General features: G+C 57.1%; 84 protein-coding genes, 2 tRNA genes, 1 pseudogene and 1 riboswitch (1 of these 88 running past the window's edge). Of the genes and pseudogenes, 50 read left to right on the top strand and 37 right to left on the bottom strand.

Features of this window, described 5'->3' with window-relative positions:
- The 3 genes from ACJBF3_RS09985 to ACJBF3_RS09995 all read right to left on the bottom strand — a co-directional run.
- Positions 1–6 carry the 5' portion of a DUF1778 domain-containing protein gene (locus ACJBF3_RS09985; protein ID WP_045326905.1) on the bottom strand. 264 nt of this gene lie to the left of the window's left edge, so the window shows 6 of its 270 coding nt (coding positions 1–6); it begins with the start codon at positions 4–6; its stop codon lies off the left edge, out of view.
- Positions 7–67: 61 nt separating this feature from the next.
- Complete coding sequence (locus ACJBF3_RS09990) at positions 68–985, bottom strand: DMT family transporter (protein WP_045326904.1); 918 nt, start codon at positions 983–985, stop codon at positions 68–70.
- 117 nt (positions 986–1,102) lie between these two features.
- The gene (locus ACJBF3_RS09995; protein ID WP_024909630.1) at positions 1,103–1,276 is read right to left on the bottom strand and encodes a general stress protein; all 174 of its coding nucleotides are present in this window, start codon (positions 1,274–1,276) and stop codon (positions 1,103–1,105) included.
- Between the two features lie 391 nt (positions 1,277–1,667).
- Between ACJBF3_RS09995 and wrbA the strand changes: the two genes are divergently transcribed.
- Positions 1,668–2,264 carry an NAD(P)H:quinone oxidoreductase gene (gene wrbA, locus ACJBF3_RS10000; RefSeq protein WP_045326903.1) on the top strand — a complete coding sequence of 199 codons (597 nt, stop codon included), beginning with the start codon at positions 1,668–1,670 and terminating at the stop codon, positions 2,262–2,264.
- A gap of 20 nt (positions 2,265–2,284) precedes the next feature.
- Entirely contained in the window at positions 2,285–2,512 is a 228-nt protein-coding gene (locus ACJBF3_RS10005; protein ID WP_008499832.1) for a YccJ family protein, read from the top strand.
- A 35-nt stretch (positions 2,513–2,547) separates the two neighbouring features.
- On the opposite strand, the gene agp is transcribed toward ACJBF3_RS10005, so the two are convergent.
- Positions 2,548–3,789 carry a bifunctional glucose-1-phosphatase/inositol phosphatase gene (gene agp / locus ACJBF3_RS10010; protein WP_045326902.1) on the bottom strand — a complete coding sequence of 414 codons (1,242 nt, stop codon included), beginning with the start codon at positions 3,787–3,789 and terminating at the stop codon, positions 2,548–2,550.
- Positions 3,790–3,941: 152 nt separating this feature from the next.
- Here agp and ACJBF3_RS10015 point away from each other — a divergent pair, with 152 nt between their 5' ends.
- Positions 3,942–4,385, top strand: coding sequence for a helix-turn-helix domain-containing protein (locus tag ACJBF3_RS10015; protein WP_045326901.1), 444 nt, complete (start codon positions 3,942–3,944; stop codon positions 4,383–4,385).
- Positions 4,386–4,510: 125 nt separating this feature from the next.
- Positions 4,511–5,305, top strand: coding sequence for an SDR family oxidoreductase (locus tag ACJBF3_RS10020; RefSeq protein WP_045326900.1), 795 nt, complete (start codon positions 4,511–4,513; stop codon positions 5,303–5,305).
- A 1-nt stretch (position 5,306) separates the two neighbouring features.
- Here ACJBF3_RS10020 and ACJBF3_RS10025 read toward each other — a convergent pair whose 3' ends face one another.
- Entirely contained in the window at positions 5,307–5,666 is a 360-nt protein-coding gene (locus tag ACJBF3_RS10025) for a helix-turn-helix domain-containing protein (RefSeq protein WP_045326899.1), read from the bottom strand.
- A 100-nt stretch (positions 5,667–5,766) separates the two neighbouring features.
- Here ACJBF3_RS10025 and ACJBF3_RS10030 point away from each other — a divergent pair, with 100 nt between their 5' ends.
- Positions 5,767–6,516: an SDR family oxidoreductase gene (locus ACJBF3_RS10030; RefSeq protein ID WP_045326898.1), complete on the top strand. Its 750-nt coding sequence runs from the start codon at positions 5,767–5,769 to the stop codon at positions 6,514–6,516.
- Between the two features lies 1 nt (position 6,517).
- Here the strand turns inward: ACJBF3_RS10030 and ACJBF3_RS10035 are convergent, their stop codons facing one another.
- The gene (locus tag ACJBF3_RS10035; protein WP_045326897.1) at positions 6,518–7,021 is read right to left on the bottom strand and encodes a DedA family protein; all 504 of its coding nucleotides are present in this window, start codon (positions 7,019–7,021) and stop codon (positions 6,518–6,520) included.
- 159 nt (positions 7,022–7,180) lie between these two features.
- Positions 7,181–7,350: riboswitch (M-box (ykoK) riboswitch) on the top strand.
- A 60-nt stretch (positions 7,351–7,410) separates the two neighbouring features.
- Here ACJBF3_RS10035 and ACJBF3_RS10040 point away from each other — a divergent pair.
- Positions 7,411–8,412, top strand: coding sequence for a magnesium transporter (locus ACJBF3_RS10040; protein ID WP_045326896.1), 1,002 nt, complete (start codon positions 7,411–7,413; stop codon positions 8,410–8,412).
- 44 nt (positions 8,413–8,456) lie between these two features.
- Here ACJBF3_RS10040 and hpxK read toward each other — a convergent pair whose 3' ends face one another.
- The 7 genes from hpxK to hpxU all read right to left on the bottom strand — a co-directional run bounded on the left by hpxK (position 8,457) and on the right by hpxU (position 14,804).
- A complete protein-coding gene (hpxK, locus tag ACJBF3_RS10045) occupies positions 8,457–9,695 on the bottom strand; it encodes an allantoate amidohydrolase (RefSeq protein ID WP_045326895.1) in 1,239 nt (412 codons plus the stop codon).
- On the bottom strand, positions 9,692–10,933 hold the full coding sequence (locus ACJBF3_RS10050) for an alanine--glyoxylate aminotransferase family protein (protein ID WP_045326894.1): 1,242 nt from the start codon (positions 10,931–10,933) through the stop codon (positions 9,692–9,694). The genes hpxK and ACJBF3_RS10050 overlap by 4 nt, the downstream gene beginning before the upstream one ends.
- Positions 10,934–10,946: 13 nt before the next feature.
- Positions 10,947–11,684 (bottom strand): amino acid ABC transporter ATP-binding protein, encoded by a 738-nt coding sequence (locus ACJBF3_RS10055; protein ID WP_045326893.1) that lies wholly within the window; start codon positions 11,682–11,684, stop codon positions 10,947–10,949.
- Entirely contained in the window at positions 11,665–12,321 is a 657-nt protein-coding gene (locus tag ACJBF3_RS10060; protein ID WP_072034229.1) for an amino acid ABC transporter permease, read from the bottom strand. Before ACJBF3_RS10060 ends, ACJBF3_RS10055 begins: the two co-directional genes overlap by 20 nt.
- The gene (locus ACJBF3_RS10065) at positions 12,321–12,986 is read right to left on the bottom strand and encodes an amino acid ABC transporter permease (protein WP_045327122.1); all 666 of its coding nucleotides are present in this window, start codon (positions 12,984–12,986) and stop codon (positions 12,321–12,323) included. The genes ACJBF3_RS10060 and ACJBF3_RS10065 overlap by 1 nt, the downstream gene beginning before the upstream one ends.
- 4 nt (positions 12,987–12,990) lie before the next feature.
- The gene (locus tag ACJBF3_RS10070) at positions 12,991–13,773 is read right to left on the bottom strand and encodes a transporter substrate-binding domain-containing protein (RefSeq protein WP_045326891.1); all 783 of its coding nucleotides are present in this window, start codon (positions 13,771–13,773) and stop codon (positions 12,991–12,993) included.
- Between the two features lie 191 nt (positions 13,774–13,964).
- Positions 13,965–14,804, bottom strand: a complete 840-nt coding sequence (hpxU, locus tag ACJBF3_RS10075; RefSeq protein WP_045326890.1) for a MurR/RpiR family transcriptional regulator HpxU — start codon at positions 14,802–14,804, stop codon at positions 13,965–13,967.
- A gap of 142 nt (positions 14,805–14,946) precedes the next feature.
- Between hpxU and hpxW the strand changes: the two genes are divergently transcribed.
- The 4 genes from hpxW to hpxZ are packed head-to-tail and all read left to right on the top strand — an operon-like array spanning position 14,947 to position 18,512.
- Complete coding sequence (hpxW, locus tag ACJBF3_RS10080) at positions 14,947–16,530, top strand: oxamate amidohydrolase (protein ID WP_045326889.1); 1,584 nt, start codon at positions 14,947–14,949, stop codon at positions 16,528–16,530.
- 10 nt (positions 16,531–16,540) lie between these two features.
- On the top strand, positions 16,541–16,729 hold the full coding sequence (gene hpxX / locus ACJBF3_RS10085) for an oxalurate catabolism protein HpxX (RefSeq protein WP_045326888.1): 189 nt from the start codon (positions 16,541–16,543) through the stop codon (positions 16,727–16,729).
- Positions 16,726–18,123, top strand: coding sequence for an AtzE family amidohydrolase (locus ACJBF3_RS10090; protein ID WP_045326887.1), 1,398 nt, complete (start codon positions 16,726–16,728; stop codon positions 18,121–18,123). The genes hpxX and ACJBF3_RS10090 overlap by 4 nt, the downstream gene beginning before the upstream one ends.
- Positions 18,120–18,512 carry an oxalurate catabolism protein HpxZ gene (hpxZ, locus tag ACJBF3_RS10095; protein WP_045326886.1) on the top strand — a complete coding sequence of 131 codons (393 nt, stop codon included), beginning with the start codon at positions 18,120–18,122 and terminating at the stop codon, positions 18,510–18,512. Before ACJBF3_RS10090 ends, hpxZ begins: the two co-directional genes overlap by 4 nt.
- Positions 18,513–18,724: 212 nt before the next feature.
- On the opposite strand, the gene puuE is transcribed toward hpxZ, so the two are convergent.
- The 3 genes and pseudogenes from puuE to ACJBF3_RS10110 form a co-directional block, all read right to left on the bottom strand.
- Positions 18,725–19,624 carry an allantoinase PuuE gene (gene puuE, locus ACJBF3_RS10100; RefSeq protein ID WP_223239944.1) on the bottom strand — a complete coding sequence of 300 codons (900 nt, stop codon included), beginning with the start codon at positions 19,622–19,624 and terminating at the stop codon, positions 18,725–18,727.
- Positions 19,542–20,413: pseudogene (gene hpxA, locus ACJBF3_RS10105) on the bottom strand (allantoin racemase). The gene puuE and the pseudogene hpxA overlap by 83 nt, the downstream one beginning before the upstream one ends.
- Positions 20,413–21,129: a GntR family transcriptional regulator gene (locus tag ACJBF3_RS10110; protein ID WP_045326883.1), complete on the bottom strand. Its 717-nt coding sequence runs from the start codon at positions 21,127–21,129 to the stop codon at positions 20,413–20,415. Before ACJBF3_RS10110 ends, hpxA begins: the two are co-directional and overlap by 1 nt.
- Positions 21,130–21,273: 144 nt before the next feature.
- Between ACJBF3_RS10110 and ACJBF3_RS10115 the strand changes: the two genes are divergently transcribed.
- Positions 21,274–22,770, top strand: coding sequence for an NCS1 family nucleobase:cation symporter-1 (locus tag ACJBF3_RS10115; protein WP_045326882.1), 1,497 nt, complete (start codon positions 21,274–21,276; stop codon positions 22,768–22,770).
- A gap of 99 nt (positions 22,771–22,869) precedes the next feature.
- Positions 22,870–24,189, top strand: a complete 1,320-nt coding sequence (gene guaD / locus ACJBF3_RS10120) for a guanine deaminase (RefSeq protein WP_045326881.1) — start codon at positions 22,870–22,872, stop codon at positions 24,187–24,189.
- On the opposite strand, the gene uraH is transcribed toward guaD, so the two are convergent.
- A complete protein-coding gene (gene uraH, locus ACJBF3_RS10125; RefSeq protein WP_045326880.1) occupies positions 24,169–24,492 on the bottom strand; it encodes a hydroxyisourate hydrolase in 324 nt (107 codons plus the stop codon). The two genes, guaD and uraH, sit on opposite strands and share 21 nt — an antisense overlap.
- On the bottom strand, positions 24,489–24,989 hold the full coding sequence (uraD, locus tag ACJBF3_RS10130; RefSeq protein WP_045326879.1) for a 2-oxo-4-hydroxy-4-carboxy-5-ureidoimidazoline decarboxylase: 501 nt from the start codon (positions 24,987–24,989) through the stop codon (positions 24,489–24,491). The genes uraH and uraD overlap by 4 nt, the downstream gene beginning before the upstream one ends.
- A gap of 239 nt (positions 24,990–25,228) precedes the next feature.
- Between uraD and hpxO the strand changes: the two genes are divergently transcribed.
- The 9 genes from hpxO (at position 25,229) to ACJBF3_RS10175 (ending at position 37,144) form a co-directional block, all read left to right on the top strand.
- Positions 25,229–26,383, top strand: coding sequence for an FAD-dependent urate hydroxylase HpxO (gene hpxO, locus ACJBF3_RS10135; protein WP_045326878.1), 1,155 nt, complete (start codon positions 25,229–25,231; stop codon positions 26,381–26,383).
- 17 nt (positions 26,384–26,400) lie between these two features.
- Entirely contained in the window at positions 26,401–27,435 is a 1,035-nt protein-coding gene (gene hpxD / locus ACJBF3_RS10140) for a molybdenum cofactor-independent xanthine hydroxylase subunit HpxD (RefSeq protein ID WP_045326877.1), read from the top strand.
- 11 nt (positions 27,436–27,446) lie between these two features.
- Positions 27,447–28,382, top strand: a complete 936-nt coding sequence (locus ACJBF3_RS10145; protein ID WP_045326876.1) for a PDR/VanB family oxidoreductase — start codon at positions 27,447–27,449, stop codon at positions 28,380–28,382.
- Positions 28,383–29,386: 1,004 nt separating this feature from the next.
- Positions 29,387–30,391: an IS110-like element IS4321 family transposase gene (locus ACJBF3_RS10150; RefSeq protein ID WP_000427620.1), complete on the top strand. Its 1,005-nt coding sequence runs from the start codon at positions 29,387–29,389 to the stop codon at positions 30,389–30,391.
- Positions 30,392–30,972: 581 nt separating this feature from the next.
- On the top strand, positions 30,973–31,551 hold the full coding sequence (locus ACJBF3_RS10155; RefSeq protein WP_045330800.1) for a common pilus major fimbrillin subunit EcpA: 579 nt from the start codon (positions 30,973–30,975) through the stop codon (positions 31,549–31,551).
- A gap of 62 nt (positions 31,552–31,613) precedes the next feature.
- A complete protein-coding gene (locus ACJBF3_RS10160) occupies positions 31,614–32,291 on the top strand; it encodes a hypothetical protein (RefSeq protein WP_045330710.1) in 678 nt (225 codons plus the stop codon).
- Positions 32,292–32,299: 8 nt separating this feature from the next.
- A complete protein-coding gene (locus tag ACJBF3_RS10165; RefSeq protein ID WP_045330712.1) occupies positions 32,300–34,834 on the top strand; it encodes a TcfC E-set like domain-containing protein in 2,535 nt (844 codons plus the stop codon).
- Positions 34,824–36,437 (top strand): hypothetical protein, encoded by a 1,614-nt coding sequence (locus tag ACJBF3_RS10170; protein ID WP_047717638.1) that lies wholly within the window; start codon positions 34,824–34,826, stop codon positions 36,435–36,437. The genes ACJBF3_RS10165 and ACJBF3_RS10170 overlap by 11 nt, the downstream gene beginning before the upstream one ends.
- 5 nt (positions 36,438–36,442) lie before the next feature.
- Positions 36,443–37,144: a fimbria/pilus periplasmic chaperone gene (locus ACJBF3_RS10175; protein ID WP_045330714.1), complete on the top strand. Its 702-nt coding sequence runs from the start codon at positions 36,443–36,445 to the stop codon at positions 37,142–37,144.
- 4 nt (positions 37,145–37,148) lie between these two features.
- Here the strand turns inward: ACJBF3_RS10175 and ACJBF3_RS10180 are convergent, their stop codons facing one another.
- A complete protein-coding gene (locus ACJBF3_RS10180) occupies positions 37,149–37,781 on the bottom strand; it encodes a LuxR C-terminal-related transcriptional regulator (RefSeq protein WP_045330716.1) in 633 nt (210 codons plus the stop codon).
- Between the two features lie 445 nt (positions 37,782–38,226).
- A tRNA-Ser gene (locus tag ACJBF3_RS10185) sits at positions 38,227–38,314 on the bottom strand.
- Between the two features lie 277 nt (positions 38,315–38,591).
- On the opposite strand from ACJBF3_RS10185, the gene ACJBF3_RS10190 reads away from it, so the two are divergent.
- The 6 genes from ACJBF3_RS10190 to ACJBF3_RS10215 all read left to right on the top strand — a co-directional run bounded on the left by ACJBF3_RS10190 (position 38,592) and on the right by ACJBF3_RS10215 (position 43,634).
- The gene (locus ACJBF3_RS10190; protein ID WP_045330719.1) at positions 38,592–39,728 is read left to right on the top strand and encodes a D-alanyl-lipoteichoic acid biosynthesis protein DltD; all 1,137 of its coding nucleotides are present in this window, start codon (positions 38,592–38,594) and stop codon (positions 39,726–39,728) included.
- Positions 39,725–39,847: a hypothetical protein gene (locus tag ACJBF3_RS10195; protein WP_256371422.1), complete on the top strand. Its 123-nt coding sequence runs from the start codon at positions 39,725–39,727 to the stop codon at positions 39,845–39,847. The genes ACJBF3_RS10190 and ACJBF3_RS10195 overlap by 4 nt, the downstream gene beginning before the upstream one ends.
- Before the next feature lie 9 nt (positions 39,848–39,856).
- Positions 39,857–40,975, top strand: a complete 1,119-nt coding sequence (locus ACJBF3_RS10200; protein ID WP_045330721.1) for an MBOAT family O-acyltransferase — start codon at positions 39,857–39,859, stop codon at positions 40,973–40,975.
- Entirely contained in the window at positions 40,972–42,405 is a 1,434-nt protein-coding gene (locus ACJBF3_RS10205; protein WP_045330724.1) for an AMP-binding protein, read from the top strand. The genes ACJBF3_RS10200 and ACJBF3_RS10205 overlap by 4 nt, the downstream gene beginning before the upstream one ends.
- 17 nt (positions 42,406–42,422) lie before the next feature.
- The gene (locus tag ACJBF3_RS10210; protein ID WP_045330727.1) at positions 42,423–42,641 is read left to right on the top strand and encodes an acyl carrier protein; all 219 of its coding nucleotides are present in this window, start codon (positions 42,423–42,425) and stop codon (positions 42,639–42,641) included.
- 156 nt (positions 42,642–42,797) lie between these two features.
- Positions 42,798–43,634, top strand: a complete 837-nt coding sequence (locus ACJBF3_RS10215) for an alpha/beta fold hydrolase (protein ID WP_045330730.1) — start codon at positions 42,798–42,800, stop codon at positions 43,632–43,634.
- 128 nt (positions 43,635–43,762) lie between these two features.
- On the opposite strand, the gene ACJBF3_RS10220 is transcribed toward ACJBF3_RS10215, so the two are convergent.
- Both ACJBF3_RS10220 and ACJBF3_RS10225 read right to left on the bottom strand, forming a co-directional pair.
- Positions 43,763–43,850, bottom strand: a tRNA-Ser gene (locus ACJBF3_RS10220).
- A 130-nt stretch (positions 43,851–43,980) separates the two neighbouring features.
- Positions 43,981–45,609 carry an ABC transporter substrate-binding protein gene (locus ACJBF3_RS10225; RefSeq protein WP_045330733.1) on the bottom strand — a complete coding sequence of 543 codons (1,629 nt, stop codon included), beginning with the start codon at positions 45,607–45,609 and terminating at the stop codon, positions 43,981–43,983.
- Positions 45,610–45,878: 269 nt separating this feature from the next.
- Between ACJBF3_RS10225 and yccA the strand changes: the two genes are divergently transcribed.
- Positions 45,879–46,538: an FtsH protease modulator YccA gene (gene yccA / locus ACJBF3_RS10230; protein ID WP_045330736.1), complete on the top strand. Its 660-nt coding sequence runs from the start codon at positions 45,879–45,881 to the stop codon at positions 46,536–46,538.
- A gap of 55 nt (positions 46,539–46,593) precedes the next feature.
- Here the strand turns inward: yccA and ACJBF3_RS10235 are convergent, their stop codons facing one another.
- Positions 46,594–47,070, bottom strand: coding sequence for a hypothetical protein (locus ACJBF3_RS10235; protein WP_045330739.1), 477 nt, complete (start codon positions 47,068–47,070; stop codon positions 46,594–46,596).
- Positions 47,067–47,774: a winged helix-turn-helix domain-containing protein gene (locus tag ACJBF3_RS10240; RefSeq protein WP_223239935.1), complete on the bottom strand. Its 708-nt coding sequence runs from the start codon at positions 47,772–47,774 to the stop codon at positions 47,067–47,069. Before ACJBF3_RS10240 ends, ACJBF3_RS10235 begins: the two co-directional genes overlap by 4 nt.
- Positions 47,775–48,264: 490 nt before the next feature.
- Between ACJBF3_RS10240 and ACJBF3_RS10245 the strand changes: the two genes are divergently transcribed.
- The 6 genes from ACJBF3_RS10245 (at position 48,265) to tusE (ending at position 54,384) form a co-directional block, all read left to right on the top strand.
- Positions 48,265–48,891: a fimbrial protein gene (locus ACJBF3_RS10245; protein ID WP_227658509.1), complete on the top strand. Its 627-nt coding sequence runs from the start codon at positions 48,265–48,267 to the stop codon at positions 48,889–48,891.
- A 75-nt stretch (positions 48,892–48,966) separates the two neighbouring features.
- Entirely contained in the window at positions 48,967–49,473 is a 507-nt protein-coding gene (locus ACJBF3_RS10250; protein ID WP_045330748.1) for a CS1 type fimbrial major subunit, read from the top strand.
- Positions 49,474–49,547: 74 nt separating this feature from the next.
- Positions 49,548–52,250, top strand: coding sequence for a TcfC E-set like domain-containing protein (locus tag ACJBF3_RS10255; protein ID WP_045330751.1), 2,703 nt, complete (start codon positions 49,548–49,550; stop codon positions 52,248–52,250).
- A gap of 15 nt (positions 52,251–52,265) precedes the next feature.
- Positions 52,266–53,423 carry a CfaE/CblD family pilus tip adhesin gene (locus tag ACJBF3_RS10260; RefSeq protein WP_045330754.1) on the top strand — a complete coding sequence of 386 codons (1,158 nt, stop codon included), beginning with the start codon at positions 52,266–52,268 and terminating at the stop codon, positions 53,421–53,423.
- 10 nt (positions 53,424–53,433) lie between these two features.
- Complete coding sequence (locus ACJBF3_RS10265; RefSeq protein ID WP_045330757.1) at positions 53,434–53,985, top strand: LuxR C-terminal-related transcriptional regulator; 552 nt, start codon at positions 53,434–53,436, stop codon at positions 53,983–53,985.
- 69 nt (positions 53,986–54,054) lie between these two features.
- Entirely contained in the window at positions 54,055–54,384 is a 330-nt protein-coding gene (gene tusE, locus ACJBF3_RS10270; RefSeq protein ID WP_045330802.1) for a sulfurtransferase TusE, read from the top strand.
- Here the strand turns inward: tusE and yccX are convergent.
- The gene (gene yccX, locus ACJBF3_RS10275; protein ID WP_045330759.1) at positions 54,381–54,662 is read right to left on the bottom strand and encodes an acylphosphatase; all 282 of its coding nucleotides are present in this window, start codon (positions 54,660–54,662) and stop codon (positions 54,381–54,383) included. The two genes, tusE and yccX, sit on opposite strands and share 4 nt — an antisense overlap.
- Before the next feature lie 92 nt (positions 54,663–54,754).
- On the opposite strand from yccX, the gene rlmI reads away from it, so the two are divergent.
- Both rlmI and hspQ read left to right on the top strand, forming a co-directional pair.
- Positions 54,755–55,945: a 23S rRNA (cytosine(1962)-C(5))-methyltransferase RlmI gene (gene rlmI, locus ACJBF3_RS10280; protein WP_045330762.1), complete on the top strand. Its 1,191-nt coding sequence runs from the start codon at positions 54,755–54,757 to the stop codon at positions 55,943–55,945.
- Positions 55,946–56,005: 60 nt separating this feature from the next.
- The gene (gene hspQ / locus ACJBF3_RS10285) at positions 56,006–56,323 is read left to right on the top strand and encodes a heat shock protein HspQ (protein WP_008499919.1); all 318 of its coding nucleotides are present in this window, start codon (positions 56,006–56,008) and stop codon (positions 56,321–56,323) included.
- Positions 56,324–56,360: 37 nt separating this feature from the next.
- Here the strand turns inward: hspQ and ACJBF3_RS10290 are convergent, their stop codons facing one another.
- The gene (locus ACJBF3_RS10290) at positions 56,361–56,774 is read right to left on the bottom strand and encodes a CoA-binding protein (RefSeq protein ID WP_008499920.1); all 414 of its coding nucleotides are present in this window, start codon (positions 56,772–56,774) and stop codon (positions 56,361–56,363) included.
- A 173-nt stretch (positions 56,775–56,947) separates the two neighbouring features.
- On the opposite strand from ACJBF3_RS10290, the gene ACJBF3_RS10295 reads away from it, so the two are divergent.
- Both ACJBF3_RS10295 and mgsA read left to right on the top strand, forming a co-directional pair.
- Positions 56,948–57,610, top strand: coding sequence for a curli synthesis inhibitor (locus tag ACJBF3_RS10295; RefSeq protein ID WP_045330764.1), 663 nt, complete (start codon positions 56,948–56,950; stop codon positions 57,608–57,610).
- 80 nt (positions 57,611–57,690) lie between these two features.
- On the top strand, positions 57,691–58,149 hold the full coding sequence (mgsA, locus tag ACJBF3_RS10300) for a methylglyoxal synthase (protein ID WP_045330803.1): 459 nt from the start codon (positions 57,691–57,693) through the stop codon (positions 58,147–58,149).
- Between the two features lie 56 nt (positions 58,150–58,205).
- Here mgsA and helD read toward each other — a convergent pair whose 3' ends face one another.
- Positions 58,206–60,260, bottom strand: a complete 2,055-nt coding sequence (gene helD, locus ACJBF3_RS10305; protein ID WP_047717640.1) for a DNA helicase IV — start codon at positions 60,258–60,260, stop codon at positions 58,206–58,208.
- 123 nt (positions 60,261–60,383) lie between these two features.
- Between helD and ACJBF3_RS10310 the strand changes: the two genes are divergently transcribed.
- Together ACJBF3_RS10310 and yccS are read left to right on the top strand one after the other, a co-directional pair.
- Positions 60,384–60,830: a YccF domain-containing protein gene (locus ACJBF3_RS10310; RefSeq protein WP_045330768.1), complete on the top strand. Its 447-nt coding sequence runs from the start codon at positions 60,384–60,386 to the stop codon at positions 60,828–60,830.
- A 19-nt stretch (positions 60,831–60,849) separates the two neighbouring features.
- Positions 60,850–63,012, top strand: a complete 2,163-nt coding sequence (gene yccS / locus ACJBF3_RS10315; RefSeq protein ID WP_045330770.1) for a YccS family putative transporter — start codon at positions 60,850–60,852, stop codon at positions 63,010–63,012.
- Here the strand turns inward: yccS and ACJBF3_RS10320 are convergent.
- Positions 62,969–63,595 (bottom strand): TfoX/Sxy family DNA transformation protein, encoded by a 627-nt coding sequence (locus ACJBF3_RS10320; protein ID WP_045330773.1) that lies wholly within the window; start codon positions 63,593–63,595, stop codon positions 62,969–62,971. The two genes, yccS and ACJBF3_RS10320, sit on opposite strands and share 44 nt — an antisense overlap.
- A 217-nt stretch (positions 63,596–63,812) precedes the next feature.
- Between ACJBF3_RS10320 and sulA the strand changes: the two genes are divergently transcribed.
- Together sulA and ompA are read left to right on the top strand one after the other, a co-directional pair.
- Positions 63,813–64,322, top strand: coding sequence for an SOS-induced cell division inhibitor SulA (gene sulA, locus ACJBF3_RS10325; protein WP_032639331.1), 510 nt, complete (start codon positions 63,813–63,815; stop codon positions 64,320–64,322).
- Between the two features lie 354 nt (positions 64,323–64,676).
- Complete coding sequence (ompA, locus tag ACJBF3_RS10330) at positions 64,677–65,732, top strand: porin OmpA (protein ID WP_112781269.1); 1,056 nt, start codon at positions 64,677–64,679, stop codon at positions 65,730–65,732.
- Between the two features lie 64 nt (positions 65,733–65,796).
- Here ompA and matP read toward each other — a convergent pair whose 3' ends face one another.
- Positions 65,797–66,249 (bottom strand): macrodomain Ter protein MatP, encoded by a 453-nt coding sequence (matP, locus tag ACJBF3_RS10335; protein ID WP_045330775.1) that lies wholly within the window; start codon positions 66,247–66,249, stop codon positions 65,797–65,799.
- Positions 66,250–66,435: 186 nt separating this feature from the next.
- On the opposite strand from matP, the gene ACJBF3_RS10340 reads away from it, so the two are divergent.
- Positions 66,436–68,196, top strand: coding sequence for a Lon protease family protein (locus ACJBF3_RS10340; RefSeq protein ID WP_045330777.1), 1,761 nt, complete (start codon positions 66,436–66,438; stop codon positions 68,194–68,196).
- A 68-nt stretch (positions 68,197–68,264) separates the two neighbouring features.
- Positions 68,265–68,783, top strand: coding sequence for a 3-hydroxyacyl-[acyl-carrier-protein] dehydratase FabA (fabA, locus tag ACJBF3_RS10345; RefSeq protein WP_008499931.1), 519 nt, complete (start codon positions 68,265–68,267; stop codon positions 68,781–68,783).
- A gap of 71 nt (positions 68,784–68,854) precedes the next feature.
- Here the strand turns inward: fabA and rmf are convergent, their stop codons facing one another.
- From rmf to rlmKL, 6 genes are all read right to left on the bottom strand, one after another.
- Entirely contained in the window at positions 68,855–69,022 is a 168-nt protein-coding gene (rmf, locus tag ACJBF3_RS10350) for a ribosome modulation factor (protein ID WP_013097261.1), read from the bottom strand.
- 256 nt (positions 69,023–69,278) lie between these two features.
- Positions 69,279–69,845: a membrane integrity-associated transporter subunit PqiC gene (gene pqiC / locus ACJBF3_RS10355; RefSeq protein ID WP_045330780.1), complete on the bottom strand. Its 567-nt coding sequence runs from the start codon at positions 69,843–69,845 to the stop codon at positions 69,279–69,281.
- Entirely contained in the window at positions 69,842–71,482 is a 1,641-nt protein-coding gene (gene pqiB / locus ACJBF3_RS10360) for an intermembrane transport protein PqiB (protein WP_045330781.1), read from the bottom strand. Before pqiB ends, pqiC begins: the two co-directional genes overlap by 4 nt.
- A 4-nt stretch (positions 71,483–71,486) precedes the next feature.
- The gene (gene pqiA / locus ACJBF3_RS10365) at positions 71,487–72,740 is read right to left on the bottom strand and encodes a membrane integrity-associated transporter subunit PqiA (protein ID WP_045330782.1); all 1,254 of its coding nucleotides are present in this window, start codon (positions 72,738–72,740) and stop codon (positions 71,487–71,489) included.
- Between the two features lie 13 nt (positions 72,741–72,753).
- Positions 72,754–74,661, bottom strand: a complete 1,908-nt coding sequence (locus ACJBF3_RS10370; RefSeq protein WP_045330783.1) for an ABC transporter ATP-binding protein — start codon at positions 74,659–74,661, stop codon at positions 72,754–72,756.
- Positions 74,662–74,673: 12 nt separating this feature from the next.
- Positions 74,674–76,782, bottom strand: a complete 2,109-nt coding sequence (gene rlmKL / locus ACJBF3_RS10375) for a bifunctional 23S rRNA (guanine(2069)-N(7))-methyltransferase RlmK/23S rRNA (guanine(2445)-N(2))-methyltransferase RlmL (protein ID WP_045330784.1) — start codon at positions 76,780–76,782, stop codon at positions 74,674–74,676.
- 98 nt (positions 76,783–76,880) lie between these two features.
- On the opposite strand from rlmKL, the gene ACJBF3_RS10380 reads away from it, so the two are divergent.
- The gene (locus ACJBF3_RS10380; RefSeq protein ID WP_045330787.1) at positions 76,881–77,990 is read left to right on the top strand and encodes a YcbX family protein; all 1,110 of its coding nucleotides are present in this window, start codon (positions 76,881–76,883) and stop codon (positions 77,988–77,990) included.
- Here the strand turns inward: ACJBF3_RS10380 and zapC are convergent.
- Together zapC and pyrD are read right to left on the bottom strand one after the other, a co-directional pair.
- Entirely contained in the window at positions 77,987–78,529 is a 543-nt protein-coding gene (zapC, locus tag ACJBF3_RS10385) for a cell division protein ZapC (RefSeq protein WP_023311020.1), read from the bottom strand. The genes ACJBF3_RS10380 and zapC overlap by 4 nt on opposite strands.
- Positions 78,530–78,695: 166 nt before the next feature.
- Positions 78,696–79,706, bottom strand: a complete 1,011-nt coding sequence (gene pyrD / locus ACJBF3_RS10390) for a quinone-dependent dihydroorotate dehydrogenase (RefSeq protein WP_045330790.1) — start codon at positions 79,704–79,706, stop codon at positions 78,696–78,698.
- 248 nt (positions 79,707–79,954) lie between these two features.
- Between pyrD and ssuE the strand changes: the two genes are divergently transcribed.
- From ssuE to ssuB, 5 genes are read left to right on the top strand one after another with little or no spacing between them, the layout of a single operon-like run.
- Entirely contained in the window at positions 79,955–80,530 is a 576-nt protein-coding gene (gene ssuE / locus ACJBF3_RS10395; RefSeq protein ID WP_008499940.1) for an NADPH-dependent FMN reductase, read from the top strand.
- Positions 80,523–81,485: a sulfonate ABC transporter substrate-binding protein gene (locus ACJBF3_RS10400; protein ID WP_045330792.1), complete on the top strand. Its 963-nt coding sequence runs from the start codon at positions 80,523–80,525 to the stop codon at positions 81,483–81,485. Before ssuE ends, ACJBF3_RS10400 begins: the two co-directional genes overlap by 8 nt.
- The gene (gene ssuD, locus ACJBF3_RS10405; RefSeq protein ID WP_045330795.1) at positions 81,482–82,627 is read left to right on the top strand and encodes an FMNH2-dependent alkanesulfonate monooxygenase; all 1,146 of its coding nucleotides are present in this window, start codon (positions 81,482–81,484) and stop codon (positions 82,625–82,627) included. Before ACJBF3_RS10400 ends, ssuD begins: the two co-directional genes overlap by 4 nt.
- 9 nt (positions 82,628–82,636) lie before the next feature.
- A complete protein-coding gene (gene ssuC / locus ACJBF3_RS10410; protein WP_045330797.1) occupies positions 82,637–83,428 on the top strand; it encodes an aliphatic sulfonate ABC transporter permease SsuC in 792 nt (263 codons plus the stop codon).
- A complete protein-coding gene (ssuB, locus tag ACJBF3_RS10415; protein WP_045330799.1) occupies positions 83,425–84,195 on the top strand; it encodes an aliphatic sulfonates ABC transporter ATP-binding protein in 771 nt (256 codons plus the stop codon). The genes ssuC and ssuB overlap by 4 nt, the downstream gene beginning before the upstream one ends.
- The last annotated feature ends 289 nt before the right edge of the window (positions 84,196–84,484 follow it).

Genomic DNA, 84,484 nt, shown 5'->3' on the forward strand with positions numbered 1-84,484 from the left:
TGGCATGGTTTGCTTCACCGTGTACGGTATTTATCCGTACGCATGGTAGATAAACCGGACCATTTTTTCAATCTAAACCTTCTTTAGCGGTCAGGTCGCTCACCTGACTCCGACGCTTTTTAAGCTTTAACTCGCTCACCAGCACCCCGGCGACGATAAATGCCGCGCCCACCAGGGCCAGCAGCGGCAAACGCTCGCCCGCGATGCGGCCGAAAATCCCCGCCCACACCGGTTCACCGGTATAAATCACCGTCGCTCGCGTCGGCGATACGCTGCGCTGCGCCCAGTTCATGGTGACCTGAATAATAGCGCTGAAAATGCCCAGCCCCAGCGCCACCACAATCAGGCCGGTGGACATGGGCGGCACGGACTCCCCTGCCGGCACCATTGTCGCAAACGCCACCAGCGACGCCGTCGCAAGCTGCACGACCGTTACCCGCTTAACGTCAACCTGGCCCGCCCACGCGCTAATCAGAATAATTTCCGCCGCAATCGCAACCGCCCCGACGAGGGTAATGATCTCCCCCGGCCCCAGCGCCAGCAGGTTGTTTTCAGGTCCGGCGAGCAAAATCAGGCCGATAAACGCCAGCACGATGCCGATGCAGGACATCAGCCCCGGCAGCCGCCCCAGACACAGCCACTGCAGGAGCGGCACCAGGGGCACATACATGGCGGTGATAAATGCGGATTTGCTGCTGGAGATGGTCTGCAACCCCCACGTCTGCAGGCTGTAGCCCATTGCAATCGCAATCCCTATCGCCACGCCTGCCTGGAGTTCTTTACGCGTCAGGCCGCGCAGCGTTTTCAGCGAGATCAGCCCCACGGCTATCGCCGCCGTCGCAAAGCGCAGGCCAACAAAAAAGAACGGATCGCTGAGGGTCACCGCGTACTGGACGGCCAGAAACGTCCCGCCCCAGAACATGGTGATGAGAATGAGGATGGCTTCCTGCGGTTTTACGGAGAATTTGAAGCGTGAAAAAGACATGCGGCACCAGCAAGTATGAACAATTCTCTAGTGTGCGTTGCCTTTGGTTACAGTTCAATGTTGCAGAAATAAAAAAACCGCCGGGGTACCCCGGCGGCAGGGGTTCAACCCGGCGTACTACTTGCTGCTGCTGCCGTGGCTGTTTTTACCCCCCTTCTTGCCAGCTTCAGATGCGCGTTGCGGGTCATTCTTGAAGTTACCCCCGCTATGCTGGCCACCTTTACGGCCTGCTTCTGATGCTCTTTCACGGTCTTCTGCGAAATTACCTGAACCACCACGATGGTTTGCCATCTCTAACCTCCAGAATGTGAAACATTAGACATCATATTGCATTCAGTAAAAGAGGATTCTTTCACCTCGCAGCACAAAGACAGTGCCTTTATCCGTGCCGCGTGAAACTAAGCTTAGTGGAATGCCGCTATCCGGCAAGCCGCAGGTAATATCCTGCAACATGAACTCAGTCTTTTGGGTGAGATGACGCGACGGTAATTCATAAGCCTTTCTTATCGTTTCAAAAAACCGCTGTCGAAAAGTTGTTTCATTTTGCTACAACACCTTTTTGTAATCATATTGTTATAAATCAAAGAAATGCCGTTCATTTTTGCAGTCTGGCCGTGATGGCATATCTTTAAAAGAACGCAGCGATCCGCTGTCAGAAAAAACCAACGAGGAGTGAAGCAAAATGGCAAAAGTTCTGGTGCTCTATTATTCCATGTATGGACACATTGAAACCATGGCTCACGCGGTTGCTGAGGGTGCAAACAAGGTAGACGGCGTAGAGGTTGTGGTGAAACGCGTACCGGAAACCATGAATGCCGAGGCGTTTTTAAAAGCCGGCGGTAAAACGCAAAACGCGCCGCAGGCCACCCCGCAGGAGCTGGCTGACTACGATGCCATTATTTTCGGCACCCCGACACGCTTCGGCAATATGTCAGGCCAGATGCGCACCTTCCTCGATCAGACGGGCGGGCTCTGGGCATCCGGGGCGCTCTACGGCAAACTTGCCAGCGTATTCAGCTCCACCGGGACCGGCGGCGGTCAGGAGCAGACGATTACCTCAACCTGGACTACCCTTGCCCATCACGGGATGGTGATTGTGCCGATTGGCTACGGCGCGCAGGAGCTGTTTGACATTTCCCAGGTCCGCGGCGGTACGCCGTACGGTGCTACCACCATTGCCGGTGGGGATGGCTCGCGTCAGCCAAGCAATGAAGAGCTGGCTATCGCCCGCTATCAGGGTGAATACGTCGCGGGTCTGGCCAAAAAACTGAACGGCTAACACCCAACAGGAGGACAAGCATGCCAACTCAAGAATCCAAAGCTCACCACGTGGGCGAATGGGCAAGTTTACGCAACACCTCTCCGGAGATTGCCGAAGCTATCTTTGAAGTCGCGAAATACGATGAAAAGCTGGCCGAGCAGATCTGGGAGGAAGGTAACGATGAGGTGCTGGTGCGCGCCTTCGAAAAAACGGATAAAGACTCGCTCTTCTGGGGCGAGCAAACCATCGAACGTAAAAACGTCTAAGCGTTTCCCCCCGCCATCGCGCGGGGGGTTTTCGTTTACTTCGCCGCGTTATTCATCACCGCATTGAATTTATCGACCGGACAGAAACCGTTCGCATCCACCGGACAGCCTTTCAGCTCCAGCGTCACGCGCTGCGCCGGAGACTGCAGCGACAGCACGCTGGCGTTACGCAGCTGCTCCGCGCTCTGATAGACATACTCAATTTTCATCAGCTCCTGATTGGCATTTTTGTCATGCCAGCGCTGGAAGACGATCTTGCCGCCAATTGGGGTACGTTCGTGCTGGTCGTGCAGCTGATACGGTTTGAAATCCAGGGCGGTGAGCAGCGACGCAATATTCGAGTCATGCCCCACCAGCAGGGTGATTTTCGGCGCTTTCGCCTGGTCGGTAACCAGCGTTTTATCGATATACTTCACCAGCGGCTTCGCCACGTTTTGCGCCACCTCGGTGGAGGTAAACAGCGAGTCCTGATAGCCGTTCTTCAGCATCGACAGCACGCGCCACTGCTGGTCGGTCTTGATTTCGCCCCAGGCCACCTGGTCGGCCGGGAAGCCTTCGTAGTACTGCAGCGTGAACGCATCCACCAGCGAGTTGCCCACCTTCAGCGGCCCGGATACGCCAGGCTCTTTTTCATAGTCGGCGCTGAAGGTATCTTTCGCGTCCGCCAGCGAGCAGACTTTTTTCTCTTTGCAGGATGGAGAATCGGCGTAGTTCGTCATCTGCTCCAGCAGCTTATAGCTCTCAGTAAGCTGCATTTTCTGCCGTTCCGTCTCCATCGCCTTCAGCGCTTTTTCACGGAATTCCGGCGAGTTATTGGTAATCACCGGATTAAAGGTTGGGTCCATGGTGCCCATTTTTTCCTGGTGGTGCACAGGTATGTCGCACCCTGGGAACGCCCCGGTAATAAAGAACTGCGCGGTCGCGACGGTACGCTGCAGGCTGTTGGCATAAGCATACACGCTCTGAGCCGGTGGACATTCGCCAGTGGTCACCATCCCCTGCTGCGCCAGCCACTCGCGCATGTAATGGCCCATGTAGACTTCCAGCACGCCGCCTTTGGTGGTGAGCTGACCGCCCGGCACCTCCCACTCCGGCCACTGCTTCGGCGTGGACTGCTCCAGCACGCTGCCGTTGTTAGCCAGCGGCGCGCGCAGGTTATGGCGACTCATGATTAAAACTTGTTCCAGCTGATACCCTTCCGGCGTCTCTTGCGCCTGCACGCCGAACGTTGCTGAAATGGAACCGGCGACCGCCAGCGCGAGTAGTGCTTTTCTCATCCCTAATTCCTCACTCGTTTTAAAATGTCGCGTTCAGTGTGACAGATTGGTGACAATTTTCCGGGAAGCATTTCTCAAACTGATGATTAACGTGCTTACGGTGTGTGCCCATTAGTTTTATAATAAAACCATACCCCACCGGAGAACTGATTGTGAAACGTACCCGTCTTGAAGAGAGCCCCTGCCCCGTCGCCCGTTCGCTGGATATCATCGGCGACTGGTGGTCGCTGCTGATTGTTCGCGACGCGCTGCGCGGAATTAAGCGCTTCGGCGAGTTTCAGAAAAGTCTCGGTATCGCGAAAAACATGCTGACCACGCGGCTAAAGCTGCTGGTGGATGAGGGGATCCTCCGGCTTCAGCCCGCGTCCGACGGCAGCGCCTGGCAGGAATATGTCCTGACCGAAAAGGGGCGCGCCCTGCAGACGGTGCTGGTTGCCCTCTCCCAGTGGGGAAATGAGTTTTTGTTCGCGGAAAACGAATGCGGCACCGTGCTGGTCGATACCGAACAGCGTAAACCCCTGCGCAAGCTGGCGCTTATCGCCGACGACGGGCGCGAACTGACGCCTGAAGAGATCGTGGCCAAACTCCCTTCCTGATCGTTCCCGACGGCAAAAGCACAAAATGCCCAGTAAAATAGTTGCATTATAAAACCAAATAGCAGAGAGTTAATTCAGTTTCATCTTGAAACCAAATAACCCACTTTGCCTTGAGGTAACACACGATGACTACGCACATCACCACCGCCCTGATTACGGGCGCCTCTTCCGGGATTGGTGCCGTTTATGCCGACCGTCTTGCCGCGCGCGGCGCCAGCCTGGTACTGGTTGCCCGTCGCGAGGATCGTCTGAAATCCCTCGCCGCCGACCTGCGCGCGCGCTATGGCGTCGCCGTCGATATTCTGGTGGCCGACCTGACGGATGAAGCCGGGATCCGCGCCGTGGAAGACGAACTGCGCCGCAATACCGCCATTGATACGCTGATTAACAACGCGGGCACCGCGCAGATGGCACCGTTCCTCGCGGGCGAGGTGGCGCAGCATCAGGCCATTAACACCCTGAACACCACGGCGCTGATGCGCCTGACCTACGCCATCCTGCCGCGGCTGGCGCAGAATAATCACGGCACGCTGATCAATATCGCCTCCGTACTGGCCCTGCACGTGCGGGCAGGCAGCGCGCTCTACAGCGCCACCAAGGCGTGGGTGTTGAGCTTTACCCGCGGGCTGCAGGAAGAGTTTGCCGACAGCAGCGTGCGCATTCAGGCCGTGCTGCCCGCCGCCACGGCGACGGAGATCTGGAGCCACTCCGGCGTCACGGTGAACGATCTGCCGGAAGGATCGGTGATGACCACCGACGATATGGTGGACGCGTCGCTGGCGGGTCTGGATCAGGGCGAAGCGATCACCATCCCGCCGATGCATGACGCCGGCCTGTGGGACCGTTACGAAGCGGCGCGCCTTGAGCTGTTCAACAGCGCGCGTACCGGTATTCCTGCCCCGCGCTACGTGAAGCAGTAACCTAACGCTCCAGCTGGCTGCCGTACTCGCTCATCCAGGCGGCCAGCGGGGAGAGCGCATCCTGCAGGGTTAACCCGAGCTCGGTAATTTGATACTCCACGCGCGGCGGGATCTCCGGATAGACCGTCCGCGTCACCAGCCCGCGCTGTTCAAACAGGCGCAGCTGCTTCGTCAGCTCTTTCTGCGTGATGGGGGATGCGGCACGCAGGAGATCGCCAAAGCGAACGGGCGTGTTGAAGACAATCAGCCGATAGAGGATCGGGATCGCCCATTTGCCAGAAATCAGGTTCACAAACTGCGTCATCGGGCAGGTATACGCCTCAGATTTTTTTTCACAGCACACCTCCAGCATTTCTGCCATAGCACACCTCTTGCCTCGTTAGTATCCATTTGGTACCTGGTTTCTTTTCGATACTAACGTTTCTATAGTGCTTTCTCCAGTGACTTTTCAGGAGAAGAACATGGGTCGTTTAACAGACAAGTACACGCTGATTACCGGCGGCACCAGCGGCATCGGTCTCGCCACCGCGCAGGCGTTTATCGCCGAAGGCGCGCGCGTCGCTGTAACCGGACGCAACCCGAATACCCTCGCCGAAGCAGAGCGCATTCTGGGCGATAAGGCCTGGGTGATCCCGACCGATGCGGGAGAGTTGGCGTCGCAAAAAGCGCTGGCGGAAACCCTCGCCGCCCGCTGGCCACGCCTGGACGCGGTGTTTCTCAACGCCGGTGACGTAACGCACGCGCCGCTGGAAGCCTGGGAGGAAGAGGCCTGGGATCGTCTGATGGGCATTAACCTTAAGGGACCGTTCTTTTTGATTCAGGCGCTGCTGCCGCTGCTGAATAACCCGTCTTCGGTGATCCTCTGCGGCTCCGTGAGCGCGCGCATCGGCCTGCCCACCAGCAGCGTGTACGCCGCGAGCAAGGCCGCCCTGCTCTCTCTGGCGCGCACGCTGTCGGCGGAGCTGCTGCAGCGCGGGATCCGCGTCAACGGCCTCAGCCCCGGTCCGGTGGAAACCCCGGCGTTTACGAAAACGGGCTTAAGCGAGGAGGCGCTTAACGCGATGATGGCGGACATCATCAAGCTGGTACCGCTCGGCAGAATGGGCTCGACGACGGAGCTGGCGAAAGCCGCGCTCTATCTGGCGTCCGACGAGTCGAGCTACACGGTGGGAACGGAACTGCTGGTCGACGGCGGAATGGGGAGCCTGTAGCTCAAAAGGCGCTGATGCCGGTAACGATGCCGACATACAGCGCCGCCCATGCGCAGGCGGAAAGCAGGCTGACGACGTAAACCTTGACTGCGTTCAGCCTGAGCATCCCCGCCGCCAGCGGGACGATATAACGCAATACCGCCAGAAAGCGCGACGTAAAAAGTACGATGACGCCGTTCTTTTGCAGCTGATGCTGTACCCGCAAGAACTTATCGGCATGCTTTGAGGTAAAACGCGTGACCAGCCGGGTGTGCCCCATCAGCTGGCCGATATGGTAATTCAGCACCGAACCTGCCGTTGCCCCCAACGCCACGGCCAGCCACGCCAGCGCAGGATGCATGCTCGCCTGGCTGACGGAAATACCCGCTAGCAGCATTACCGAGGCGGGCGGCAGCACGGAGGAGATCAGCACCGTCGATTTACTCAGCGCCATCACAAATAACAGCGCGAAAAGATGTGCTGGATAGAGCGCAAAATGATTCAGCAAATTGTCAAACCACGCCATTCTCCGCTCCAACATTCGTTATTTAATCCTTCATTTAAAATGAAGGAACTTAAATAAACCCTCAACGTTTTATTAATAAGATTTATCTAAACCGTTCTTAAACATTATTTAATTTCCTGAGCGGTAAATTTAAACAGGCGTATTATCCCTCACGTTTTACAACGATCTCGTTATGGCGAGGCTCCTGTACAAATACACGTTATCGCTCTGGTAGGTTCGAGAGAACCGGCACAGGGTAAAACAGGCACTGTCGAATCAAGGCTTTGTCAGTATAACTTCCCTTGCGGGATACGGTGTACAGTGCTGAACCCAGGACGTGGGGATCTCCTCTTCGACATGCCCTGTCTTGCTCGCCCCTGAGAGATGTTATTATTCAAAGGGAATTCACTATGTCTTACGCTATTCACAACCAAAACCCGGGATTCAATGACAGCGCCATCGCGCAATATATGAATACCGATTTTATCGTCCTCGATATTTCATTATGCGTGGCGCTGGCGCGCGAGCAATTCTTCGAAAAATTAAAAGACGACGATATTCCGTCACATATTTTTATTGAAGACAATGGCCGCCTGGCGGGCATGATTGCGGTGCGTAAACTGCTGCAGACCGCCGATACGGTACAGCCGGTGAAATCGCTGATGATTTCGCAATTTTTGCAGGTCAAACCGGAGGATGAACGTGCCGACGTCGCCGGTCTGCTGGCGCACGGCGGTGCGGATGTCGTGCCGGTAGTGGCCCACGGCAAGCTCGTCGGCTGCCTGACCGAGCGCGAAATCGCCCACCTGCTCGAAGATGACGTTACCGAAGATGCCCAGCTTCAGGGGGCGACGCTGCCGCTTGAGAAGCCCTACCTGGAAACCAGCGCCTTTAGCCTGTGGAAAAAACGCTCCGTCTGGCTGCTGCTGCTGTTTGTCGCCGAAGCCTACACCAGCTCGGTGATCCAGCATTTCGAAGAGGCGCTGGAGTCCGCCATTGCGCTGGCGTTCTTCATTCCGCTGCTGATCGGCACGGGCGGCAACAGCGGGACGCAGATCACGTCCACGCTGGTGCGCGCCATGGCGCTGGGGGAAGTCCACCTGCGCGACGTCGGCCGCGTGCTGCGTAAAGAGATGACCACCTCACTGATGATTGCCGTGACGCTGGGTATCGCCGGGTGTATCCGCGCGTGGATGATGGGGATTGGGCTGGAAATTACGCTTATCGTCAGCCTGACGCTGGTGTGTATTACCCTGTGGAGCGCGATTGTGTCGTCCGTCATTCCGATGGTGCTCAAGCGCTGCGGTATTGACCCGGCGGTCGTCTCCGCGCCGTTTATCGCGACGCTTATCGACGGCACCGGGCTGATTATCTACTTTAAGATCGCGCAGTATACGCTGGGGCTGGAATAACGCATCGCCTTGTCGGGTGGCGCTGCGCTTACCCGACCTACAAATTAACGCGCACCACCGTCAGCCAGCGTTCTCACCGCCCGCCCAAATGCCTCAATCGCCAGGGCAACATCCTCAGCCATCACCGATTCCGCCGGATGGTGGCTGATCCCGCCCCTGCAGCGCACGAACAGCATCCCCACCGGCCAGCGTTCCGCCAGGGCGATGGTATCATGCCCGGCGCCGCTCGGCAGAGATACTGAGCGCCCCTGCACCGATTCCACGGCGCTTAACAGCAGATGCTGCAAACGTGCATCGCACGGCGTGGCGGCGATCCGGTAAAACTCCTCCGCGCTAAAGCCTAGCCCGCGACGCGCGGCAATCGCCTGCGCCTGCGCCAGCAGTTCCGCGAGCAGCGCGTCAAGCGGCGCATCCTGCGGGCCGCGAATATCCAGCGAGAGCGTAACCTCACCGGGGATGACGTTGACCGCACCGGGCAGGCAGCGCAGCTCGCCGACCGTCGCCACCCGGTTGCCGCCCTGCTGCCGGGTAATATTTTCGATCAGCACCATCCACTCGGCGGCGGCGGCCAGGGCATCCTTACGATGGTTCATCGGCACGGTGCCCGCGTGTCCGGCCTCGCCGGTGAAGCGGCAGTTCAGACGACGGGCACCGTTAATGGCCTCCACCACGCCCAGCGCCAGCCCTTCCTGCTCGAGACACGGCCCCTGTTCGATGTGCAGTTCCAGACAGGCGCTGACATCATCCCGATGGCGCGCCGCGAGCGCCACGCGGGCGGGATCGAGCCCCGCCTGCACCATCGCCTGCGCCACGCTGATGCCCTGAGCATCACGCGTCTCCAGCCAGCCCTGCGGCCAGGTGCCCGTCAGCCCCCGGCTGCCCAACAGCGTAATGCCGAAGCGGGTGCCCTCTTCGTCACCAAAGCCGACAATCTCGATGGCCTGCGCCAGATGGAGCCCCTGCTGGTGCAGGCTGTCCACCACTTCGATGGCGGTGAGCACCCCGAGCATGCCGTCATAGCGCCCGGCGTTGCGAACGGTATCCAGATGCGAGCCGAGCAGCACCGCCTGCGCCCCTTCCTGCGCGCCTTCGTAGCGTCCACAGATATTGCCGACGCTGTCCTGCCAGACGGTCATGCCCGCCTGGCGCATCCACTCTCCAACAAGCTGGTTGGCCTGCAGATGCTGCGTGGAAAGATAGACCCGCGTCAGCGCATCCGGGGTTTCGCTGATGGCGGCCAGCGCGTCGGCGCGCGCCATCACACGTTCTGCCGCCGGGCTCATTGCGGCGTCTCGCGGCGGTAGTGGTCCCACGCGGCCTGCATGGCGGCACCCTGCGTGGTGGTGAATTTCAGGTAGTTCAGCACCGACTCCAGCGCGCTCAGGGTGGTCATCACGCAGTCCTTGCGCGCGTTGTAGCCCATGGTGCCAATGCGCCACACCTTGCCGTGCAGCGGGCCAAACGAGGTGCCGATTTCAATGCCGAAATCCTCCAGCATCAGCTTGCGTACCTGGTCGCCGTTGACGCCCTGCGGAATGACCACGCCGAGCACGTTGTTCATCTTGTGCTTCAGGTCGCCGAAGGTCTCCAGCCCCATCGACTGGATGCCCTTCAGGAGCGCGTCGCCGTGCAGCTTGTGCCGCGCGATGCCGTTATCCAGCCCTTCCTGCAGGATCAGCCGCGCGCATTCGCGGGCCCCGAACAGCGCGGTGGTGGCTTCGGTGTGGTGGTTCAGCCGCTCCGGCCCCCAGTAGTCCATCACCATGCCGAGATCGAAGTAGTTGGAGTAGATCATCTCCTCGTCGCCGTCGCGGTGGGCGTCGGTGCGGATACCCTCCTCAACGCACCTGCGGCGGCGGATCGCCTCCTCCATGCGCGCGCTCAGGGTGATCGGCGACGTGCCCGACGGGCCCCCGAGGCACTTCTGCATCCCGGCCGAGACGGCGTCCAGCCCCCAGGCGTCGGTCTCCAGCGCGTTGCCGCCGAGCGACGCGGTGGCATCGGTGTAAAACAGCACGTCGTAGCGGCGGCAGATCTCACCGAGCTCCGCAAGCGGCTGCAGCATGGTGGTGGAGGTATCGCCCTGCACGGTCAGCAGCAGGCGCGGACGAATACGCTTAACCGCATCCTCCACCTGGTCCGGGGTAAACACCTCGCCCCACGGCACCTCGATGGTATGGACCTCCGCCCGGCAGCGGCGGGCAATCTCGCACAGCAGATGGCCGAAGCGGCCAAAGACCGGCACCAGCACCTTATCGCCCGGGCGGATAGCGGAGACCAGAATGGCCTCAATCCCCGCGCGGGAGGTGCCGTCCACCAGCATCGTCCAGCGGTTTTCGGTGCGGAATACGCCGCGATAGAGCGCCATCACCTCGTTCATGTAGTGGGTCATGGCCGGATCGTACTGGCCGATCAGCTGGCTCGACATGGCGCGCAGCACGCGCGGGTCGGCGTTGATCGGGCCCGGCCCCATCAGCAGGCGCTGGGGCGGGTTGATTTGCGGAAAGCGTGCGATATCCATCGTTAAGTCCTTATCAGTTGAGGCCGCGCACGGAGGAGATGAACTGCTTCAGTTCCGTGGTCTGCGGGTTGGCGAACAGCGTTTTGCTGTCGCCCTGCTCCCAGACTTTCCCCTGGTGCATAAACACCACGCGGTCGCCCACTTCGCGGGCGAAATTCATTTCATGGGTAACCAGTATCAGCGTCATTCCCTCGGCCGCCAGCTGCTCCAGCACCTTGAGCACTTCGCCCACCAGCTCCGGGTCCAGCGCGGAGGTGATCTCGTCGCAGAGTAACACTTTCGGCGACATCGCCAGCGCGCGGGCAATCGCCACGCGCTGCTGCTGGCCGCCGGAGAGGCTCGACGGGTAGTACTCCAGACGATCGCCCAGGCCAACCTTCTCCAGCATCTGCTGCGCCAGCGCCCGGCATTCTGCGGCGCTTTTCTTCAGCACCCGACGCGGGGCGAGCATTACGTTCTCCAGCGCCGTCATGTGCGGGAACAGGTTAAAGCTCTGGAACACCATCCCGACCGAGCGGCTGATTTCGCGCGCCTGGGAATCCCGGTCGGTAATGGTCATGCCGCCCAGCTTGATGCTGCCGTCCTGGTAGCCTTCCAGGCCGTTGATGCAGCGCAGCAGCGTGCTTTTGCCCGATCCGCTGCGCCCGATGATGGAGATCACCTGGCCCATGTCGATATCGAGATCGACACCCTTGAGCACGTGGTTATCGCCGTAGTACTTCTGCACCTGATTAATGGTGATGAGAGGCATTGAATTTCGTCTCCAGATAGCGGCTGTAGCGCGACAGCGGATAGCACAGAATAAAGTAGCCCAGCGCCACCAGCGCAAAGACCTTAAACGGCTGATAGGTCACGTTGGTCAGCATGGTCCCGGCCTTGGTCAGCTCGATAAAGCCGATAATCGACGCCAGCGCGGTGCCTTTAATCACCTGCACGGCAAAGCCGACCGTCGGTGCAATGCCGATGCGCAGCGCCTGCGGGGCGACCACGCGAAACAGGGTCTGGCCAAAGGTCAGCCCCAGACAGCGAGAGGCCTCCCACTGCCCCTTCGGCAGGGCGCGAATGCTGCCGTTCCAGATATCGAGCAGAAACGCGCTGGTGTAAAACGTCAGCGCCAGCGAGGCGGCGGTCCACGGCGAGACGTCAATGCCAAACAGCGCCACGCCGAAGAAGGCCAGGAACAGCTGCATCAGCAGCGGCGTGCCCTGAAACAGCTCGATATAGCCGCGGATGATGCGCTTCACCGTGCGCCCGCCGGTCAGGCGCAGCAGCAGGAGCGGCAGCGTCACCGCCGCCCCGCCGACAAACGCCACCAGCGACAGCAGCACCGTCCAGCGTCCGGCCAGCAGCAGGTTGCGAATAATGTCCCAGTCGGTAAAGGTGGTCATCATGCCTGCACCCCCAGCCATTTCCGTCCTGCCGCCATCATCAGCTGGCGCAGGGTAATCGACAGTGCTAAGTAAATCCCGGTTGTCACCAGATAGACCTCAAAGCTCAAAAACGTTCTGGACTGGATCAGGTTAGCGGCGAAGGTCAGCTCTTCATACGAGACCTGCGACACCACCGACGAGCCGAGCATCACGATGATGCACTGGCTCACCAGCGCCGGGTAAATGCGCTGCAGCGCAGGCGGCAGCACCACGCGGATAAAGGTCTGCAGGCGGGTCAGCCCCAGCACGCGTCCGGCTTCCCACTGCCCTTTCGGCGTCACCTGAATGCCCGCGCGGATAATCTCCGTGCTGTAGGCGCCCAGGTTCACCACCATCGCCAGCAGCGCCGCTTCCCCTGCCGTCATCTTCAGGCCCAGATTCGGCAGGCCGAAGACGATGAAAAACAGCTGCACCACAAACGGCGTGTTGCGGATAATCTCCACGTAACCGCCCCAGATCCGGCTGTACCAGGTCGTGCGTCCGCTGCGGATCGCCGCCCCGACAATCCCTGTCGCCAGCCCGCCGACGGTCGCCATCACCGTCAGCTGAACGGTGACCCACAGCCCCGCCAGCAGCTCCGGCCAGTGCGGCCAGAGGGCTGAAAAATCAAGTTGCTCAGTCATCGGCTCAGGCGCCAAGGTTTGCCGGCAGCGGGGCCTTCAGCCACTGCTCGGACAGGCCGTTCAGCGTGCCGTCCTTGATGCCCTGCTCAATCAGCGCGTCCACTTTTGCCTTCAGGGCCGGTTCGTTTTTCTTCAGGCCGATAAAGCACGGCGAATCTTTCAGCATAAAGCTCGGTACCGGGGCTTTGTCCGCATTCTGCCGCGAAATGGCCGCCACCACGAGGTTGCCGGTCGCCACGTACTGCACCTGCCCGGACAGATAGGCTGACAGCGTGGTGTTATTGTCTTCGTAGCGCTTCACGTCCGCGTCTTTCGGTGCCAGGCCGGTCAGCACCATGTCCTCCACCGCCCCGCGCGTCACGCCGATGGTTTTGCCGCTCAGCGCGGCGGCATCCTTCAGCTCGGCCCCTTTCGGGCCAAACACGCCGAGGAAGAACGGCGCGTAGGCGCGGCTGAAGTCGATCACCTTCTCGCGCTCCGGGTTTTTCCCGAGGCTGGAGATGACCAGATCCACCTTATCGGTTTGCAGGTACGGCACGCGGTTGGCGCTGGTCACCGGCACCAGCTGCAGCCTGAGCTTCATCTGCTTAGCCAGATAGCGCGCCATGTCGATGTCATAGCCCTGCGGCTGCAGGTCGGTCCCCACCGAGCCAAACGGCGGGAAATCCTGCGGAACGGCAATGCGGAGGGTGCCGCGCTTCTCGATATCCTGAAGCTGGTCGGCCTTCGCGGGCAGTTGTGCAAAGAGGCATGCGGCCCCGGCCAGCGCAATCAACAATTTTCTCATGGTGCTTCCCCGTAACGTTAACATGAAACAAAAGATTCTTTGAAGATGATTTTGCAACTAATGTGCCAGATAAGGCGACGCGGGAAATATTGTCTTAAAGCCTGATAAAACGCGGGCGGGGCGTAAATGCGCTCCATTTACGCCCCGTGAAGTTGCACCATTTCAATGCAAAGCACCAGCCTGACGCCCCATTATCGCTGTTCGAGTTCGTCCAGCTGCTGGTAGAGGGAGGCAATCTCGTGAATGCGCGGACGGCCTTTATCGAGGATCTCATGCAGGAAGGCGTTCGCCAGCAGGTTGATCAGGCTGTTGACCGCGGAGTAGCTGTCATAGGCCGAAACGCTGTCCAGCGGGGCGCAGAGCTGCCAGCTTGCCAGCGGAAACAGGCTGTGGGCCTGCGGCTCGCACATCAGCAGCACCGGAATGCCGCGGCTCTGAAGCTGCTGCATCAGCGGGCGGATGATGCGCGGCCGGCGGCGAAACGCCATCATGACCACCATATCGTCCGGCGTTAAGTCCACCAGCTCTTCGCCCAGGCTCTGCCCCGGCTGCGGCAGCACCAGTACCTGACCGCGCGCCTGCAGCAGCTGCTGGCGCAGGTGCAGCGCCGCCGGATAGGCGTTACGCATGCCGATAATGACGACGCGCCGCGCCTTTACCATGCAGGCCATGGCGTCGGCAAACTGCTGCGCGTCGAGGGCATTCACCCACTGGGTCAGGTTCGCCATCTCCTGCTTATAGTGGCGCGCCAGCAGCGTATTGCCCTGCACCGCGTCGCGGTTATCGGTGAGCGGCATCCCGCTCTGGCGCAGGGTGCGCAGCTCGTCGCGCATGTCCTTATATTTCTCATAGCCCAGACGCTTAAACAGGCGGCTGACCGTCGCTTTTGACACCCCGCTCAGCTGCGCCAGCTCGGCGCTGTTGTAGCTAATCAGATCGTCAAAGTGGTCGAAAATAAAATCCGCGACCCGCTGCTCCTGCGGCGACAGTGACGGGTACTGTGCTTTCAGACGTTCATCCAGTTGTTCCATAGCGCCTCTGTAACTTTTGTTTCATGACATTTTGCCTTTCATTCTACCTTTCATTATACGTGCCAGTTTACTGAAACTTTTTTTTCAGATCTGGAACAGCTTTTGCAGCACCTTGTGCCTTTCAGGATTACGAGGACGCTTCATGCAAAGTAATGTCTCCACGCACGGCATGGCCGTTGCGCCCCACCATCTTGCCAGCCAGAGCGCGCTGGCGGTGCTGCGCGAAGGCGGCAGCGCGATAGAGGCGATGGTCGCCGCGGCGGCCACTATCGCCGTGGTTTACCCGCACATGAACGGGCTGGGCGGCGATGGCTTCTGGCTCATCGTTCCCCCGCAGGGCGAACCGATCGCCATTGACGCCAGCGGCGCGGCGGGATCGCGCGCGACGCTCGCCGCCTACGACGGGCTGGCGCATATTCCCCATCGCGGCCCGCAGGCGGCGCTGACCGTCGCCGGCACCGTGAGCGGCTGGGACGAGGCGCTGAAGGTCTCCCACGAGATGACCGGCAAGGCGCTGCCGCTCTCCCGCCTGCTGGCCGACGCCATTGAGTACGCGCAGAACGGCACGCCGGTTACGGCCTCTCAGGCTCACGCCACGGCCAGTAAATTCGACGAGCTGAAGGACGTTCCCGGCTTCGCGGAAACCTGGCTGGTGGACGGCAAGCCGCCAGAGGTCGGCAGCCGGTTTTACCAGCCCGCCATGGCTACGACCCTGACACGCCTTGTGGAGGACGGTCTGGACAGCTTTTATCGCGGCCCGCTGGCGGAGGTGCTGGCGCAGGGCATGGAGACGCTGGGCCTGCCGGTCACGCTGGCCGATTTACGCGCCCACGCCGCCCGGCGCACCGTGCCGCTGAAACTGCAGCATCAGCAGGGAGAGATCTTTAACCATGCCCCGCCAACGCAGGGGCTGGTTTCGCTGGCGATACTCGGCATTACTGACCGCCTGAACATGGCGGAGGCCGACGACGCCGACACCCTTCACCGCATCGTGGAAGCCACCAAGCTGGCCTTTGGCCTGCGCGATGCCCACATCACCGACCCGCGCGCGCTGAAAACCGATATTCAGAGCCTGCTGGATCCCGCCGCCCTGCAGGCGCTTGCCGACAGGGTTGACGACGGCCGCGCCGCGCCGTGGGGCACCGGAAAAGGCCCCGGCGATACGGTGTGGATGGGGGTGATGGAAAAAAGCGGACTTGCCGTGTCGTTTATCCAGAGTATCTATCACGAGTTCGGCAGCGGCGTGGTGCTGCCCGACACCGGCATAACCTGGCAGAACCGGGGCGCATCGTTCAGCCTCGATCCCGAGCATCTTCTGGCCCTCGCGCCGGGCAAGCAGCCTTTCCATACCCTGAACCCGGCGGCGGCGCGTCTTAAGGACGGGCGCGTGATGGTCTACGGCGCGATGGGCGGCGACGGCCAGCCGCAAACCCAGGCCGCGCTCTTTACCCGCTACGTGGTCCAGGGCGTCCCGCTGCAGGAGAGCATTTCCCGCCCGCGCTGGCTGCTGGGCCGCACCTGGGGGCAAACCTCGGACACCTTAAAGCTTGAAGGACGTTTTTCACCCGATACGGTCGCGCGCCTGCGGGCACTCGGTCACGAGGTGGAAATGTTCCCTGACTTTAGTGAAGCGATGGGCCACGCGGGCGCGATTGTGCGTCACCCCAACGGGCTGTTCGAAGGGGCATTTGATCCGCGCAGCAACGGCGCGGCCGCCGGATTTTGAGGAGAAAACAATGACCACACACCAACCCGACTGGCAGACGTACCTTGCGCAGATGGAAACCGTGCTCGGCGTGACGCTGGACGACGCCCGCCGCGCCGAGCTGCAGGTGCAGTTCAGCCGCATTGCCAGCATGGCCACCCCGCTGATGGCGCTGCCGCTCGACGACCGTCTGGAGATCGCAGGAGTGTATAAAGCATGAGGCTACGCGAGATGAGTATCAGCGACATTCAGCAGGCGCTGAGCGCGGGCGAGCTGAGCGCCCATGAGATTGCCCGCCAGACGCTGGAGGCAATTGCGCGCGTTAACCCGCAGATTAACGCCTGGACCGCCGTGACGGAAGCGCGCATGCTCGCCGAGGCCGAGAGCATCGACACCCTGCGCCGCGAGAAGCGCCCCCTGCCGCCCCTGGCGGGCGTGCCCTACGCGGTGAAAAACCTGTTCGACGTTGCGGGCCACACCACCCTCGCCGGGGCCGAGCTGTTCAGCCAGCGGCCTGCCGCCGCCGCTGACGGCTTCGCGGTGCGCCAGCTGCGCAGCGCGGGCGGGCTGCTGACCGGGATGGTGAATATGGATGCCTACGCCTACGGCTTTACCACCGAGAACAGCCACTACGGCACGACGCGTAACCCGCACGACCTGGCGTGCATCGCGGGCGGGTCGTCCGGCGGTTCAGCCGCCGCGGTGGCCGCCGGGCTGGTGCACTTTTCGCTCGGCACCGACACCAACGGCTCGATTCGCGTTCCGGCCTCCCTGTGCGGCATCTATGGCCTGAAGCCCACCTTTGGCCGCCTGTCGCGTTCCGGCAGCCATCCGTTTGTCCCGAGCCTGGATCATATCGGCCCCTTCGCCCGCCGCGTGTGCGATCTGGCATCGGTGTATGACGCGCTGCAGGGGCGGGACAGCAGCGACGCGTTTCAGGCCGAGAGCACGCGCGAGCAGACGCGCCCCCTGCTCGACCGCGGGCTTGACGGCCTGCGCTGCGCGGTGCTCGGCGGCTACTTCACCACCTGGTGCGACGCGGATGCCCGAGACGCCGTGGCGCGGGTGGCGAAGGCGCTTGACGTGCAGGACGAGCTGCGGTTTCCGGACGCCGAGCTGGCGCGCTCGGCGGCATTTATCATCAGCGCCGCCGAAGGGGGAAACCAGTACCTGCCCGCGCTTCGTCGGGAGCCGGAGCGTTTTGAGCCCCATTCCCGCGAACGGCTGCTGGCAGGGGCGATGATCCCTTCTGCCTGGTACATTCAGGCCCAGCGGTTTCGCGCGCACGCCCGGCAGGCGTTCAAAACCCTGTTCACGCAGGCCGACGTGCTGATCGCCCCGGCCACCCCGCGCGGCGCGACGCTCGCGGGCGAGCAGACCATGGAGATTAACGGCCAGCAGCTCCCCATTCGCGCCAGCATGGGGATGCTGACCCAGCCGATTTCGTTCCTGGGCCTGCCGGTGACCACCGTTCCGCTGCGTACCGCTCAGGGTATGCCGATTGGCCTGCAGCTGATTGCCGCGCCGTTTAACGAGCAGGCCTGCCTGCGCGTCGCGCGGGTTCTGGAAGAGCGCGGCATCACCGATGCCCGTCCGGCGGAGATAGCAGCATGATGAATCACGACGACATTAACCTGCCGTGGGTGGTTGCCGAGGTGACCGCCGCGTTTTACCGCTACGAAGACGCGCTGGTGAGCAACAATATTGCCGTGCTGGACGAGCTGTTCTGGCACGATAAAAACACGGTGCGGCTGGGCGCGGGTGAAAACCTGTACGGCATTGATGAAATCCGCGCCTTCCGGGCGGCGCGCCCCGCCGCCGGGCTGCAGCGGACGCTGCGCCACACCGTGATTACCACCTTCGGGGAGGATTATGCCGTGTGCAGCACCGAGTTTACCCGCGAGGGCACAGAGCGCATTGGCCGCCAGCAGCAGACGTGGGTGCGGTTTGCTTATGGATGGCGGATCGTGGCGGCACAGGTGAGTTTGATGGTGTTACGCTGAAAAACCTGCCGGGTGGCGGCTGCGCCTTACCCGGCCTACAGGACATCGTAGGCCCGGTAAGCGCAGCGCCACCGGGCAAAACATCGCACAATTATGTCTGAAACGGTTTGCTTATGACGGCACAGGTGAGTTTGATGGTGTAACACCGCCGGGAATACGAGATTCCGTAGGCCGGGTAAGGCGCAGCCGCCACCCGGCAAAACACGGCTCAATTATTTCTGAAACGGATGCACCTCCCGCCAGTGGTCCGCAATCTGCTGGCGGGTACAGACCCACACCCGCTCGTGCTGCTGCACGTAATCCAGGAACCGCTGCAGCGCGCGAAAACGCCCCGGCCGACCCAGCAGGCGGCAGTGCATGCCGATGGACATCATTTTCGGCGCGCGTTCCCCCTCCTCATACAGCACGTCAAAACTGTCTTTCAGATACGTATAAAACTGCTCGGCGGTGTTAAACCCCTGCGCGGTGGCGAAGCGCATGTCGTTCGCATCCAGCGTGTAGGGCACTATCAAATGCGGTTTACGGGTGCCGTCGCTGCAGGCCACCTCCGTCCAGAAAGGCAGGTCGTCGCCATAGTAGTCGCTGTCGTAGTCGAAGCCGCCGTGCTCCACCACCAGCTGGCGGGTGTTGGGGCTGTCGCGGCCGGTGTACCAGCCCGTCGGCGGCTTGCCGAACAGGTCGGTCAGCACCTGCACCGCTTTATGCAGGTGTTCGCGCTCTTGGCTGATATCCATGCTCTGATAATGGATCCAGCGCCAGCCGTGGCTGACCACGTCGTAATCCGCCGCCCTGATTGCCTCGACGATCTCCGGGTGACGCGCCAGCGCCATCGCTACGCCGAAGACCGTCAGCGGCAGGCCGCGCTTCTGGAATTCATTGTGGATCCGCCAGAACCCGGCGCGGCTGCCGTACTCGTAGAGGGAGTCCATCGACATGTGTTTGTCCGGGTAGCTGGCCGCGCCGATGATGTCCGACAGGAACTGCTCGGATCCGGCATCGCCGTGCAGAACGTGGTTTTCCGCACCCTCTTCATAATTGAGCACAAACTGTACGGCGATGCGCGCCTGATTCGGCCAGCGCGCGTGCGGCGGGCTGCCCGCGTAGCCGCGCAGATCCCGCGGGTAATCCTGATCAAAAAGCCCCATTGCCACCCCCAAAAATTAAAATGGATTCAGTGCCTGAAACTGCCCGCTTAACGGTTTGTTCTCCGGGAACGCCAGATCCCCGTGCTTGCTGGTCGACAGCCCCAGCGCCACCAGCGATTCCACCATCTTCACCGCCGCGCTGACGCCGTCGATCACCGGCACGCGCAGCTCGCGCGTTAGCTCCTGCGCCAGGGTCGCCATGCCGCCGCAGCCCAGCACGATGGCGCCGCAGCCGTCCTCTTTCAGCGCCTGGATACAGCGCGCGCGCACTTTTTCCTGCGCCAGACCGCTGCCGTCCTCCAGCGCCAGTACCGGAAGGTCGATGGCGTGCAGCGCCGCGCAGTGGTCCTGAAAGCCATACTGATGCAGCAGATGACGGGCAATAATCAGCGTGCGCGGCAGCGTGGTGACCACCGAAAAGCGCGTCGCCACCAGCGTCGCCATATGCATCGCGGCTTCGGCGATGCCGATAACCGGCCCCTGCGCCAGCTCGCGCGCCGCCAGCAGGCCCGGATCGCCAAAGCAGGCGATGACGTGACCGTCCACGCCCTGCTCCCTGCCTTTTTTGATCTGTTCCAGGACACCGACGGCGGCGATGGCCTCGTCAAAGTGGCCTTCTATAGACGGCACGCCCGCGGTTGGGCAGACGGCGATGATTTCGGTTCCCGACGCAGCGACCGCGCGGGCCGCCGCGCCGATGGTTTCCGTCATCGCGAGGCTGGTGTTGGGGTTGATCACTTGTATACGGACGGACATTACGACTCCTTGTGGCCGGCAAACAGCCTGGCAAAATCAGGCAGACACTCGCCCGCCCGCTCGAAGCAGAGGCTGGCAACGATATGTTCAAAATGGTGCATGAGGGCATCGCTTAATGGCTCAAGCGCCTTCTGGCGCAGCAGATCCACCAGCTGTTCGTGATCGTTGCAGCGGCAGCCCTGCCGCCAGGGCGCGCCCCAGGTCGCAATCACCAGCGACGAGCGCTGGCTCAGGCCGGTCACCATCTCGGTGAGCACCTGGTTGCCGGAGATGGCCTGCAGCTGAATATGAAAACTGGCGGAGTGGCGGATCGCCGCCGGGCCGTCGTACGCCTCGTGCGCCTGCTGCTCCTGGCGAATAATGGCCTCCAGCGCGGCAAGGTGCGGCGGCTGGCAGTGGGCCAGCACGTCAGGCAGGTTGGCGACCTCCAGCAGGGCGCGGGTGCGGAAGATGTGCCGCGCCTCTTCTACCGTCGGGCTGGCGACGTGTGCACCACGCCTGGGCGATAAGGTGACCATTTGCACTGCGGCGAGTCGTTGAAGCACCTTGCGGATGCCCGTGCGGCTCACGCCAAAGACCTCGGCCAGCGCCTCTTCCGGCAGTTTGCTCCCCGGCAGCAGCTGATGTTCGACAATCGCGGTCATCAGCGCCTGAAAGATCGATTCGTCTTTGTCATGCAGGTCTGGCGCGGTCTGCAGGGCATTTAGGTTGTTCATTTAACACTCCATATTTAACTTCGCGTTATCGAATCGTATACATAAAAATAAAATATTGCATACAAGATTTATTATTTTGGCCTGGATCCTGCAACCCCCTCTGCACGCCCACTCAAGGGGTTTTCATTCACAGGAGCAGGTTTCATGCCAAACAGTCAAAACGCGCAGCAGGGTACGGCCGCTGATTCCGGTGCGGCTTACAGCCCACGTCTTTGCAATGAGGATCTGGCACCGACGCGTGACCAGAACTGGAGCTGGTACAACATCTTTTCGTTCTGGATGTCGGACGTGCACAGCATGGGAGGATATGTTGTCGCCGCGAGCTTCTTTACGCTCGGGCTGGCAAGCTGGCAGGTCCTGCTCTGCCTGCTGGTGGGGATTTGCATCGTGCAGCTGTGCGCCAACCTGGTGGCAAAACCGAGCCAGATGGCGGGCGTGCCCTATGCGGTGATCAGCCGTCAGGCGTTTGGCGTCTTCGGCGCCAATATTCCGGCGGTGATCCGCGGGCTGATTGCCTTCGCGTGGTACGGCATCCAGACCTATCTGGCCGCCAACGCCCTGATGCTGGTGGCGCTGAAGTTCTGGCCGTCACTCTCTTCGCTCACCACCGGCGCGTTCCTCGGCCTGTCGCATCTGGGCTGGATCTGCTTTGCCATTATGTGGGTCCTGCAGGCGATGGTCTTCTGGCACGGCATGAGCGCCATCAAGCGCTTTATTGATATCGCCGGTCCGGCGGTCTACGTGGTGATGCTGGCCCTCGCAGGCTGGATTGTATACAAGACCGGTTTCGACGGCATCTCCTTTACCCTCGCCAGCAAATCCCTGAGCGCGGGCGAGCAAACCTGGCAGATGATCACCGCAACCGCGCTGGTGGTCTCCTACTTCTCCGGCCCGCTGCTCAACTTTGGCGACTTCTCCCGCTACGGCAAAAGCATGGGGGAGATCCGCCGCGGCAACCGCTGGGGGCTGCCGTTTAACTTCCTGCTGTTCTCCATCGTCACCGTGGTGATTGTCTCCGGCACGCAGTCGCTGTTTGGCCGCATGATCACCGACCCGATCGAAACCGTCAGCCGCGTGGGTAACGATCTGGCCGTGGCGATTGGCCTGCTGACGATGATCACCGCCACCATCGGGATTAACATTGTGGCGAACTTCGTCTCACCGGCCTTTGATTTCTCTAACTGCTCGCCGCAGAAAATCAGCTTCCGCACCGGGGGGATGATTGCCGCCGTCGGCTCGATCCTGCTCACCCCGTGGAACCTGTTCAACTCGCCGGAGCTTATCCACTACACCCTGGACGTGCTCGGGGCATTTATCGGCCCGCTGTTCGGCATTCTGATTGCCGATTTCTACCTGATTAAGCGCGGCAAGGTGTCGGTGGACGATCTGTTCGACGACACGCCGAAGGGCAAATACTGGTATCGCAACGGCTTTAACCCGAAAGCCATCGGCGCGCTGATCCCCTCCGTTGCCGTGGGCCTGGTCATTAGCTTTATCCCGGCCCTGCATGAGGTGGCAAACTTCAGCTGGTTCATCGGCGTCTTCCTCGGCGGCGTGACCTACCGCTGGCTGGCGCGGGAAGATCGCGAGACGGCAGGTGCGACGACGTTCAGCTCCCGCGTAGCGACGCAAAAAGAGTAACCCTCCCCCTCGGGCCGCAGCGTAACTGCGGCCCGTTCATTCTGGCACCGTTCTTGCTGAGCCTTCTTACCCCGCTACGCAAACACCAAGGCAGGAACCATGATGGAATACCAGACTGCGATACGCGGTGCATTTTTTGACATTGCCCAGGTCTGCGACAGCGCAGACGCGATCGCCGAACACGCGCGCTACCTTGAGGACGGGCTGCTGTTTATCCAGAACGGCACCATTCTGGCGCACATGCCGTGGCAGGAGGGCGAGCAGTATCTTGACCCTCACAAGGGCTACACCGATATGCGCGGCAGGCTCCTGCTGCCCGGTTTTATCGATACCCACGTCCATTACCCGCAGACGGAGATGATCGGCGCCTTTGGCGAGCAGCTGCTGGAGTGGCTGACCACCTACACCTTTCCGGTGGAGAGCCAGTTTGCCGATGAGGCCTACGCGACAGAGATCGCCGAATTTTTCATTAACCAGCTGGTGAGCAACGGCACCACCACCGCGCTGGTGTTCTGCACGCTGCATCCGGAATCGGTCGAGGCGCTGTTTGCAGAGGCGCTGCGCCTTAACATGCGCCTTATCGCCGGAAAGGTGATGATGGACAGACACGCGCCGGACTACCTGAGCGAAGACGCGAAGCAGAGCTACCGGCAGACGCGGGCGCTGATCCAGCGCTGGCATCATCGCGGGCGTCTGGGATACGCCATTACACCGCGCTTTGCCCCGACGTCATCCCCCGAGCTGCTTGCCGCGGTCAGCCTGCTCAGAGAGGAGTTTCCGGATACCTGGCTGCAGACCCACCTGAGCGAAAACCCCAACGAAGTGGCCTGGGTGAGCGACCTCTGGCCGGAGCACGAGCGCTATCTGGACGTGTATCACCACTACGGCCTGACCGGCGAGCGCAGCATGTTTGCCCACGCGATCCATCTTCACCACAGCGAGTGGCAGTGCCTGCATGATACCGGCTCGGCGGTGGCGTTTTGCCCCACTTCTAACCTGTTCCTCGGCAGCGGGCTGTTTCGCCTGCCCGCCTGCTGGCAGCACAGGGTGCGGATGGGCATCGGCACCGACGTCGGGGCGGGCACCACCTTCAGCATGCTGCGCACGCTGGGGGAAGCCTACAAGGTCGGCCAGCTTCAGAGCTACCGCCTGCGCGCCAGCGAGGCGTTTTATCACGCCACGCTGGGCGGCGCGCACGCCCTCCGCCTGGACGATAAGATTGGCAACTTCACGCCCGGCAAAGAGGCGGATTTCGTCGTCATCGACCCGGACGTGACGCCGCTGCAGCGCCTGCGCAATCGCCGCTGCCAGGATATCTACGAGCAGCTTTTTGTGCTGATGACCCTCGGTGACGAGCGCAACATCAGCGAAACCTGGGTCAACGGCGAGCGGGTGTGGTCAACTGCCCCGGTAGGTTGACCACCCGCCGGGCGCAATCACAAACGGCAGATGAAAGTGCTCGTCTGCCGCTCCTCCCGTCACAAAATCAATCCGCGCGCAGGGATAGATCGTGTCGCGGCCACTGTTGCTAAACCATTGGCCGATCTCCGCCACCAGCCGGTAGCGGCCTTTTGGCAGAGCGGGCACGAAGGCGGCAATGCGCCCCTGCGCGTTGGTGACGCCCGTGGCCAGCGTGTTCCCGTCCTGCTGCAGGTGAACCGTCACGCCCTCTGCGGGCTTGCCCGTCGAAATATCAAGAATATGGGTGCTGAGCGTGCTCATTCGCCAATCACTCCTTCCAGCCTTAGCAGCGTGATGTCCCGCAGCTGTTCCAGCGCGGCGTGTACCTCCTGCGCATCGCTGTTCTCCAGCCGCGCGTGCAGGGCCTGTAAAATCTCCTCGCCGCTGCGCCCCTTCGCGCGGATCAAAAAGACGCGTCCGAAGCGGGCCTCGTAGCGGGCATTGCCCTCACGCAGCGCCCGGGCAAGGGCAGCATCGCGATCGTTCACCGCCCCCTGCTCCTGGCGCGACAGCGCCGCCTCCGCCTGTGAGCCCGTTGGCTTTTCTCCGATGCGCGGATGGGCGCTCAATGCTTGCGTTAATGCCGCGTTGTCCCAGGTTTGCGTCAGCGATTTTGCCGTACTGAACAATTCGTCCCGGCTGGCGTAAGGCCGCCCGCGAACCAGCGCATCGGCCCAGTCGGGTAGCGCCACGCAGGGGTGAACCAACGCGAACGCCTTTTCGTGGGAAAGATGATTGAAGTCGTGCAGTCCGATCATAGCGTCTCCTTTATTGTCCTTCTCCGGGGTATTGCACAAACCACGCCACTCTGAGCGAGGACGTGAAACAGTCGATTCCGCATAGCTCAACGGGAAATTTTTGATTCAAGAAAAGGCACGCTCACGGCGTTTTCGCACCTTAGCAGTGCAAACGCCTGCCCCACAATGCCGTTTTCGCCACTCTGCAGCCTGGTACGCAAATTGCTGAATGTCTTTACACCCTGCAAAAGGAGAGAAGCATGAGAGCAATCGTTATTGGCGCGGGTATTGGCGGCCTGAGCGCCGCCGTCGCGCTGAAGAAAGCGGGCATCGACTGTACCGTATTTGAAGCCGTGAAGGAGATCAGGCCCGTCGGGGCAGCCATCTCCATCTGGCCGAACGGCGTGAAGTGCATGCAGCACCTCGGCATGGGCGACATCATCGAGACCTACGGCGGCCCGATGCGTTTTATGGCCTACAAGGATTACCGGCGCGGCGAGACCCTGACCCGCTTTAGCCTTGCCCCGCTGGTCGAACGCACCGGCGGGCGTCCCTGCCCCGTCTCGCGCGCCGAGCTTCAGCGCGAAATGCTGGACTTCTGGGGCCGCGACAGGGTGCAGTTTGGCAAGCGCGTCGAACGCGTCCGTGAAGACGACGCGGGCGTGAGCGTCACCTTTACCGACGGCACCACGGCAACCGGCGATTTCCTGATTGCCGCCGACGGCAGCCACTCTGCGGTTCGCCCGTACGTGCTGGGGTACACGCCGGAGCGCCGCTACGCCGGGTACGTGAACTGGAACGGGCTGGTGAAGATTGATGAAGAGATCGCCCCGGCGCACCAGTGGACCACCTTCGTCGGCGAAGGCAAACGCGTGTCGCTGATGCCGGTTTCCGGCGGTCGCTTCTATTTCTTTTTTGACGTGCCGCTCCCCGCCGGTCTGGCGGAAGATCGCACCACCCTGCGCGCCGATCTCACGGGCTACTTCCGCGGCTGGGCCCCGCCGGTGCAAAAGCTTATCGCGGCGCTCGACCCCGACACCACCAACCGGATTGAGATCCACGACATCGAGCCGTTCGACACCCTGGTACGCGGCAACGTCGCGCTATTGGGGGATGCCGGGCACAGCACCACGCCGGATATCGGTCAGGGCGGCTGCGCGGCGATGGAAGATGCCGTGGTGCTGGGCGAATGCCTGCGTGAAAACCACAGCATCACGCTGGCGCTGCGGCAGTACGAAGCGCTGCGCTGCGACCGGGTGCGCGACCTGGTGCTGAAGGCGCGCAAGCGCTGCGACGTCACCCACGGGAAAGACATGGCGTTGACCCAGGCCTGGTATCAGGAGCTGAAAGAGGAGACCGGGGAGCGCATCATTAACGGTCTGTGCGAGACCATTCAGGGCGGCCCGTTAGGCTGAACGTAAGAGGGACAACGATGAAAAGAGAACCGACTCCACCCGCCCACTGCACGTTTGAGCCAGAGGACTGGCTGCGCCTGGCGAAATGCTGGCATCCGGTCGCCCGCGCCTGCGACATCGGCCCGGCGCCGGTCAAGGCGACCCTGCTGGACGAACCGCTGGTGATTTACCGGATTAATGACCGGGTCGTGGTCGCCCGTGACGTCTGCCCGCACCGCGGCGTGCCGCTGACGCTCGGCTTTCACGACGAGCACGGGATTATCTGCCCTTACCACGGCTTACGTTTCGGAGAGGACGGGCGCTGCAACCGTATCCCCTCCAGCCCCGACCAGCCCGTGCCGGCGAAGCTGAACCTGATTAACTACGCCGTTGAGGAGCGCTTTGGCCTGATCTGGACCTGTCTGGCCTTTGACCCGGAAAATCCCGTGCCGCTGCCCACCATGCCGCACTGGGATGATGACGGATTTCAGCAGATCAACTGCCCGGCGTTTGAGGTGAACGGCTTCGCCGGGCGTCAGGTGGAAGGGTTTCTGGACGTGGCGCACTTCGCCTGGATCCATACCGATACCTTTGCGGACCCGGATAACCCGCTGGTGCCCCACTATCAGCCGCAGGAGACGCCGTTTGGGTTTGTAGCCGATTACTGGAGTTCCGTCAGCAACTATCCCGCCAGTTCACCCGTGCAGGCGCCGGAAGGCTTCCAGTGGCTGCGCCATTTTGAAATGCATCTGCCGTTTACCGCCACCCTGACGATCCATTTCCCGGGGGAATCCCGGCTGGTGATTATGAACGCCGCGTCGCCGGTGTCCTCGCGGGTGACCCGAATGTTCGCCCCTATCGCCCGCAACTTTGATCTGCATATTCCGGTAGAGGACGTGCATGCCTTCAATCTGCGGATTTTTGAAGAGGATCGCCTGATGGTCGAAACCCAGCGTCCGGAAAGCCTGCCGCTGGATCTGACGCTGGAGGCCCATATTCCCGCGGATAAAAGCTCGATTGCCTACCGTCGGGGGCTGAAAAAAATGGGCTTTGGCGAATTTTTCCTGGTATGACGGAGGCCGATATGCAGAGCGTAATTGTTGACGGGCTGTGGCGCGAGGGCGACAGGAGCCTCGCCGTCAGGCTGGTGGCTGAAAACGGTGAAACCCTGCCGCGGTGGCAGCCGGGGGCACATATTGACGTGCATCTGCCCTGCGGCGTGGTGCGACAGTATTCCCTGACCGGGGCATGTGAGGACGACGGGTATCTTATCTGCGTGGGGCGGGAAACCGCCTCGCGCGGCGGGTCGCGCTACGTTCACGAGACGCTGCGGCCCGGGCAGAAGCTGACAATCTCGGCCCCGCGCAATTTGTTCCCGCTTCAGCAGGCAGAGCGTGTGCTGCTGCTGGCGGCGGGGATCGGCATTACGCCGCTGTACGCCATGGCCCTGCAGCTGAAGGCTGCCGGAACGCCGTTTACGCTGCACTACTACGTTAAACGCCGGGAAAGCGCGGCGTTTGTTCGGGAACTTTCACAGTTCGGTGAGTGCACTATTCATACCGACAGCCCGCGCGCCGCGCTGGCAGAGCATCTTCCGATAGCGCAGGCGGGGCTTCACGCCTGGGTCTGCGGCCCGGCGGGCTTTATGGAAAAAGCGCGCGAGCTGGCAACCGCGAAAGGGTGGGATGATGCCCAGCTTCACAGCGAGGCGTTTCAGCCCGTGGCCCCGGTCACAAGCGGCGTCGCGGGCGAGATCTTTATGGTCAAGCTGGCCTCTACCGGGGAGCGCTGGCCTGTCCCTGCGGATAAAACCATCGCCCAGGTCCTGCTGGAAAATGGCGTGGCGGTTCCGCTCTCCTGCGAGATGGGGATCTGCGGGGCCTGCCTGACGCCGGTGATTGACGGCGTGGTGGATCACCGGGATAGCGTACAGTCTGAGGCGGAAAAAAACGCGCCGGAGCAGCAGGTGGCGCTGTGCTGTTCGCGGAGCCATTCCGGGGAGCTGGCGATCGGGCTGTAGAGTGAAAAATCCTGCGATAGCCCTATCGCAGGGTTATCGTTGAGCATTTGTGAACACCTCAGTCGGCGCGTGAACCTTTCACAGGTCGTTAACGTTTGGTGCCTCTCGCCAGGAGGATTTCTGCAGCAAATCTCTGCACGAGATCAATTATTGAACGTCAATCCTTCCAGCGAAATTTGTTTAACCCCACCCTTTCGCGTCAAATTAAACCATTTAAATACGCATATTTAACAAATAAATAACCAAAAAGGCACAACCCAAAAACAAATCTCGTGCTCTTGATTCTTTTTTTGATTAATCGTGCTGTTTTTTTTTAACCAATTGCCTCACTGAGAAAGCGAAAATTCCTATATGAATGCGTAAAATTCCTGGTCCATTTCAAGAACAAAAAACCATCAATTAAGACAATTCTCATATAAAATAGCCAGTTAGCCATTTCTCATCGTCTAAGAAAATCCAGGAATATACAGATATTTATTTGTGGACACATTTAGAAATTAAAGTTGTCACATTTTTACGCTAGCCATAATATAACGACATCACAGGACAACAGGGTAAATAACAACAAGGAAATAAATCGGCATATGCCATCGCAGAAATATGAAAAAGTATGCTGTATGAGTTGTCATTATCATTGCGAGCTTAGACCACAGCCCACGATAAAGATGATAAATTGCATTGAAAATCAATACTGCTTATGGCCCGACAAAAATACGTATTTGAAGACAGGGATTAAGCTTGCCCTCGTGAATACGCATTATAATTTTGTTCATGCCGGGTTCATTTTCGTTGATTTTTCTCGCTATAACGTCAGATTGTTTACTAACAGTAAGTGGATTGAGTACCTGACTCAATCAGGATTACGATTAATACTCATCTCTGACAGATCAATGCAACCGCTGGCCTTGTACTGGAAAAAGCGTTGTCAGGAGATATTTAATGAGATGGTCACTCCCTCCTTCCCGGTACTATGCTGAGGATAGGCTTTCATTCGGAGAACTATCATGGAAAACATTGCGCTCATTGGTATCGATCTGGGTAAAAACTCTTTCCATATTCATTGCCAGGATCGTCGCGGCAAGGCTGTTTACCGTAAAAAATTTACACGGCCAAAGTTAATCGAATTTTTGGCGACATGCCCCGCTACAACCATCGCAATGGAAGCCTGTGGTGGCTCTCACTTTATGGCACGCAAGTTGGAAGAGTTGGGGCATTTTCCTAAGCTGATATCACCACAATTTGTCCGTCCATTCGTTAAAAGTAACAAAAACGACTTTGTCGACGCCGAAGCTATTTGTGAAGCTGCATCGCGTCCGTCTATGCGTTTTGTACAGCCCAGAACTGAATCTCAGCAGGCAATGCGTGCGCTGCATCGTGTCCGTGAATCCTTGGTTCAGGATAAGGTAAAAACAACCAATCAGATGCATGCTTTTCTGCTGGAATTTGGCATCAGCGTTCCACGAGGAGCTGCCGTTATTAGCCGACTGAGTACCCTTCTTGAGGACAATAGTTTGCCTCTATACCTCAGCCAGTTATTGCTGAAATTACAACAGCATTATCACTATCTTGTTGAGCAGATTAAAGATTTGGAATCCCAGTTGAAACGAAAGTTGGACGAAGATGAGATTGGACAGCGCTTGCTGAGCATTCCCTGCGTCGGAACACTGACAGCGAGTACTATTTCAACTGAGATTGGCGACGGGAAGCAGTACGCCAGCAGTCGTGACTTTGCGGCGGCAACAGGGCTAGTGCCTCGACAGTACAGCACGGGAGGTCGGACGACATTGCTGGGAATTAGTAAGCGAGGTAACAAAAAGATCCGAACTTTGTTGGTTCAATGTGCCAGGGTATTCATACAAAAACTGGAACACCAGTCTGGCAAATTGGCCGATTGGGTCAGGGATCTACTGTGTAGGAAAAGCAACTTTGTCGTCACTTGTGCTCTGGCAAACAAGCTGGCCAGAATAGCCTGGGCCCTAACGGCACGACAGCAAACTTATGTAGCATAACGGCAGAAATACACCGGTTTAAAGAATCACTGATCTGGTTTTGCGAATACTGATATTGATGATACTAACGGCCCACCGGCCTGTTGAGGAACCTGTAAAACGGAAAGGCTCATTGAAGCCGTATATTTTCTGGAGGTTCATCAGGCGCGGAACTCATCGAGGCGCGGGAATAAAATCCCATTCAGACGCCGGATAGATTCAAGCAAGCCAATTTATCGTCAAAATCGGTGTTGCAAAAACGGGAGTGACCATAGATTCCGTTATTAGCACCAGCGATACCAAAGCTGAAATAGAAAAGAAAATAAACGTTTCTTTTCTCGGGCATCGGGATGAGCGCTCACATCGTAAAAGGCTCAATGATAAAGAGGTGCGTGTTTTAGATCTTATGCTCGCCGAGAAAAGCGTTAAAGAAATAGCAAAAACATTGTCAGAGACTGAAAGGAAAGTCTACGCAATAAGACTCAGCCTGCAAAATAAGATGGGAGGCAGAGGGAGATTAAATACCATAATCTCCGGATAGAAAGTAAACATCGTAGTAACTCCATTAATGGAACTAACTTTATACTTTTAGGAAAATGAAAATGAACAAAATCGTATTAGCGGGTATTGTGGCAGCTGCTCTTATTTCTTCCAATGCAATGGCTGATATTACAGCCTCTGCCACTGCAAGCTGGGATGCGAGCGCAACCAAAGACACCACCAGCGCACTGGTTGTTACCCCTCTTAAATCGCTGACATTCCAGTATGCAGAGGGAATTAAAGCGTTTAACACTCAAAAAGGCGCATTTGATATCACCATCGAAGGCCAGTCCGGCGCGACTGACTTCATGCTGACCTCTCAGATCGTGAGCAACACCCTGAGCCGCACCACTGATGCCTCCACTCTGGACGTTGGCGTGAACTGGAACGGCAACGCGCTGAGCAAAACGGCTCCGGTCACCATGATCGACACGGCAAACAACATTTCCGCCGGTCTGGATGCACTGGCGGTGAGCACCGCGTACGCCGGTAGCGACCGTACCAGCGCCCAGGGCAACTTCGATTTCAACATCGAATCAGCCACCTCTGACGGCAGCACCACCGCTCAGTTTAGCGATCTGACAGACGGTTACTGGAGCGGCGACGTTCGCGTGCAGTTCACCGCAGTCTGGACCGTTTAATTCCCGGATTGTAACCCCCGGGCATCTGCAGGAGGCTTCGGCCTCCTGATAAGGACACACTTATGAAGCTCAATCCCCTGCTGATCTCACTCCCTTTGCTGGCTCTATCACTCTCCACCCAGGCGATTAATGTCGGTGACGTCACTGCCATTATGGGGCCTGAATCAACAAGTTTGTCGAAGGAAATAGCCAATACCACGGATACTGCTCGTTACGTTAGCGTGAGCGTAGAACGCCTTTCCTCCCCCATGGCGGATGGAACTATTATACCGCTCGAGACGAAATCAGAATTATTATCCACGCCTGCAAGTTTAATTTTACCCGGACATGCCAAAGAGAACTTTCGGTTCTTTTACAAAGGGCCGCAAGATGATAAAGAGCGTTATTATCGGATATCCTGGACTGATGAACCGGTAACCGAATTTGGCGCAAGTAAAAATAGAAAACAGGGTGAAGCCACCACCTCAGCCATTATCGGTACAATTCTGGTGGTAGCGCCTCGCAATGAGAAGTTTGATTACCGCCGTAGTAATGACACCGTCACCAATACAGGAAATGCCTCTTTTCGTGTTATTTCCTACGGACCGTGCAGGGACAAAACCAAAGATACCGGACAGGGTTGCCGGGAGCGCTATTACCTGATGCCCGGTGTTAGCGTAAAAATAAAACACACCGACCTCACCAACAAAAAGACACGCATTGGGATCTGGCATGGTGAGACCTATATTAATGTAAACTGAGAATCATTATGGATAATCTGGATTATGTCAAAGGGACGTTGCTTGCTGGATTATTGCTGTCGATAAACCATGGTTGGGCCGCCAGTTCTGCAATGCCCCTTCGCGTCAGCAATTATGTTATCCCTCCCGTGTTCGCCAATGCATTATATCAAGGCATGACCGTCCCTGTTTTTATCCGCTATGAAGGTGACTACAGCACTCAGCGCAGCCAGCAAAAAATCGCGGATGCTATTTTGACGGTTAAGGATAATGAATTTCGCGTTACCCAAATTACCCTGAGCGAGTTACCGAACCGTACCGAGCTGTCACCGCAAATCAAATCACTCCTGGCGGGTTTACAGGATAAGAGCATTGGAGACGGTCAGCGCGTCTATATCAGTAAAGATGCGTCGCTGTCCCTTGACACCCGCTCCTTTTATCTTGAACTGACCGTTAATCGGGATGCAATGCAGGCGGCTATTTTACCGCGCACCAATATGCTCGGCGAATCCTCTGCCCAGCAGCTTTCAAGCGTGCTGAATTATTCCATCGGAAGCTACTACAACAAATACGAAAAAAATGACAACGCCAGCAGCTATCTTACGCTCGATAATACCTGGGCACTGCGCGAACACCATCTGAACATCAACGGTTCCGTATATGGTATTGGCACCAGCAATCAGCATGGCGAGCTGTATCGGACCATGTATGAACGGGATTATCAGGGCCGTCGTGTGGCAATGGGGATGGTCGATACCTGGAACCTACAGTCCATCGCCAGCATGAGCGCTCTCAACTCCAGCCGCATTTACGGCATGAGCTACGGCAACAAAAGCAGCTCACAGATTGATGACAACACCCTTGCCCTGGTGCCGGTCACGGTATTCCTGCCAGCCGCCGGGGAGGTTCACGTCTATCGCGACGGCAAACTGCTCAGTATTCAAAACTTCTCCATGGGGAGCTATGAGCTTGATACCTCGCGCCTGCCATTTGGCATTTATAACGTTGACGTTCAGGTCGTGGTGAATGGCCGCGAAGTCAGTCGTCGCACCGCAAATATCAACAAAACCTTTGCCCGGAAATCCAGCGTCACCGGCGATTTGTCGTGGCAGATGTTTGGCGGCGCCCTTGAATACAACAAGATGGATTACCGCCGTCACGGTAACGTTAACTATGGCGAAAAAGAGACATGGATTGCCGGAGTGGCCGCTGCGACAAGCCAGCCCTGGCTTTCGGGTGTGAACCTGAAAACCACGCTGTATGGTTTTGACAGTAACGCCGTGAACGAAACCGAAGCGAATGCTATCTTTAACAACGCCTTTAGCGTTAACCAGCAGGTGCTGCTGGGGAATGACGGCAGCTGGCAGAGCATCTCTACGCTCAATCTCAGCATTCCTGAAGGCTACGGTAACCTATGGGGCTCTCGTCAGTTCAGCCACATCGGCAACCAATTACCTCTCCAGCAAAGCGACTACATGACTATTGGCGCGACGGCCAATATGCGCAAAGCCGCCCCCTTTCTCGGCACGCTGACGGTGAGCCGCACCAACAATAAATACACGGGCAGCACCTATACCAACGTCGATTATAACCAGTCGCTTTTTTCTAATCGCTACGCGACCGTTTCGCTGCGTGCAGGCATTCAGAATTACCAGTACGAAAACAACGAAAATCTACGCGATAAGTATATCAATATCGACGTATCGATCCCCTTCTCTACCTGGTTCAGCGCTGGCGTTTCAAGTCAGAACGGCAACATGCTGGCGAATGCCACCGTGCGTAAACGCTTCGATGACAGCGTGATTACTCAGGCGGGCGCGTCGCTCTCGAAACGGATTAAACAAGGCAACGAGGATAACAGCTACCGATCCGATGACTATGCGGCGAACGGTTTCCTCAGCTACGACACAAAATATAACGCGGGTACGGTATCAATGACCCGTACCGCGCAGAACAGCTCAAACTACAGCCTTAGCTCTCAGGGAAGCGTTGCCTGGACGCAGAAAGATCTGTACGTCGGTAAAGGTACCCAGACAGCAGGTTTGGTCGTCAACACCAACTTCAGCGAACAGGGGCGAATGACCGCACAGATAAACGGCCAAAACTACCCGCTAACGGGTAAGAGTAATTTCATCAGCCTGCCTCCGTACGCGGAATACAGGGTGGAGTTAATGAACGACAAAAATGCGGAAGACAGCGTGGATATTGTCAGCGGTCGCCGCAGCAAAGTCGTGCTTTATCCCGGCAACGTCAGCGTGCTCAACCCGGAAATTAAACAACTCATCACCGTATTTGGCCGCGTGAAAGACGGCCGTGGCGGCTATTACGCCAATACGGATATTCATAACCACATCGGTAAAACCCGCACTGACGAACGCGGCGAGTTCGCCATGGATGTCGACAAGCGCTATCCGGTCATCACGCTGATGGATAAAGCTGGCGGCATCTGCGAAGCGGACCTGGATTTAAATGAGGCCAAAGGCGCCGTATGGCTGGGGGATATCCCATGCGAAATCCAACAACAAACGGCATCACGGACAGGAGACGTTGAAAATGTTTACTAAAGCGCAGAGCGTATTGCTGATGGTGGGCGGGTTGCTCGCCACTCCCGCGCTGGCCCTCACCGCCAGCAGCAGCGGAAGCGGCAGCAATACCTATTTGTTTATCGACAACGCCGTCGATAACGAATACTTCATCACGTCTGGTTCACTCTCACCTCGCTTTAGCGGAGCCAACGTCTGGACGAAATACAAAACGAATCAGCGCAGCCTGGGGTATATGGGTAACTCGGGCTGGAGTTACAGCAACCGCTATTTTGACGTGTGGATCGATAACTCACCGATTACTCAGCCGTTTCTCGGTATTCGCTGTATGACCACCGGCGCGAATTGCCCGGCATCAGGCTATATCGCCCCGGACGTTCTGGATAAAAATGGTTTTTATCACGCGATGTCCGGAAGCAGCGTGGAAAATGGCAGCTACGGCGCAGGGACGCTAAGCCCGGCTGCGTATGAGTATTTCCGTAGTCAACCGGTGGGCGCCACCGATACTTTTCAGTTCAACCTGTGCTACATGAATGCCAGGACTGACTACGACTTTGCCTCCGGCGAGCGCTGTAAAGATCTCGCCACCGGCGGCACGTGGCGCTACTACACCATGAGCTTTGAAAAAGTCGGTCACTTAACGCTGAACAGCACCGGAGCAATGGCTGAGATTTGGGTCGCCAGCGACGGCACGCCGAGCGTGAATATGGGTTCTGATTTGTGTCAGGTAGGGGTGGTATCGAACAGCACCGGGCTGATATGCAAAATGGTCTCTTACAACCTGCAGCAAACCAAAACCGTGACCACCTCGCTCGATTTCCAGATGGTTATCGACACGGCGATGCTCGGGTTCTCTCCTGCATCGGCTGATGTGAAATACAGCGGGGACGGTAAGACCTGGACCAACTTCGGAACGTCCAGCACCTATACAAAAGTGTTCAGCACGACCGGGGAGTATGTGTACGTGTTCCTGTCGAACGCGTTTTTCAAAAAAGCACTTGCTGCCGGGACCGACCTGACCAACAAGGATTCGCTGTTCACCTTCTACTTCGACAACTCGGTGACACCGCAATCCGGCTATTACCAGTTCACACCCTCGACGCTTATCAACATCACCCCTCGTGAATATGGCATCAGCATTGTTTCCAGCGATGGGAACGCCGATCCCAAAGCCTCCGGGAAGATTGGCAGTGACGAGCCGATCGCCTTCGAGTACAAGGTGACTACCTCTGCGGCACGTCAGGCTGACAGCATTACCGCGCAGGTTGTCGGTGATTCAACCTCGCTGAACGGCGTGCCGTACTGCCTGTTTACCTCTGCGGACAGCATGCTCAGCGTGCCAGTACCGGCGTATCTTTCGTGGATTTCAGCCACCGGCCAGGAAGTGAAGGTCCGTAATAGCTGCAGCGAAAACCCGGTCGACATGACCAACGCTGCCTGGGTGCAAACCGCATGGAATGCCAACATCGACGACGGATTCTTCTTTACCACCACACTGAAACTGCTGTTTCCGATGAATGATTCCCGCTCAAAACTGACCGTCGATGGGCATGACTGGATGGGGACCGTCAGCGCCAGCGGAGAGGTGAAAGTCACCGCCACGTGGGTGGGCGTCAACCGTTAGGAGAAATGATGAAGAAAAGCCTTATTACGCCCGGTCTTTGCTTTGCTCTGGCAGGGGGAATATTCCCCTGCCCCGCTTCGGCGGTGTATTTCACCTCGATCATATTTGATATGGATGCCAGCAAAAATTTCATTTCAAAGCCTATATACAATGATACAACGCGCAATAATTTATACACGATGTCGGCGTATCAGATTTTGCGCCCGGGTGACGGAAATGAAGCAACGGTGTCCCGCGCCAGCAAAGATTTAGTCTGGTCCCCCCTTAAGTTTACGGTTCAGGCCAACGGCAAGGAGTATTTTAAACTCTATTATCATGGCCCAAACGACGACATTGAACGCTACTATCGCGTCATATTCAAAGAAACACCTATTACGCTGTTCCCATGGCGCGAAGACCAGAAAAAGATGGATATCACTCCGGTTGTCGCCATGAGTACCATACTCATCGTTCGGCCCCGTAAGACGCAGTTAAAATATGAGATTGATGAAGCAAAAGGCATTATTCGCAACACGGGAAATACCTATTTTCGGGTAGTCCTGCAAAAAGGGTGCAATGGTGATGATGAAAGCTCGACACAATTTTATATGCTGCCGGGCGAAAGCTGGCAAGGACCTGAAGCCCGTAGCGGTAATAAAAAATATGTTGTCGCACTGGGCCGTTACAATCGTTTAGGCAGCGGTTGCTTTGCGGATTCACAGCCGTAAAACCCTAGCCTGGCGCAGTGATAGCATGCCTGAAGCGCAGTTCTCGCAGCCGATCCATTCCACCAAATTTCTTCCGCAAAGAGTACTGAAAGCGGTAGACATTCCGGGCACCGCACTGCATCACGAGGGCAATATCCTGGTTGGAGTGCCCTCTGGCGAGCAGCCTGAGCGTGGTCATTTCATGGTCTGTGAAGGAGGGGGTACGGCGGCACTTTGGGATCCGTCCAAGCATCAGGCGTTTGATCTTTTCGACAAAGCCGTGAACGCCATTATTGACGACTACCGCGCCGAATAACTCGGAGCGCGACATCCAGAAATTAGCCATCGGGAGCATACTTTTTTCAACCACCAGAATGATTTTTAATCCCGTCATCCGCAACTTCTCGATCCATTCTTTATCTAAAAAAAGCAGGATATGATCTAAAGAAAAATCCACAATTATAATACCCTTGGGGATAAAGCAGGTAAGTTCTTTAAATACCAGATCGTTAATTGCGCGTTTAAAATAGTGATTTCCATCTGGCCATATTGCAAATTTCCGCTCCCCACACTGTAAATCGTTGCTCTTACTCTCATACTCAATAGGACAATTTAATCCACACTTCATACAGTGAATCCCAGAAACATTAGCAGACATATTATCACCATCAAATTTTGATTAAACATTTAAACATCATCAGTAACATATAGAAACAACGATAAATATTCAATAAACAAGGCACCGCGGAAATCATTAATTTACGATAAATAAAAAAATAACAGATTACTTTATGATGTGAATTAAACGCTGAATTTGTTATTAGGTTGTACAGATAAAACTCAGGAATAATAGCCTGACCGTCGTTGGCGGCATTGAACCTACTGAACGGCTTGATGGGGGCTGTGATAGTGATTACCGACGTCACGGGGCGAACAACCACAAACGCTACGGATTGAAGATCTGCTCCCGGCTGATGTCATATTCATCGACATTCAGTGGAATACGGCGCATAAGTTAACGAGCAGAGAGCGACCTTAGCCAAAAGCGAGGGTGCATCAGAAACGAAAAAGCCCAGGTCGCATAACGACCTGGGCTTCGAATTTGGCGGAAGCGTAGAGATTCGAACTCTAGAACCCTTTCGGGTCGCCGGTTTTCAAGACCGGTGCCTTCAACCGCTCGGCCACGCTTCCAAAGTGAGGCGCACTATAAACATCTATTAGCGCCTTGTAAAGCAGGAATTTTTCGTTTTTTGCCCATAGCCGTTTAACTGCGCAAAAAGTCACCGAGAAGCATTCCCGCCTCACTCTCTGCTCCCTTGTACATACCGTAACACAGCAACGCTCATCCTTTTAAATCGCTCTGGTATAGAATGCCACCAAAATAGACGGCCATTTGTTGTGTAATTGTTATAAATCTGAGTTCCCACAGATTATAGAAATTACTGCCACGTAGTCTTACTGGTTGATGATGAAAATCAAAAATACGCTTTGCTTACATATCCTGATGGCGACGCTGGCGATTGCGTTCCTTTGTGTTCACCCTTTGGTGACGAGCCTCAATCCCCCGCTCACCTTCCAGCCGCTGATTAAATCTATGGCGGGCACGCCTAAAGAACAAGCGGAAAAAATTGCAACTATTTCCCATGCCTTACAAGGGAATGCCATTTTCTTCATTGGCGCGTCTGAGGTTGCTACCTCAGAAGATGAACATTACGCGGTATATAATTACTTTAATAAGCAATTGCACCAGCCCGTCGTGGCCTATGGCGATGCCTTTGTTGATGATGAAACGCAATTTTTACTGTTCTCTCGTTTTAAAGATAGCCTTAATGCAAACAGTAAAGTGGTGCTACTTCTGGCACCTGACAGCTTTTACTCAAAAGGGCTGCCGCCGGCTATTTATGCCGATAATTTTCCGGGATCTGTCTTTAATCCGCTGATGAAAGATCCGCAGGCGCGTCCATTACTGGTTAATTACTTAAAACATATTGATGCGAAAGGAATAAGCCATTTAACCTTCGGCCAGATGCGCGTCTTCGGCTGGCACCCCGATCTGATGTGGGACGAGCTGAGCTTCCAGTTTGCGAACATCTGCACCCAGATAAAAAATGACTGGCTGGCGCTGCTCAACGTGACGCCCGAGACGGTGCAGCCCTGGCCGCAGCAGCCAACCACCCGCATTTCACCGGACTGGGACAAAGAGCTGGCGAATGCCCGCGAGTTAAATAAAAAACGCCAGCAGAGCGCAGCCACGCTGTGGATGGACAAAACGATTTACGAAGAGGACGGTAAGCCGCAGCAGTGGGATGACACGCCGGTCGTGCCTGCGCAGATCGCCGCTTTCCGTAAAACCGTTCAGCTGCTGAAAGACCGTCACGTGCAGGTGATTGCTATCGTCGACCCGGTTAACCCCTGGGCGCTTTACAATACCGACACCTTCCGCCCGGTTGATAAGCAAATTAAAACCATTCTGGAAGAGAACCAGATCCCGTATTTAGATATGTACGCCATGCCTTATCAGAATGGCTGGAACTGGGATCGTTTGCACCCTTCCGAACTGGCCTGGGTTCCTATGATTCGTTTTATTGCACAGAGTTTTAAATGATGAAAATCGCGATCCGTCTTTTTTTTCTTTATCTCCTGCTGGCGATCACCGTCGTCGCGTGGACCTCTGTCGATGACAGCATGAGTATGCAGCTGCATTTTGAATATCAAAAGTTCTGAGGCCGAATGATGTACAGCTCAGGAATGTTTTTTGTCTATTTATTTTCATCCGCCCTGGCGTTTGCGCTGGTCAATCGCCTGTTGCGCCATCGTCTGACCTATTTATCGGCGTTATCCGTCCTGGCCGCATTAGGCTGGGGCTATATTTTTCAGGGTGATTACCGCGTTCCCGCGGCCGTATTTTTCAGTTTTTATCTTGTCGCCACGTTAAAAGAAAAGGGATGGTTAAAAACCTGGCAGGCTATCGTGTTAACCCTGCTTCCTTTATTTTTGGTTAAATTGCACGTTAATCATCATCTCGGCATGATCGGCCTCTCCTTCATGACGTTCCGCGCGGTGGACGTGCTGCTCTATCGCAGTAAAAAAGAAGGGCAGAATTTCCTGCACTATTTCTGCTATCTGTTTATGCCCTTTATTATCCTGGCAGGCCCGATGTACCGCTGGCGGACATGGATGAGTGACGTCAGCAAGCCCGTATTTGCCCTTAATCGCGAACAGTTTTTAGTGGCGCTAGAGCAAATCATTACCGGCATTGTCCAGAAGTTCCTGTTTGCCATGCTGATTGATTCGCTTGTCGTCCAGCCGTGGAGCCATAAGCCGTTTACGCTGACCGTGGGCGTGGTGATGTCGCTTGCCTATAGCGCCTACCTCTACTTTGATTTTGCAGGCTACAGCAATATGGCCATCGGCGCGGGCCGCCTGTTTGGGCTCAATATTCCGGCAAACTTCAATATGCCGCTTCTGGCAAAGAACCCGCAAGATTTCTGGCGCCGCTTCCACATCAGCCTGTCTGAATGGCTGCGCGATGTGGTCTTTATGCCCGTTTACATGAACCTGATGAAGTTCAACTTTTTCCGTCAAAACAAAACGCTGGCGCAAAATATTGGTATTTTTTGCACCCTCTTCTGCATGGGGGCATGGAATGGTCTGGAACGCCATTACGTCATCAGCGGCGCGCTGTTTGGCGCAATTTCCGTTGCTCACAACATGCTGCTGTGGTCAGCCAAACGCAGCCCGGCACTGCACCGCGGGTTGCAGTATCCGGCTGTTGCGTTTTTAGGGCGAATTCTGACGCTGGCAAGCGCCGCAGGATCCCTTTACATCTTTAGTGGAATGTCACCTCTATGAAAAATCACTCCGATCTTCAGGAACTGCAGGATTTCTTACGCGCGGCATTATGCGATCCCGCTTCTCCGCAGCAGCTGGCCATCAGCGGCAGCGATGAAGCCTTAAGCTGGATGCAGCTTTCCGCCGCCGTGACGGACTGGGCAGAGCGCTATCAGCGTTGCCAGCCCGTTGCCGGTACGCCGGTCGTGTTATATGGCCACCAGCAGGCCGAGTTCGCCGTGGCGATTTATAGCTGTCTGCTGCACAACATTCCGTACATCCCGGTGGACTGCATCTACCCGCAGGAGCGCCTGCGGGAGATCTGCCACCTGGCCAATGCACCTTACTATTACGACGTCGCGACTCGACAGTTCATGGCCACCAGTGAACCCGGCAAGGTGCTGGAAGAGCAGGATCTGGCCTACATCATGTTTACCTCGGGCAGCACCGGCAAGCCTAAAGGCGTGCAGATTGGCCGTGAAAGCGTATGGCACTTCATGAAATGGGTCAGCCAGGACTTTTCGCTGCCGGAAAAACCGGTCCTGATGAACCACGCGGTATTCAGTTTTGACCTCTCCCTGATCCCTTTGCTGGCGAATCTGGCGATGGGTGGGCATATCGTCCTGAACGCCAAAGACGATATTCAGAAAGAGAACTGGCTGGAAAGGCTGAAAAGCAACGCGGTCTCCGCCTGGGTTTCCACCCCCTCTTTTGCCTACCAGCAGCTGCTATCCCCGCAGTTCAACAGCGAGTATTTGCCTGAACTCGGCGTCTTTATCTTCATTGGCGAAGTGTTAAACAAAGCGCTGGTGAAACAGCTTCGACGCCGTTTCCCGCAGGCAAAAATCATTAACTCCTATGGCCCAACGGAAGCGACCATCGCGACAACCGTGGTCGAAATCACGGATGAGATCCTGAACAGCGACAGCGCCGTGCTGCCGGTGGGAGTCATGATGCCTGAGAGCAAAATGGAAATTTCCGCCGAGGGCGAACTCATTATCTGGGGGAAAAACGTCATGCGCGGCTACCTCGGCCTGCCCCAGGAGAACGCGGCGAAATTACTTCATCGGGAAAATGAAGCGTTTCGCGGCTACCGGACCGGCGATCTGGGCTATGAAGACGGGCTGATCTACTGCCAGGGCCGCAACGATAGCCAGGTCAAACTGAACGGCTACCGTATTGAAATCAACGAGATAGAAAACCGCCTGCTGGCGATGTCCGGCATCAACGAAGCGGTGGTTCTGCCGCTGATGAAGTCCTGCGGCAGCGTGCTGCGCATTGCCGCGTTCTGCGTGACGGAGCTGGCACCGGATACCATCAAAACCTCGCTGTCGAAGGTGGTTCCTCCCTATATGGTGCCGTCACAAATTATCGTAAAAGACGCTTTGCCGCTGAATCCTAACGGCAAAATTGACCGCAAGCTGCTGGACGCTTACGCCCGCACAAATTAATGATTTCAGGAAAAATTATGGAACAAGAAATTCTCGCCATGTTCGAAAAAGTGTTATCCCGTAAGGTGGGGTTCCACGATGAGCTGATTGAATCCGACATTCTCGACTCCATCCTGGCGGTCGACATGGTGCTGGAAGTGCAGGACGTCTACGGCTGTATGATCCCACCAACCGACGTGGCGACGGTGCTGAAAACCCCGGCCGATCTGGCCCGCTATATCGAAGAAAACCGCTAAACGCCTCTGCTGTAACCCCCTCCCTGATGGCTCTGGCGCCTCGCGCCAGAGCCCAGAACGCCAGATGAATATCCTTCACCAGAATGAAGCCAACCGCTTTTATGATTTCTCCTACACTTTAGGGGTCGTGTTGTTTTTAACAGAGGAGTCTGCGGTATGGCATTCGTAACCACGAAAGACGGCGTCAATATTTTTTATAAAGACTGGGGTCCGAAAGAAGCTCAACCTATTGTATTTCACCACGGCTGGCCTCTCAGTGCCGATGACTGGGATAACCAGATGCTCTTCTTCCTCGCAGAGGGCTATCGCGTTATCGCTATCGATCGTCGCGGTCATGGGCGTTCGGACCAGGTGAGTGACGGCCACGATATGGATCACTATGCGGCCGATGCGTCGGCCGTGGTTGAAAGCCTGGATCTGCACAATGCCGTGCACGTGGGCCACTCCACCGGCGGCGGCCAGGTCGCCCGCTACGTTGCAAAGTATGGCCAGCCGCAGGGGCGCGTTGCCAAAGCGGTGCTCGTCAGCGCCGTACCGCCGCTGATGGTCAAAACGGACAATAACCCCGGCGGAACGCCCATCGAGGTTTTCGACGGCTTCCGCAGCGCGCTGGCGGCTAATCGCGCCCAGTTTTATCTCGACGTCGCCAGCGGGCCTTTCTACGGCTTTAACCGTGATGGAGCCGAGGTTTCACAGGGTACTATCCAGAACTGGTGGCGTCAGGGAATGACTGGCAGCGCCAAAGCGCACTATGAGGGGATTAAGGCGTTTTCAGAGACCGACCAGACGGAAGATTTAAAAGCCATCACGGTTCCCGTTCTGGTGTTGCAGGGCGACGACGATCAGGTCGTGCCGTATAAGAATGCGGCCCTGCTGCAGGACCAGCTGCTGGCGAACAGCGTGCTGAAAATTTATCCGGGCTTCCCGCACGGAATGCACACCACCCATGCGGATACCATCAACGCGGACATTCTGGCGTTTATCCGCTCATAACGCGGCGTTTGTTGCCGGGTGGCGCTGCGCTTACCCGGCCTACATTTCTTTATTCGTTTATAAAGTCAGGTTTTACATTCACGCCAAAAGAAAAACCCCAGGTTAACGAGTAACCTGGGGTTTATATCTGGCGGAAGCGCAGAGATTCGAACTCTGGAACCCTTTCGGGTCGCCGGTTTTCAAGACCGGTGCCTTCAACCGCTCGGCCACACTTCCTAAGTGAGGCGAACTATAAACACCTCCCCGCGTGCTGTAAAGAGTGGCGTCACTCGTTCGCTGTAAAAATAGTCAAAACGCGTTTAATCGGTTGAACGGACAACACATCGACGATTTTATCAGCACAGGCTTAGTGCTTCTTGATGTACATGTCCTTCGTGTAATAGTACCCCAGCTTATCCGGCGTAAATCCCCCTACCCACGGTTTCACCAGGTGCGTGCGGACGTAGTGATAAACCGGAATGGCCGGCACATCACGCCCCAGCAGATCTTCCGCCTGCTGGTAGAACTTGCCCCGCTCCTCCGCTGTTTTGGCTTTGGCGGCATTGATCAGCGCCTGGTCGTAGTCCGGATTGCTGTACTGGCTGGTGTTTTCGCTGTCGCCCGTGCGGAAGGTGTTCAGGAAGGTCGCCGCATCGTCATAATCGGCAATCCACGCGTACCGCACCGCATCAAAGTTGTGGGTGTGCATGGTATCCAGCATGGTTTTCCACTCCTGGTTTTGCAGCTTTGCCTCCACGCCGAGGTTTTTCTTCCACATGGAGCTGGCGGCAATCGCGATGCGCTGGTGCGATTCAGAGGTGTTGTAGAGCAGGTTAAAGCTCAGCGGATGGCTTGCGTTATAGCCGGCTTCGTTCAGCAGCTTTTTCGCCTCCGCGATGCGCTTGTCCAGCGGCCAGCTGGCGTAATCCGGATTCTGAAGCTTAACCCCGCCAATATCCGGCTGGCTGATGAGCCACGCCGGGCGCTGCCCCTGCCCCAGGACTTTCCCGGCTATGATCTCTTTATCCAGCGCCATGTTCAGCGCCTTGCGTACCCGCGCATCGTTGAACGGCGGACGGGTGGTGTTGAACTCGTAGTAATAGGTCGCCAGCTGTGGAGAAACGTCCAGCTGGCTGCCGAGGGTTTTCTTCAGCTGGGCAAACTGGTTAATCGGCACCGTGTAAACAATGTCAATTTCGCCCGCTTTATAGCGGTTCACATCCGAGGCCTCGGAGGTGATGGGTAAATACGTCACCTTGTTGATTACCGTGTGCGCATTATCCCAGTAGCGCGGGTTGCGTTCCGCCACGATGCGTTCGTTGACCACCCACTGCGACAGCTTGTACGCCCCGCTGCTGACGAAATGCTCCGGCTTGGTCCACTTATCCCCGAATCGCCCAATCAGCACTTTGTCCACCGGCACCAGCGACGGGTGCGCGAGCATCGCGAGGAACGCCGCGTTGGGCTGCGTGAGCGTCACTTCCAGGGTGGTGTCGTTTATCGCTTTTACGCCCAGCGTATCGGGCGCTTTTTTCCCCTGGGCGATATCGGCCGCGTTAGCAATATGCATGTTGCCGGGATAGCTGGCATACGGTGACGCCGTTTTCGGATCGATCAGGCGCTGCCAGCTCCAGACCACATCCTCTGCGGTAATCGCCGTGCCGTCGCTCCAGGTGATGCCCGGACGCAGATGGAACGTCCAGACGGTGTTGTCCTTGTTCTCCCATTTTTCCGCCAGCCGGGGTTGAACCTCTCCTGAAGGAGAGACGCTGACCAGGCCTTCGAATAAATCACTGATAATATTGAATTCGACATCGCTTTCGACTTTATGCGGGTCGAGCGAGGCCGGTTCACTGCCGTTATTCCTGACCAGTTCCTGCTTATCGGCCAGCGCGGTTCCTGCCGGCACGTTAGCCGCCCAGGATGCCGTGCTGGCGCACAGGATCCCGGCGGTGAGTAAAGAAAGCGTAAAGCGCGTGCGTGTTTGTGGTTTCATATCCTTCGCCTTATTGTCTGTTTTGTGACGATCCGGAAATAACTCTTAGCGCTCGAATGGCAATAACGCAATATTTTTCAGTAACCTATAAGAGGTTGATCTGGTAAATTTCCTCAAACCGCTGTTCATACTAATGAAGCGCATTTTTGCAGAAGAAATAACCACCTCCGGCGCTAAGCGCCTGAGTAAAGATGGGTAAAACCACTTTGAGACTGGCGTGCGGTTTCCTATTCTTTCCGCTAATTACATCTGTCATAAGAGAGTGACTCATGGATCGTATAATTACTTCGTCGCGCGACCGCACATCGCTACTCAGCACCCACAAGGTGCTGCGCAATACCTATTTCATGCTCAGCCTGACGCTGGCGTTTTCGGCCATCACCGCCACCGCCAGCACCGTGCTGATGCTGCCGTCTCCGGGGCTGATCCTGACGCTGGTGGGGATGTACGGTCTGATGTTCCTGACCTACAAAACCGCTGACAAACCGGTCGGTATTCTGTCCGCGTTCGCCTTCACCGGCTTCCTGGGCTACATCCTGGGACCCATCCTGAACGCCTATCTGTCTGCCGGCATGGGCGATGTGATCGGCATGGCGCTGGGCGGCACCGCGCTGGTGTTCTTCTGCTGCTCGGCCTACGTGCTGACCACCCGTAAGGACATGTCCTTCCTCGGCGGCATGCTGATGGCGGGTATCGTGGTGGTGCTGGTGGGTATGGTAGCCAATATTTTCCTGCAGCTGCCTGCTCTGCACCTGGCGATCAGCGCCGTGTTTATTCTGATTTCATCCGGCGCGATCCTGTTTGAAACCAGCAACATCATTCGCGGCGGTGAGACGAACTATATCCGCGCTACCGTGAGCCTGTATGTGTCGCTGTACAACATCTTCGTCAGCCTGTTGAGCATCCTGGGCTTCGCCAGCCGCGATTAAGCCCACCCGCTGAAACAAAAAGGAGAATGCCACGGCATTCTCCTTTTTTTATGCCTTACTCACCCCGGCAAATATAGGTAGGATAGAGCCGATCCTGAATCAGCCAGACCGAAGGTGAGAGTTCAGAGAGCGTAAGATAATAGCGTGCCGTCGGGCGAGCAAAACTGCCCCACTGCGTATCGGGCGTATTATCATTATGCCGCCGCCAGGTTTTGGTATAGGTGAGTACAATAACGTTGTCATCGTCTCGACGGTGCCAGTTAAAATCTATGTCTCTGTCGATGATCATATTGCGCCCTTCCGCCGACGCGGCACCTTTATACGTTGTCAGCCCCGTCCCATCCTTGTGGAAATAAAACTGCGCGATCGCGTTCACCTTCACCTCGCTTGCCCTTCCCTGATTGCGAATAAAATTGAACTCCGTGCTGCAGGCCAGCGCATCCCCTCTGTGAGAGAGAAATGTACAAATAGCGAGCCCCACGACGCCCCCCACCAGCGCACAGCCCAGCGCGGATAAAAGCCTCATTTTCATTGCTCTGCCCCGCTTTTATAACGAATGGTTTTACAAAAGCTGGTTGGGCTTACCGGGCAGGCGCCGATAAATACCTCGTCCGCGGCGGCGATCGTAAAGCGCGCGCTGAAATAGTAGATGTTGTAGGCCTCGCGGTGGCACGCAACGTTGTTAGCCTCCAGCAGCGGTTCCATTTTTGACAGCACCAGCGGTCGGCCGTGATCGTTGATAAGCCAGATGCTGCACTGACCCATTTTCTCCTTCACCGGCTTGAGCATCGCGGGTACGGTCAACGCCCTCGGGCTGAAGACGTAGATGACAAGCCCCATCGTCACCGCGGCGATGGCCCCCAGCGCCGCATGCTTCTTCCCCCAGGCAGGCCAGCGCCCGATCGGCGGTTTCGCCACGCTGGCGTTCGGCTCAGGAGGAGGTTCGGCCGGCAAAAATCGCTTTTTGGGCTGGCAGCTGACGTCCGCCTCAAAGCGGAATCCGTAGCGCGGCACGGTCACGATAATGTCGTTGTGCTCGCCGAGCGACTGAAAGCCTTTGCGTAGTTCACTCACGGCTTTGTTCAGATTATTCCCAGATGGCGTGAAGCCAAACGCCTCCCAGACGCGGGTAATTAATTCCTCCCGGCTGAGGTCTTTACCCTTATTACGAATAAATTCCTGTAAAAGACGCGCGGCGGGAGCTGAAAGCGTAATTGCCGATTCAGGTTGATTCACAGGACTAATTACGTGTGTTTCCGGATCAAATATCAGCGAATTATTGCATATAAAAAACATATTTTATTCTCAGGTTATACCGTGCACCTGCGCTGTATTCATAGAGAACGGCAGGCGGCGAAAAGAGCGCATTAACTCGCCTGTTTTCGCATCAGGAGGATCTTCCTGAACGCTCACTGTCACGGCATTTTCTTTTAACTAAACCACTATAAACCAGGCAAGACAGAATAAAAACCTGTACATAGCAAGTTAAGCAATACAAGTATTCACAACATGCTGTTCTGGTTAAAGTTTCCCTGCCCTGAAGCACGACGACAGCGGACGGACACGGGTGGACAACCACCGTGAATGAACCAAAAGCAGGCAGGCAAACTTGAAGCAGAACAAATTAATGAATATGACCAACACGTTTTACGCAGCCGCAATTTCATTGTCATTTTTCTCCGAAATGACAATGGCCAATATGAGCGTTTATCCCATGGAACTGAACGTGGAAAGTTCCGGTGCAGCGCAGATAAAAGTGGCATCTAAAAGTGATGATATTCAGTTCATTCGGGTGAGGCAAAAGAAAATTCTTAATCCGGGAACGCCGCAGGAAAAAGAGATCGACGTGGCCGCGTGGAAAGAGGGTGGCATTGTCGTCACGCCGGAGAAATTTGCCCTTGCCGCCGGTGCATTGCGCGTGGTTCGCCTGGTGTCGCTGACCGCGCCTGCGAAAGAGAGCACGTGGCGCGTCTATTTTGAAGGCGTCAAACAGCCGGAAAGCATTCTCCCTTCCCCCTCGGGCGGCCCTGCGGCGAGCGCCAGGCTGGGCGTGAACGTCATCTGGGGCGCGCTGGTGCACCTCGCGCCGGAAAAGGTGGTGGTCTCACTGCACATCGATCCCGCGCGGGGGGCGTTAAAAAATGACGGCACCGTGCGCGTGCCGCTCAGGGAAATAGGCGTGTGCGACGCGGCTGATAATTGCAGGTGGATTAAAGAGGACGCGACGATTTATCCCGATACGGAGCGTCAATTAAAAACGCTCGCGCAGGCCAAGGGCCAGAAATACAAATTCCGCTACTTCAACTGGATCAATAAAACGGCTGAAGAAGCAGATTTACCCGTCGTGCAATAACGCGACGTCACTGTAGAACCCCTCGTGGTTTGTTTAAAGGGCTAATGGAGCTCGTCTGTAAATATGGAGATATCAATGAAAAAGTATATTCAACCTCTGATGATCGTTGCCGCGATGTCCACGGCGTTCAGCGCAATGGCTATTCAGAAAGATATTACGGTCAACGCCAGCGTCGATTCGCAGCTCGACATGACGCAGGCGGATAACACCCCGCTGCCGGCCAGCATCGACATGCAGTACCTGCCGGGTCGCGGTCTGGAAAGCTATCGTCTTAACACCAAGGTGTGGTCTAACTCCGCCACCAGCAACGTCAAAGTGCGCCTGGTGAGTGCGGCTAAGCTGACCAATGCCGACGGCAATGAAACGATCCCGATGACCGTGAAGCTGGGCGACAAAACCCTGAACACCACCGATGCCGAATTTACCGGCACCGAGCTGTTCCCGGGCAGCATTGAAAACGGTTCTGCCGTGCTGCCGCTGACCATTTCTCAGACCACGAAAGGCATCGTTAAAACGGGCCAGTACAGCGGCGTCGTAAGCCTGATGCTGACTCAGGCGACCACTGCGGAAGGCGGTGCGTAACACCACAGCGTATACAAGGAAATACATCAGAGGGTTCCCGCCCTCTGATGTCAGGATGACGTCGAGGCTCGTTCATGGCTTTTCACAGAAATACTCTCCTTTTTGCCGTTTTGTTACCCGCTTCCGCTCCACTTGTTCATGCCGATATGGTTGTTCCTTCGGGCTTCGAGGATCTGGCGAAGACGCAGCGCCTGTGGACCGAGGTCAGCCTGTACGGTGATTCGCTCGGCCTGTTCGAAACCGATATCAATCTTGAAACGGTCACGTTTGTTGCGCCCGATGCGCTTATTGCCGCAATTAAGCGCCGGTTTAACGACGATCCGGCGCTGATTTCCTCCGTCAGCGCAAGCTTATCCGCCCCGCTCGCGCGCAACGGAAACCTGGCGTGCAGCAGCAATGGATCCGCCAGCGGATGCGACTATATCGACACCCGCAGCGCGGCGATTATTTACGATGAAAACAACGCGCGAATTAACCTGTTTTTTGATAAAGCCTTTTTGCCTAAACCCTCCGAGGAGAGCCGGTGGTATCAGCCCACCCACGACGCTGAAAATGCCCTGATCCACCAGCAGAATATCAACTTTGTGGCCGACGAAAATTATCAGTCGGCCACCGTTCAGGGCAACGGCGCGCTGGCGGTGACGCAGGATGGCTATCTCAACCTGGACTGGACCTGGCTGGGGCAGCGCTCGCGGCACCGGCAGCAGCAGGACTTCACCCTCAACAACGCGTGGTTTCGCCAGGATATCCTACGCCAGTACTACCTCCAGGCGGGCGAAATGGACACCCGCGATCTGTTTAGCAACGCGGGCGGCAACATCAACCTTAGCCAGCTCCCGCTCGGCAAGATCCGCGGCCTGCGCGCAGGCTCCACCCGCGCGTGGATCAATCCTGTCCAGCTGTCAAAGGGCACGCCGATTACCGTGCTGCTGTCCCATGACGCGCGCATTGATGCGCGTCGCGGCAACCAGCTGTTGGCCAGCTTCTACCTGAACGCCGGGGCGCAAACCCTGGATACACGCGCCTTCCCGGACGGCAGCTACACGGTGACGCTCTCCATTTATGAAAACAACCGCTTAACGCGCACCGAGCAGGTGCCGTTTACCCGCACCGGCATTACGCCGTTTGACCGCGTGGAGTGGTTTTTGCAGGCGGGAGAAACGGACAATGACGGTACTGACGCATCCCGTTCAGCCGTGGCGCAGGCGGGCGTTCGCCTGCCCGTTACGCCAACGCTGGCGCTGACCAGCGGCGCGACCACCACAAAACAGCACCGGTTCATAGAAAATGCGCTCGACTGGAGCCGCGGGTTCAACGCCGGTCCCGTTGACGGGGTATTGAGCACCCGCTTTAGCTACCTCTATGGCAGCAAAGGCGAGCGCGGCAATATCCAGCAGGTGAGCTACAACGACGGCTTTTCGCTGAGCTTCTACCGCAACGCGCTGTCGGCAGATAGCTGTGATTCCTCCGGCACCGGTTTTGACGCGATTGGCGGCTGCTACCGCTCGCTGTCGGTGATGTTTTCCGTGCCCATCGGCAGCTGGTACGCAAGCCTGGGCTACTCGGATAACCGCAACGAAGGGCGCTACGTCTCGCGCCGCGAACTCCCGGATCGCGACGACCGCCACGACCAGGGGCTTCCGTGGGACAACGTCTACACAACCCGCTCGCGCTCGCAGGCGTGGCAGGGCGGGCTGAGCAACGCCTTCAGCGTGCGAGGTCTGAACGTTAACAGCAGCATCAACCTGTTTATGCGTAACGACCACGCTCAGGCGGGGCGCGACAAGGGCGGATTTCTCAGCGTAAGCGTGTCAATGGCGCACAGCCGCCAGGACAATGCATCAAGCTATACCTCGCTGGGCGCAACATGGCAGCACCAGCAGCGTCAAAAAGACCAGTTGACCTACAGCGCCTCGCATAACTGGTACACCGACGCGCGCGGGGAAAATGAGTTTGGCCTCAGCGCCTCGGGCATCAACAGCGACTCGGTCAACGCCTCGGCGTATACGCGACAGGCCGGCCGATACGGCAACGGCAGCCTGACGGTCAGCGACGCGTGGGATCGTCAGGACAATAAGCATACGCTTAGCAGCAGCGGCAGCTACAGCTCGACGCTTGCCCTGGCGCGCTCCGGGCTGTGGTTTGGCCGCTGGAGCGACGGGCGCCCTGCTTCCGCCATTGCGGTGGACGTTCTCACGCCCGAAGAGACGCCGGATTCACGCATCGCCGTGTCGCTGGACAACGGCGGAAGCGCGGACGTTCCGGCCAACGCGCGGGCGCTTTTCGCCCTGCCGGGCTACCAGCAGACGACCCTGACGGTGAACGAATCGCTGGACGTCTCCCACGGAGCCAGCAGCGAGATCGTCCAGGGGTCCGGCAGCCGCACCGTCTTTATGGTGCCGGGAAAAATGCTGCGTCGCGACGTGCAAACCACGACCCGCTACACCTGGCTGGGCCAGCTGACCGACGGACAGCACACCCCGTTCGTTGGCGGCGTGCCGCTTAACGTTAACGGCTGGAGCGATCTGGGCAACGGCGGCTTTAGCGCGCAAAGCGACGCCCTGCTCCACGCCCTCTACCTGGTCAAACAGCACCAGTTCTACGAATGTGCGCTGCAGGTAAAAAGCATGCGCGACGTGGTTCGCTACGTGGGCGCGGTGACCTGTCAGGAGCTGACCTTCTCCGCGCTGCCGGAAACCGTTCAGCAGCAGGCGCAGCTGATGCTTGCCGGACGCGCGCCGCTTGCAGGCCCAACGGCGATGAACGCAGAAAAATAATGACAGGAACGTGATGTGAAAAAATTACTCTTAGTTTTACTGCTGTTAAGTGCAGGCTCCGGCCAGGCGCTGGCGGCCAGCGCGGGCGGCAGAAACACCAGCGTCGGGATGAGCGTCGATCGCATGGCCTCCCCGGCACGCCTGGACATCTGGCTGCACGAGTCGGGCGGCTTTATCGCCAGCGATCCGCAAAAGTGGGGGCGAAATACCCTCACCTGCCAGTCGCGCACCGATCCGACCTACGGCGCGTGCATGACCGCACCGGTATGGTTTACGGCCAACCCGGCATCGCCTTATCCGATTAACCTGCGCTTTACCCATTCGGTGACTAAAAAAACGGTGGACGTGAAGGTTTACGGCGAAAAGCACATGTTCATGAACGGCAAAACCTACGCCTTCGCCAGCTACGTCACCGGCGGCGCGGGCGATCTCGCGGCGTGGGACCGCGAGCCCTATTTTGATTACTACATCGTGAAAAGCGAGCTGAACAAGCTCAATCAGGCCGGCATCTGGACCGCCACGCTCAGGCAAAACCTGCGCGAATGGGGCAGCGCCGCCTGCGGCGGTAATTTTAACGACGCCAACGTGGGCTGCCCGGGGTATCTGACCATTGCCAGCTGGCAGGCATCGATCCGCATCGAGGTGGTCGATCCCGGCAATCAGCAGATCTATCTGCCCGCCTTCCCCCACTCGACGCCGATCGTTAACCTGAACCTAACCAACTTCCCGGGTCGCCCCGGCGGCAGCGAGATTCAGGGCGAGGCCTCCCTGGACATGTGCCTGTACGACGGCAATAACGCCACCAGCCCGCGCGCGTTTATCCGCTTCGAGGACGACGGCGCGGCCGCGACCGGACGCGCGGAAGGCGCCTTTTCCATCCGACGCCGCGGAGGGAGCCCCGCGCAGGCGCGGGATCGCCTCGACTACCGCGTCTCGGTCACCAACCCCATCACCGGCGTGAAGGAGAGCGTTACTAACGGCAAGGCGATCGTCTGGAACGGCACCAACAATCCTGATTATTTACGTCAGGTCGTCCTGCCCGGAGGCCGCGAAACCGTGCTGTGTATTCCAGCCCCCATTACGTTGACGACGCCCGCCTTTGCCGCCAGCAGTAAAAACGCCGGGGACTATACCGGCACGCTGCGCGTGATCTATACCCCCAGCACGCTATAACGAGGGAACCGTGAGCTACGCCATTCTTGATAACAACCGATATTATGCCGAAGGCCTGCGCTTTTCCCTGCTGCGCCGTCACCCGCAGGCCGGGGTGGAAAGCCAGGACATTCGCTGGCATAGCGCGCTGCTGGCGCGCAACACGCTGGCGATCCGCTGTCGTTTCTCCATTACGGCGGCCCATCAGTCGCTGATCAATATTCTTTTCCGGCTTGAAGCCGCGCGCTGGGAGGGTTCACTCTATTTAGTGTGCAATGAAAAAGGCTGGGCGCTGGCGACGCACCTGCGCAAGCGCTTTGAGATGCTGACGATTTACATCATCGACGACAGAATTGCCGTTGCGGACGCGCCGTACGTGCTGGACAAAGAACCCCGCCGCACGCGCAGCCTGGACAGCTGCCTGACGGGTACCGAGTTTAACGTGCTTGACCTGCTGATTAGCGGTATACCCGTGCGCCATATCGCGATCCTGACCAATATGCCGGAAAAGCAGGTTTCCAGCCACAAGTGCAACGCGCTGAAAAAGCTCAATGCAAACAACCTGCTTCAGCTGCTGCTGTAGGCGACTGTTTATTCCACGGCGGCTATTTTGCTACACTTCGCAGGTTTTTTGACTAACGTGTGAATGATTATGTTGAGCTTTGAAGGTAAAGAGATCGAAACCGATAACGATGGCTATCTTAAAGACAGCGGCCAGTGGAGCGAAGCGCTGGCAGAGGTGATTGCCGAAAAAGAGGCGATCGCTCTTACCCCGGAACACTGGGAAGTGGTGCGCTTCGTGCGCGAGTTCTATCTCGAATTTAACACCTCTCCTGCGATTCGTATGCTGGTGAAGGCGATGGCGAACAAATTCGGCGAAGAGAAAGGCAACAGCCGCTATCTGTATCGTCTGTTCCCGAAAGGCCCGGCCAAGCAGGCCACCAGGATTGCCGGCCTGCCAAAGCCGGTGAAGTGCATTTAATAACGAATCCCGAAGTTAACGTACTCCCGACCGGGTTGATGCGGTTCCGTTAAGACCTTATCAACCCGCGCGCTGCGCGGGCCGCCCGCTTTCAGCCACGCCACCAGCCTGTCAACCTGCTCCGCTTCGCCGCAGGCGACCACCTCAACGCTGCCGTCATCCATGTTGCGCGCGTATCCCGTAAGCCCAAGCTCAATCGCTTCATGCTGGGTGCTGTAGCGGAAACCGACGCCCTGAACAACGCCGTGAACCCAGGCAATGGTGCAGACTTTTGACATCTTCCTTCTCCTTATCCGTCTGGCGCGTTGCATTTCCCCACTGAACTCGGGAAAATGGCGGCCATTTTCTTGAATCGACAGAACAGCAAATTATGAGTGTACGTTTAGTGTTAGCCAAAGGGCGCGAGAAGTCATTACTGCGCCGTCATCCCTGGGTCTTTTCCGGTGCGGTTGCCCGTATGGAAGGCAAAGCCAGCCTCGGTGAAACCATTGATATCGTTGACCATCAGGGCAAATGGTTAGCGCGAGGCGCCTACTCGCCCGCGTCCCAGATCCGCGCGCGCGTCTGGACGTTCGATAAAGACGAAACCATCGACATCGACTTCTTCGTCCGCCGCCTGCAGCAGGCGCAGCAGTGGCGCGAGTGGCTGGCAAAACGCGACGGGCTGGACAGCTACCGCCTGATTGCCGGTGAGTCCGACGGTCTGCCGGGCGTGACCATCGACCGCTTCGGCCACTTCCTCGTGCTGCAGCTCCTGAGCGCCGGGGCGGAATACCAGCGCGCTGCGCTGATTAGCGCGCTGCAAACGCTGTTCCCGCAGTGCGCCATTTATGACCGCAGCGATGTCGCGGTGCGCAAAAAAGAGGGTATGGAACTGACCCAAGGCCCCGTCACGGGTGAGCTGCCGCCAGCCCTGCTGCCGATTGAAGAGCACGGCATGAAGCTGCTGGTCGATATTCAGGGCGGTCACAAAACGGGTTACTACCTTGACCAGCGCGACAGCCGCCTGGCGACGCGTCAGTACGTCGCCGACAAGCGCGTGCTGAACTGTTTCTCCTATACCGGCGGCTTTGCCGTTTCGGCGCTGATGGGCGGCTGTGCCCAGGTGGTCAGCGTGGACACCTCGCAGGAAGCGCTGGACGTGGCTAAACAGAACGTCGAGCTCAACAAGCTGGATCTGAGCAAAGCCGAATTTGTGCGCGACGACGTGTTCAAGCTGCTGCGTAAGTATCGCGACCACGGCGAGACGTTCGACGTCATCGTGATGGATCCGCCTAAGTTTGTGGAAAACAAAAGCCAGCTGATGGGCGCCTGCCGTGGGTATAAAGATATCAACATGTTGGCCATCCAGCTGCTGAACCCGGGCGGGGTTCTGCTCACCTTCTCCTGCTCCGGCCTGATGACCACAGATTTATTTCAGAAAATCATCGCCGATGCCGCAATAGATGCTGGCCGTGATGTACAATTTATAGAGCAGTTCCGTCAGGCAGCCGATCACCCCGTGATCGCTACCTACCCGGAAGGACTGTATCTGAAAGGGTTTGCCTGTCGCGTCATGTAACTTGAAAAGAGAAATATTGCCCGCACATAACGTGTAAGTAATGTTTCCCGGGAGGTGACTATGATTGCCAGCAAATTCGGTATCGGCCAGCAGGTCCGCCACACTTTGCTCGGGTATTTGGGTGTGGTCGTGGATATCGACCCGGAGTATTCTCTTGATGAACCGTCAGCAGACGAGCTGGCGGTGAACGCCGAGCTTCGCGCCGCGCCCTGGTACCATGTGGTGATGGAAGGTGATGATGGACAACCCGTTCACACCTATCTGGCCGAAGCGCAGCTGAGCAGCGAGCTGCAGGAAGAACATCCGGAGCAACCCACAATGGATGAACTTGCTCAGACTATCCGCAAACAGTTACAGGCTCCGCGCCTGCGGAACTAAGCGTGTAAAAAAAGCCCGATGAACGGGCTTTTTTTTATTACTTCGCCAGCCCCAGCCGGGGGATGTCGATTGCCGGACAGCGGTCCATCACGACGTTCAACCCTGCATCCCGCGCCAGAACGGCGGCCTGTTCATTAATCACGCCCAGCTGCATCCACAGGGTTTTCGCTCCGACGGCGATAGCGTCCTGCGCCACTTCCCACGCCGCCTCGGAATTACGGAAAACGTCGACCATATCAATTTTTTCCGGCACGTCCGCGAGCGTGGCATACCCCTGCTGGCCCAGTAAGGTTTTTCCCGCCACTTTTGGCGATACCGGAATGACGTGATAACCCTGATCGAGAAGGTATTTCATCACCCGGTAGCTTGGACGATCGGGTTTATCGCTCGCGCCCACCAGCGCAATGGTACGCGTGGATGTCAAAATCTCGGCAATGTCGTTCTCTTTCATGGCTTTTCTCCTGGCTTTTTTAAAAGTGTACGCCAAACCGCACATCTCAACCATCCATCCCATACCGATGCATGAGGGCAAAACGGCGAAATATGTCTATATGTTAGTAAACGTGATTATCGAAAAATTTAGATACATTAATGCGGCGACAGGATTTCTGACGGGAGCCTTCTATGAAAACCGGTATTGCCACTGCTCTGATTGCGTTAGTGATGCCGGTCTGCGTTTTTGCTACCACGCTCCGGCTTTCCACCGACATCGATCTCCTGGTCCTGGACGGAAAAAAGGTGTCCAGTTCGCTATTGCGCGGCGCGGACAGCATCGAGCTGGATAACGGGCCGCATCAGCTGGTCTTCCGGGTGGAAAAATCGATCGGTCTGGCGAATCACGAGCAGCGGATGTACATCTCCCCGCCGCTGATCGTTAGCTTTAATACGCGGCAAATCAGTCAGGTGAATATCACCCTGCCTCATATTGAAACGGAGAAGGACTCGGCGGCCTTCGACGCGTCACCCCGCATTGAACTGCTGGACGGGGATGCGATGCCGATTCCGGTGAAGCTGGATATTCTGGCGTTGACGACCTCACCGAAAGGTCCGGACTACGAGGCCGCGACCCAGACCTATAACAAAGCAGGCAAACGCGCATCGCTTCCGCAGTTTGCCACCATGATGGCGGACGACAGCACCCTGCTCTCAGGCGTCTCTGAACTGGACGTCATTCCTCCCCAGTCCCAGACGCTGACCGAACAGCGCCTTAAATTCTGGTTCCAGCAGGCCGATCCCGACACGCGGGCCCGGTTTTTACAGTGGGCAAAACAACAGCCGTCATCATAAGCCACATTTTTTACGCCTTTCTCTTGCAGCATCAGGCGGTTCCCGTCATCGTGTAGTCAGTTAACCTGATGGATATGATTATGGAACTGACAACACGCACGCTGCCTGAACGCAAACACATTGCGCTGGTGGCGCACGATCACTGTAAACAAATGCTGCTTAACTGGGTTCGCCGCCATCAGTCTTTGCTGGAAAAGCACGCCCTGTCGGCGACCGGCACCACCGGCAACCTGATCCAGCGCGAAACGGGTCTGCAGGTGAATGCCATGCTGAGCGGCCCGATGGGCGGCGATCAGCAGGTCGGCGCGCAGATTTCCGAAGGGAAAATTGATGTGCTGATCTTCTTCTGGGATCCGCTCAACGCGGTTCCGCACGACCCGGATGTGAAAGCGCTGCTGCGCCTTGCGACGGTGTGGAATATTCCGGTGGCGACCAACCTGTCGACGGCGGATTTCATCATCGAATCGCCGCAGTTTAACTCGCCGGTGGATATCCTGATTCCGGACTATCAGCGTTATCTTTCCGAGAGATTGAAGTAGCTTTTTTGCCGGGTGGCGGCTACGCCTTACCCGGCCTACCCTTTTTCCCGTCGTCGTTATGGCTTGCGCGCCACCGGCACATCAATACTCTTCAAAATATCGACAAACGCGGATGGCTCCTCTTTATTGAACAGCAGCCACAAGCGATGGCGCGCGCGGGTCATTGCCACATACAGCAAACGCCGCTCCTCGGCATCCGGGAAGTCTTCCGGCATCGGCAGCAGGGCCTCTTCCATTACCGACTCGCGAGCCGGGGCCGGGAAACCGTCGCTGCCCTCTTTCAGTCCCATCACAATCACATAGTCAGCCTGCTGCCCTTTGCTGGCGTGAATGGTCATAAATTCAAGCTGCAGCTTCGGCCAGCGGGTGGCCGCTTTTTCCAGCGCCGCGGGTTTGAGGTGGTGGTAGCGCGCCAGCACCAGGATACGTTCATCGGGCTTCGCGTAGCCGCTAAGCTTGTCCAGCAGCGGTTCCAGCTGGTCATCCGCCAGCAGGGTCACGGCTTTTTTATCCCCCGGGCGCAGGCTATTGAGCGGCTTCGCCAGCTGGTGCGGGTTCTGCTGGATAAAGCGGTTGGCGATTTCACCAATCCGGGAATTGAAGCGGTAGGTCGTGTCCAGATCGCTGCGGTCCCCTTCGCCAAAATAGTGGTGGAACGCGGTCGTCAGCGAAAGCTGTGCCCCGCTGAAGCGATAGATGGCCTGCCAGTCGTCGCCCACCGCAAACAGCGACGTATGCTTATTTTGCGCCCGAAGCGCCGAGAGCAGGGCCGCACGCTGCGGCGAGATATCCTGGAACTCATCTACCAGAATATGCTTCCACGGGCTCACAAAACGTCCCTTCTCAAGAATGATGATGGACTGATGGATCAGGCCGGAGAAGTCGACGGCATTTTCATCCTTTAGCGCGGTTTTCCAGGCCTTCAGCAGCGGCGCCATCAGCTTCACCCGCTTCGAAAACAGATCGCGGAGCGCCTCCGGCGCGCTTTCAATCATCTCAGCCTGCGTTCCACCGTGCATTCGCATCAGGCTGACCCAGCGGTCAAGCCGCGAAACCAGCCGACGCGCCAGCTTGTCATCCTGCCAGAAGCTCCCTTCCGGCACCTCCCAGTTGAGCTCTTCCTCCAGCCACTGGCGCCACCCTTTCGCCTGCGCCTTTTTCTCGCTGCACTGCTGGCGCCACGTTTTGATGAACAGCGCCTGACGCGCCTGCGCGTCGTTTTCCAGCTTGCTGATGGCAGGCACCTTTTTACTGCCCTGCTGAATGATATGCAGGGCAAGGGCATGGAAGGTTCTGGCGGTAATATCCCGGGTATGCAGACGTTCCTGGATCCGTTCGTCCATCTCCTGGGCGGCCTTGCGGCCAAAGGCCAGCAGCAGAATCTGGTCGGCTACCGCCTCGCCCGTCGTCAAAAGCCAGCCGGCTCGCGCCACCAGCACCGACGTTTTACCGCTGCCGGCGCCCGCCAGCACCAGCACAGACTGCTCGCCGTTGACCACGGCGCGCGCCTGGGCCGGATTGAGCGGTGACGACTCCACCGTACTGAAAAAATCGGCGTATTGGGTAAGCATGGCGTCCGTCCAGGCCTGGTTATGGGCAAGACGGCTTTTATCCATATCATTCAGCCAGGCCTGACACTGGCGCCAGGCGTCGCGACAGTTGTCAAACTCGTCGAGGCGCGTCACCGATAACGGCAGCGCAGAGAGCGCCTGGCGGATCTTTTGCTGCAACCCGGCGGTCTGCTGACGGGTGAGCCACGAATGCTGCGCGTTGCTTTGCGCGATATCGTCCAGCACCTTCTGAAGCACCCCGGCGGCAATCACGCTCATCTCCTGGCTCCACTGCTGCCAGAGCGCGTTCAGGTGATGATGGAAACGCTGGGTTTCCGCCCACTCGGTGCCGTGAAGGCGCACAACTTTATCGTCAGGCAGGACGAACTCCAGCTCGCCCCACACCAGACCGCGTTTGCAGTGGATAGCCAGAAGCTGATTAAACGGAATAAGGTATTCGTGGCGTTCCCCGGAGACTTTCACTCCGGCATTAAGGAGAACCACCCTGTCGTACGGGTGTTGCGCCAGGCGTTTGCCCAACGACGTTGCTTTCAGTTCCATGTTCCGCCAAATCCACGAAGAGATAATTTACCTGACAGTTTAACTGCCAGTTTTAAGGTGCTCCAGCCTAAAAAAACGTTACAATCATTGGGCGTTAATTTTATCGAAAGGAAGTGAGGGTTTATGCGTACCGTTCTGAATGTGTTGAATTTTGTGCTGGGCGGTTTTGCCACCACCCTTTCCTGGCTTTTTGCCACGCTGGTGAGCATCGTCCTGATTTTCACGCTCCCCCTAACCCGCTCCTGCTGGGAAATCACAAAACTCTCCTTAGTCCCCTACGGGAATGAAGCCATCCACGTTGACGAGCTGAACCCGGAGAACAAAAACGCCCTGATGAACACGGGCGGAACCCTGCTGAACATTCTGTGGCTGATTTTCTTCGGCTGGTGGCTGTGCATCATGCATATTTTTGCCGGTATTGCACAGTGCATTACGATTATTGGTATTCCGGTGGGGATCGCGAACTTTAAGATCGCCGCTATTGCCCTCTGGCCCGTCGGGCGCAGGGTTGTTCCGGTTGAAGTGGCCCAGGCGGCGCGCGAAGCAAACGCTCGCCGTCGTTTTCAGTAAATAAGGACTGGCCGCGTTTATGCTAAGCCCACTGCTTCGCCGTTATACCTGGAACAGCACCTGGCTTTATAACGTCAGGATATTTATCGCGCTTTGCGGCACGGTTGCCCTGCCCTGGTGGCTGAATGACGTCAAGCTCACCATCCCACTCACGCTGGGGGTGGTGGCCGGGGCGCTGGCGGACCTGGACGATCGCCTGGCCGGGCGTTTACGTAACCTGGTCATCACGCTCGTCTGCTTTTTTATCGCGTCAGCGTCCGTTGAGCTGCTTTTCCCCTGGCCCTGGCTGTTTGCCCTTGGCCTTACGCTCTCAACCAGCGGGTTTATTTTGCTGGGCGGCCTTGGGCAGCGCTATGCCACCATCGCGTTTGGTGCATTGCTGATCGCCATCTACACCATGCTGGGCGTTTCCCTGTACGACCAGTGGTACCAGCAGCCGGTACTGCTGCTGCTCGGCGCCGTCTGGTACAACCTGCTAACGCTAACCGGTCATCTGATCTTCCCGGTTCGTCCGCTGCAGGATAATCTCGCCCGCAGCTTTGAGCAGCTAGCCCACTATCTCGAACTGAAATCCCGACTGTTCGACCCGGATATTGAGGAAGACAGCCAGGCTCCGCTTTACGATCTGGCGCTGGCCAATGGCCAACTGGTCGCCACCCTGAACCAGACGAAAGCCTCGCTGCTGACCCGCCTGCGCGGCGATCGCGGTCAGCGTGGAACCCGAAGGACCTTACACTACTATTTTGCTGCTCAGGACATACATGAGCGCGCCAGCTCATCGCACGTTCAGTATGCCGCCCTGCGCGAGAAGTTCCGCTACAGCGACGTGATGTTCCGCTTCCAGCGCCTGCTGTCCATGCAGTCCCAGGCCTGCCAGCAGCTCTCGCGCTCCATCCTGCTGCGCACGCCCTATCAGCATGACCCGCGCTTTGAACGCGTATTCAGCCACCTTGATGCGGCGCTCGATCGCGTTCAGGCCAGCGGAACGTCGCCGGAACACATCAAAGCACTTGGTTTTTTGCTGAACAACCTGCGGGCGATTGACGCTCAGCTGGCGACCATTGAGTCCGAACAGGCGATGGCGCTTCCGGGCAGCGAGGCAGAAAACCAGCTTGCTGATGACAGCGTCCACAGCGTCAGCGATATGTGGCTACGGCTGAGCCGCAACTTTACGCCGGAGTCGGCGCTCTTTCGCCACGCTGTGAGGATGTCGCTGGTGCTGTGCGTGGGTTATGCCTTTATCCAGATAACCGGGCTGCACCACGGCTACTGGATCCTGCTCACCAGCCTGTTCGTCTGCCAGCCGAACTACAACGCCACCCGCCATCGTCTTGCGCTGCGTATTATCGGCACGCTGGTTGGCGTCGCGATTGGCCTTCCGGTGCTCTATTTTGTGCCCTCCATTGAAGGTCAGCTGATTCTGATCGTCATTACCGGCGTGCTGTTCTTCGCATTTCGCAACGTGCAGTATGCCCATGCCACCATGTTCATCACTTTGCTGGTGCTGCTCTGCTTTAACCTGCTGGGTGAAGGGTTTGAAGTCGCCCTGCCCCGCGTGATCGATACCCTGATTGGCTGCGCGATTGCCTGGGCTGCGGTCAGCTTTATCTGGCCAGACTGGCGTTTCCGCAATTTGCCGCGGGTGGTAGACAGGGCAATGAACGCCAACTGTCGCTACCTTGACGCCATCCTGGAGCAGTATCACCAGGGCCGCGATAACCGTCTGGCGTACCGGATAGCCCGTCGCGATGCGCACAACAGTGATGCAGAACTGGCCTCCGTTGTCTCGAACATGTCAACGGAACCTCGCGCCACGGCGGAGATTCGTGAGACGGCGTTCCGCCTGCTCTGCCTGAACCATACGTTCACCAGCTATATTTCGACGCTGGGCGCCCACCGTGAGAAGCTCACCAACCCGGGTATTCTTAACCTGCTCGATGACGCCGTCTGCTATGTCGATGACGCGCTACATCATCGACCCGCCGATGAGCCGCGCGTTCAGCAGGCGCTGGATGAGCTGGCTCAACGCATTGCGCATCTTGACCCAGGAAACGACAGCAAAGCGCCGCTGGTTCTTCAACAGATCGGCCTGCTTATCGCTCTGCTGCCTGAAATTTGCCGGCTGCAACAGCAAATTGCTACCTGGAGGAGTGATTCTCCTGTGGCTCAGGCAGCGCATTAAACCACTCCGTCAGCTCCCGGCGAATACCTGCCGGGAGTGCCGCCTCATGCAGCCCTTCGATTGCCCCCTCAAGCGCGAAGAGAACTTTAATACTGAGCGCTTTATTCTTTGCCCGCATCTTTAGCCAGCTCGCTCTGGCACCCAGCGCCCGCAGCGTTTCTTCATTGGTAATGCCTGCTTCAAAGAGCAAAACCTCAATCTGAAAGGTCAGGTTTGGCAGATCTTTTAGTCGGTTACGCTGATGGCGCTGATAGCGCTCTTTTCTTGCCGCGCTGAGCGCAAACGAAGAGAGCTCAAGCAGCCGCTCCCTGTCCTGCCATAATCCGTCATCCACGCGGTAATAGTTGAGCAGCACCGGGCGGCCTCGCTTCATCAACGTTAAAAATGAAGAGGCATTTTTGACACAGTATTTGGCACTCTCCTCACAGGCCCGCAGGTAAAGCTCGCCATCAGACACCATGGCAAAGACGGCATCATCCACCGCCAGGGTGTAGCCTCCAAACAGCGCGCGATGATGGATCTCGCCCAGTGGTGAAAGGTATTCCTGGGATTTATAAATCCGTTCATAAGATATCTTTTTCATGATATTTCCCTTCAAAATCATAAAGTAACAACGAAATTTCTTACTAGCGGATCCGTTAGCAGGAAAATAGGCAACTTATCTCCGTTGAGCAAGATGAATTTGCAAGGGGCATCAAGATTGAATGAATTTTGCGAGTCGCTTTCCGAAAATGAGGTTGATCTTTATGCATACAGGGGTTACTGTATATCCATACAGTAACTACAGGGCTGGAATGAATATGCACACTTCAGGCTATGCAAATCGCTCAACCTCTCTCTCTTCTACCGCAGGCAATGTCGCGCAGAAATCCGTCGAGCGTGTTTCCACGGGGCTTATCAGTGAAGTGGTTTATCGTGAAGACCAGCCCCTGTTGACGCAACTTTTGCTGTTGCCGTTATTGCAACAGCTCGGGCAGCAATCGCGCTGGCAGCTTTGGCTCACGCCTCAGCAAAAACTGAGCCGTGAGTGGGTGCAGTCCGCAGGCCTTCCGCTGACCAAGGTTATGCAAATTAATCAGCTCGCACCGTGCGATACCGTTGAATCGATGATCCGCGCGTTACGCACCGGAAATTACAGCGTGGTGATTGGATGGTTATCGGAAGAATTGACGGAAGAAGAGCATTTCCGTCTGACTGAAGCCGCTGAAGAAGGGAATGCGATCGGGTTCATCATGCGTCCAGTTCGATCGGATTCTTACCGCAAAGGACAACTTTCCGGGCTAAAAATTCACTCAAATTTGTACCATTGAGTGAAATTAAGATTTTTCCTGGAATTTTTTTTGACAGCAAGATGAGATTTAAGTTCCCAACCTCAAAATTGCGGCAAGGCTTGTCTGGTGCGGTTCTCCTTAATTTTATTGCACAAAATTCGTTCAAAAAATGTTAAATAATCGGTATACGGAACTTTTTTTTTCATATGCCTGACGGACTTCACACTTGTAAGTTTTCAGCTACGTTGTAGACTTTACATCGCCAGGGGTGCTCGGCCTAAGCCGAAGATATCGGTAGATTTATATTTGACCACGCCCCCCGGTGAAGGATTTAACCGTGATTCTCAGTTGAGACATTCATGGCGAATTTTGGATGATAACGAGGCGCAAAAAATGAAAAAGACAGCTATCGCGATTGCAGTGGCACTGGCTGGCTTCGCTACCGTAGCGCAGGCCGCTCCGAAAGATAATACCTGGTATGCAGGTGGTAAACTGGGCTGGTCTCAGTTCCACGACACCGGCTGGTACGACAGCGCAAACAACAATGATGGCCCTACTCACAAGAGCCAGCTTGGTGCAGGTGCGTTCGGTGGCTATCAGGTTAACCCGTATGTTGGTTTTGAAATGGGTTACGACTGGTTAGGTCGTATGCCATACAAAGGCGACAACGTAAACGGCGCTTTCAAAGCACAGGGCGTTCAGCTGACCGCTAAACTGGGTTACCCAGTAACTGACGATCTGGACGTGTACACCCGTCTGGGCGGCATGGTATGGCGCGCTGACTCCAGCAACAGCCGTGCTGGCGACGATCATGACACCGGTGTTTCCCCAGTATTCGCTGGTGGCGTTGAGTGGGCTATGACCCGTGACATCGCTACCCGTCTGGAATACCAGTGGGTTAACAACATCGGCGACGGCAACACCGTTGGTGTTCGTCCAGACAACGGCATGCTGAGCGTAGGTGTTTCCTACCGCTTCGGCCAGCAGGAAGACGCAGCACCAGTTGTTGCTCCAGCGCCGGCTCCAGCTCCAGAAGTACAGACCAAGCACTTCACTCTGAAGTCTGACGTTCTGTTCAACTTCAACAAAGCGACTCTGAAACCAGAAGGCCAGCAGGCACTGGATCAGCTGTACACCCAGCTGAGCAACCTGGATCCTAAAGACGGTTCCGTAGTGGTTCTGGGCTTCACCGACCGTATCGGTTCTGACGCTTACAACCAGAAACTGTCTGAGAAACGTGCTCAGTCTGTTGTTGATTACCTGATCTCTAAAGGTATCCCAGCTAACAAGATCTCCCCACGTGGTATGGGCGAATCTAACCCAGTTACTGGCAACACCTGTGACAACGTGAAAGCTCGCGCTGCACTGATCGACTGCCTGGCTCCAGATCGTCGCGTAGAGATCGAAGTTAAAGGCATCAAAGACGTTGTAACTCAGCCAGCGGCATAAGTTATCGTCTTATAAAAAAACCCCGCCATGCGGGGTTTTTTATTGTCTGAAGAAAAGCAAAAATCTACTTTTTACCCAACAGCGCCTGAAGGTCGTTCTTCAGCGTCGACATCTGGCTGGCGTACTTCTCTTTATGCTCGGCGTCTTCAATCAACTGCACGATGGTTTCCGACAGCGTTTTACCCCGTCGTTGGGCAAGCCCGGCCAGACGCTGCCAGACAACGAACTCCAGGTCGATTGATTTTTTGCGCGTGTGCTGATGCTCCGCATTAAAATGCCGTTTGCGTCGCGCGCGGATAGTTTGCTTCATCCGGTTTAGCAGCGCAGGATTGATGTGTTTCTCAATCCAGCCGTTAACCTGTACCGGTTCATTTTCGAGGGTCAGCAAAATATCCACGGCTTCTTGCGCAGCGCTGGCTTCGACGTAGCAGGTGATCAGCTCCCCTTCACGGTGCTTTTTGACCAGGTACTTCCATTTCCAGCCGCTTTCGAGATTTTCCAGTTGTTGATATTTCATTGCGATCTCAGTGTTACCACGTAACTCTGTTCAGAATATCAGTTTTTTAGCAATCTGCTGAAAAGAAATCATATCCTGTGAGTGAATGCAGCCAATCGGCCAGCCGAAATACCCAATCCCGCTTGGGTACACCCCCTCGCTTACGGTATACTCCACGCTTTTACATCTGACTAAAAAACATCAACTTTGACCATTACGAAACTTGCATGGCGTGACCTTGTTCCGGATACCGAAAGTTATCAGGAACTGTTTGCACAGCCAGATCTCGCAAAAGAACACGAATTCATCCTCAGCGATACGCAGCCACGTTTGCATTATGCTCTGGAGCAGGTGTTAAGCCCTTGGGCAACTGCGCCATTCATGCTGCTCAAGGCTCCGGAAGAAGCGGAATACCTGACGCTGCTTGGAGATGCCGTACGCCAGCTGAAGCCGGAAGCGAACGCAGTTTTTGGCGGCCAGTATCGTATCGCGGGACATGATGTCACATTCGAACCGGCGGCGCAGGCCGATGGCGGCTTTGCCGCTAAGGGTGAAGTGATTACCGCTAACTGGGTCGAGGCTGAACAGCTTTTTGGTTGTCTGCGCCAGTTTAACGGTGAACTTTCGCTGCAGCCGGGGCTGGTACACCGCGCAAATGGCGGTGTTCTCATCATATCTCTCCGCACCCTGCTCTCGCAGCCGCTGTTGTGGATGCGTCTGAAAACTATCGTCACTCAACAGCGTTTCGACTGGGTCGGCTACGACGAATCTCGTCCTCTGCCAGTCTCCGTTCCGTCTATGCCGCTGTCGCTGACCGTCGTGCTGACGGGCGACCGCGAATCGCTGGCAGACTTCCAGGAAATGGAGCCGGAACTGGCTGAGCAGGCGGTATATAGCGAATACGAAGATAACATCCAGATCGCCGATGCCGACGATATGACGCAGTGGTGCCAGTGGGTGATGGCAGTTGCAGAACGTTTTGCCCTGCCAACGCCTGCGGCTGACGCGTGGCCAGGCTTAATCCGTGAAGCGGTACGCTACACCGGTGATCAGGAAACGCTGCCGCTTTGCCCGCTCTGGATCGGCAAACAGCTGCGTGAAGTGGGTGTGATTAGCGGTAACGGTGCGTTCACCGGAGAGCAGCTCACCCAGATGCTGGCGCAGCGCGAATGGCGAGAAGGCTATCTTGCCGACCGTATGCAGGATGAAATTCTGCTGGAACAAATTCTGGTGGAAACCGAAGGCGAACGCGTCGGGCAGATCAACGCCCTGTCGGTCATTGAATTTCCTGGCCACCCGCGCGCATTCGGGGAACCGTCCCGAATCAGCTGCGTGGTGCATATTGGCGACGGCGAGTTCACCGATATCGAACGAAAAGCCGAGCTGGGCGGCAACATTCACGCGAAGGGCATGATGATCATGCAGGCGTTTTTGATGTCAGAGCTACAGCTCGAGCAGCAGATCCCCTTCTCCGCCTCGCTGACGTTTGAGCAGTCCTACAGCGAAGTGGATGGCGACAGCGCCTCTATGGCCGAGCTGTGCGCCTTGATCAGCGCCCTGGCGGAAGTGCCCATCAACCAGAATATTGCGATCACCGGTTCGGTGGACCAGTTTGGTCGTGCGCAGCCAGTGGGTGGCCTCAACGAAAAAATTGAAGGCTTCTTCGCTATTTGCCAGCAGCGCGGTTTAAACGGCAAACAGGGTGTGATTATTCCCGCGCCCAACGCACGCCATTTGAGCCTCAGCCAGGATATTCTGGATGCCGTTGAGCAAGAGCAGTTCGCTATCTGGGCCATCGAGGGGATTGAGGATGCACTACCCTTACTGACAAACCTGGTGTGGGATGGCGAAGGGCAAACCACCCTGATGCAGACTATCCAGGAGCGCATTGCTCAGGCGACGCAGCAGGATGCTCGCCACCGTTATCCATGGCCGTTACGCTGGCTGGGCTGGTTTGGTTCGAACTGATCGGACTTGTTCAGCGTACACGTGTTAGCTATCCTGCGTCCTTCACTAAAATAAGGCTTACTGAGAACATGGTAGATAAACGCGAATCCTATACAAAAGAAGATCTTCTTGCCTCTGGTCGCGGTGAACTGTTTGGCGCGAAAGGCCCACAGTTACCGGCCCCGAACATGCTGATGATGGACCGTGTCGTGAAAATGACCGAAACCGGCGGCAACTTCGATAAGGGTTACGTAGAAGCAGAGCTCGATATCAATCCGGACCTGTGGTTCTTCGGTTGCCACTTTATTGGCGATCCGGTTATGCCTGGCTGTCTGGGCCTGGATGCCATGTGGCAGCTGGTTGGCTTCTACCTGGGCTGGCTGGGCGGCGAAGGTAAAGGCCGCGCGCTGGGCGTGGGCGAAGTAAAATTCACCGGTCAGGTTCTGCCTACAGCGAAGAAAGTGACCTACCGTATTCACTTCAAGCGCATCGTTAACCGCCGCCTGATTATGGGCCTGGCAGATGGCGAAGTACTGGTCGACGGTCGTCTGATCTACAGCGCAAGCGACCTGAAAGTGGGTCTGTTCCAGGACACGTCCGCGTTCTGATTGTGCTTTAGGCACCCCCAGAAAGGCGAAACCTCCGCATTGCGGAGGTTTCTTTTTTGAAAGAGACGTTATCAGGCTATGAGTGCCCTGTCGCCGATGGCTTCTCGCCAGCCTCCAAGCCATTGTGACCTTTGATTTATCGTCTGATAAGGACACATTTCTTTAGAACGTCCAGCGATGCCGGCCTGATAACCACGTTGATGAGCCCGTTCCAGGCGATCTCGTTTCTGTCTCTTCATGCCTCGTTTCCCTCATTCTTTTGTCTGGTGGAAAGAAAACAGTGTCTGCACTCGATGCACAGGCACAGATAACGAATACCCCGAATTAGTCGTAGCGTCAATGTTCAAAATTCATACGGGTGTCATATTTGTGAGCTAGCTGGAAGTTCATTTGTACAAAAATTGTGACGTGGCACAAGTAACGATCTGAAGTGAAAACGAAAAAAAAACCGCAATCAGCGACAGGCCAACTGCGGTTTTTGATGATGAATTTTACTTATGGCATCCGGGAAATTTCTCTCGCGATGCTGGCCGACTCCTGTGCCCAGCCCTGAGCCAGCACTTTCACCATTTCGTCATAGCCATCTTTTTGCTGCTTCAGCTCCAGATGGAAAGGACGCTTAATCAGCTGCCCCTGATGGTTCAGCAACCACTCCCCACCGATCACCACCGCACCGTCATAGCGGCCATGGAAGGCCGTGACCGTGACGTTCAGCGTATCCTGGTCGTTACCCAACGGCTGCGACGCGACAACCCAGCCCGGAAGCTGGCTGCCCAGGTTGGCCACCAGCGTGTTGCGCAGCTGCTGATCCAGCGGGCTGGCCCACAGGTTGTTGGTCGCAATCACGTATTTAACGTCGCTGGTCTGATAAACCACGCCGTTTCCTGCCAGATAATCCGGCACGGCAACCTGCTCAACCCACAGCTGACGGTTTCCCTGCGAAGCGGTACTCTGGGTACCAGCCTGTGCCATCAGCGGTAGCTGATAGTAGCTTTTTGTTTCACTCCCTGAGCTACAGGCCGTGAGTACCATTGCTCCTACAATCGCTAGCCATTTTTTCATTGTTTCGCCCTCTTCGGCTCAGGATCCTTTTTATCTTTCGCTTCGAACACCAGCGCATTGCTCTTCTCGTTGAGCGTTTTCAGCACCGGCTGCAGTTCACGTAAGACCTGATCAAGACGCTGCATGTCTGCCACCATCTTGTTATAGGCCGCTGAGCCCGGCTGGAAGCCCTGCATACTGCGGTTCAGCTCACGCAGCGTTTTCTGCATGTCCTGCGGCAGCTGCTGCATACTCTGGCTCGCGGTGATCTTATTGATGTTATCCAGCGTGGTTTGCAGACGACGCATCGTTGCCTGGCTTTCGCTCAGCGAGTTCGTCGCCGCTTCGATCATCGGATTCAGTGGCAGATTGTTAATCTTATCCAGGGTCTCCATCAGACGCTGCTGGATCTGCGCCAGACCGCTGCTCACCGTTGGGATGATCTTGTAACCACCGAATTCACGAATACCGGTAATCGGCGGCGCTTTCGGGTAGAAGTCCATATCCACATACAGGGCACCGGTTACCAGGTTGCCGGTTTTCAGCGACCCGCGCAGGCCGCGCTCCATCAGTTGACTGATATGGGTGGCAATATCCTGGCTCTCACCAATCTGATTAAGCAGACGTTCCGGCTCGATGCGAATCAGCACCGGAATGCGGTAATCATCATCCAGCATCTGGCTCAGGCCCGGGACAAAGAAGGGAACTTGTCCAACCGTACCCAGACGAATACCGCGGAACTCCACCGGTGCGCCCGGCTGCAGGCCGCGAACGGAGTCCTTAAAGAACATCAGGAAGTCAACGTGATCGGTATAGAGCGCGTCCTGAATGCTTCGCTGATCGTCAAAGAGACGGAAAGCGGTGTTCTCTGCGACCGGCTGCCCCAAATCCAGACCTTCCGGCACGTCAAAACTCACGCCGCCGCCAAACAGCGTGGTCAGCGAGCCCATCTCAACGCGCATGCCTGCCGACGTCAGATCCACCGCGATCCCGCTGTCTTTCCAGAAACGGACGTTGCTGGTGACCAGCCGATCGTTAGGCGCATTGATAAAGAGCTGATAGCTGATCGCGCGTTTCTGCGGATCGAACGTGCTTTTCTCAACGGACCCGACGCGATAGCCGCGGAACAGGACCGGGTCGCCCGCCGTAAGCTGGCCCGCTTTTTTACTGTCGAGGATGACGCGGATGCCCTTGGCATCCGGCGGCGCAAGCGGCGGTGAATCCAGAAGCTGGTATTTGGCAGGCTGGTTACCCTTGGCGCCCGGCTGCAGCTCAATGTAGGCACCCGAAAGCAGCGTCCCTAAGCCGCTGATGCCCTCACGCCCCACCTGCGGCTTAACAACCCAGAAAACGGAATCGCCGTGCAGCAGTTTTTCCATGCCGGCATTAAGGCGCGCCTTAATCTCCACATGGGTTAAATCGTCGGTCAGGGTTGCGCTTTCCACCACGCCCACATCCACGCTACGGCTTTTGATGGTCGTTTTACCGCCCTCAATTCCCTCGGCATTGGTGGTGATCAGCGTGACTTCCGGTCCCTGATGGCTGTAATGATAAAACAGGATCCAGGCACCGATCAGCGCAGTCACGATGGGAAAAATCCACACCGGCGACCAGTTTTTGACCTTCTGCACTTTCGCCTCTCCACTCTTATTTTCCATGCTCTTACTCTTCCTCATGGCTTGATTCAGGCTCACGATCCCACGATAAACGAGGGTCGAAGGTCATGGCCGCAAACATGGTCATAATTACCACCAGTGCAAACATTAAAGCCCCCATCGCGGGATAAATACTCATCAAACCGCCCATCCGCACCAGCGCAGAGAGAACGGCGATGACAAACACGTCAATCATCGACCAGCGTCCGACAAATTCGACCACTTCATAAATCAGGTGCATACGTTCGCTGTCGCGTTTCCCATACCCCTTCGCATCCCAGCAGAGCCAGGCGATGGCGATCATTTTTAAGGTGGGCACCATAATACTGGCGATAAAAATAACCCCAGCGACCGGATAAGAACCTTCGCCCCACAGCAGAATGACCCCGGCCAGGATCGTCGAGGGCATTTTGTCACCGAGCAAATCGGTAATCATGATCGGCAGAATATTGGCAGGCAGATAGAGCATGATGGACGTGACCAGCAGCGCCATCGTCCACTGCAGGCTATTTTTACGGCGTACGTGACCTTTGGTTTCACAGCGCGGACACACGTCGAGATCGGCGGGCAGCACGGCGGTGCAGCATGGGCAAGAACGCAGCCCCTGACGAATGCCGGGCACGCCGACCTTCACCGTCTGCGCAAGCGTCGGTGCCGGGGCGATATCATCCCATGCCCAGCGCCTGTCCACGCACTGAAATGCGCGCAGCTGCAGAACGCAGTACAGGCACCACGGAATAAAGCTGCTGCCGATGCCCACATCGCCGTAGGCCATCAGCTTCACGAAGCTGACCAGAATGCCCGCCAGAAAAATCTCGGCCATGCCCCAGCTTTTGAGCTGGAACAGGATACGCGCGAGCCAGATTTTCAGTGATGTCGGCATCCTGACGCGGTTCACCAGCAAAAGGATAACGATCAGGCACAAGGCCGGGACTATCTGGACAAACAGGAGAAAAAAGGTGCCGAGGCTGGCGTAATCTTCCGAGAACATGACGCCCGGGATCTCCAGCAGATCCACCTGGCTGGTCATTCCCCCCACCTTCATATAGATGAAGGGGAAGAGATTGGAGAGCAGCAGCATGAACAGTGCCGCCAGAGCGTAGGCAGTGGGACGCTGCCTTGGCGCGTCCCACTCGGTTGTCAACGTCGTCCCGCAACGTGGACACAGGGCTTTATGTCCGTGACCAAGCTCTGGCAACGCCACGAGCATATCGCATTGCGAGCATAAAATATGCCGGTCGGCATGGTGCTGGTCACACATATGTTATCCCTGTTTATGCGCCGTTTTTCAGAGACTCAAGGTACTCCCAGCGCTCAAAGGCCTCTTCCAGGGCTTTTTCAGCCGCGGAGAGTTCAGCCAGTACTTTCTGAGTATAGTCATGCGATTGGGTAAAGAATGACGCATCAGCAACCTGCGATTGCAGATCCTCAAGCGCAGCCTCCAGCTCTTCAAGACGCTGGGGTAGCCCCTCCAGTTCGCGCTGCAGGTTATAACTTAGTTTAGCCGAGGTTTTCTTGACAGTTTCTGCTTTTGCGACAGCAGGTTCCGGTCCATTTTTGGATTTCGCCTGTTTTATCGCCAGCGACTGGGCCTGCTGCCCTTTTGCATCATGATAACCGCCAACGTACTGGCCGATTCGCCCTTCACCCTCGAAGATCCAGCATTCGGTCACGGTGTTGTCCACGAACTGACGATCGTGGCTGACCAGCATCACGGTACCCTGATAACCGTCAATCAGCTCTTCGAGCAGTTCCAGCGTTTCGACATCCAGGTCGTTCGTTGGTTCATCGAGGATCAGCAGGTTGCTTGGCTTCAGGAACAGGCGCGCCAGCAGAAGACGGTTTCGCTCCCCCCCCGACAGCGCACGCACCGGCGTCATGGCGCGTTTCGGATGGAACAGGAAGTCCTGCAGGTAGCCCAGCACGTGACGCGGCTTGCCGTTCACCATCACCTCCTGCTTGCCTTCCGCGAGGTTATCCATCACCGTCCGGTCGGGATCCAGCTCCGCGCGGTGCTGGTCGAAGTAGGCCACTTCCAGCTTGGTCCCGCAGTGAATGCGGCCGCTGTCTGCCTGCAGCTGGCCGAGCATCAGCTTCAGCAGCGTGGTTTTACCGCAGCCGTTCGGGCCAATCAGGGCTATTTTGTCGCCGCGCTGAACCTGCGCGGAGAAGTCCTTCACCAGCACTTTACCGTCAACCTGATAGTTAACGTTCTCCATTTCGAAGACAATCTTGCCGGAGCGGGACGCCTCTTCCACCTGCATTTTGGCGCTGCCCATCACTTCACGGCGTTCGCTGCGCTCGCGGCGCATCGCCTTCAGGGCACGCACGCGGCCTTCGTTACGGGTACGGCGAGCTTTAATGCCCTGGCGGATCCAGACCTCTTCCTGCGCCAGCTTGCGGTCGAACTCGGCATTTTGCAGCTCTTCCACGCGCAGGTTTTCTTCTTTTTCGAGCAGATAGGTATCGTAATCGCCGGGATAGGTCACCAGCTTGCCGCGATCGAGGTCGACAATACGCGTCGCCATATTGCGAATAAACGAACGGTCGTGCGAGATAAAGATGATGGTGCCGCTGAAGGTTTTCAGGAACCCTTCCAGCCAGTCGATAGCTTCAATATCCAGGTGGTTAGTCGGTTCGTCCAGCAGCAGCACCTTCGGCCCGCTGACCAGCGCGCGGCCCAGGGCTGCTTTACGCAGCCAGCCGCCGGAGAGTGCCGACAGCTCCATATCGGGTTCCAGACCGAGCTGCGCCAGCACTTCATTAATGCGGTTTTCAAGCTGCCACAGGCCGTGATGATCGAGCATCTCCTGCACTTTCGCCAGCTCGTTGAGGTTTTTGTCGCTCGGATCGGTCATCACCAGATGCGAAATCTCGTGATAACGCTTCAGGTATTCGGCCTGCTCGGAGATCCCCTCCGCCACGAAATCGTACACGCTGCCGGTCACGTGACGCGGTGGATCCTGCTGCAGGCGGGAGACAATCAGATCCTGCTCGTAAACAATACGCCCGTCATCCAGGCCTTGCTCGCGGTTGAGGATTTTCATCAGCGTGGATTTACCCGCGCCGTTACGGCCCACCAGGCAGACGCGCTCGTTATCTTCGATATGCAGCTCTGCATTGTCGAGAAGCGGTGAGTCGCTGAAGGAGAGCCACGCGCCGTGCATACTAATTAAAGACATTTATTTTTCCTTTCAGACCGCGGTAATCAACCAGCAGTTATGGATTTGACGGTTACGCGCAAAGTCCTGAGACAGCGTTTTTTGGCTGATTTCTTGTGCTTTCAGTCCCAGGGCCGCTAAGCCGTCGTGATCCATACGGAAGCCGCGTTTGTTGTTCGAGAACATAATGGTGCCGCCCTTGCGCAGCAGGCGCTTCAGGTCGGTCATCAGGCGCAGGTGATCGCGTTGAACGTCAAAGCTATCTTCCATACGCTTGGAGTTGGAGAAGGTCGGCGGATCGATAAAGATCAGGTCAAACTGCTCGTCGGTGTCGCGCAGCCAGCCCAGCACGTCGGCCTGCATCAGGCGGTGCTGACGTCCGGTTAACCCGTTCAGGCGCAGGTTGCGTTCCGCCCACTCCAGATAGGTACGCGACATATCCACCGTAGTGGTGCTGCGCGCCCCGCCCAGACCCGCATGCACGCTGGCGCTGCCGGTATAGGAGAAGAGGTTCAGGAAGTCTTTGCCCTTGCTCATCTGGCCCAGCATGCGGCGGGCGATACGGTGGTCGAGGAACAGGCCGGTATCGAGATAGTCGGTCAGGTTGACCCACAGGCGGGCGTTGTATTCGCCCACCTCGATAAAGTCGCCCTTCTCACCCATCTTCTGATACTGGTTTTTGCCTTTCTGACGCTCGCGGGTTTTCAGCACCAGCCTGTTTGGCGCAATACCCAGTACGGCGATGGTGGCGGCAATGACGTCCAGCATGCGCTGACGCGCTTTTTGCGCATCAATGGTTTTCGGGGGCGCATATTCCTGAATCACCACCCAGTCCGCGTAGCGGTCAACCGCCACGTTGTATTCCGGCAGATCGGCATCGTACAGGCGATAGCATTCAATGCCCTCCTGCTTCGCCCACTTCTCAAATTTCTTCAGATTTTTGCGCAGGCGGTTGGCGTAATCTTCCGCCACGCCGGACGGCTTGCTGTCGGCCGCCTTCTCCGCCAGATGGTAGTTTTTCTGCACGCAGTCCAGCGGGCCGTTTTTCGCCTTAAACTGGCGATCGGCGCGCAGCTGCAGGCAGCTCAGCAGTTCCGGCGAGGCGCTGAACAGAGACAGGTTCCAGCCGCCGAAGTGGTCCTTCATGTTGCGGCCCAGCAGGCTGTGCAGGGCGATCAGCGCCGGTTCGCTGTCGAGACGCTCGCCGTATGGCGGGTTGCTGATCACGGTACCGTACGGGCCTTTCGGCAGCGGGTTGGTCAGGTTCGCCACGTCCTTCACCTCGAAGGTGACCAGTTCGCCGATACCGGCGCGGCGGGCGTTGCTGCGCGCGCGCTCAATGACGCGCGGATCGCTGTCCGAACCGTAGAAATGCGAGGTGTACTCCGCCAGGCCCTTACGCGCGCGGGTCTGCGCCTCGTCTTTGACCTCTTTCCAGAGGGCTTCATCGTGCTGCGCCCAGCCCTTAAAGCCCCAGTGGCCACGGTGCAGCCCTGGCGCACGGTCGGTGGCCAGCATCGCGGCTTCAATCAGCAGCGTACCGGAACCACACATCGGATCGAGCAGCGGTGTGCCCGGCTGCCAGCCGGAACGCATGACGATCGCGGCCGCCAGGGTCTCTTTGATTGGTGCCATCCCGGTGCGATCGCGGTAGCCGCGCAGGTGCAGGCCGGCGCCACTCAGATCGAGAGAGATGCTTGCCGTGTCGCCGTTCAGCCAGACGTTGATACGCAGATCCGGGTTCTCACGATCGACGTTCGGACGTTCCTTATTTTTGCGCGTGAAGCAGTCCACGATGGCGTCTTTTACGCGCAGGGCACCGTACTGGCTGTTGCGGATCTCGTCGTTCACGCCGTTAAAGTGCACCGCAAAGGTAGCATTCGGGGTGAAGATCTCTGTCCAGTCGATCATCTGAACGCCGGTATAGAGATCCAGGTCACTGTAGACCCTGCACTCCTTCATCGGCAGCATGATGCGCGACGCCAGACGGCTCCACATCAGGCTCTGGTAAATAAGCCGCGTGTCGCCCTCAAAATGGACACCACCCTGAACCACCTGGCACTCTTGCGCGCCCAGGCTTTCCAGTTCAGTTTTTAACAGCTCTTCCAGCCCACGGGCCGTACTGGCAAACAGAGAATTCATATCGTCACTTTTACTCTTAGAAAATTGTCGCGCATTATAGCTAATATGGCGTGTATGTCATAAAGTTGAAGGCTTATTTTCATTTGTGGGAGTGTGCAGTGGCGACGTTATCCAGGCTTTTTATTCATCCGGTGAAATCCATGCGCGGCATCGGCGTCTCTCACGCGCTGGCCGACATGAGCGGATTCGCCTTCGATCGCATTTTTATGGTCACCGAGCCGGACGGCACGTTCATTACCGCACGCCAGTTCCCGCAGATGGTTCGCTTTACCCCTTCCCCGCTTCACGACGGTTTGCATTTGAGCGCGCCGGACGGTTCCAGCGCGGTGATTCGCTTTGCTGATTTTGCGCCCGTCGACGCGCCAACGGAAGTGTGGGGTAACCATTTTACCGCACGCATCGCCCCGGATGAGATAAACCGCTGGCTGAGCGGCTTCTTCTCCCGCGACGTGCAACTGCGCTGGGTGGGGCCTGAACTGACGCGGCGCGTGAATCGTCATGACGCCGTTCCCCTCTCCTTCGCCGATGGCTTTCCGTTCCTGCTGACCAACGAAGCCTCGCTGCGTGATTTACAAGGCCGGTGCAAAGCCAGCGTTCAGATGGAACAGTTCCGTCCGAACCTGGTGGTAACGGGTGCCGACGCCTGGGAAGAAGACACCTGGAAAGTGATCCGCATTGGCAGCGTCATTTTTGACGTGGTGAAGCCCTGCAGTCGCTGCATTTTCACGACGGTGAGCCCTGAGAAAGGCCAGAAGCACCCTTCCGGCGAACCGCTGAAGACGCTGCAGTCGTTCCGCACCGCGCAGGATAACGGCGACGTCGATTTCGGCCAGAACCTCATCCCGCGCACCAGCGGCGCAATCCGCGTCGGTGATGAGGTCGAGATCCTTGCCCGTGGGCCTGCAAGAGCGTACGGCCCGGGCCAGGAGGAGGAGTTTGTTGACGTTGAGACAAACGTTGCCGCTGCGGTAGAGATTCACTGGCAGGGCACGGCAATCCGTGGCAACAATCAGCAGGTATTACTGGAGCAGCTGGAGCAGGCCGGTATTCGCGTACCCTATTCCTGTCGCGCGGGAATTTGCGGATGCTGCCGCATCAAGCTGGTAGAAGGTGAAGTGACTGCGCTGAAAAAATCTGCAGTGGGTGATGACGGGACCATTCTGTGCTGTAGCTGCGTACCAAAAACGTCCGTACAGCTGGAAGCTTAAACCGCCTGTTCGAGGCTGAAGGAATCGACGCGCAGCTGTGGCTTCAGCCTGTCGTTCATGACTTTGATGGCATCTCCAAGCTGCATCGTCCGCCCGGCAATCGTGACGCCGGGCTGCGCCAGCAGACAAAGCGCGGCATTTTCGCCCGGCTCAACCACTAACAGGCTCACCTCTTCGGCGGTATCGCTCAGATTGACGCTGGCCGCATCGCCCGTTGCCGGGGTCCAGCTCATACCATGCGCAAGAAAATGCCAGCTTTTTGGCATCTGCGGTTTCAGGAAACGAATGGCCACCAGCGCATTTAATACCAGCTCTGCGCGCTGCTCTTTTGAGAGCACCAGATCGCGGCATTTTTCTTCAAAGGAGAAATAAAGCGCAGCGTCATCAACGCAAAAGCCCGACGGGGAAAACGCGTCCGGGGTTAACATGCGGCGGGCAAAACGAGAACGAAACAACATGCCATTGGCTAAATCGAGCATCATTCGGTCATGCTCGTCGCAAAAATACCAGCGCCAGTTATCGTCAGGTTTAATTCGCATATCTCTCTCCCGTCCCCGAAACGTCCTGTACTAAAAATGTCCTGTTTGCCGCCTCGTTTATAACACCATTAATAAAAGACTATAATGTTTAAATAAGCAACAGTGACGGAATATAAAACAACCAGGGCTGGAAATAAAGCCCTGGTTGTCTGATAAGGAGAAAAGATTAGATATGCGTAACGATTTCTTTAATCAGCGGCGGCCCTTTGAAAATAAAGCCGGAATAAATTTGCACCAGCGACGCTCCCGCCGCCATCTTCTCGCGCGCAGCAATCACGGAGTCGATACCGCCGACGCCAATAATCGGCAGGCGTCCTTTTAATTCCGCAGACAGGGCGCGAATAATTTCGGTGCTTTTTAACTGCACCGGACGTCCGCTTAACCCACCCGCTTCGTCACAGTTTTTCATTCCCTGCACGAGGGAACGATCGAGCGTCGTATTGGTCGCAATCACACCATCAATATTATGACGAACTAAACTGTCGGCAACCTGGATCAATTCTTCAGCAGAAAGATCCGGCGCGATCTTAACCGCCACCGGAACATATTTATGGTGGATCGCCTGGAGTTCGTTTTGCTTATTTTTAATGGCGCTCAGAAGATCGTCCAGCGCTTCGCCATATTGTAAGGAACGCAGCCCCGGGGTATTGGGAGAAGAAATATTCACCGCAATATAACCGGCATAGGCGTAGACTTTTTCCATACAAATCAGGTAGTCATCTTTACCCTGCTCGACAGGCGTGTCTTTATTTTTGCCGATATTGATGCCTAATATTCCGTCAAAATGGGCTTTTTTAACGTTCTCTACCAGGTGATCAACACCGAGGTTATTAAAGCCCATGCGGTTGATCAGCCCTTCGGCTTCAACCAGGCGGAACAGGCGCGGCTTGTCATTTCCCGGCTGCGGGCGCGGGGTGACGGTGCCAATTTCAATGGAGCCAAAGCCCATCGCGCCCAGGGCGTCAATGCACTCGCCGTTTTTGTCCAGACCGGCCGCCAGACCCAGCGGATTTTTAAAGGTGAGCCCCATGCACTGCACGGGTTTTACCGGCACATGCTGGCGCACCAGCGCGGCCAGAGGCGTTCCGGTAATGCGACGTAACTGCTGGAATGTCAATTCATGAGCGCGCTCAGGGTCGAGCTGGAAAAGGGCTTTACGAACGAAGGGGTAGTACATGAACTCTCCTGGATTCCCGGTGTGCAAACCGGGAGGGGATTATGGGCGATCCGCGCGCGAAAGGGAATTGACCTGCGGCAAAAAAGCAGCGTAAAACGCAATCGTTTTCCTGCCCGTCTCATTCTTATGCACTTTTTCGCATTTAAATTGCAGATAAATCATTTAGTGGAATAACCGCGCGATGTCACACTCCTTCAAAATGTTATGAATGTTAGATAAAAGCAAACAATTGGTTATAAGGAGGAAGTATGCGCGTCATTACCCTGGCCGGAAGTCCACGATTCCCATCGCGCTCCAGCGCCCTGCTGGAATATGCCCGCGAAAAACTCAATGCCCTGGATGTGGAAGTGTGCCACTGGAACCTGCATAACTTCGAACCTGAAGATCTGCTCTATGCCCGTTTCGACAGCCCGGCGCTGAAAACGCTCATCGAGCAGCTTAACGGCGCTGACGGCTTAATTGTGGCGACGCCTATTTATAAAGCCTCTTTTTCCGGGGCGCTAAAAACGCTGCTCGATCTGCTTCCGGAACGCGCCCTGGACGGTAAGGTGGTGCTGCCGCTGGCAACGGGCGGTACGGTTGCCCATTTGCTGGCCGTAGATTACGCCCTCAAGCCGGTGCTGAACGCGCTGAAGGCGCAGGAGATCCTCCACGGCGTTTTCGCGGATGACTCCCAGGTCATCGACTATCAGCACAAACCCCACTTTACGCCCAACCTGCAAACCCGCCTCGATAACGCTCTGGAAACCTTCTGGCATGCCCTGCACCGTCGGGATATCCAGGCCCCGGCGTTTGGTCAGCCTCAAGGAGTCGCTCATGTTTAAAACGTTAACCCGCATCGGACTGGCTGGTCTGATGGCGCTGACCTCGCTGGCCCATGCCGCAGAAACGGCGCCGGAAAGTTTACGTATCGGCTATCAGAAAGGCAGCGTCAGCATGGTGCTGGCGAAAAGCCACCAGCTGCTGGAAAAACGCTACCCGAACACCAAATTCTCCTGGGTGGAGTTCCCGGCTGGCCCGCAGATGCTGGAGGCCCTGAACGTCGGCAGTATCGATATCGGCAGCACGGGCGATATTCCGCCGATATTCGCCCAGGCGGCGGGGGCGGACCTCGTCTATGTTGGCGTTGAGCCGCCCAAGCCGAAGGCCGAGGTGATTCTGGTGCCTGAAAACAGCGACATTAAAAGCGTCGCCGATCTTAAAGGTCATAAGGTGGCGTTTCAGAAGGGTTCCAGCTCGCACAACCTGCTCCTGCGCGCCCTGCAGGAGGCCGGGCTTAAGTTCACCGACATTCAGCCCGTTTACCTGACGCCTGCCGACGCGCGCGCTGCGTTCCAGCAGAAGAACGTGGATGCCTGGGCCATCTGGGATCCGTACTATTCCGCCGCGTTGCTGCAGGGCGGCGTTCGCGTGCTGAAAGACGGCACCACGCTGAAACAGACCGGCTCGTTCTATCTCGCCGCGCGTCCTTATGCGGAAAAGAACGGCGCATTTATTCAGGGCGTGCTGGATACCTTTACCCAGGCCGATGCGCTGACCCAGACCCAGCGTCAGGAGAGCATTGCCCTGCTGGCGAAAACCATGGGCTTACCTGAGCCGGTGATCGCGAGCTATCTCAACCACCGTCCGCCGACCACCATTACGCCCGTTGACGCACACGTCGCCACGCTTCAGCAGCAAACGGCTGACCTTTTCTATCAAAACCACCTGGTGCCAAAACAGGTCACTATTCGCGAACGCATCTGGCAGCCCGCAGGCAAAGAAGGAGCTAAATCATGAGTCTGAATCTTTTCTGGTTTTTACCCACCCACGGTGATGGACACTATCTTGGTACAGAAGAGGGCTCGCGCCCGGTTGACCACGGCTACCTGCAGCAGATTGCGCAGGCGGCGGACCGCATCGGTTTCACCGGGGTACTGATCCCAACCGGACGTTCATGTGAAGATGCCTGGCTGGTGGCTGCATCGATGATCCCGGTTACCCAGCGCCTGAAGTTCCTGGTGGCGTTACGCCCGAGCGTGGTCTCCCCCACCGTGGCGGCGCGTCAGGCGGCGACGCTTGACAGACTGTCCAACGGCCGCGCCCTGTTTAACCTGGTGACGGGCAGCGACCCGCAGGAGCTGGCGGGCGATGGGGTGTTCCTCGATCATACCGAGCGCTACGAGGCCTCTGCCGAGTTCACGCGCGTCTGGAGACGCCTGCTGGAAGGCGAAACGGTTACCTTTGAAGGCAAGCATATCCACGTCCGCGACGCGAAGCTCTACTTCCCGCCGGTGCAGCAGCCGCGCCCGCCGCTCTATTTTGGCGGATCGTCGGACGTTGCCCAGGATCTGGCGGCCGAGCAGGTCGATCTCTATCTGACCTGGGGTGAACCGCCCGAGCTGGTGAAAGAAAAAATTGCCCAGGTACGCGCTAAAGCGGCCGCCCATGGCCGCAAGGTGCGCTTCGGTATTCGCCTGCACGTGATTGTGCGCGAAACCAATGAAGAAGCCTGGCAGGCCGCCGACCGTCTGATTTCCCATCTGGATGATGAGACCATCGCAAAGGCGCAGGCCGCGTTTGCCAAAACCGACTCCGTCGGACAGCACAGGATGGCGTCCCTGCACAACGGCAAGCGCGAGAACCTGGAGATTAGCCCGAACCTGTGGGCGGGCGTTGGCCTGGTGCGCGGCGGTGCAGGTACCGCGCTGGTCGGCGACGGCCCGACCGTGGCCGCGCGCATCAATGAATACGCCGAGCTGGGTATCGACAGCTTTATTCTCTCCGGCTATCCGCACCTGGAAGAGGCCTACAAGGTGGGCGAGCTGTTGTTCCCGCACCTGGATGTCGCCATTCCGGAGGTTCCGCAGCCGCAGCGGCTCCAGCTTCAGGGCGAAGCCGTGGCGAACGAGTTTATTCCACGCAAAGCCGCGCAGAGCTAAGGAGTGACCATGTCTGCCACCTCACAAAAATGGCTGCTGCGCGCCGCGCCGTGGTTTTTACCCGTCGGCATTGTGGCTCTCTGGCAGCTCGCGTCGTCCACCGGCTGGCTGTCGAGCCGCATTCTGCCCTCACCTGAGGGCGTTGTAGAAGCGTTCTGGTCGCTGAGCGTGAGCGGTGAGCTGTGGCAACATCTGGCGATCAGCTCCTGGCGCGCGGTAATCGGGTTTTCCATCGGCGGCAGCATCGGCCTGGCTCTGGGCCTGATCAGCGGCCTGTCCCGCTGGGGGGAGCGTCTGCTGGATACGTCGATACAGATGCTGCGTAACGTGCCGCATCTGGCGCTGATCCCGCTGGTTATCCTGTGGTTTGGAATCGATGAGAGCGCCAAGATCTTCCTCGTGGCGCTGGGCACATTGTTCCCGATCTACATCAACACCTGGCACGGCATCCGCAATATCGATCGCGGTCTGGTGGAGATGGCGCGCAGCTACGGCTTGTCGGGTTTTTCCCTCTTTGTTCACGTGATTCTGCCGGGCGCCCTGCCCTCCATTATGGTTGGGGTGCGTTTTGCGCTCGGCCTGATGTGGCTGACGCTGATTGTGGCAGAGACCATTTCGGCCAACTCCGGCATTGGCTACTTGGCGATGAATGCCCGCGAATTTCTGCAAACGGACGTGGTGGTGGTTGCCATCATTCTGTACGCCCTGCTCGGCAAACTTGCCGACGTCAGCGCCCAGTGGCTGGAACGCAGCTGGCTGCGCTGGAACCCGGCCTATACCCTTCAGGAGGCGAAAGCATGAATACTGCACGACTGAACCAGGGAACGCCGCTACTGCTGAACGGCGTGACCAAACGCTACGGTGAAAACACCATTCTGAACGGGCTGGATCTGCATATTCCCGCCGGCCAGTTTGTGGCCGTTGTCGGCCGCAGCGGCGGCGGCAAGAGTACCCTGCTACGGCTGCTGGCCGGACTGGAAGCCCCTAACGGCGGCGACATTCTGGCAGGGACAACGCCGCTTGCGAATATTCAGGACGATACCCGCATGATGTTCCAGGACGCGCGCCTGCTGCCGTGGAAGACGGTTATCGACAATGTCGGGCTCGGTCTTAAGGGCAGCTGGCGGGACGAAGCCCGTCAGGCGCTGGCCGCCGTTGGGCTGGAAAATCGAGCGGGTGAATGGCCTGCAGCCCTCTCGGGCGGGCAGAAGCAGCGCGTGGCGCTGGCGCGAGCGTTGATTCACCGTCCGGGCCTGCTGTTGCTTGATGAGCCCCTTGGCGCGCTCGACGCCCTGACGCGCATCGAAATGCAGGATCTGATTGTATCCCTGTGGCAGGCGCACGGCTTTACGGTACTGCTGGTGACGCATGACGTGAGCGAAGCCGTCGCGATGGCGGATCGGGTGCTGTTGATAGAGGATGGAAAAATTGGTCTGGATCTGACGGTTGATCTTCCTCGACCTCGTCGCGTGGGCTCGGCAAGACTGGCTGAGCTCGAAGCTGAGGTATTAGATCGAGTGATGAAGCGCGGGAGCACGGAGTTACAGCGAGCTAAGGCTAATGCCTGATGCCCGGCCCTCTCCCACAGGGCTGAGGGATCCCCACAAAATAATGCCAGCACAGTCGGCCCCCTCTCCATTGAGGGAGAGGGTTGGGGTGAGGGGGAGAACATACGGCTGTAGTGGTCATTCCGTTCACTTCATGTTCCTTGCTACTTTGTGACAAAATGACCGGTGAACGTGCCAGGGTGGCTCAATCGCCACCACCCTGGCGACCCGGGCTCCCGGCGGTAAATCGCCGCTTCGCGGTGCCCTCAGCTTATTCCTTCAGGCTATCGGGTCGGGCATGAGCCTGCAT

It is taken from the genome of Enterobacter sp. PP-008-ECC_S150 (assembly GCF_045257065.1).
GTDB classification, from domain to species: Bacteria; Pseudomonadota; Gammaproteobacteria; order Enterobacterales; family Enterobacteriaceae; genus Enterobacter; species Enterobacter chengduensis.

Bases quoted from the DNA above. Each gene is read 5' to 3' on its own strand.
- ACJBF3_RS09990 (WP_045326904.1), bottom strand. From the start codon at position 985: ATGTCTTTTTCACGCTTCAAATTCTCCGTAAAACCGCAGGAAGCCATC.
- ACJBF3_RS09995 (WP_024909630.1), bottom strand. From the start codon at position 1,276: ATGGCAAACCATCGTGGTGGTTCAGGTAATTTCGCAGAAGACCGTGAA.
- wrbA (WP_045326903.1), top strand. From the start codon at position 1,668: ATGGCAAAAGTTCTGGTGCTCTATTATTCCATGTATGGACACATTGAA.
- ACJBF3_RS10005 (WP_008499832.1), top strand. From the start codon at position 2,285: ATGCCAACTCAAGAATCCAAAGCTCACCACGTGGGCGAATGGGCAAGT.
- agp (WP_045326902.1), bottom strand. From the start codon at position 3,789: ATGAGAAAAGCACTACTCGCGCTGGCGGTCGCCGGTTCCATTTCAGCA.
- ACJBF3_RS10020 (WP_045326900.1), top strand. From the start codon at position 4,511: ATGACTACGCACATCACCACCGCCCTGATTACGGGCGCCTCTTCCGGG.
- ACJBF3_RS10025 (WP_045326899.1), bottom strand. From the start codon at position 5,666: ATGGCAGAAATGCTGGAGGTGTGCTGTGAAAAAAAATCTGAGGCGTAT.
- ACJBF3_RS10030 (WP_045326898.1), top strand. From the start codon at position 5,767: ATGGGTCGTTTAACAGACAAGTACACGCTGATTACCGGCGGCACCAGC.
- ACJBF3_RS10035 (WP_045326897.1), bottom strand. From the start codon at position 7,021: ATGGCGTGGTTTGACAATTTGCTGAATCATTTTGCGCTCTATCCAGCA.
- ACJBF3_RS10040 (WP_045326896.1), top strand. From the start codon at position 7,411: ATGTCTTACGCTATTCACAACCAAAACCCGGGATTCAATGACAGCGCC.
- hpxK (WP_045326895.1), bottom strand. From the start codon at position 9,695: ATGAGCCCGGCGGCAGAACGTGTGATGGCGCGCGCCGACGCGCTGGCC.
- ACJBF3_RS10050 (WP_045326894.1), bottom strand. From the start codon at position 10,933: ATGGATATCGCACGCTTTCCGCAAATCAACCCGCCCCAGCGCCTGCTG.
- ACJBF3_RS10055 (WP_045326893.1), bottom strand. From the start codon at position 11,684: ATGCCTCTCATCACCATTAATCAGGTGCAGAAGTACTACGGCGATAAC.
- ACJBF3_RS10060 (WP_072034229.1), bottom strand. From the start codon at position 12,321: ATGACCACCTTTACCGACTGGGACATTATTCGCAACCTGCTGCTGGCC.
- ACJBF3_RS10065 (WP_045327122.1), bottom strand. From the start codon at position 12,986: ATGACTGAGCAACTTGATTTTTCAGCCCTCTGGCCGCACTGGCCGGAG.
- ACJBF3_RS10070 (WP_045326891.1), bottom strand. From the start codon at position 13,773: ATGAGAAAATTGTTGATTGCGCTGGCCGGGGCCGCATGCCTCTTTGCA.
- hpxU (WP_045326890.1), bottom strand. From the start codon at position 14,804: ATGGAACAACTGGATGAACGTCTGAAAGCACAGTACCCGTCACTGTCG.
- hpxW (WP_045326889.1), top strand. From the start codon at position 14,947: ATGCAAAGTAATGTCTCCACGCACGGCATGGCCGTTGCGCCCCACCAT.
- hpxX (WP_045326888.1), top strand. From the start codon at position 16,541: ATGACCACACACCAACCCGACTGGCAGACGTACCTTGCGCAGATGGAA.
- ACJBF3_RS10090 (WP_045326887.1), top strand. From the start codon at position 16,726: ATGAGGCTACGCGAGATGAGTATCAGCGACATTCAGCAGGCGCTGAGC.
- hpxZ (WP_045326886.1), top strand. From the start codon at position 18,120: ATGATGAATCACGACGACATTAACCTGCCGTGGGTGGTTGCCGAGGTG.
- ACJBF3_RS10110 (WP_045326883.1), bottom strand. From the start codon at position 21,129: ATGAACAACCTAAATGCCCTGCAGACCGCGCCAGACCTGCATGACAAA.
- ACJBF3_RS10115 (WP_045326882.1), top strand. From the start codon at position 21,274: ATGCCAAACAGTCAAAACGCGCAGCAGGGTACGGCCGCTGATTCCGGT.
- guaD (WP_045326881.1), top strand. From the start codon at position 22,870: ATGATGGAATACCAGACTGCGATACGCGGTGCATTTTTTGACATTGCC.
- uraH (WP_045326880.1), bottom strand. From the start codon at position 24,492: ATGAGCACGCTCAGCACCCATATTCTTGATATTTCGACGGGCAAGCCC.
- uraD (WP_045326879.1), bottom strand. From the start codon at position 24,989: ATGATCGGACTGCACGACTTCAATCATCTTTCCCACGAAAAGGCGTTC.
- hpxO (WP_045326878.1), top strand. From the start codon at position 25,229: ATGAGAGCAATCGTTATTGGCGCGGGTATTGGCGGCCTGAGCGCCGCC.
- hpxD (WP_045326877.1), top strand. From the start codon at position 26,401: ATGAAAAGAGAACCGACTCCACCCGCCCACTGCACGTTTGAGCCAGAG.
- ACJBF3_RS10145 (WP_045326876.1), top strand. From the start codon at position 27,447: ATGCAGAGCGTAATTGTTGACGGGCTGTGGCGCGAGGGCGACAGGAGC.
- ACJBF3_RS10150 (WP_000427620.1), top strand. From the start codon at position 29,387: ATGGAAAACATTGCGCTCATTGGTATCGATCTGGGTAAAAACTCTTTC.
- ACJBF3_RS10155 (WP_045330800.1), top strand. From the start codon at position 30,973: ATGAACAAAATCGTATTAGCGGGTATTGTGGCAGCTGCTCTTATTTCT.
- ACJBF3_RS10160 (WP_045330710.1), top strand. From the start codon at position 31,614: ATGAAGCTCAATCCCCTGCTGATCTCACTCCCTTTGCTGGCTCTATCA.
- ACJBF3_RS10165 (WP_045330712.1), top strand. From the start codon at position 32,300: ATGGATAATCTGGATTATGTCAAAGGGACGTTGCTTGCTGGATTATTG.
- ACJBF3_RS10170 (WP_047717638.1), top strand. From the start codon at position 34,824: ATGTTTACTAAAGCGCAGAGCGTATTGCTGATGGTGGGCGGGTTGCTC.
- ACJBF3_RS10175 (WP_045330714.1), top strand. From the start codon at position 36,443: ATGATGAAGAAAAGCCTTATTACGCCCGGTCTTTGCTTTGCTCTGGCA.
- ACJBF3_RS10180 (WP_045330716.1), bottom strand. From the start codon at position 37,781: ATGTCTGCTAATGTTTCTGGGATTCACTGTATGAAGTGTGGATTAAAT.
- ACJBF3_RS10190 (WP_045330719.1), top strand. From the start codon at position 38,592: ATGAAAATCAAAAATACGCTTTGCTTACATATCCTGATGGCGACGCTG.
- ACJBF3_RS10195 (WP_256371422.1), top strand. From the start codon at position 39,725: ATGATGAAAATCGCGATCCGTCTTTTTTTTCTTTATCTCCTGCTGGCG.
- ACJBF3_RS10200 (WP_045330721.1), top strand. From the start codon at position 39,857: ATGTACAGCTCAGGAATGTTTTTTGTCTATTTATTTTCATCCGCCCTG.
- ACJBF3_RS10205 (WP_045330724.1), top strand. From the start codon at position 40,972: ATGAAAAATCACTCCGATCTTCAGGAACTGCAGGATTTCTTACGCGCG.
- ACJBF3_RS10210 (WP_045330727.1), top strand. From the start codon at position 42,423: ATGGAACAAGAAATTCTCGCCATGTTCGAAAAAGTGTTATCCCGTAAG.
- ACJBF3_RS10215 (WP_045330730.1), top strand. From the start codon at position 42,798: ATGGCATTCGTAACCACGAAAGACGGCGTCAATATTTTTTATAAAGAC.
- ACJBF3_RS10225 (WP_045330733.1), bottom strand. From the start codon at position 45,609: ATGAAACCACAAACACGCACGCGCTTTACGCTTTCTTTACTCACCGCC.
- yccA (WP_045330736.1), top strand. From the start codon at position 45,879: ATGGATCGTATAATTACTTCGTCGCGCGACCGCACATCGCTACTCAGC.
- ACJBF3_RS10235 (WP_045330739.1), bottom strand. From the start codon at position 47,070: ATGAAAATGAGGCTTTTATCCGCGCTGGGCTGTGCGCTGGTGGGGGGC.
- ACJBF3_RS10250 (WP_045330748.1), top strand. From the start codon at position 48,967: ATGAAAAAGTATATTCAACCTCTGATGATCGTTGCCGCGATGTCCACG.
- ACJBF3_RS10255 (WP_045330751.1), top strand. From the start codon at position 49,548: ATGGCTTTTCACAGAAATACTCTCCTTTTTGCCGTTTTGTTACCCGCT.
- tusE (WP_045330802.1), top strand. From the start codon at position 54,055: ATGTTGAGCTTTGAAGGTAAAGAGATCGAAACCGATAACGATGGCTAT.
- yccX (WP_045330759.1), bottom strand. From the start codon at position 54,662: ATGTCAAAAGTCTGCACCATTGCCTGGGTTCACGGCGTTGTTCAGGGC.
- rlmI (WP_045330762.1), top strand. From the start codon at position 54,755: ATGAGTGTACGTTTAGTGTTAGCCAAAGGGCGCGAGAAGTCATTACTG.
- hspQ (WP_008499919.1), top strand. From the start codon at position 56,006: ATGATTGCCAGCAAATTCGGTATCGGCCAGCAGGTCCGCCACACTTTG.
- ACJBF3_RS10290 (WP_008499920.1), bottom strand. From the start codon at position 56,774: ATGAAAGAGAACGACATTGCCGAGATTTTGACATCCACGCGTACCATT.
- ACJBF3_RS10295 (WP_045330764.1), top strand. From the start codon at position 56,948: ATGAAAACCGGTATTGCCACTGCTCTGATTGCGTTAGTGATGCCGGTC.
- mgsA (WP_045330803.1), top strand. From the start codon at position 57,691: ATGGAACTGACAACACGCACGCTGCCTGAACGCAAACACATTGCGCTG.
- helD (WP_047717640.1), bottom strand. From the start codon at position 60,260: ATGGAACTGAAAGCAACGTCGTTGGGCAAACGCCTGGCGCAACACCCG.
- ACJBF3_RS10310 (WP_045330768.1), top strand. From the start codon at position 60,384: ATGCGTACCGTTCTGAATGTGTTGAATTTTGTGCTGGGCGGTTTTGCC.
- yccS (WP_045330770.1), top strand. From the start codon at position 60,850: ATGCTAAGCCCACTGCTTCGCCGTTATACCTGGAACAGCACCTGGCTT.
- ACJBF3_RS10320 (WP_045330773.1), bottom strand. From the start codon at position 63,595: ATGAAAAAGATATCTTATGAACGGATTTATAAATCCCAGGAATACCTT.
- sulA (WP_032639331.1), top strand. From the start codon at position 63,813: ATGCACACTTCAGGCTATGCAAATCGCTCAACCTCTCTCTCTTCTACC.
- ompA (WP_112781269.1), top strand. From the start codon at position 64,677: ATGAAAAAGACAGCTATCGCGATTGCAGTGGCACTGGCTGGCTTCGCT.
- matP (WP_045330775.1), bottom strand. From the start codon at position 66,249: ATGAAATATCAACAACTGGAAAATCTCGAAAGCGGCTGGAAATGGAAG.
- fabA (WP_008499931.1), top strand. From the start codon at position 68,265: ATGGTAGATAAACGCGAATCCTATACAAAAGAAGATCTTCTTGCCTCT.
- rmf (WP_013097261.1), bottom strand. From the start codon at position 69,022: ATGAAGAGACAGAAACGAGATCGCCTGGAACGGGCTCATCAACGTGGT.
- pqiC (WP_045330780.1), bottom strand. From the start codon at position 69,845: ATGAAAAAATGGCTAGCGATTGTAGGAGCAATGGTACTCACGGCCTGT.
- pqiB (WP_045330781.1), bottom strand. From the start codon at position 71,482: ATGGAAAATAAGAGTGGAGAGGCGAAAGTGCAGAAGGTCAAAAACTGG.
- pqiA (WP_045330782.1), bottom strand. From the start codon at position 72,740: ATGTGTGACCAGCACCATGCCGACCGGCATATTTTATGCTCGCAATGC.
- ACJBF3_RS10370 (WP_045330783.1), bottom strand. From the start codon at position 74,661: ATGTCTTTAATTAGTATGCACGGCGCGTGGCTCTCCTTCAGCGACTCA.
- rlmKL (WP_045330784.1), bottom strand. From the start codon at position 76,782: ATGAATTCTCTGTTTGCCAGTACGGCCCGTGGGCTGGAAGAGCTGTTA.
- zapC (WP_023311020.1), bottom strand. From the start codon at position 78,529: ATGCGAATTAAACCTGACGATAACTGGCGCTGGTATTTTTGCGACGAG.
- pyrD (WP_045330790.1), bottom strand. From the start codon at position 79,706: ATGTACTACCCCTTCGTTCGTAAAGCCCTTTTCCAGCTCGACCCTGAG.
- ssuE (WP_008499940.1), top strand. From the start codon at position 79,955: ATGCGCGTCATTACCCTGGCCGGAAGTCCACGATTCCCATCGCGCTCC.
- ACJBF3_RS10400 (WP_045330792.1), top strand. From the start codon at position 80,523: ATGTTTAAAACGTTAACCCGCATCGGACTGGCTGGTCTGATGGCGCTG.
- ssuD (WP_045330795.1), top strand. From the start codon at position 81,482: ATGAGTCTGAATCTTTTCTGGTTTTTACCCACCCACGGTGATGGACAC.
- ssuC (WP_045330797.1), top strand. From the start codon at position 82,637: ATGTCTGCCACCTCACAAAAATGGCTGCTGCGCGCCGCGCCGTGGTTT.
- ssuB (WP_045330799.1), top strand. From the start codon at position 83,425: ATGAATACTGCACGACTGAACCAGGGAACGCCGCTACTGCTGAACGGC.